Genomic DNA, 115343 nt, shown 5'->3' with positions numbered 1-115343 from the left:
ATTTACCAAAAGATGATGGGGCAGGAAATGACTACACTTATACAGTGAAAGAAATCAGTGTACCAAATGGTTATGATTCTGAGGCTAATGGTATGGATATTACCAACACTTACACACCACCTAAAGAAGAGGTTGTAAACCATAAAGTAGTGAAACATTGGGTGGGTGATAAAGAAATTAATCGTCCAACTGAAATAGAAGTTCAACTTTATCGTTATATAGGTGCTGAAGATGAAGAAGCGTATCTAGATACAGTGAAACTTAACAAAGAAAACGACTGGTCATATACTTATAAAAATTTACCTAAAAATAAAAAAGGAACATCAGATGAATATCGTTATTTTGCTAATGAAGTAAAGGTTCCAATAGATTATGTAGGTAAGAACGAAGAATCTAGAGGTACGTCAACCATTACCAATACATATAAAGGACCGGAATTAATTTCAAAATCAGGTAAAAAAACTTGGAGAGGGGACAAAGAAAGTAACCGTCCAAGTTCAATTGATATCCAGTTATTGCAAGATGGCAAACTGTTTAAAACAACGACAGCAAAAGCGGATGATTGGGAATATCGTTTTGATAACTTACCAAAAAATGATGGTGAAGGCCATACTTATGAGTACACAGTAAAAGAAAAAAATATACCAGAAGGCTATACATCTGAAATTAATGGAATGAATATTATTAATACTTATAGTAAAGTCACTGTTTCAGGTGAAAAGAGATGGGTGGGTGATGAAGATGATAAAGAGTATCGTCCTTCATCTATTACAGTTAACTTATTAGCGAATGGAAAAGAGATTAAATCAACGACAACTAATGCTTCCAAAAATTGGAAATATGAGTTTGCCGATTTAGATGCTAAAGACTCTGATGGTAATGATATTATTTATACAGTAAAAGAAGTTAAAGTTCCTGGTTATGAGACAATGATTAGTGGTTATGATATTGTGAACACTTTTGATTCATCTGACAAAGTAACGATTGTTGTCAAAAAAGAATGGGCGAATGATGAAGCAATCAAAGGGTCCGATAGATATCGTCCAAGCGTATCTGTCGATCTTTATAGAAACGGAGGGTATATAGATGTAGCCAATTTAAATGAGTATAATCAGTGGCAACATGTTTTTACTGATTTAGATAAGTATGATGAGAATGGTGAAGAGTATGAATATAGTGTTAATGAATTTTATAAACCTACTGGTTACACACCGTCCTATTCAATAGATGGAAAAACATTAACTGTAACAAATACTTATAAAGATATACCAAAAACAAAGATTAATATTGCAGGAGAAAAACATTGGGAAGATAACGATGATAGTAAACGACCAAGAGAAGTAACAATTGACTTGTACTGTAATGGTTATGAAATTGATTCAACAAAGGCAAGAGCACCCTATTGGGAATATGAGTTTAAAGATTTACCAGAGTATGATGAGATGGGTGATAAAAATACTTATAGTGTAAAAGAAGTTAATGTACCAACAGGGTATGAGCAAAGCGGAGGACCTGGGAAGTATGATATTACTAATAAGTTAAAAGGGCCAGAATTAATCTCTAAGTCGGGTGAAAAAACTTGGTCAGGAGACATAGCAGCTAATCGTCCTGGTTCAATTGAAGTTAAGTTATTACAAGATAACACTGAAATAAAAAAAACAACGACTAATGCTAACAAGAATTGGGAGTATACCTTTAATGATTTACCAAAAGATGATGGCAAAGGTCACACATATAATTACACAGTAATAGAGGGAAGTGTTCCTCCTGGCTATACATCAGAAGTAAATGGTATGGATATTAAAAACACATATGACCCTAAAATTAATATTTCAGGTGAAAAAGAGTGGATAGATAATAATAACTCCTTTAAGAAACGTCCATCATCAGTCAAAATTTATTTGCTACGTGATGGTCAAAGAGTAAACGACGCTAATAATGAAGCTATTTATACAGTAGTAGATGAGTCTACTGATTGGAAGTACAGTTTTACGGATCTATCCAAAATTAATAAAGAGACAAAAGAAGACTACGTTTATACAGTGGAAGAAGAACTACCAAAAGACTTGGTTGGCTCAGATAGTCAACCTGGCTATGTCCCTGAGTACAGTGGTTATGATATTAGAAATGTCTTCCAAAATACTGCTAAAGTCGATGTGTCAGGAACTAAAACATGGGATCATGGTACTAATGAGGCAAGTAAGCGTCCGGATGCAGTGACAGTCCAGTTATTACAAGACGGATCACCAATGACTGGTAAGACACAAACAGTAACAGCAAAAGAAAATTGGACTTACGAGTTTAAAGATTTACCCCAATTTGATGATTTTTCTCATGAGTATCAGTATACAGTCAAAGAGATTGGCATAACTGTTAATGGCAAAGACGTCTCTGGAGATTACAAAACAGTGGTTACAGGAACAGATATACATAATACCTTTAATAAACCAGTTAAAACGGCTATCTCAGGTGAGAAGATTTGGGATGACTATGACAACAAGTTTAAAACACGTCCGTCAAGCATTAAAGTCGAACTAATGAAGAAAGACAATAAAACAAATCAAGTTGTTTCTACTGGTCAAACACAAAAAGTAACTAAAGATCTTAGAGGTCATTGGAAGTATTCATTTACTAGTTTAGATAAATTCGATACTGATGGAAAAGTAATAGAGTATTCTGTTAAAGAGGTAGAATCAACTGCTCTCAACCAATATGAAACAACCATCAATGGTAACAATATCTATAATACATACGTCAATACAGATAAAGTGAAAGTTGATGTGATGAAGAAGTGGTTTGATTACAAACACAATGAATTATCAGAAGCACCAGTGGGTAAAATCAAAGTCACTTTATTGCAAAATGGTAAAACTGATTTTGAATATTCAGGGAAAAAAGTAGTGGAGCTAAATCAAAAAAATAACTGGCAACATACATTTACTGACTTACCAAGATATGACAACAATGGTGATAAGTATGAGTACACAGTTATTGAAGAAGGTATAACTGATTATGAAACGGACTATGAGTTAGCTATTGATAAGACAACAGGAGACACAACAGTTGTGATTAGTAATACAGAGCCTAAACCAGATATGACTATTATTAGTGGTATCAAAATTTGGGATGACCATAATGACGTGGCTAAACTTCGTCCAGAAACAGTGGAGATTGAAGCCTTACGAAATGGTCAATCATTCTCAGAAGAAGCTGGTAAAACTAAAACAACCACAACGACTAGTGCTAAAGATAATTGGGAATATTCTTTCCAAGACTTACTCTTAAATGACGAAAAGGGTGAGAAATATACATACACTGTTGTTGAACATTTACCAAAGGATTCTGTTTATGAGTCAAAAGTAGAAGGAACCAACATTACTAATAAATACCATCGTTCAGCTCAAGCTAATGTGACGGTGAAAAAAGAGTGGAATCACGATCATAATGATGCAACTAAACGTCCAAAAAACATTGTGGTTCAATTACTAAGAGATGAGACAGTCTTAGAAGAAGCTATCTTGAATGAAGCTAACGACTACCAACATACTTTTGAAAAATTAGAAGTCTATGACGGTGTTGGTGTTGAATATCGTTATGATGTGATCGAAAAAGTACCTGAAGGGTATGACAACGAGCGTAAGCTTGAATCAGATGGTAAAAACAACTACACAGTGACATTAACTAACACCTTTGTGGAAAAAGAATTAACCTCAATTAACGGGGAAAAAATTTGGGATGACTATGACAATGATCATAATACTCGACCAAGTGCTGTGACGATTCAATTATTCGCTAATGAAAAATTCTTAAAACAAGAAAACATTCATGGAGATGTATTGAATCCTGATGCTCCTTGGACATATAACTTTGATAACTTAGATAAGTTTGATAAAGACGGTAAAGAAATTGAGTATACCGTTAAAGAAGTAATTTTTGTTGATCCTAAAGAAGTATTACCAGGTCAACAAGTAGAGTATACGGCAGAAATCATTGGAAATGAATCCATTGTAAACACGTATCGTAATAACAAAACAGTTAACTTCTCAGGTAAGAAAACATGGAAGTATGACCAAAATGTATTAGACAAACGCCCAGAAGCTCTGAACATGATGTTAGTCAGAGATGGTCGCTATGTCGTTGATATGACAACGACTAACAAAGAGAGTAAATGGGAGTATGAGTTTACTAATAAGGGGGCAGGATATTCTGTTTACCGACCAGATGGTAGCTTGTTTGTTTATACGTTGAGAGAAGAAGCTATTGATCAAGAAGGCAATGTTATTTTAGGAATTGAAAACTACCGACCAAGTATGGAAGTAATTGGCGATATATCTAAAGATAATAACGTTGAAATCAATGTGACAAATACGTATGAACACACGGAAAAAACACAGTTCTCTGGAAGTAAGACATGGGAAGATGCAGATGACAAATTTGGTCAGCGACCAACAGAATTAAAAGTAACTCTATACGCAAATGAGAAAGTTGTTAAAACAGAAACACTGAATGAAGCTAATGAGTGGAAATATGAGTTTAGCGAATTGCCAGTCTATGACAAAGAAGGCGAAAAAATTACTTATCGCATTGAGGAAGAAACAACTACTGGGTATGAGCAGATTCAAGGAGCACCAAACTTCTTCAATAGATTGAAACAACTGGATGAAAAAACAGCTATTTCAGGTCAGAAAATTTGGAAAGATCAAGATAATAGTCTAAACAAACGACCTGATAGTGTGACGATTGAACTTTATCGTAACGGCATACCAATGATTGATGTGGTGACAGGTGAAGTAGTTAAGCAGGAAATCAAGGGTGATGATTGGACGTACGAATTTAAAGACTTAGCTAAATATGATAGTAAAGGAAATGAGTACATCTATACTGTTGAAGAAGTGCCAGTATCTAATTATGAATCAACAGTAGATGGAACAACTATTATAAACACATATATCAACAATGATAAGACGTCTGTTTCAGGTCAGAAAATCTGGAAAGGTGATCAATCAAATAAAGTTAACTCGCGCCCTAAGGCTATTACAGTTGAGTTGTATCAATTGAATCCAGGTCAAAAAGAAATTGAGAAGGATCAACAACCTTTCAAGACCCAATCAGTGACACCTGGTAAAGATCAAAATTGGGTTTATACATTTGAGAATTTACCAAAATATAATGAGGAATTAAAAGAATATACTTATGTGATTAAAGAAGAAGATGTGCCTCATTATGATTCATCTGTTGAGAATGCGCCTGATTATACGATCACAAATACGTATAAGAATGATGAAGTAACAGATTTTAGAGGTAAAAAGATTTGGGTCGATAAGGGCAATAAATTAGAGACTCGTCCTGAAAGCATTACGATTAATCTCTACCAACTAGTCAAAGGTCAAACTGACATAACAGAAGGTCAAGAAGTCTTTGCCAGTCAAGAAGTTAAACCAGATAAAGATGGTAATTGGACCTATGAATTTGATAACTTACCAAAATACGATGAGAAGCTAGATGCTTATTCTTATATTGCTAAAGAAAAAGCAGTCCCTAACTATGAAACAACATCATCTGATGGTGGTCATAGAATTACTAATACGTACCAAAATATAGACAAGACAACTGTAACCGGTGAGAAGACATGGAAAGGTGATTTTGATAATAAAATCAAAACACGTCCAACGAGCATTGAAGTCAATCTATATCAAAATGGTGGAAAAGAACCTTATCAAACTCAAACAGTCAAACCAGATAAAAAAGGTAACTGGACCTATGAATTTAAAGATTTACCAAAATACGATGAGAAACTAGATGCTTATACGTATACGGTAACAGAGACAAAAGTCCCTGGATATACCACAGAGTATGATGAGAAAGAATCTGTGGTGAACCTAACGAATACCTATATTAATGACCAAAAAGTAGAGGTATCCGTGGTTAAAAATTGGCATGGTGATTTAAATAATCATTTAAACACGCGTCCAGAGTCGATCATCATTGAGTTGTATCAAAATGATTCCTTAATGTCAGAGGGAACAAAAGAAATTAAGCCAGACAAAGAGGGGAATTGGTCATACACATATAAAGAGTTACCAAAATACGACCAAGAACTAAATGAGTACATCTATACGGTGAAAGAAAAAGAAGTCGATGATTACACAACAACGATTGAGCAACCAACTAAAAATGAATTTGTGATTCACAATAGCTTTGACGGAGCAACAACAATGGATATCACTGGTAGAAAATCATGGGTAGATGTTGATGAAGCCAATCGTCCAGAGTCAATCAAGATCCAACTTCAACGAACAACTGATAAAGAACTAACGACAAGTACGAAGTGGCAAAATGTTGATAAAGTGACTGAAGTAACACCTGATAAAGATGGCAATTGGGAGTATAACTTTGTTGGTCAGGACATTGTTGATGATGCGGGGAATTATTACCAATACCGTGTTGTTGAGATAGGAGATGACGGTCAGGTCAATACACAAATCACTGGTAAAAACGAAACAGTTTACCAACCAACTACAACGGATAGGGATATTGTTAATACCCAGCAACAACGTAAAATCTCTATTCCTGTCATTAAGAAGTGGGATGAGCCAAATAATAACTTAAGACCAGAATCGATTACATTGACTCTCTTTAGAGATGGCGTTGCATTCAAAGAAGAAGTTCTTACAGGAGATAAGGCAAGTGCTAATTGGAACTATACTTTTACAGAATTAGATGAATTCAATCCTGAAACAATGGTGAAATATATCTATACTGTGAAAGAAGATGCAGTCCTTTATTACGACACAACGATTACAGAAGATGGGTCAAATGGCTTTACTATTACCAATAAGGCAAATCCAAGGACAGAAGTAGAAGTTGACGGAGAAAAAACATGGGCTGATAGTGACAACGGTTTTAACAAACGACCAGAATCAATTAAGGTGCACTTGTTACAAGATGGTAATGAGTTCAAGCAAGAACTAGTCACTGCACCAGATTGGACATATGCGTTTACTGGTTTACCAGAGTATAATCCAAAGACATTAACGAAATATGTCTATACGGTTAAAGAGGAATTGAGCGAAGATATCATTGCTACTGATGAGCAGTCCGGTTATAAACCAACTTACTCAGGACATGATATTAATAATGAATTCCAAAATACAGATACAATTAGTGTTGCTGGAGAAAAAACATGGCATCACGGTACGAATGCTTTAGAAGAACGTCCAACATCTGTGACGATTCAGTTATTACAAAATGGTAACCCAATGTCAATTGATGGTAAGTTAGTTCAAGCAGTTGCAACTGAAGACACTGATTGGCGCTATGAATTCAAAGAATTACCGAAATTTGATGAAACAGGTAAGGAATATCTTTATACAGCAGAAGAGATTGGTGTACCAAATGGTTATGAATCAGTAACAGATGGGATGAATGTGACAAATACTTTTACTAAACCAGTTAAAATTTCTGTTTCAGGTGAGAAGACATGGGTTGATTACAACGATAAATTTAAACTACGTCCTGAAAGTATTACTGTGAACTTAATGAAAGAGGTTAAAGACGCAGAAGGTAAGGTAGTGAAAGAACAAGTTGCTAGTCAAGAAGTAACAGGTGATGAATGGAAATATGAGTTCAATGACTTATTCAAATACGATGAAGCAGGTCTTGAAATCAAGTATTCCATTGAAGAAGATAAAGTACCTGAATATGAGACAACTATTGAGGGCAACAATATTACCAATACATACACCAACAAAGAAACAACGAAAATCTCTGTTCTTAAAGTCTGGGATGATACAGACAATAAAGATAAAGAACGTCCAAAAGAGATTCAAGTGCAATTGTTGATGAATGGTGATTATGATCTAGATGATGATGGTGTCGTTGATCAATCAAAAATGTTAAATGACAAGAATAAGTGGTCACATACTTTTGATGAGTTACCAAAATACGATAACAATGGTGAAGAAATCGACTATATGGTTGTGGAAGAAGGAATCAGTGGTTATCTCACAACGTATCAGGTAAATCCTGAAACAGGAACAATTGAGAAACAGATTGTGATTACCAATAAAAAAGCTAAGTACCAAGAGACAGCTATTAGTGGTTTGAAGATTTGGGATGACTATGGTAACGCTCATAGTTCACGTCCAGAAGACATCACCATTAAGTTACTACAAGATGGCAAACCAATGCTTGATGAGAATGGTAAAGAAGTCACTACAACTATTAATGAGAGCAATGGTGTTGACGGTAACACATGGAGTTATGCCTTTGATGGCTTACCAAAAAATCGTGATGATGGGACTCAATATGTTTACACAGTAGAAGAAGTTCATGTGGATCACTACAAGACAACGCAAAAGAAAAATAGTACCAATATCACAAACACTTATCGCAATGAGGAAAAACTACAAGTGAAAGTGAAGAAAACATGGGATCATAGTAAAAATCAATTAGACGCTCGTCCAGAAAACATCACTGTTTATCTAAAACAAGATGGCAGAAGCATTGATACAAAAGTGTTAAATAGCTCAAATGAGTGGCAACATGCTTTTGAGAACTTACCAAAATACGATGAATCAGGTGTTCTGTATCAATACGATGTTGTGGAAGACGTGCCTAATGGTTATGAAAATAAACGTGAATTGATCCAAGCTAGTAATAATTACACCGTTCAAATGACCAATACCTTCACAGAAGATGAGACGACGGAAATTGAAGGGACAAAAGTCTGGGATGATTATGAAAATAAATTCAACACACGCCCTAGCTCAGTCACTATTCAGTTATTTGCCGATGGTGTTTACCAAGAATCACAAGTGATTTCAGTGGACCCACTTAAACCAGATGAGGATTGGGCGTATCATTTTACGAACTTAGATAAGTACACGACAGAAGGAACTTTAATTGAGTACACCGTTCAAGAAGTGATGATGACTAATTTGATTAAGCCATTAGGTGTTATAAACGCAGAGTATACTCCTGAAATTGTGGATAATGATTACATTATTAACCACTATACGAATCATCAAAAAGTGATGTTCTCGGGAACTAAGACATGGAAATTTGACCAAAATGTTTTAGAAAATCGTCCAACAGCACTGAAAATTAGTTTAGTTAGAGATGGTCGTTTAGTTGTTGATACAGCTATCACAAGCGAGGCAGATGCTTGGCAATATGCCTTTACAAATAAAGGTGAAGGTTATCCAGTGTATCGTCCAGATGGCAATCCTTATCACTACACAGTAAGAGAAGAGGCCCTAGATGAGAACGGAGAAGCCACATTAGCGATTGAAAATTATCATACTAAAGTAGAGGTTGTTGGAGATACGAAAGAAGATGAGGAAGTTAAGCTTAACTTAACTAACTTCTACAACCATACAGAAACGACTGAATTAACAGGAAGCAAGGAATGGCAAGATGTTAATAACAAGTTAGGTGATCGTCCTGATGCGTTAGTTGTGACATTATTGGCCAATGACGAAGTAGCTAAGACAGCGACAATGACTGAAGCAACTGGTTGGACTTACGAATTTACGAGCTTACCCGTTTATGACGCTAAAGGTGATAAGATAACATATCGTGTTGAGGAAGAGAAAGTAGACGGATACGAAGAAATTCAAGGCGCGCCATACTTTGTTAACTACTTGACTAAATTAGATGATAAAACATCGATTAAAGGAACCAAGACATGGGATGACCAAAACGATAAGTTAGGTGGTCGTCCAAATGAGGTAACTGTTGTCTTACTACGTGATGGCGTACCAGTGATTGAAGACAATCAAGTAGTCACAACTAAAGTTAGTGCTAAAACAGATTGGACTTACGAATTCAAAGACTTACCAAAATATGATGGTCAAGCCAATGAATATGTCTACAGTGTGAAAGAAATCAATGTGCCAAATTACATCACCTCAGTAGATGGTACTAATCTTGTGAACACGTACCACAGTAGTGAAGTCGTGGCTGTTAAAGGAACGAAAAGCTGGGTGGATCAAGATGATAAGTTAGGTGATCGACCAAAAGAAATTTTTGTTGAGTTGTATCAAACAACTAAAGATCACCCAGAAGTAGCAGAAGACCAAGCACCGTACCGAATGAGTAAAGTTACAGCAGACACTAATTGGACCTATGAATTTAAAGACTTACCAAAATATGATAAGCAGTTAGATGAATATCTCTATACAGTGAAAGAGCATCAAGTAGCAAATTACACTTCAAAAGTGGAGGGCTATGATATTACTAATACCTACGACAATTCAACTACAACTGAAGTTAAAGGTCGAAAAATCTGGAAGGATAAAGACAATTTAGCTAGTCTTAGACCAAAATCAATTCACGTTGACTTGTATCAAAATGGTGGTAACTCACCAATTGATAGCGTAGAGGTTATGGCTGATGAGACAGGTGATTGGCATTATAGCTTTAAAGATTTACCAAAATACGATGATCAGTTAAATGAATACACGTATTCGGTAAAAGAAAAACAAATACCAATGTATTATGAGAGTAGTGTAGCTGGTTATGATATTACGAATACTTATATTGACCGTGAAGTAGTTAAACGTCATGTCAGAAAAGTCTGGGATGATGGGGATAATAAACATAGCACACGTCCTGAGTCAATAAAAGTGAAAGTCTATCAAGAAAGTCCATCAAAAGCTATTCAAAGTAAAGAGCCATTTATTGAACGTGATATTGTACCAGACGCAAAAGGTAATTGGGAAACGCGTTTTGATTACTTACCAAAATTTGACGAAAACAATCAGGAATATGTGTACACAATTGTGGAAGACATTGTTGATAAGTATGATCCAAATGTTGTTGCAGCAGGAAATAATGTGGTGATTACTAATCATACGAAAGATGCTGAGTTGACTGAGATTTCTGGTAAGAAGATTTGGCAAGATAAAGAGGATAAACTTGGCTTACGTCCAGTAAAAATTACTGTTGATCTATACCAAACTTTAGAATATCTGCCAACACCATTTGCTAAGAAGGAGCAAGTTCCTTTTGATACAATAGAAATCACTGCAGAGGATAGTTGGGAATACTTCTTTACGGAGTTACCAAAACACGATGACTATGGCAATATGTATCATTACGAAATCGTGGAACGCGATGTGGCTAAATATGATAGTAAAGTAGAAGGTTACGATATTATTAATACAGTCAATCCGGATAAACCAATTGATCCGAAAGAACCGAAAGAACCGAAAGAACCGAAAGAACCGAAAGAACCGAAAGAACCAAGTAAACCAACTGTTCCATCTAATAACAAATCAGGTTCTTATTTACCAAAAACAGGTGAGGTAGAAGATGCTCAGTGGCTAGCGACGCTAACAGGGTTATCACTGATGTCACTTCTAGGTATGATTGGTTACCATAGAAGAAAAAACGAAATAGATTAACGTGATAAGAATAAAAAGAAACAGCAGACTAACAATAAGTCTGCTGTTTTTTTGTCAAAAAACGACTAGCTAAGTAGTCGTTTTAGGTAAACTTTTTTTATATTTACGAATGAGTTTAAGTGCCCAATCATAATGTGAAGAAGTGGCAGAAACAGCGTAGCTTCCTAAGCTAGTTGAGCCAGTCCAATTGTAGTATTTTTTAGTGAAGAGCTCTTCATCTGAAAAATCTCTGATGATAGCTAATGTTTCCTCGTGACTTTTTTGAAGTAAGTCTTTTGCTGAGGCTAAATCTGTTGTTTGATGAGCATTGAAAAAACCGATATTCATGTTTGGATAGGTTTTCCAATTGTAAGGTTCAGGTAAGAAAGGAGTTGCTTCACCAGAAGTGTTAGCCTTCACCCACTTAATAAAAAGTTGATGCCATTCATAGAGATGACAAAGAGAATCTCTAATTTGTCGATCACGTGAGTCAAAGGGGAAGGTACCTACTTGTTCTTCAGGGGATAAACTATCGATTAGTGTTAGTAACTTTTCATAATTAAGTTGTCCTTGAGTGAGTAATTCCTCTTTTGTTGTGGGACGTACCATGTGTCTTCCTCCTCTTAATTGTTTAAAAAACCTCTTTTTCTTATTATACAGGAAGATAAGCTTGGGCGTAAAAAATCAACACAAACGAGAGGAGTTGTCTGTGTTGACCATCTTTCTTCAGCCGTGTAGTTACTACATGGAAGAAATATCGATGTTTCCTAAAATGATTAATACCACTGCAGCTAAAGCAGAGACAGTTAATAAAATGGCGAATACTTTTTCTACTTTAGTAAAGAGTAACTTATCTCCTTCTTTTCTAGCTTTGATAAATAATAGGAGACCAGGTGCAAATAGTAGACTTGTGACAAAGAGGTACTCAAATCCAGAAGCATACAGGCAATACCCCATATAAATCGAACTGATGGCTCCTAAAATTACATTTCGAGTTATTTTCTTATTTTCCCATTTCCAGGAAAGCCGTAGTTGACTTAAGGAAACGAAAAAGTAAGGGATCAGCATGGTACTAGAGGCTAGCAAAGCCATAAAATTGTAAGCACTGCTATTAATCAGTAATGACAGGAAGAAAAATTGAACTAAGATATTACTAATAAGCAGACCTGACACAGGTGCTCCATTTTTGTTTTCTTTGCTTAAAAACTTAGGGAAGATATGGTCTTTAGCACCCTGGAAGAGAATTTCTCCAGCAAACATGGTACAAGCAAACCAAGCACCCGTGGCAGAAATAACCACACCTCCGTTGATTAAAATAGCCCCCCATCTACCAACGACACTTTCAAGGACTTGAGCCATAGCTGGCTTAGATAAAACAGCTAATTCAGATTGAGAAAGTACGGCAAATGACAACACTGTTGATAGTAGATAAATCGAAGTGATAATGGTGAAACTAAGAATTGTCGCTTTACCAACTATTTTTTTATTTTTAGCCCTAGCAGAATAAACAATGGCTCCTTCAACCCCAACGAAAACCCAAACGGCATAAGTCATGGATTTCTTAACTTGAATCATGACTTCACTCCAATTGAAATTACCTGTGATGGTACCCCAAACGTCTTGAGTAAAAAGATCATATTTGAAGCCAACCATTAAACAAATAATAAAAATACCAAGAGGAATGAGCTTCGCAATCGTAATGAAGCCATTAATTTTAGAAGCAAAATTAGACCCTCTTAGAATTAAAAAGTGCATGGCCCAAAGTAAGACAGAAGCGCCGATAACAGAGTAGATGTTTTGACCATTCTCAAAAACCGGGAAGAAATAACTAAGTGCACTAAATGCTAGAGAGCCAAGGGCAACATTTCCTAAGAAGATAGATAACCAATAACCAAGGGCACATAAAAAGCCAACAAAACTACCAAATCCTTCTTCTGCATAACTGTAAATCCCTGCATCTAAGTGAGGCAGTTTTTCGTTTAAGTTTTGCAGACACATCACAAAAATTCCCATACCAATCCCTGAAATAATTAAGGCAATTGTTACGGGACCGACAGAGGCAACTTTTGCCATGTCAGACATGAGGTTAAATATACCGCCACCAACAACAGAACTAACAGTGAGGGCGATCAACCCCGTTAAGCCAACAGAATTATCTTTTTTCATGGTTAACTCAACTCGCTTTTAATAAATTTTTTACCAACATACTGGGAATTTGTTGCATAGAGTAACAGTTCGTACTCAATATTAAAGGATAAAATATCCCCCACTTGATACGTCTTGTCGCTATCAGTGACGTCAACTATGGTGTGATCGCTACTGCCGCCGATTGCTTGAATTTTTTTATCATAGGGAATTAGTTTAGTCATATCACCTAAATCTTGGCGACCAATTCCGATTAAGGCTCGCATTCGGTTTCCAATATTGGTGTATTCAGCAGCATTTCCAAAGGCATCAACTGAAATGTGGCCAATTGGATAACTTGGTTTTTCTTTGATTTCGAGAATTTCGGCTTCAATGGTAAAAGCATCTCCATACATTTCAGGGAAAGTGTAGTCAAAGAAAGCTTCCATGTCACGTAAGAAAATATTATCTCCTACGCGTAAATGATTAATTCGTTCAGGCAAGGTATCGTTTAAAATCAGTGGCACAGTAGTCGAAGCACCACCAGAGATGATTTCTAAAGTTCTGCCAATATCATGTTCGATATGCTCAGCTAATTGAACTAATCTACCTAGGTTGACTTCATCAGGTTGAATCGAGCCGTAGCAACCAAGGTTTGTACCAATACCTTTTAGATGCAAATGAGCTAATTCTTTTTCAACTAAATGTGCGGCACTAAATAGTTCTTCCTCATCGAAGAACCCTTCTCTTAAATCGCCAAGGTCCATCATTAAAATGACACTATGAGTGATGCCTTGTTTTTGACAGACATGGTTGAGCTCATTAAGTGTGACCCACTCAGAGTTTAAACTAATATCAGAGCACTTCACCATACGGTCTAATTCAGATAACATAGGGATTCGAAGCATCATGGTTTGGCTTTCAGGATGCAGTTGTTTAGTCAATTCAAGTTGCTCTAATCGAGAAGAGCCAATGGTTTTGATACCACCTTCAATAAAGGTGTCAATAATTTCAGGCAAGCCATTTGCGCCTTTGATGACACCAGTTATATCGACTTGCTTTTCACTTGCTTTATGGATTAATGTTTCAACGTTATGTTTGATTTTACTTAAGTCAACGACAATACGTGGGTATGTACTACTCATGGTATTCTCCTTTCTAAAAAACGTCATTTATTTCCTAATTAAAAATAAATGACGTCTTTTTTATCAGTAAAGTCTTTAGAAACGTAGGGACAAGCAGCTTAAACCACCATCAATTTTACGATACTCAGAAGTATCAACAACGAGTACTTTATAACCGAGTGCTTCAATTTTTTGTTGCACATTAGGATAGCCTTCAGGAACGATTACATATCCATTCATCCAGATACAGTTAGCACCATAAGCTTCTGATATTTCCACTTCAATCTTGTTAAAGTCTTTGAATTCAGGAGCTGTTTTGAATTCACCAGCAACTAATAAATTGTTGTTTTCTAAATAAGCCAACCCTGTTTTTAAGTGAAGCATTTCTTTCATTTCAACCATTTGACCGGATAAGCCATGTTTTTCTAAGATGGCAATCATTTGTTTGGCGCCTTCTTCATTCGTACGAGCAGAAAGACCAATATAGAAGTGATCGCCAACCATCATAATGTCACCAGCTTCGATTGTTCCAGGATCTTCAATGTATTCAATAGTGTCATAGAATTTCTGTAAAGCCTCTAGCATATCAGGTAAAGCAGCTTCTTTACGTCGACTAAGAGCTCCTGGTCGTGTAATAATGGCACACTTACTAGTACATAAGGCAACGTCTTCAACAAAGCAAGAATCTGGGAAATCATCTTCAGGCCCAAGAACAGTAACATTTACACCTGTTTTAGTTAAAGCGCTTACATAATTTTCGTGTTGAACTAATGCTTTTTCGTAGATTGGTTTTCCTTCATCTGCACTGGTTAAGCCTTCTGAGATAGTTTTTGATGGGACACGAACAATGACATTTTTAAACATTTGAATCATCCTTTCTTATTAATTGTATACAGTATACAATGTTAAAAATGTTATGTCAAACTTCTTTGTGTTTTTTTTGAAAAAGATTTATAATGATAAATAAGCGATAGTGATAATAAACGAAAGGTAAGATTTTATATGATAAATAGTTCTAGTCAAAAAGAAAAAGTCTATCTTTTTTTAACTGAGCAGTTACGTAATGGCGAGTTACAGAAAAAAGATAAACTATCAGAACAATACTTCGCGGAAAAGCTAAACATTAGCAGAACTCCCGTAAGAGAAGCCTTATTCCAGCTGGCAGCAGATGGCATTCTTGAACATACTCCTAGAAAAGGTTTTAAAATAAAAGAGATAACTGAAAAAAATAGAGAAGATATATACGAATTGATTGGAACCTTAGATGGTAAATCCGCCTTTCTTGCAGGTCCTCACCTAACTGAAAGTGATTTCAAGCATATGCAATTTCTTATAGAAACGATGAACTCTGCCATAAAAAACGAATTGTATACAAAATACAATGAACTGCAACGTGAATTTCACAATGTATATCAATCTAAGTGTCAAAATGATCTTATTTTTGAAAACTTAGAAAAGTATAATCGATTTTTTATTGATGAAAATTACAATATCAATTCTAGTCAAATACAGGAAATTTTATACAAAACAAATTCTGAACATCAAAAAATTCTTGATTATTTCATAGCAGGTGATTTTATTACATTGAGAGAATTTATTGAAAAAATACATTGGAGAATCGAGGGAGCCAAGTACGATACATGGTAGTTTTCAAATAAGTTCTATTTGAAACTCCTAAAGGGAGCTAAGCAGTACATACTCTATATAAAGTTAGCCAGAGAGACAGAAATCTCTTTGGTTTTTTCAGTATGTGATGAACTCAAGGGGTTGATGGGAAGACCTATTTAAAAAGAGGACAGCAGAAAAAACACTTTTACTTTTAAACTTTGCAACAAAACTAGATTTTTAAACAAACTAGTTCTGATTCCACCGAGCCAGAAGAGTTTGCTCATTAATGAGCTTGTTGCTGTAAACTGATTGCTACGTGCTATTTACGTGCAACGACTAAACACGATTCTGTAATCCAGTTATCAGGATGTGGTTCTTGTGCTTTTGAGAGGTGATAGATATTAATCATTGGCCCAATCATTCTTAATTGATTGACTTCCACCCAAATGCCTAAAGCTTCTAAGACTAGAGGCATTTGCTCGTAGTCACCTTGGAATGTAGTTGAGGCCACAAGGGTTTCAGGTACTGTTTTAAAGATAATATTGTCAGTATCTTGGTAAGTTCCAGTGACTTGGCACTGAAGTTCTATGTCAATTTGTTGTTCTTTAAAAGCATCGTCATGATAGATTACTTGTTTTAATGGAGGAGAAGTCAAAATGACTTGTTGTTTAGAGCGCTCTTTATAGAAGTCACTCCAAAGAAGACTTTCTTGTTGATAGTCGGAAATGACACGACGCAAACTCATGACGTGCCTTTTAGGTAGTGTTTTTAATACGACGTGGTAGTTTAAAAAGCGATTATCTTCAACAAAAACATCTGACACAGTGGTGAGAAGTTCGTATTGATAATCTAATTGTTTAATCTGTTCTTCTAACGTTGCTTTTTGTAATTTAAAGTAACACTCTAATTCTTTAGGATTTTCTTTAGACAAAATATCTTTAATCGCACTAAGAGAAAAACCAAGTTCTTGTAGTGTTCTGATTTGAGCAACTTTTTTTAATTCCTTCGCAGAATAATTGCGGTAGTTGTTATTTTGGCTAGAACGCTCAACGTCTAAAAGGCCAATTTGCTCATAATAACGGAGCATCCTAACACTTGTGTTAGCCAATTTAGAGAAGTGGCTGATTTTCATAGAACCCCTCCTTTTTCCTATTATAAAGGTTGACACAGTGTGAAGGTAAAGAAAAATCAACACAAAAAATAACGAATTTGTGTTGATTCACTGATTTTTCTATAAGTATTTCATAATAAATAAGGCGATTAGAATACCTAATCCTAAGGAAACAGTTCGATAGATAGCCTCTTTTTTAGGATCACGGTTGTTGTTATCATTTAGCTGGTTCATCAGATATCCTCCTTAAAAATAGTAAATGAATAAACTAACGAGTGCAAATAAGTTGAGAACCACTTCTTTTGTTCGTGGACTTTTTGATTTCACGAAGGAATAAATAGCACCTAGATTACAAAGCACAAAGATGAGTAACTTCCATAGAGCAGTTTCATGGGCTAAAAATTGTGAAATTAATAAGTAATACAGAAAGACTAGGCAACTAGCTGCTAGAAATAAGAACCAACCATGTCTTTTTAAAAAGGAGTACATACCTTGTGTCAAAATAGTGATAAATAAAATCAAGACAAAAGAAAAGATGAAAGGCTTGATTAAACTAAATTGATAATCAAAAGGATAGTTGATTGTCAGCAATTGATTAAAAACAATGCCTTTAAAGAATGCATTTAGTAAGGAATACAAAATCGAATCAATATAGAAAAATTGTTTTGAGAAAATCAATAGTTGGAATAACTCGTAAGCTACTAAGATAACAGCAAATTGATAAGCTGTTTGCTGAGCAATTAGAAAAATTAAAATGGTTGAGATAATTAATTTGACCCCGTACACAGGTAAAGAAATGAAGGAGCCTTTTTTGTAAGTGGATTTTCCAATAAGATGGAAGAAATCACTAATGAGTAGATACAATACCATGTAAGTTAAAATGGCTGGTCCACGACTGCTATTTCTTAAAAATAGCATACCAGGTAACAAGGAAATCAGTGTCTGAGTCAAAGTAGTAAAAATTAAAAAGGGTAGGATGGATAAACTATTTTTATTCGTGTTCAATGTGTTAACCTCTTTTGTTAGTCTTATTAGTTTACTTTAGGATAAGAAGGAAAAAAGGTCAACATATTTAGTAGGTAAAACATTTTTTATCTGTTATACTGTCAATGTTGCAAGATTCCCGATAGGATTTACGTCTATGTGTAAAGATTCCTTGTAACCGAGAAAAATTAGGGGGAATACCGAAATGTTAGAAAGAAAATTATTTACATCAGAATCAGTCTCAGAAGGACATCCAGATAAGGTAGCAGACCAAATCAGTGATGCGATTTTAGACGCGATTCTAGCAAAAGATCCAGAAGCCAGAGTGGCCTGTGAGACGTCTGTTACAACAGGACTTGTCCTTGTATTTGGAGAAATCACCACAACAGCTTATGTGGATATTCAAAAAGTAGTACGTGAGACGATTAAAGGTATTGGTTATACACGTGCTAAATATGGTTTTGATGGGGATACCTGTGCTGTTATGGTAGCCATCGATGAGCAATCACCAGATATTGCTCAAGGGGTTGATGCTTCTTTAGAAAAAAGAGAAAGCCAAGAGGAAAAAGAAGATCTAGGTGCGGGGGACCAAGGGTTAATGTTTGGTTTTGCGATTAATGAAACACCTGAGTTGATGCCTTTACCTGTTGCTTTAAGTCACCGCATTACCCACAAATTAGCAGAGCTTAGAAAAAATGACACGCTAACGTATTTACGTCCAGACGCGAAATCTCAAGTTACCGTTGAGTATGACGAAGCCGGTCAACCACTAAGAGTGGATACGATTGTTGTTAGTACTCAGCATGATGAAGAAGTGACTTTAGAACAAATCGTTCAAGATGTGAAAACATTAGTAATTAATGAAGTTATTCCAAATAACTTATTAGATGGTGAGACGAAGTACTTTATTAACCCGACTGGCCGTTTTGTGATCGGTGGACCTCAAGGAGACTCAGGTCTAACAGGACGCAAAATCATTGTTGACACTTACGGTGGTTACGCAAGACACGGTGGTGGAGCATTCTCAGGAAAAGACGCAACAAAAGTTGACCGTTCAGCTAGTTATGCTGCTAGATACATTGCTAAAAACATTGTAGCTGCAGGATTAGCTAGTAAATGTGAAGTGCAATTAGCTTATGCCATTGGTGTGGCTCAACCAGTTTCTATTTCTGTTGAAACGTTTGGAACAGGAACAGTTGCTGAATCAGCTTTAATTGAAGCGATTAGAGATAATTTTAATTTATCACCTGTGGGCATTATTGAAATGCTTGATTTGAAACGACCTATTTATCAAAAAACGGCAGCTTATGGTCATTTTGGCCGTGAAGAAGAAACGTTTACTTGGGAAAAATTAGATAAAGTGGAAGATTTAAGAGCAAGTTTAAGTAAGTAAACAAACGAGGGCTCTTTGTTAGAGATAATTCTTTAACAGAGGGTTCCTTTTTATTTAGGAGGTAGAAGAGGAGAATGAAGAAGAAAGAAACTAATGTTAGGATTATTACCATATGTGTGTTCATTGCCACGTTTATGACAGCTGTGGAAGGGACCATTGTTTCAACGGCCATGCCAACTATTGTGGGTTCTTTAGAAGGCATTGCCATTATGAACTGGGTTTTCTCGATTTATTTATTAACGAATGCCATGATGACCCCAATCTATGGGAAACTGGCAGATAAAGTGGGACGAAAGCCCATTTTTATGATTGGAATCATTATATTTATTATTGGATCAGCTTTGTCGGGTATGAGTCAAAACATGATTCAGCTGATATTGTTTAGAGCCATTCAAGGGATTGGAGCAGGTTCTATTGTGCCGGTGTCTCTAATCATTATTGCGGATTTATATCCTGTTGAAAAAAGGGCAAGTATTTTAGGTTTAAATAGTGCCGCGTGGGGAATTGCGAGTATTATTGGACCGTTAGCCGGTGGATTTATTGTAGATGCTTTGAGTTGGCATTGGATCTTTTTAATCAATGTGCCAATCGGGTTAGTTTTAATGTTATTGATTTGGTTGTACTTAAACGAAGAAAAACGAGAAGTGGATAAAGCACCAATTGATTACTTAGGAAGTGTGAGTTTAGTAGTGGTTCTGTTGTCTTTACTATACGGCTTCCAAACACTAAGCGAAGGCTTTACACCTGTTACGATTATTTCCTTTGTGGTCTTTCTAGTATCCTTTGTAGTCTTTATTCAAATTGAAAAGCGCGCCAAAGACCCGATTATTACGTTAGAATTATTTAGTAATCGAACTTATGTGTTAGTTAATTTAATTGCAGCGCTAGTCAGTGGCTTTTTAATGGGAGTCGAAGTGTATATTCCCATGTGGATGCAAGGCATATTAGGTAAACCAGCAGCTTTAGGTGGCATTGTTTTAGCACCAATGTCAGTGATTTGGATGTTTGGTTCTTTTGCAGGTGGAAAAGCCATGCAAAAATGGTCAGCCCAAAAAGCTATTTTTATTAGTATGTTCCCAATACTGATTGGTTCCTTATTCTTAGCATTAGCCAAAATAGACACAGCTTATGGTCTGTTCTTTATCTGCTCAGCTGTTTTGGGAATTGGTTTTGGTATGACCATGACTATGCTAACTGTTTTAGCACAAACATCAGTTGATGAACATCATATGGGAGTCGCAACGTCATTTTTCACCTTATCACGAACCATTGGTCAAACGGTGATGATTTCTGTCTTTGGTTTAGTTTTAAATGCATCGATGAATCAAGGTATAGAAGCTAAAAAAGAATTAGGTGTGACAAAAGACATGATGAATAAGCTAATCAACCCTCATACAGTAGACTCTCTACCAACTAACTTAATTGGTGAGCTACGTGATATTTTGTATAACAACTTACATCAAGTCTACTTAGTAGGGATTGTCTTACTAGTGATTGCTTTTATTCTTAATTACTTACAAAAAGAAGAAACACCTTTAGCTTAAAAAATAAGACGACCAAAAGAGGTCGTCTTATTTTTTTGCTTTAAAGTTACTTTTCAATAGAGAGTAACGATTCATATCTCTAAATGCTCCGTGGATAAACACATCTTCTTTTTCAGTCGAGACTAAAGTAAAACCTGATTTGATAGCGACTTTATTACTAGGTTGGTTTTCTGTATCCGCCACAATCGTTAGTTTGTTTAAATCAAGATGATTAAAACCAAACTCACATACCTTATGAACTGCTAAGGTGGTGATACCTAGGTTAGTAAAACTAGAATGAATCCAGTAACCAATCTCAGCTTTTTGGTTTTTCGTATCAATGAAATGAAGGTCAATAGTACCTGCTAACTGTCCTTTGTAGTGGATCAAAAAGAGGTAGTCAGTCCCATTGGCCACGCCTGTTAATTTCATTTTTAAATAGGCTGTCTCGTCTTCAACTTTATTGGTTAGGTCAACAAAATCTAAGAAAGTTCCTAGATGTTGACGATCACTGTCAAGTAAGGAAAAAATGGCCTCTGACATGTTGAGAGTTGGTTGAACAAGTGCAATGTCATCTGTAACAGGTAATGATAAATAGTAGCTCATGGTAGTACCCTCCTTTTAAGTATTGTTATTGATTATATCGGAGTTGCCACCTAAAGGAAAGTCATTTATCAACATACAAGGAGTGTCTTCTGATAGTTGAACAGTAGAAATGACCATATCGCCTTTTTTATACACATAGGTATCAAAAAACTCAAATGTGACTAAGGTAATATTAGTTAAAGCCAGGTTGAACTTAGTGACTAATGCTTGAGCTAAAAAGTTTCCATGTCGTTTTCCCAAATCACTATAGAGATAGATATTGCGTTGATTTGCTTTAGGTTGTGTTAAAGGAAATGTAATCAAGATCAAGTAACACAAATAGTCAAAGGAATAATCAGAACTCATCTGAAGTTCTTTCATAGCAGTCATAAGTTCTGTTTTTAATTGTTTGAATAAAAAAGGGCGTTGTTCAGCAAGCTCACTGACAAAGGTCTCATGACGATTAAAAAAGATTGATTCGTGATTTGAAAATAGAATTTCTCTTTTTTTTACAAAAATAAAAAGACGTTCAATGTCGTCTAATTGATTGAAATCAATATCAAGAAACATTTGTGTTTGTTGGATAAAGCGTGTCATCACAGTGATTAGATTATTAGGCATTGGTATTTCTTTGTAAATATGAAAAAAATCATCAAATAGATTAGCTTTTCGATTGGCCGGATGAAAACTCATCATTTCTTTTAATAGAAACAGAAAATGTTGCTCTTCTTCTAAGTGAAATGGATAGAGTTGATAAAAGGCTTCATAGTCTTTTGCTGAAGTGAACTCGGGAAGTGATAAGGCATAGAGTTCTTCCAATCCTTTAGTTAAAAAGATATACAGCTCAATATCTGAATCACTAATCAATCGGTATTTCTTTTGTTTGTTTTGAATCACTAAGCCAGCCTCTTTTAAAATGGGGGTAAATTTCTTAATGGTTCGATACAAAGTTGCAGGACTTGTAAATAGTTTTTGAGCATAAAAAAAGATGCTTTGATTAGGGTAAGCAAACAATATTTTCACTAATTGAACCCCAGGACTACTGAGGCTGATTTCTCGAATGACTTGGTTGATATTACCACTTGTTCCACAATTCAGGATAACATGTTGTTTTTTGTTCACGGATAAGGTGATTGATTTTGAAAAATGATTATTGAAATAATCAATATCGTTTAGAATAGTTGATTTAGAGCAGTTTAGATAAGTCATCAAGTCGGTAATAGGCATAGTGTTCTGTTTGTTTAGTTGGACTAGGAATTGGACAAGGCGATGTTCTCTGTTATTTATTAAGCGTGTTTGATTACTTGTTATAGCCATATGTTTGTTATTTATACCTTTCTGTATTCTAATGAGAATCTGCACTGTCTTATTATATATGAAAATCTAATAAGAGGGAAATAAAATAAATTAATAGCGCTTTATAATTCGGAAACATTTGTTTTTTTAATTTATAGCTCTATTTATCATTTTTTGTAAATTTTTTAAATAGTGATAAAATACCGTTTTATAAACATTGGCAGCGTTTTATTCGAGACGTTTGCGCATCGATGAGTAACAAATGAAGGTTAAATAAAAACACTGGGTTTTATAATCGATTTTGTGCACATCGAGAAGAATCGTCGTGAGGACGAAATAGAAAGGGAAATTTGTTTATGAAACGTGTATTTAATTTAGTTGCAGTATTTATTATTGCTTGTTCACAGTTAATTATGCCAGGATCAGTGTTAGTTAACGCTGAGGGAAGCAATGATGTTTCCTCGTTATTATGGCAGAATATTTCTGTGGACCATCAAGACACAAGTGATGGAAGTAGATTGAGTGTTACAGCAACTTTTGATGATAGTCAGAAAAAAATTACTGCCGGAGATGAGATTTATTTGTCATGGCCTCAAATAGGTAATGCCACAATGCAAGCTTATGCTTCGACTAAAGATATTATCTATAATGGAGTTAATATCGGACAAGCTGTTATTACCAGCTCTGGAGTTCGATTAGTTTTTAACGAAGGAGTTAATCAATTTGACCAAGGGACAGTCCATGGAGGAATTGAGTTTAAAGTTCAAGTAAATAACACAAACAGTGTTACATCTACAGAAAATATTAATATTAATGGAGGAAACATCTCCGTTCCAATTTCTGTCTCAAAAGAAGTTTCTGACGGGGGAACAGGCACTGGAACACGAAATTTTAGCGATAAAAACGGAGTTATATATGTTAGTGATCCAACACGAGTGATGTGGGATATCTCTTTAAATAGTAACAAAGAGCCTATGGTGTCAAATATTGTGATGGCAGATACAATCAAAGACAGTCCAGGAAGTCATACGTTGTTACCAGAAACATTTTATATTGAAGTTGCTAGTGCAAATGGTTCTAGTAAAACATTTCGTGGAGTAGAGGGTGTAGAAGAAGTAAAAAATCAGTACGGAGCAACTTTTGATTATTCAGTCGAACAAGGAACTATCAATGTGGTAATTCCTCAAAGTGCAGCTACTTATAATTCATTTCGTATAGTGTATTACACACAAATCACTGATACAGATGTAGCTTCATTTACGAATAACTTAGAAGTAGATTACCAAGTACATGGTCAAGCGCCACAACATGATAGTAGAGACAAAGAAATTGAGAATATTAATAGTAACGCTTGGGGTGAAGGTAGTAAAACAAGCCGTTTAACAATTCTTAAACAAGATACAGAAGGAAAACCTTTAGCTGATGCTAAATTTGTATTAAAAGATAAAAAAGGAAAAATTGTGAAAGCAGATTTAGTTTCTGATGCAGAAGGTAAAATTGAAGTCACTCAATTAACTCCTGGTGAATACTATTTAGAAGAAACAGATGCACCAAAAGGATATAAAATATTAACAGAAGATGTGTATATCAATGTTAACAAACCAACAATTGAAGAAAAAGTGACTAACGAACGCGAAGTTGTTTTAGGTCGTTTAGAAATTAATAAAGTAGAAACAAATAAAGAAGATACTCATTTAGCTAATGCTAAATTTGTCTTAACATCAAATGAAACGGGCACAACTTATGAAGTAACAACAAATGAAGCAGGACAAGGGATTATTGAAGGCTTACCTTTAGGCGCTTACACATTAAAAGAAATTGAAGCACCAGCAGGATATGTCTTAAATAACACAGAATACCCTATTGAGATTAAAGAAGATGAAATAACAAAAAATACAACACAAATAACTGTTGCAAATGACCCAATTATTCCAGTAGGTCAATTAACTATTGTAAAGGTGGATGCTAAAGATAAAGAGGTAAAATTATCTGGAGCAGAATTTACTTTAACATCAGCAACTGATGGACAAACGTATCATTTAGTAACAAATGACCAAGGTGAAGTAACAACAGGAGAAATTCCAGCAGGTGATTACACATTAGTTGAAACAAAAGCACCAGCAGGTTACTTATTAAATACAGAATCAAAAGATGTGAAAATTGAAAAAGACCAAACAATTAAGCTTGCAGTAGAAAACACAAAAGTGTTACCTTGGACACCACTAGAGCCAAGTAAGCCAATTTTAGGAAGTGTGGAAGTAACAAAAGTGGATGCTGAAGATAATACAAAAGTGTTATCAGGAGCAGAATTTAAATTAACATCAGTAAAAGATGGTAAAGAGTACACATTGGTAACAGATGCAGATGGAAAAGCGAAAGTATCAGATTTACCAGTAGGAACGTATACATTAGTAGAAACAAAAGCGCCAAAAGGCTACGTATTAGATGAAACACCACAAACGGTAGAAGTTAAATACGATGAAACAACAAGCAACGTTACGGCACTTACAGTAAGTAACGAAAAAGAAACACCATGGACGCCACTAGAGCCAAGTAAACCAATCTTGGGAAGTGTAGAAGTAACAAAAGTGGACGCTGAAGATAATACGAAAGTATTGTCAGGAGCAGAATTTAAATTAACATCAGTAAAAGATGCTAAAGAATACACACTAGTAACTGATGTAGACGGAAAAGCGAAAGCATCGGATTTACCAGTAGGAACGTACACATTAGTAGAAACAAAAGCGCCAAAAGGCTACGTATTAGATGAAACACCACAAACGGTAGAAGTTAAATACGATGAAACAACAAGCAACGTTACAACACTTACAGTAAGCAATGAAAAAGAAACACCATGGACGCCACTAGAGCCAAGTACTCCTTTAGGTAGTGTCCGAGTAATGAAAGTGGACGCTAACAATCAATCAAAAGTATTGCCAGGAACTAAATTTAACTTAACATCAAAAACAACTGGTAAAATCTATAGCTTGATTACTAATGATAAAGGGATAGCAGAAGTAACTAACCTACCATTAGGTAAATATGATTTACAAGAAATTCAGTCAGCAGCAGGTTATTTATTAGATAGTAAAATTAAAGAGCTTACTATTAAAGAAAACAAAGATACAAACAATGAAGTGAATTTAACTGTTACAAATACAGCCGTTTTACCATGGACACCATTAGAGCCAAGTACTCCTCTAGGAAGTGTAGAAGTAACAAAAGTGGACGCTGAAGATAACACGAAAGTATTATCAGGAGCCGAATTCAAATTAACATCGAAAGCAGATGGCAAAGAATACACATTAGTAACTGATGCAGAAGGTAAGGCAAAAGTATCTCAACTAGCATTAGGAGAGTACACATTAGTAGAAACGAAAGCACCAGAAGGTTATGTGTTAGATGAAACACCACAAACCATTGAAGTTAAAAAAGATGAAGCGACTAAAAACGTGTCATCAATCACAGTAAGTAATGAAAAAGAAACACCATGGACACCATTAGAGCCAAGTACTCCTCTAGGAAGTGTAGAAGTAACAAAAGTGGACGTTGAAGATAATACGAAAGTATTATCAGGAGCCGAATTCAAATTAACATCAGAAGCAGATGGCAAAGAATACACATTAGTAACTGATGCAGAAGGTAAAGCAAAAGTGTCTCAACTAGCATTAGGAGAGTACACATTAGTAGAAACGAAAGCACCAGAAGGCTATGTGCTAGACGAAACACCAAAAACGATCGAAGTAAAAAAAGATGAAGCGACTAAAAATACGGTTCAAGTTATGGTCGAAAACAAATTGAAACCTGGTGAGGTAACGCCAGAGCCAAAACCTTCAGTTGATAAGAAACAACCTGGAAAAAAAGAACCAAGTAAAAAAGGTTCTAGTAACCAAAACAACCAAGGTTTACCAAAAACGGGAGAAATGACATCGTCAACAGGTATAGTTATGTTAGGAAGCCTATTATTAATTGGTTTCACGATGATGTTTGCTTCAAAAACAAGAAGAAAAGATTAAGAGAGAAGCGACTATTCTAAAGAGTAGTCGCTTTTTTGTTCGACAAGAATTAAGAAAAAGACAAGAATTAATTTACTTATTTCATGACTTTTAATTGATATGCTAATTGTGAGGTGAGGGAGATGAAAAAATTAATCAGTGTAATTCTTTTGTTAGTATTAGTTAGTTTTGGCGGCTACTATGTTTGGGCGAAACAGAAGCCATTTAATATCAGTCTGCCTACTAAAACGACAGATACATTAGGTGTTCTGGATAAAGTACATAGCCAAGGTGTGTATTTGAAAAACTTAAGCAGAGGTGAGATATTGATTCAAAAAAATACCCAAAAACCAGTTAGTATTGCGTCACTAACTAAATTAGTTACAGCTTATTTACTATTAGAAAATGAACCTGATTTAACTAAAACTATTCAACTAGATCAACGAATTGTGGATGAGTTGATAGGAGAAGGAGCTTCTCTATCTGGATTTAAAGGTGTAGATGTGATAAGTATCAAAGATTTAGCTTACGGGATTGTTTTACCATCTGGAGGAGATGCAGCTATTGCAGCGGCAAATGATGTTTCTGGTAGTGAAGAAACTTTTGTTTCAGAGATGAATGCTTTCGCTAAGCAAACAGGCATGAAACAAACGACTTTTAAAAATGCGACAGGTTTAGATGAGAGTGGTCACGTGTCAACGCTTAAAGATTTGGGGTTATTTATGGAAGTAGCTCTAAAAAATCAAGAATTTAGAGGACTAGTGACAACGACAACTTATCAAACAGAAGGGACTCCTTTTACACCAGAAGGTTACTACTTAGAAAGTACGCTACTGAAAGAATCTTCTGATTTAAGTCTAGCTAATGGGCAGCTATTAGGAGGTAAAACAGGCTATACGAAAAAAGCTGGCCAATGTCTGATTAGTCTAGCTGATATTAAAGGTGAGATTTTTCTATTAATCACTACAGGAGCAAAAGGATCTCCCTCGACAGAACAGTTTAATATGACTGATGCGAAAATGATTTATAATCATCTGTAGAGATGAAAAAAAACACTGCCAGAAATCTTATGATTTCTTTGACAGTGGTTTTTTCTCGATGCAAATTAATGAAGGTGGATTATTACGTTGATTGATAAATTGATAGTTCATGACACTAAATTGCTCTTGAGGCAAGTTCTCAACAAAAGAAAGAACTTCTCTTTTTTCTTGTTTGCCTTCTTCATGACCATCATAAATCACCAAAATAATACGCCCAGTTTCTTTTAAACGAAGCAATAAGGCTTCAATAGCTTGAATAGTGGTGTCTTCATGAGTCACAATCGTTTTGTCACTTTTAGGTAAATAGCCTAAGTTAAAGACAGCTCCACTGATTAAGGTAGTCTCAGGAATCACCTCTTTGATGGTTTCGTGACCTTGTAAAAGCAACACAACTTGCTCTGTGCAGTGGTGTTCTGTCAAACGATTGGTGGTAGATACTAAAGCTTGCTCTTGAACATCAAACCCGTATACTTTACCCGATTTCCCCACTAGTTGAGCAAGAAACAAGGTGTCGTTTCCGTTACCCATAGTAGCATCAACAACAGTATCGCCTTCTTGAATGACTTCTTTAAGTAAGTCATGGCTATAGCGTAAAGAAGTTTTAAGCATTAAGAGTCACTCCTTTTTTGTCATGAGCATAAATGCCTTGATAGGTGCCACGGCGAGCTAATTCTGTATCAAAGCCATTAAGCACTTCCCATTTTTTTAGACTCCACATAGGTCCAATAATGGTGTCTCGTGGAGCGTCACCAGTCAATCGGTGGATAATAATATTAGCAGGAATAATTTCCAATTGATCGCAAATAATCTTCGTATAATCTTCTTGGGTTAATAACTCTAAGCGACCAGCTAAGTAATCTTTTTCCATACGCGTATTCGTCATCAAGTGAAGCAAATGAAGTTTAATACCTTGTATGTCCGAATCTGTGACCGTGCGTCTAACATTTTCCATCATCATTTCGTAAGTCTCACCAGGTAGCCCATTAATAAGATGGGTACACACATTAATATTGTGTTTTCTTAATTTAGCAACACCATCAAGGTAGGTTTGGTAATCATGAGCGCGATTAATTAAAGCACTTGTTGATTCATAAGTGGTTTGAAGACCAAGTTCCACCCACAGATAGAGGCGTTCATTCAACTCAGCTAAATACTCAACTACTTCATCTGGCAAACAATCAGGTCTAGTACCAATGGATAAACCAACCACACCTTTTTCATTAATCACTTGCTCAAAGCGGTGTTTAATAACATCAATTGGTGCATGGGTATTAGTAAAGTTTTGGAAATAGACGATGTATTGATTTGTAGAAGGCCATTTTTGATGCATTTGATCCACTTCTTTGCGAAATTGAATCGGTAGAGGATCACTAGGGGCAACAATCATGTCACCAGATCCTGATACACTACAAAACGTACAACCGCCATGGGCGACTGTTCCGTCACGGTTTGGACAATCAAAGCCACCATCAATGGGCACTTTAAAAATCTTTTCATCAAATTGTTCTCTTAAAGCGTCATTCCAAGTATAGTAACGCTTATTATCTCCTTTGTTGAATGTAAACATAGCAACGATCCCCTTTTAATGTGCTAATTCATCGTATTTTTTAAAATGAGGAAATGAGAAACTTAGCCAAGCAATCCCCATTAAGAAACCACCAATCACGTCAGTTGGGTAGTGTACCCCTAAATAAATTCGACTAGTGCCAACAGATAAAATCAGAAGGCCAAGTAAAATTTGAAGACTTAAGCAAAGTGGTTTATTTTTAATAAATTTTGGTAACAGTATAATCAAAGTACCATATAATAACATACTTCCCATAGAATGCCCACTTGGAAAACTAGTGCCACCAGCACTTACTAAATGCTCACCAGCAGGTCTTGGACGGTTGAAAATAAATTTTAGAGCTGTGTTACCAGCTCCTTGAATAATAGCTGAGTTGATAACTAGCCAGATAGCACTGACTTTTTGTTTAGCAAAGTAAAGCACAGCTGCTAGACCAACAGTTAATAGAACCACTGTTGAAGTGTCTCCAAATTTAGTCATTGTTTTAAAGAAAATAGTTTTTCCATCAGTTAAAGTCCCGCGAACAAGTTGAATAATGGGTTGATCAATACTTTTTAATAAGTTCTCATCAATAACCACACATGTTGCGATAATTGAAAATAGAAGTAAGCTGATACCTGCTATTAAATAGCAAGAAAATTTGTTTTTAGTCATAAAAAACCTCCGTATTTGAAAAATAAATAGGCCCTGATAAAGGGCCTATTGTATTATAACATGATTTTAATGCGCACCGTACTCAGTGTCGTCTTTATCTAGCTTATTCACAACAATATCACCGTTTTTAGAGACGGCTTTGATGCTATTTTTTCCTTTATCTCTAGAGAAAGTTGATTCAGATGATAAATTTTCATTAAATATTGAAATAGCGCCGTAACCTGTTTGGAAATCGACTTTATTTCGCTCATAAGAAGTGTCATCAATCTCAATCAGGATATTTCCGTGAGTCGTTGCTAGATCCACGTCGTAGTTCACTTGATTGGAGTGAAAAACAATATCGCTGCTTTTATTATCGACTGTGACTTTTCCTTTTGTGTGGTTGATATCAGTATTACCAGAGTTGTTTGTAATACTCATATTTCCTTTAGTATTTGCAGTTAAAATATCACCATTCTTCAGATTAGCTGATAAATCAGAGAAGGAAGTGTCTTCTAAAGTAACATCTCCACTATTGGCGTTAATGTTTAATCCTTTTTCAACCTTACCACCGTTAAAGTAAACATCTCCGTGAGTAGTATCAACGTTGAGTTCTTCAGTTGTTAAATTATCGGCACTAATATTACCGTGTTTTGTTGTAATATCAAGTTTTGAAAGAGATAAATCGTAAGAATTAATATCTAGACTATTTCCTTTAATCGTGATTTTTTTATAGTTTTCAGGCAAGCTTAAAGAAATACTATCATCATAGATATCGCCAAAACTAAAGACAGTTGGCTGCAAGCGTTGTTGCATGTTTTTGTTATCAATGGTCACCACTGTTTGGTTACCTGATTTTTGAATATCCCAAGTTGTCTCGTCATTTTTAGTACTGCCATAACTTAGTCCTTGTTTTTTCATGTGAACATAATCGTCCTCAGAAGTACTTAAGTAAAGAGTTGCTCGGTTTTTAACATTTAAAACAAGTTCTTCTGAATTATCGTATTTAAATTTCTTGTTAATATCGCTTTTTGCTCGTTCAGCTTCTAGACGTTGAAAGTAAAAAATACTACCCGTTGCCCCTGTGACAATTAAAGCAATCGCAAGGATTAAAATGAACCAAGTTCGTTTTTTCATAGGGCACGTTCTCCTCTCAAGACTTGAATGTTCCATTTAGTGTAAACTCCTAAAAGTTTTAGAGATACCTTAGAAAATGGTGTCATGATGAGTAAGCCGATTAAACCAATCCCGCAAAGAAGTAAGGAAATAAACAATTGGAAGAACCCGTAAGAAGTTGTTAAGCTCATTAAACTAAATGCGCCTAGAATAGGACTGAAGATAAAGGATAAGCTAACAACCCATCCAACGAATAAACCAATTGCCCAGCTAAAAATTAGCCAAAACATGAAGAAGAGGTTGAGGCAAATAATGCCAGCGACTTGAAAGAAACGAATAAAGCCTGAGCTTGGTTCTTGATAGCTCTTTTTTTCCTCAAAATAGGGATGAGGATTGCCTTTTTCAGTCATTTCTACCCAGTCATTATTTTCTTTAGGGGCATCTACTAATTCTAAGTTGAACTCATTTAAAATAGCCACGGCAATTTCTTTTGGTGAGTCTAGTTCTTTAGTGATTTGATATTCAGTTAAGCCTTGTGCCATTTTTTCAGTGAATAGATCATCGTATTTTGTCAAAATAGCTTGTTGATCTACTAGGGAAAGTTGACGCAAGTGCAGTTTTAATTCAATTAAAAAATGCTCTTTATTCATGATAGAATCCCTTCTTATTTCCGTATTATTAATGTTAATATACCGTCTATAATGCTTGATAACAAGAGGTTTAGACCAAAATCGGGCTAAAGTATGAGCAGATAAAATAATAAAAGAACTGACGTATTTTAATTTAATGTGTCGTAGAGATTACAAATTATTAATAGTAGCCTATCTCCCTTGAATTCTGTATCTTAAGATGATTTAATAAAAGTAGACTATACGAAAAATTAACATAAATAAGTGAGTTATCAGTTAAAACTGAACAAAGGGTGGAAGTATAAATGAAAAAGAAGGAAACAAGCAATTTATTAACGAAACAACCAGTTCTTAAAAATGTTTCTCTGATAGGAACAACGATGATGATTTCATCTTCTATACTGGTTCCAGGAATTACTGTGAAAGCTTATGCAGAAAGCGCTAATGAAGCCGCAGAAGACAAAACAATCTCTACAGATAAACAACAAACACCAGGCATGACACTAAAACAATTTGACCTAAATTCAAATCACATTAAAGAAGAAGCTAATCAATTTGAGATGGCTCTTATTTTAAATGCCCAAAGAATGGAAGATCTGGACACAGTGATTCAAGTATCACCTAATGTGACGCTACATTGGGATGAGACAAAAAAAGATATCAAAGATGAATTAGGCAATGTAGTCGGACACTACACGATTGATACAACCCTTAACCAAGTTAAATTAAGTTTTACAGGACAAGGGTTTACTCAAGCTAAATTACAATTACCAGCCTCATTAAAAAAATTCGATTTAACAGAACAAATTATGACCGTTTCTATTGGAGAAAGTATGTTGTCTCAAACAGTGACAGCAGAACGCCAAGTAGAGACAGAAGAGACCGTTGTTGAAGAAGAGCAAGCAACTTCAGAAGAAACAGTCACTGAAACAGAAGAAACAACTTCAAGTGATAAAGAGTTAGAGTCAACAGAAAGTTCAGAAACAAAACCTTCTGAAACAGAAGAGACTATTCAAGATTCATCTTCTGATACGTCAAAAGAATCAGAAACAACAACTAACAGTGAAGAAAGCTCAGAAACAAGTACAACAAATGACTCAAGTACAGAAGAGACAACTGAAAGTACATCAAGTTCAGATTCAACTAAGGAAGAATCAAAAGAAAGTTCTACTGAAACAACAGAGTCTACGACTAAAGAAAAAACAGAATCAACTAGTACATCAGAGTCTAAAGAAGTAACAAAAGAAAGCTCAACACCTAAAAAAGAAGTCGTTAAAGAGCTTGTTAAACAAGTAGCAGCACCTAAAAAAGTGATGGCTAGTCCAAGAAGTCTAAGTGCCCCTGCGCCTATGATGGGTCCTCGTACTTTGAGAGCAGCAACACCACAAGCTCAGTTTATTGAAGACACAGCTTATCACGCACAACAAGTAGCAGGAAAAAATGACTTATACGCATCAGTTATGATTGCTCAAGCTATTTTAGAAAGTGGCTATGGTTCAAGTACATTGTCATCACCACCAAACCATAATTTATTTGGGATTAAGGGAGCTTACAATGGTCAATCTGTGACGATGCAAACATGGGAGCATTTTAACGGACAAAACGTTATTATCAATGCGCAATTTAGAAAATACCCATCTTATCGTGAGTCTTTTGAAGACAACGCACGTGTGTTAAAAACAACTTCTTTTTCACCAGGAAATTACTTTTATGCTGGTTCTTGGAAGTCAAATACAAACAGTTACCAAGATGCGACACGTTGGTTAACAGGCCGTTATGCAACAGATCCAAACTACAATAATAAGTTGAATAACTTAATTGTGGCACACAACCTGACTCAATACGACACACCAGGTAGTGGTGGTTCAAACAATAACAACTCAAATAACAATAATAGTAACAACAATAATAATTCAAACAACAACCAAAATGTAGGGAATGCTAAAACACATCAGGTTGTTAGTGGGGACACACTTTCAGGTATTTCAAGAAAATATGGTGTTACTGTTAGTCAGTTGAAACAATGGAACAACTTGAAGAGTGATATGATTTACGTGGGACAAACGCTTAAAGTATCAGGTAACGCAGTTAAGCCACCTGTTACAACAGATAAAGAACCAAGTAAACCAAATACAGACAAGCCTGCAACTAATACAAGTAAGCACACAGTAAAAAGTGGCGATACTTTATATGGTATTGCAACTAAATACGGTGTAAGTGTGGCACAAATTAAACAATGGAATAACTTGAAGAGTGACATGATTTATGTGGGTCAAACGTTAGTGGTTAAAGGAGGCTCATCTAATAATACAAGTAAGCCTAAACCGCAACCAAAACCACCAGTCACAACAAGTCAAACCCATACAGTAAAAAGTGGTGATACTTTATACGGTATTGCAACTAAATATGGTGTAAGTGTGGCACAAATTAAACAATGGAATAACTTGAAGAGCGATACGATTTATGTGGGTCAAAAGTTATCTGTTAAGGGAGGCACATCGACTCCTCAAACACCAAAACCACAGCAACCAAAACCACCAGTTAGTACAAATACAAGTAAACACACCGTAAAAAGTGGAGATACATTATCAGGTATTGGTTCTAAATATGGTGTAAGTGTGGCTCAATTGAAACAATGGAATAACTTGAAGAGTGATGTGATTTACGTAGGACAACAGCTGAAAGTTGGTGGTTCTCAAAGTAACACGACTCAAACTCAAAACAAACCTAATACTTCAACATCAAGTAAAACTCATACAGTGAGAAGTGGCGACACGCTTTATGGTATTAGTCTGCGTTATGGTGTGAGTGTGACTGATATCAAGAAAAAAAATAACTTGAAGAGTGACATGATTTACATTGGTCAGCAATTAGTTATATCAGGTGGATCAAGTGCATCAACAAACCAACCTGTTACCCAACAAACAGTGAATAAAACAGCTAGCACTTATACGGTAAAATCAGGGGATTCTCTTTACAAAGTATCCTTGATGCATAACGTGTCTGTAACTGATTTAAAACGAGCTAACGGGTTATCAGGAGATATGATTTATGTGGGTCAAACCCTTAAAATTCCTGGTTCAAGTACAAGTAAGACACAAGCAAAACCACAAACAGCAAGTAACAAACGCCATAAAGTCGCTTCAGGGGATTCATTATGGGGCTTGTCGACTAAATATGGTGTGAGTGTGAAACAAATTAAACAATGGAATCGACTAGCAGGAGACATCATTTACACAGGACAGACATTAAGAGTAGGTTAACAAACACTGAGTAAGTGCTGTAGTTGAAAAGTCAATTTGATTCTGTTATTATGAGCTTAATATAAAGGACGATGACGAGAAGTAGTAAGATAGAAACTTTTTTAGAGAGTGTATGGTTGGTGAAAATACATAAAGAAAGACGTCTGAACTTAGCTCCGAGTTTTGCTAATATAGCCGGGATCAGCCCGTTATCATGAGGTAGAGATGCTAGGATTTCTAGCATAAAAATAGGTGGTACCACGTTAAAATCAACGTCCTATAAAAGCTTTATTTGAGCTTTTATAGGGCTTTTTTTATTATTTTTTAGGAGGAAAAAGAATGGCATACAATTATATTGATATTGAAAAAAAATGGCAAGATTATTGGAGAAATAACGAGACATTTAAAACAGAAGAGACATCTGACAAGGAAAAATTCTACGCATTAGACATGTTCCCATATCCATCAGGACAAGGGTTACACGTAGGACATCCAAAGGGCTATACATCAACAGATGTGTTATCTCGTTACAAACGAGCAAAAGGTTATAACGTTCTTCATCCAATGGGATGGGATGCTTTTGGTTTACCTGCTGAACAATATGCATTAGACACAGGAAATGACCCAGCTGAATTTACAGCAAAAAACATTCAAACATTTAAACGCCAATTAAACTCTTTAGGATTTAGTTATGATTGGAACCGTGAAATCAATACAACAGATCCAGGTTATTATAAATGGACACAATGGATTTTTACTAAGCTATTTGAAAAAGGGTTAGCTTATGAAGCAGAAGTAGCTGTTAACTGGTGTCCTGCTTTAGGAACTGTATTAGCCAATGAAGAAGTTATCGATGGTAAATCAGAGCGTGGGGGTCACCCTGTGTACCGAGTACCAATGAAACAATGGATGTTAAAAATCACTGCTTATGCAGACCGTTTAATCGATGATTTAGATGACATTAACTGGCCAAGTAGTGTGAAAGACATGCAAAGAAACTGGATTGGTCGTTCTGAAGGAGCTAACGTTACTTTTAAAATCAAAGATACAGATAAAGAGTTTACTGTTTTTACAACTCGTCCAGATACGTTATTTGGTTCAACTTATGCTGTTTTAGCTCCAGAGTTAAAACTAGTTCAAGAGATTACTACACCAGAACAAAAAGAAGCTATTGATGCTTATATCAAAGAAGCTGAAAAGAAAACAGATTTAGACCGTACTGAATTATCAAAAGAAAAAACAGGTGTCTTTACAGGTGCTTACGCGATTAACCCAGTTAATGGTAAAGAAATGCCAATCTGGATTGCAGATTATGTGTTATCAACTTATGGAACTGGAGCAATTATGGCTGTTCCTGCTCATGATGAGCGTGATTACGAGTTTGCTAAAGCCTTTAACTTAGAAATTGTCCCTGTTTTAGAAGGTGGCAATATTGAGGAAGAAGCTTTTACAGAAGACGGTCCACATATTAATTCTGACTTTTTAGATGGCCTGAACAAAGAAGACGCAATGGTTAAAATGATTGCTTGGTTAGAAGAGCATGAAGTGGGTAAAAAAGAAACAAGTTATCGTTTACGTGACTGGTTATTCTCTCGTCAACGTTATTGGGGTGAGCCAATTCCAATTATTCATTGGGAAGATGGAACGATGACAGCTGTTCCTGAGGAAGAATTACCATTAGTTTTACCAAAAGCTACAGATATTAAACCAAGTGGAACAGGTGAATCACCATTAGCTAATATGGAAGAATGGATTAATGTCGTTGATGAAAAAACAGGTATGAAAGGTCGTCGTGAAACAAATACAATGCCACAATGGGCAGGTAGTTCATGGTATTACCTACGTTTTATCGACCCACATAACACAGAGATGTTAGCGGATCCTGAAAAATTAAAAGAATGGTTACCAGTAGATGTGTACTTAGGTGGAGCAGAGCATGCGGTTCTTCATTTACTATACGCTCGTTTTTGGCATAAATTCTTATACGATATTGGTGTGGTATCAACTAAAGAGCCATTCCAAACGCTTTATAATCAAGGTATGATTTTAGGTGAAGGTAATGAGAAAATGTCTAAATCTAAAGGGAATGTTGTCAATCCAGATGACGTGGTTAACGAGTTTGGTGCCGATACATTAAGACTTTATGAAATGTTTATGGGACCACTTGATGCATCTGTTGCATGGAGTGAAAAAGGTCTTGAAGGAAGTCGTAAATTCTTAGACCGCGTTTGGCGTCTATACATTGATGAAAATGCTGTATTACGTGATCGCATCACGACTCACAATGATGGTAAATTAACAAAAGTTTACCACCAAACAGTGAAAAAAGTAGGAGAAGATATTGAACAACTTCACTTTAATACGGCGATTTCTCAATTAATGATTTTTGTGAATGAAGCTTATAAAGCAGATGCTTTACCAGTTGAATACATGAAAGGCTTCTTACAAATGCTTGCACCAATCGCACCATTTATTGCAGAAGAACTATGGGAGCGTATGGGCAACAAAGAAAGCATCAGTCTAGCAGCATGGCCAGTCTATGATGAAACAGAACTTGTTGAAGACGAAATTGAAGTGATTTTCCAAGTAAATGGTAAATTAAAAGCTCGTGTTAACGTACCTAATAACGCAACGAAGGAAGAACTAGAAGCGTTAGCTTACGAAAATGAGCAAGTAAAATCAGCAATTGAAGGAAAAACTGTCCGTAAAGTGATTGCCGTTCCTAATAAATTGGTTAATATTGTAGCTAACTAAACTGCCTCATCAAAAAGTGTTTAAAAATTGTTAAAATGGTTTGCATAACGCGGGTTAAATCGCTACAATTATAAGCAGTATGATGAAGAAAGTTGGATAGAAACATGCCGAATCAAGAGGCCTCTTTTGAGGGAAACTCTAAAGAGTTAAACGCTAAAGAAAAAATGGTTCGTGGTTCCTTATGGATGACTATTGGTAATGTGTTATCCCGTTTGTTAGGAGCTATCTACATTGTTCCCTGGTATTTATGGATGGGGGAAAATGCTAAATTAGCGAACAGTTTATTTAATAAAGGTTACAACATTTATGCCTTGTTTTTAATGATTGCTACAGCGGGAATTCCTGGAGCAATTGCTAAACAAATATCCTATTACAATTCCCAAAATGAATACCGAACAAGTCAGAGATTGTTTAAACGAACTCTTATGATTATGGCTGGTTTTGGTGTCTTGTGTGCAGGTATCATGTACGTCTTATCTCCTGTCTTAGCAGCAGGGGATAAGAACTTGATTCCAGTGATGCGAGCTTTAAGTGTAGCTGTTCTTGTGTTTCCTAGTATGAGTGTTATCAGAGGATACTTCCAAGGAAATCAAGACATGATGCCAGCAGCAGTGTCACAAATTATTGAACAAGTTGCTCGTGTGTTTTACATGTTACTGACAGCCTTTATGATTATGAAGATGGGCTCAGGAGATTATGTAGCTGCCGTTGTTCAATCAACCTTTGCTGCTTTTATCGGTATGCTTGGAGCGTACGGGGCACTTATCTGGTTTTACATGAAACAAAAACCAGAAATGGATCGCTTGATTGCGGGTAGTAGTAATCAAATAGAAGTATCTGAAAATCGTTTAGTCAAAGAGATGATTAAAGAAGCGATTCCTTTTATTATTGTAGGATCAGCGATTACGATTTTTAAATTAGTGGATCAATATACCTTTGAGCCAATCATGGCAAGCTTTACTAATTTTTCAAAAGATCAGTTATCGGCTTTGTTTAGTATTTTTAGTGCCAATCCAGATAAGCTAGTAATGATTATTATCTCTCTAGCAACAGGAATGGCTATGACCAGTCTACCTTTAGTCACAGAAGCTTTTACTAAAAAAGACGAAGCCGGCTTAGCTAAACTGATTAGTGATAACATTCAGTTGTTATTCCTGATTATGATGCCAGCTACTTTTGGTATGGTGACTCTAGCACAGCCTATGTACGTTTTCTTCTATCAACCAGATGTCTTAGGGATTAACGTGTTGATTGAAGCTAGTTATGTGGGACTGATTATGGGATACTTCATTTTAGTGTCAACGACTCTACAAGGCCTATATAAAAATGGCGATGCTATTTTTTATCTAGGTGTAGGACTTTTAATCAAGATTGTCTTACAATACCCAATGATTAAAAGTTTTGAAGTTTATGGACCTTTACTTGCTTCAGCTATTGGATTTACTGTCTCAGCGTACTTGATGACCAAGAAAATTCATCACATAACGAAGTTTAACTATTCATTAACGATTAGACGAATTTTATTGATTTTTATTCTTAGTTTATTAATGTCTGTTACAGTCTTCCTTGTTCGTTCGTTCTTGTATCTATTCTTAGATCCAGAGCGTAAGTTCCAATCTATGTTGATTATCCTCTTCTCTGTCTCAGCAGGAGTCGGTGTCTACGGTTGGTTAACGTTAAAAACACGATTAGCTGACAAGTTATTAGGTGCTAAAGTAGGCAAATTAAGAACAAAATTTAATATTAAATAAAAAAGAAAGTGTGACAAGAGTTGGTAAAACTTGCGTGGCACTTTTTTTTGATAGATGGAGGTACATTTATGCGGTTAGATAAATTATTGAGTCATACAGGCTTTGGCTCACGAAAAGAAGTCAAAGAGCTCCTTAAGAAAAAGCGGGTCAGTGTGAATGATGTGATACAAAAAGACGGTAAGCTGAGTGTGAATGAATACGAGGATAGCATCTGTGTAGATGGTGAGCAGCTAATCTATCAAGAATTTGTTTATTACATGTTAAATAAGCCAAAAGGGGTTATTTCAGCGACAGAAGACCCAAGCCACCGAACAGTGGTGGATTTAATTGGAGAAGGAGATCGAAAAAAGGGTTTGTTTCCTGTGGGACGCTTAGATAAAGACACAACAGGCTTTCTTTTGATGACTACAGACGGTGAACTAGCCCATCAATTATTATCGCCAAAGAAAAAAGTACCTAAGCTATATGAAGCTAAAGTGAAAGGGATTATGACTGAAGCAGACGTTAAGACGTTTGCTAGTGGTATGACTATTAGTGGGGCCGAAGTCTGTCTACCTGCTAAATTAAAGATAACAAGCGTCACATTAGAAGAGGATTATTCGGAAATTTCTTTAGAAATCATGGAAGGTAAATTCCATCAAGTCAAACGGATGGTTGAGGCTGTAGGTAAGAAAGTAGTTGAATTGCACCGAGTGAGCATGGGTGGATTGACTCTTGATGAGACATTAAAACCGGGTCAATATAGAGCCTTAAATGAGAATGAAATTAAAAAATTAAGGGTTGATTATTAGAAAAAATCGCCAAATCATTATCAAATTTAATAAAAAAATGATATGATGTCTTCATATAAAGGAAACGATGGAGGGATTACCAGGATGACAATTGATTGGAGAAAAGAAGTCGAAGCACGTCGCGACGACTTAATGAATGACTTATTTGATTTATTACGCGTACCAAGTGTGAGAGAAGACGATAAAGCAACAGAGGATGCTCCTGTAGGACCAGGACCCAAAGCAGCTCTTCTTAAATTTTTAGAGATTGGTGAAAGAGACGGTTTCTTAACTAAAAACGTTGATAACTACGCAGGACATATCGAATATGGTGCAGGAGACGAGACTTTAGGTATTTTTGGTCACGTTGATGTGGTACCAGTAGGTTCAGGATGGGATTCAGAACCATTCTCACCAGAAATTCGTGACAACCGTATTTATGCGCGTGGTGCAAGTGATGACAAAGGGCCTACAATGGCAGCTTACTATGCCTTAAAAATTATTAAAGAATTAGAGTTACCTGTTTCAAAACGTACACGCGTCATCATCGGGACAGATGAAGAGAGCGAATGGAAATGTATGGATCACTACTTAAAAGTAGAAGAAACACCTGATTTTGGTTTTTCACCAGATGCAGAGTTTCCTATTATTAATGGTGAAAAAGGAAACACAACAATTTTACTAGAAGTTGCTGGTAAAAACGAAGGGACACTACGTTTAGTGTCATTTAACTCTGGACAACGTGCTAACATGGTGCCAGATTTAGCTGAAACAGTTGTTGAAGTTTCTGGAGACATTGAAGCATTTGCGAAAGAATATGACGCTTATTTAGCAGAATTACCTGTTACAGGTGAGTTATCAATCGAAGGTAACGTGGCAACAATTAAATTAATCGGAACAGCCGCTCATGGGGCAATGCCTGAAAAAGGAATCAATGCTGGAACATATCTAGCTAACTTCTTAAGTTACTATGATTTCTCAGGACCAGCGAAAGATTTCGTGACAATGGTTGCTGATTACATTCATTTAGATACAGAAGGAAACCGTTTTGGTGTGAACTTTGTTGATGATATCATGGGAGCTTTATCAATGAACGCTGGTGTGTTTGTGTTTGATGAGAAAAAAGATAATAACACAATTACACTGAACTTCCGTTTCCCTAAAGGTATCACAGCAGATGAGATTGCAGCTGCGATTGAAGAAAAAGTAGCTAATACAAGTGCGAAAGTTATTTTAACAAGTAGCAAAGAACCTCATTATGTATCACCTGAAGATCCATTGGTTAAAACACTTTTAGCTGTGTATGAAGAACATACAGGTCTAAAAGGTCATGAACAATCAATCGGTGGTGGAACATTTGGACGTTTACTAGAACGTGGTGTGGCTTATGGAGCTATGTTCCCAGATAGTATCGATACAATGCATCAAAAAAATGAGTTCATTTCAGTGGACGATTTAATCAACGCGACAGTGATTTATGCTGATGCGATTTACCGTTTAATTAAATAAGTAAAACCCACAAAGGGACGTTTATTAGAACGTCTCTTTTTTTGCGCTTATTTTTAAGAAGGAACCTTGATTTAATCATATTGTAAGGGCTGTTTTTTGTGAAAATTGAACAAAACAATATTGTGCTTGTTTTTAAGGTGATATTAATGAAAAACGGTCTAGATAAGTTATTTAATATTGAGAAAAAGATATTTTATACACAGAAAAAATATGTTTAACAGAAAAATAAAATAAATAAAAATTGGCAAAAAATGTAAAAAAGTGATGTTATTTAATTTGAAATATTCTTGTTTTTTTAAAAAATAACAAAAGAAATTTAATTCACAATGGGGATTGAAGTACAAAAAATGAACAAAGTTTGCATACGGAAAAGGATAATGATGTCTTTAAAAATCAATAAGACAACGAAATAGAACACCCTTCCCTTTTTAATACATACTATTCGTTATAATTACATATTATTTAATTCACAAACGCCAAAAGGTACATATTAATATGCAAAAGTTAGGGGATTTATTTAATTATTTTTCACTATAATTGTAATCGTTGTGTAAAAAATAGGTAAATAATTGTAAGAAAGGGAAAATGAATAAAAATAAAAAATGGTATTCACTATTTTTAGTGTTACTGATTTCAATGACATCTGTTATTCAACCGATTCAAGCAGTAGCGGCTGTGGCGAATTTGGAAACAGCATCAAGTGAAACAGTACAATCTGAAACAGTGAATGCTGATCATTCAAATACATCGGAAACAGCGTCAAGTGAGGCTGTTCAAGAAGAACCAAAACAAACGGAGGAATCAACAGCACCTTCAAGTGAGGAAGTTGTTGCTGAAACAACTCCTTCAGAAGAAGTTTTGAAAGAAGAAGCGTCAACTTCTTCAACTTCTGAAAAAACAGTTGATAGCTCAACTGAAGAGAAAAAAGAAACAAAACGTACGAAACGTTCTGTTGATAGAGAGCCGATTGATATTAAGAGAGAGTTAAAACCAGGTGAAAGTTTTCTATCTAACGTAACGTTTAAAGCAATAAAAGATGGTCAACCAATTGACTACACGAAAGAATCTATTCCTAATGATACGTTAATTCAATTAATTTATGACTATAGTATTCCTCAGAGAATGCTTGATGAAAAGTTACTTAAATCAGGAGATTACTATGATATTAAAATTCCTGAACAAATTCGATTAAAGAATTTTAGTGGCGAGTTAAAAGGAGCTCAAGGTGTTTTTGGACGTTATGAGTTAGTAAACGGATCTATTCGTTTAACGTTCAATGAGAAAGTGGAAGAACTGAATGAGATTAGTGGTTCTGTCAATTATGCTGAGAACTTTAAAGACACTGTTCAAGCTGGAGAAAATGTTATCAAAATACCTTTAGATGGCAAAGAGGAGACAGTTAACGTCAATATTAAACCTAATGGTGGTAAATCTATTAGTAAACTTGGAGACGCTAATCCACAAGAACAAACAGTGAGATGGGACGTATCAATCAATACTGAATTGAATACATTAACTAATGCTGTAGTAACTGATGCAATGCCTGAAGGATTGTTATTTAAGAATGTTAAGGTCTATCCACAAACAATTAACCTAAATGGAGAAGTTGTTGGGGTAGGCGAAGCACTAAGACCAGGTGTGGATTATGTTGCTTCAGAATCAGGAGATAAAGTTCAATTTATCGGAGATTACGCTAAAACAAGTAAATCATTTAAATTAGTTTATGAAACAGATGTAGATAAAACAAAAATCCCAGAGCAAGGTGGAGACGTTAGATATGATAATACAGCCACTTTAAGTAGCGAGGGTAAAGATGATGTTTCGGCTAGTAATAACGCGAGTCTAACTTATGGCAAGTTAATTGAAAAGCTACCGCCAAGTTTTGTTAATGATGAAAATGTCAAAGGTCATGTCTATGACTGGACAGTTAAATACAACTATGGTTATAAAAAGTTACCAGCTAATAGTTCAATCACTGATACAGTTTCTAAAAACTTAGCTTATATTGATGATTCAGTGAAAGTAACAACAAAAGATGGTAAAGTATTGAGCCGTGGGACAGATTACGCGGTTACTATTAAAGATAACCAAATGAAGATTGAATTTCTTAAAGAGTTAGATACTGCAGTTGATGTTACTTACCGAACAAAAGTTGTTGGTGATGTGGCAGGAGATACAGAGGATGTTAATTTTACAAATAACGTAAAAACAGATGGTGGATTTGAATCTAATAATGGTGGTCAAATTGCCACTGATGGTCTTGTTAAATGGGGAGACGTTGATTATGAAAATAGAAAAATCAATTGGTCTATTCAGGTTAATAAATATCAGTATCATATGACCAATTGGAAACTATCAGATACCATGTCACCAGGATTAACCTTTAATGCAGATACATTTAGAATCTACAATGAACAAAGTAGAGAAGATTTAGTCAAAGATACACATTATACACTAAAAGAAACGACTAATGGTTTTGATGTAGCCTTCATTGGTGATTTAGCTACTAAGGGAACTGACTCAACGTATCGTATTATGTATACAACTGATTTTGAGCCCTTGAAAGATAATTTTTCAAATACAGCAACGGCTGATTGGAAAGACAGTACAGGGAAAGATCGCCATGAATCAGTAACTAGAGATGAACCAATTAAGCTACCTTTTGTTAAAGATGTTATTAAGAGTGGCTCATATAACGCTCAGACTAAGAAAATTAGTTGGGATGTAACAGTTAACCATAATCAAGAAACATTAGTTGATGCGTCAATTGTCGATCCTATTATGGATGATCAAGATTACGTTCCAAAATCAGCTCGTTTATTTGAAATGAAAGTAAATAGAGATGGTTCATTAACTTATGGTAAAGAAGTTTCAGAATTAATCAAAGTGTCTGAAGATGGTAAAACAATATCAGCTAAATTACCGGATAATTCAAAAAGCCCATACAAATTAGTCTTTGAAACTAGTTTGGAAGGTAAATTAATTGATCAAAAAAAATATCATAATGTCGCCTCTTATACAAATAAGGGGGATGAAACAAAAGCAGAAGCTGATGCTGAAGTAACTAAAGGTAATGTTTACGGTGAAAAAAATGGAGAAGTTGATAAATCAAATGAAAACTTCGTTAAATGGTCAGTAAACGTGAATCCATCACAATCAACAGTTAAAGATATGACTGTAGTAGATAAACCTTCTAGTAATCAAGTATTAGAAGAAAGTTCAGTTATCGTTTATGGAGCTAACGTTGGTTCTGATGGTAGTATTTCTGCAAACAGAGATGTTGTTTTAGAAAAAGGTAAAGACTACACAGTTAATATTGAGACCAACAATGAAACAGGTCAACAAGTATTAACGGTTAAATTTGTTAATGAAATTAGTAAAGCGTACGTATTAGAATACCGCTCAATGGCAAATACAAGTTTATTGGAAGATTATTTAACTAATAACATATCAGTAACAGGTAATAATGAAAAAACAGTTAAGACTGAAACAAGTTCATCTGTAAAAGTTGTGAACTCAAGTGGGACAGCAACAGGAACAACAGCATCAGTAAAAATTGTAAAAATCGATAAAAATTCAAAAGAAAAAACACCACTACCAGGTGCTAAGTTTGAATTATGGACTATCAAAGGAAATGGTCAAAAAGATCAATTAGTTCGTTCAGGTGAAACTGATGTAAAAGGCGAACTTAAATTTGGTAACTTACGTCCTAACACAGACTATCTCTTATTTGAAACAAAAGCACCAACAGGATTTACAGTAAGTGAGGAAATGAGATACGGTCAAAAAGTTAAATTCTCATCAGATGGGGAAACAAACTTATTCAAATCACATACTGTAGAAAATGACATGCCTCGTATTCATTTTAATAAAATCGATGGTAAAGATGGTCATGCGTTAGCTGGTGCCCAGTTTATGGTGAAAAATGCGCAAGGTGAATTCTACAACGGTATCGATAGTAAATACCGTGCCATTTGGGTAGACTCTCAAGACAAAGTATCAGATGACGTGAAAAAATCACTTGTTTCTGATGCAACTGGTCAAGTAGAAGTAGCAGGCTTAAGTGTTGGTACTTACAGTATTCAAGAAATTGTTGCACCAGAAGGCTATGATAAAGCAACTAAAGATATTCCTTTTGAAGTAATTGATGACGAAGGTCTAATTCGTTTGAAAGACGATGTAACTATTTCAAACATGCCTTACGAGAAAACAGCAATTACTATTAACAAAACATGGAACGATGCTAACAATCAAGATGGGCAACGTCCTAAGACTATTTTATTTGATTTATTCGCAAATGGTACAAAAGTAGATACATTAGAAATGACTGATGACAAACAAGCTCCTGGTAATGTTTGGGAAGCCACTTTCTCAGGTTTACGTAAATACGATGACAACATGAAAGAAATTATTTACTCAATTAAAGAAAATAAAGTAGATGACTACTCTGTTTCTGATGAAGAAGTTTTTGTAAAAGATGGAAAAGCACAAGTAACTAATTCATACAAACCAAAAGAAGTATCTGTTCTAGCTAAGAAACATTGGGACGATAAAGATAACCAAGATGGTAAACGCCCAGGCTACATTGTGGTTCATGTTATGGCAAAAGTAGAAGGTGAAGAAAAATCGACTTCTGTTAACCATACTCGTGTAGACCACGGATCGAACTGGCAATATGAATTTAATCATTTACCAAAATACAGAGATGGTAAAGAAATTATTTACACTGTAGAAGAAGAAAAAGTAGATGGCTATGATGTTTCTATTACTGAAATGGATTCAAAAGATAAGCCAAAAGATGTTGATTTTGCTTTTGATATTACAAACAAACATGAAGTAGCAAAACGTGATATCTCAGTGAAAAAAGTCTGGAACGATGAAAACAATCAAGATGGTAAACGTCTAGATAGCATCGATGTTCAACTTTACGCTGATGACAAAGAAGTTGGCAAGCCAGTACCACTTAATAGTGAAAACAACTGGTCAACTACTTGGAAAGAATTAGATACAAATAAAGCGATTGGTGAAGAAGGTCGCGATGGAAGTAAAGAGATTGTTTACACCGTTAAAGAAGTTACAGAAGTTCCAGGTTATGACAAACCAGAAGTAACAGGAGACATGACTAAAGGCTTTATCGTAACAAATAACCACACACCATCAACAATTGGTGTAAAAGGAACAAAAGTTTGGGAAGATGCGAATAATCAAGATGGCAAACGTCCAGAATCAATTACAGTTAATTTATTAGCAGATGGTATAAAAATAGATTCTAAAGAAGTAACTGGTTCAAAAGAAAGTACAGAAGAGGCAGCGACTTGGAGTTATGAATTTAAAGATCTACCTGAATTTAAAGAAGATGCAGTTGGTCAAAAGATTAACTACACGGTTCAAGAAGTTGTAATTCCTGATTACTCAAGTAAAGTAAAAGATTTTACAATAACGAACTCATACACACCTAAGAAAACATCAGTGAATGTGGTGAAAGTTTGGGAAGACAACAATAACCAAGATAAATCACGTCCAGAAAGTATTAAAGTGAAGTTATTAGCTGAAGAAAAAGAAACTGGTGACGAATTAACCTTAACAGCTAAAAATAACTGGCAAGGTGCCTTTACTAACTTAGATGTTTACGAAAAAGGCAGCGTTAAGAAAGAAATTAAGTACACAGTAAAAGAAGTATCAGTTGATAATGACTACACATCAAAAGTAACAGGATCAGCTAAAGAAGGATTTGTCGTTACTAACACACGTCCATTGGAAACAGTTGATATTAGCGGTAAAAAAATCTGGGAAGATGACAACAACCAAGACGGTAAACGTCCAGAAACAATCACTGTTAACTTATTAGCAGATGGTGAACAAGTCGCTTCTAAAGATGTTAAAGGTTCAAGAGGTTTTGAAGATGCTAATGCAGCGTGGTCATATGAATTTAAGGATTTACCAAAACACGTAAAAGGTGAAGAAGGTAAAGAAATTAAGTACACAGTGACGGAAGAAAAAGTAAAAGATTACACAACAAGTATTGATGGTTTTAACATTACCAATACGTACGAACCACAAGAAACACGTTTATTCGTTGAAAAAGTTTGGAATGATAGCAACGACCAAGATGGTAAACGTCCAAAAGACATTGCCGTACAACTTTACGCTAATGGTAAAGAAGTTGTTGGTCAAAAAATCAAGTTATCAGAAAAAACAAATTGGAAAGCATCATTTGATAAATTAGATGCCTATGTTAAAGGTAAAGAAATTAAGTACACGGTTAAAGAAATCAGTGAAGCAGCTAAAAAATATGGCTACACTGCTGTTCTTGATTACCAAGATAACAAAGAAAACAAAAACAATACTGATGTAAAAGTAACAAATAGTCGTCCAGTTGAAACAACTGATATTTCAGGAACAAAAGTCTGGAAAGACTCAAATAACCAAGACAGTAAACGTCCAGAAACAATCGTTGTTAACTTATTAGCAGATGGTGAAAAAGTTGATTCACAAGTAGTTAAAGGAGATAAACAAGCTGAGACTTGGTCATATACCTTTACAGGATTAGACAAAAACAGAACGATTAAAGAAGGGGAAGACAGTGAAGCTATTGTCTATACTGTTGAAGAAGAAGCTGTCGGTAATGGTTATACTTCTAAAGTAGAGGGAACAACTATTACAAACACACGCGAAATTGAAACAGTTAACCTTTCAGGAATCAAAACATGGGATGATGCTAATAACCAAGATGGTATCCGTCCAGAAACAATCACAGTGAACCTATTATCAGATGAAAAAGAAAAAGGTAAGCTAGAAGTAATTGATAGTGAGGAAGTATCGGCAACAAAAGATTGGAAATACGACTTTAAAGGATTACCTAAATATTTAGCTGACGAAGTCGGTCGTGAGATTACTTATGATGTAGAAGAAGTCGCTGTTAAAGGTTATACTTCTAAAAAAGAGGGCACTAACTTTACGAATACTCATGCGCCTGAATTAATTAATATTCCAGTTAAGAAAGTTTGGGAAGATACAGACAACCAAGATGGTAAACGTCCAGAGTCAATTGAAATTAGTTTGTTTGGAACTGATAAAGAAAAAGCAATTGAGACAAAACCAATTTCAGGCGACATGACATTAAATGAATGGACAACAGTTTTTGAGAACTTACCTAAGTTTGAAGCAGGACAAGAGATTGATTACACTATTAAAGAAAAAGCTATTGGTGATAGTTATGAATCAGCTATCACAGGTGACAAAAAAACAGGTTTTGTGGTGACTAATACACATGAACTTGAAAAAGTCGCTATCTCAGGAACTAAAACATGGGATGATACTAATAACCAAGATGGTATCCGTCCAGAAAAAATCACAGTGAACCTATTATCAGATGAAAAAGAAAAAGGTAAGTTGGAAGTAATTGATAGTAAAGAAGTATCCGCAACAAAAGATTGGAAATACGACTTTAAAGAATTACCTAAATACTTAGCTGGTGAAGTCGGTCGTGAGATTACTTATGACGTAGAAGAAGTCGCTGTTGAAGGGTATGAATCAACAAAAGATGGTACGAACTTTACTAATAAACATACTCTATCAAAAGTTGATGTAAAAGGAACAAAAGTCTGGGATGATGCGAATAATCAAGATGGTATTCGTCCAGATGAAATTAAGGTTCAATTGTTATCAGATGAAAAAGAAAAAGGTAAATTAGAAGAAGTGGAAGGAAAAGTGACTGCTGCTAAAAGAGAAGCGGACTGGACTTATGAATTCAAAGATTTACCTGAGTTTAAAGCCAACGAAGAAGGCCGTAAGATTACTTATGGTGTGAAAGAATTACCAGTAGATGGCTATACTTCTAAAGTAGAAGGGACAACCATTACAAATACTCATAAACCAGAGGAAGTAACTATCTCAGGAACTAAAACATGGGATGATGCTGATAACCAAGACGGTAAACGTCCAGGTGAAATTGAAGTTCAATTATTATCAGATGCAAAAGAAGCAGGTAAATTTGAAGCAGTTGAAGGTCAAATTGCCAAAGCCTCAAAAGAAACAGGTTGGGTGTATGAATTTAAAGACCTACCTAAGTTTAAAGCTAATGAAGAAGGCCGTAAGATTACTTATGATGTAGAGGAAGTGGCTGTTGAAGGTTACACATCAACAAAAGATGGTACAAACTTTACAAATATTCACGCACCTGAATTAATCGATATTCCAGTGAGAAAAATCTGGAAAGATAACAACAACAAAGCAACAAAACGTCCAGAGTCAATTACAGTGAAGTTATTAGCTAATAACAAACCTGCAAAAGATAACGACGGCAAAGAAATCACTGGTGAAGTGAAAGGCTCAATGACAGCAGATAAATGGGAATATACATTTAAAGAGCTACCTAACTATGCTGCTGGTAAAGAAATTAAGTATTCTGTAGAAGAAGTCACTGTTGATCAGTATGAAACAGCTATCGATAAATTTACAATTACCAATACATTCGTGCCAGAACCAGTTAAAGACACACCGAAAAAATCTTCAAACGAAAATGGACCAACTAATTCATCTAAAAATACATCAAGTCATTTACCTAAAACAGGTGAAAAAGAGACAGCTATGTTGATGAACCTAGGTGTGATGATGTTAATCACTCTAGTGATGACAAACGTTTGGACAGTTCAAAGAAGAAAATCTAAAGAAGATTAAGACTAATCGACCTTAAGGAGACGGATTCCTTAAGGTCGATTTTTTTGTTATAGTAAAGGAAGATTAAGAGGGAGCTGATGAGATGACGATACTGAAACAACTGGCAAATTTAAAGGATGTTACACCGAGTGAAGAGGTACTGATAGCCTACATTAACCAACACCGTAAAGAGGTTTTAATGATGACACCTCAAAGTTTATCGGAAGCATCATTTGTTTCTGTGGCTACTGTTTATCGTTTACTCGGCAAGTTAGGTATTTCTAGTTTTAGTGATTTAAAAGTAGCTTTAGCTTATACTATAACGAATCAGCATACTTCTGTGGATCCAAATTACCCAGTTGATTTAGAGGATAACTTACAGACCAGTGTGGCCAAAATGACCTCTCTTTATCAGCAAACTCTTGAAGAGACTATAAGCTTACTGAGTGAAGAAGCCCTTAAAAGCAGTGTAGAGTTATTACTCCAAGCAGAGACAATTGATATCTACGCCGCCTCAGCTAATCTGCATTTTGCAAGAAATTTTAAGTTTCAACTACAAGAAATTGGCACACTTGTTAATGTACCTGATGAAGACTATGTTCAACGTTTATCGGCAGCTAATAGCACTAAGGACCATGTGGCGATTGTGGTGTCTTATGGTGGCAGAGGTCAAACCACTCAAGAAGTAGTTAAACTGCTGACTAAAAATCAGACGCCGATTATTTTAGTGACATCAACTCAAAATAATCCCTTAGTATCAGAGGCTAGAGAAGTCCTATTTTTAGCATCAGATGAAAATCACTATAATAAAATCTCCTCTTTTTCAACTCGTTTTTCTTTATTGATGCTATTTGATTTACTTTATACAGGTTACTTCAACCATAACGGCGAAGAAAATCGTAGGTTCAAGCTAACAAATTATCAAAAGATGAATCAACAATTGAAATAAATATCTCAAGATGTTTAGAGATAAAGACACGATTTGAAAACATTTTATCAAAAGCTCCTCTCAAGCCTTTTTATGGAAATAAATATGTTAGTCTTACTTATAGGAAGAGGTGATAGAGGTTGAAAGCAATTGTTTTAGATATTGATGGCACTCTACTGACAAGTGACAAAGTTATGTCAGAAAGAACCAAAGAAGCCTTAATGACAGCCCAAAAAAAAGGCGTGAAAGTCATTTTAGCATCAGGGCGTCCGACAACAGGAATGCTTGATTTGGCTGAAGAATTAGAGTTAGGCACATATGGTGGGTTAGTTGTTTCGTATAATGGCTCTAAAGTTATTGACTGTCAAAGTGGTCAAGAAATATATAATCAAGCTTTATCCATTGAAGAAGGAAAAGCTGTGTTAGAGCATATGAAACAATTTGATGTGACAGTCATGATTGATAAAGACGACTATATGTATGTTAATGACGTGTTTAGTTGTACCTTGGAATTTAGAGGACAGCCTTTAAATGTGGTGGAATACGAAGCTCGTGGTGGGAAGTACAAACTGTGCGAGAAAGACGACTTAGCCGCCTTTTTAGACTACCCGATTAATAAAATTTTAACAGCAGGCAAGCCTAACTATTTAAAAACAGCTCATCACGATATGATGGCACCTTTTAAAGACAAACTAAATTGTGTGTTTACTGCTGATTTTTATTTTGAGTTTACTGCTAAAGGAATTGATAAAGCTAAAGCTCTCGATACAGTGTTAACACCTATGGGGATTGCAGCTAAAGACGTGATTGCTTTTGGCGATGGTCATAACGATGCGACGATGCTTGCTTATGCAGGTTTAGGCGTAGCCATGGGGAATGCCGTTCCGGAATTAAAGGAACTAGCAGATACTGTCACAAAGTCAAATGATGAAGATGGAATCGTAACAATCTTGACGAAATATTTATAATAAGTTAACAAAAAGCAAATCTTTTTCTTTTAAACTAAGAAAGGGTTTGCTTTTTTTGTGAAGAAAGGCAAACGTTAACTAAGTGGAGTCGAAAAACAAGAAAAGTCTATATAAGTAATACTTATATGCAAATAGCTTTTTTGTATTTCTAAAACACAAGTTATTTTGTTATATTTTATCTGTAAGCGAATTCAAATTGGAGGGAACAAAATCATGAAAAGATTTGAAGACAAAATTATTGTTATTACTGGAGCAGCAAGAGGTATTGGACGCACAGTTGCTGATTTAATGTTAGAACAAGGTGCTAAACATGTTTACTCATTAGATGTAGCAACTGGTGAAGAAATGGCTAATTTCACTCAAAAACAAGTGGACATTTCAAACACAGATGATGTTAAAAAAGTCATCAACGAGATTATTATTGAAGGTAAACAAATTGATGTATTAGTGAATAACGCTGGTGTTACAAGAGATGGTTTAATCGAAAAAACAACAGAAGCTAACTGGGATTTTGTTGTAGATATTAACTTAAAAGGAACATTCAATGTGACTCAAGCAGTGGTACCTTTTATGAAAGAAGTTGGAAAAGGATCAATCGTTAACTTATCATCAGTGGTTGGTGAGTATGGTAACATTGGTCAAACAAACTATGCAGCAACAAAAGCAGGTGTGATAGGTATGACTTATACATGGGCGAAAGAATTCACTCGAAAAGGTGAAAATATTCGTACCAATGTTGTAGCACCTGGTTATGTGAATACAGAGATGGTTCAATCAGTGCCGGAAAAAATCATTGAGCGCTTGAAAGAGAAAAACCCAATGAAACGTTTAGCAGAGCCAATCGAAATTGCTAATGCCGTTGCCTTCTTAGCAAGTGATGAAGCATCATTTGTTAATGGTCACGTCTTATCAGTTAATGGTGGAATGAGAATTTAAGGAGCTAGTTAAAAATGAAAGTTTATATTATTGATGCCAAAAGAACAGCTATTGGAAAATTCATGGGAGGCTTAGCCAGTGTTAATCCTGTAGATTTAACAACGACAGTGGTCAAACAACTATTAGCAGATAACCAAGTTGATCCTGAATTGATTGATGAATTGATCTTAGGAAATGTATTATCAGCTGGTCATGGTCAAAATATCGCTAGACAAGTTCTCTTAAATGCAGGTCTTCCTGAAGAACGTGTGGCATATACCCTAAACATTTTGTGTGGTAGTGGCTTAATGACTGTTCAAGAAGCTTATAAAGATATCTTATTAGGAGAAGCAGATATGGTCTTAGCAGGTGGCGTTGAATCTATGAGTCAGTCTGCACAGATTTTACCTAATTACCAAAGTCGTAGTGGCTTACCATTAGGCGGTGCTTCAATTCAAGATACGCTATTAAGAGATGGTTTAACAGATGGCGTTCATGGGTATCACATGGGAATCACTGCAGAAAATATTGCCGATAAATTTAATATTTCAAGACAAGAACAAGATGCGTTTGCTTTTAACTCACAACAAAAAGCACTTAAAGCCATTGAAGCAGGGAAGTTCAAAGATGAAATTGTTCCTGTAACTGTTAAAACAAGAAAACAAGAGATTATCATTGATACAGATGAGCATCCTAATCCAAAATCAAGTGTGGAGAAATTAGGAACATTAAGACCAGCCTTCAAAAAAGAAGGAACTGTCACAGCAGGGAATGCATCAGGGATTAATGACGGTGCAAGTGTGTTATTGATTGCTTCAGAAAAAGCAGTCGAAACATATGGATTAGAACCAATGGCTGAAATTGTTTCTTTTGGAACAGCAGGTTTAGATCCATCAATTATGGGACTTGGTCCAGTTTATGCGATTGAAAAAGCACTAAACAAAACAGACTTAACCTTAAAAGACATTGATATATTTGAGTTAAATGAAGCTTTTGCCTCACAATCATTAGGTGTGGTAAAAGAATTAAGCAAACAACACGGTTTATCAGAAGAAGAGTTAATGAGTCGAGTGAACTTACAAGGTGGAGCAATTGCCTTAGGTCATCCACTAGGTGCTTCTGGTGCTCGTGTCGCAACGACTTTACTTCACCAAATGAAAGCTAACAAAGAGTTAACTTACGGTGTGGCTTCTCTATGTATCGGTGGCGGTATGGGTGTAGCGATGATTATTAAACAGGTGGTGAAATAAACATGTCTGAGAAACAAGTAACTTTTCTAACAGCAGATGAAGCAGCTCTTCTTATCGAAGATGGTTCAATGCTTGCAGTGGGTGGCTTTATCGGGACAGGAGTGGCTGAGGAAATTCATCAAGCAGTGGAAAAACGCTTTTTAGAAACAAGTCATCCTGAAAACTTAGGTTTGGTTTATGCAGCAGGGATCGGAGATAGAGGTGCTAGAGGTTTAAATCATTACGGACATGAAGGTTTAGTTAAACGGATTATTGGTGGGCATTGGGGACTTGTTCCCTCTTTCCAACCATTAGTTGAGAATAACCTGGTAGAAGGGTATAACTTCCCTCAAGGAGTCATGTCACAGATGTTTAGAGACGCAGCAGCTAAACGTAATTGGCATCTGTCAAAAATTGGTTTAGACACTTTTGTCGACCCTGATGTTGACGGTGGTAAGCTGAATGACGCAACAACAGAAGAATTAGTTAAAAAGATGACGATTGAAGATGAAACCTTCTTAGCTTATAAAACAATTTATCCAGATGTAGCTATTCTTAAAGGAACTTATGCCGATGAAAAGGGTAATATCTCATTTGGTGATGAGCCTTTAGTATTAGAAGCTATTTCAATGGCTATGGCAACGAGTAACAATGGAGGAAAAGTCATTGTTCAGGTGAAAGAAAAATGCCCAGCAGGTACTCTTGATCCTAAATCAATCGTGATTCCAGGGGTTTGCGTGGATTATGTAGTGGTTGCAACAGATATGACAAATCACCAACAAACCTTTGATACTATGTACAATGAACAGTTTGTATCAGCAGGTATTATGGAGCAAACAGAAACGACAATTTCACCCTTAACGGCTAAAAAAATTATCGCTAGACGAGCAGCAATGTTCTTAAATCCTGAGACAGATCACGTGGTTAATTACGGGATTGGTGTGCCAGAAGTAGTGGCTCAAGTCTTAAGTGAAGAAGGACAAGAAGCTTACTTTACACCAACAGTTGAACCAGGTATTTTTGGTGGAACGCCACAAGGAGGGCTTGATTTTGGTTGTTGTGTTTACCCAGAAGCCATTATCCAACAAGGAGATATGTTCCAATTTTACAATGGTGGTGGGATTGATGCAGCCTTCTTAGGTATGGCAGAAACGGACCAGTTTGGAAATGTAAACGTATCAAAATTTGGACCTAAGATTGCTGGAGCCGGTGGATTTATCGATATTACGCAAACAGCTAAAAAAGTGATTTTTACAGGAACTTTTACGGCTAAAGGCGTGACGTACGGGATTGATTCAACAGGTATTACCATTGAAACAGAAGGTAGTAAACAAAAACTAGTGGATAAAGTCGAGCATATTACCTTTAGTGGAGCATTTGCTACAAGACATCAACAAGAGATTTATTATGTGACTGAAAGAGCTGTCTTTAAATTAGAAGAGGCAGGTTTAACACTAATTGAAATCGCTCCAGGTATTGATTTAGCAACAGACATCTTAGCTAACATGGCCTTCAAGCCACTGATATCTGAGCATCTAAAATTAATGGATTCATCTATTTTTAGTGAAAATAAAATGAATTTAAACTTTAATTAAAAGGAGAATTTTACATGGAAAATGCAACAAAGCAAAATTCATCAAGAGCACACATTATTGAAATTATTATGTTTTTTAGTTATGCCTTCTTTGCTGTTAACTGGATTGCGGGGACAACATTAACTCCCCAAATCATGGAACACTTTGATTTGAAATCATTCTCATCAGCGACTTTCATCTCAAATGCCATTACAGTGGCTAAAATTATTGGTAACTTATTAGCAGCTAAGGTGTTAATCAAGCTTTACCCTAAAAAAGCAATCACTCTAGCAGGGTTGTTAATTGTTGGTGGTAGTTTATTAGGTGTCTTTGCACCAACTTACTTAATCTTTGTTATTGGTCGTTTTATTATGGGATTTGGTGGCGCGTTATTCGTTGTTTACTTTGGCCCAATCGTTATGAACTATTACTCAGCTGACAAACGTGCTATGGTCAACGGTATCAATGCGGCAGCTTATAACGTTGGTAGTATTATTGCTATGGTTATTGTTGCTCCAGTTATTAATTGGTTAGTGACTTGGCAAAAGAGTATGATGTTCTTTGCTATCTGTAGTTTAGTATTATTAGTCGCTTGGTTAATTTTTGGTGAAGACTTTGAAATCAACAAACCAGCAGCTAACGCTAAAGCAGAAGATGAGTACACGTTATCTCAAGCTTTAAAAGAAAAATTTACTTATATTTTCCCATTCACTTATGCAGGTCTTTTAACTTTATATATTGTTGTATTAACTATTTTCCCAATTTCAGATGGGGCTCCTGTTAATCCAAAAATCTTAAGCTCAACAGTTGCGATTGCTGGTGTTATTGGAGCAGCTGTAGGGATTGGCGTTTCTAAAAAATACGTGAAACGTTTACCAGTTCTTAGAATTTCAGGTCTTTTAATGAGTTTATCTGGCTTAGCTATGGTGTTAACTAGCTCAACAACAGTGGCATTAGTTGCCGCAGCATCATTAGGGTTCTTCATGTTTGTTCCAATGACAGCTCTTGTAACGATTCCACAAGAAATGCCTGGTATGACACCATCTAAATTAACTTTAATCATGGGTATTTTCTGGTCATTCTCATATATTTTTGAAACATTCTTCTACTTTGTTATTGGTATGATTATTGATAACTCAGGCTTTAAAGCAGGTCTATTATTAGCTGTTGGTTTAAGCTTCTCATTCTTTATTGGTTCATTCTTATTACCAGAAACAGGAAAAAATAAAAAATAAAACGTATGATCTTTAGGAGGATTTAATCATGGAATTAATGAATATCGAAAAAAAATCATTTAGTTTAGATTCTTATACATTAGAAAACGGCAAAAGCATTCCCGTCACATTAGGTTATGAAACATATGGAACTTTAAATGAAGATAAATCAAATGCGATTTTAGTTGCTCATTATTTTAGTGCTTCAAGTCATGCTGCAGGTAAGTACTCAGAAGATGATGCAGCACCTGGCTATTGGGACGGGTTAATTGGTCCTGGAAAAGCAGTGGATACTAACAAATATTTTGTTATTAGTACAGACAATTTAGCGAATGTTCAATTTAACAATCCTAAAGTCATTACAACAGGTCCAAGAAGTATTAATCCCGAAACAGGAAAACGTTGGGGAATGGATTTTCCGGCTTATACTTTTAGAGATATGGCTGGTATTCAAAAAGAATTCATCACGAAACAATTAGGTATTAATAAGTTACATGCGATTATGGGAGCTTCAGCTGGTGGTTTTATTTCACTATCATGGGCTGTTGAGTACCCAGAGATGCTTGATAATGTGATTGGTGTGATTACTAATCCACAAAATCCTGTCTTAACATCATTTACAGTGTTACAACACGCAATGCGTGCGATTGCTATGGATCCAAAATGGCAAGAGGGTAACTACGAAGAAGGAGACGGTCCAACAGAAGGGTTAGAATTAGCGATTCAAATGATGAACGCTGGTGCCTTTACAGAAGAATTCTACGAAGCAACGTACAAACGCGATAGTAGTGAAGTAGATACTTATTTGGACATTTATGTGCCAACTGCTTATGAAAAACAATTAGGTGATGGGATTAAAGCGGGAGCTTCTGCTATTGATGCTAGTCACTGGTATTACACAAGTCGTGCGACAATGATGCATGATTTAGCTCATAACCATGACTCATTGGAAGACGCTTTAAGTAAAATTTCAGCTAATGTGTTGATGGTATCTTGTACACGAGATTACTTACAACCAACTGTTTTTAATGAAAAAATGGTAGAGACATTGACTAAATTAGGTAAAAACGCTGAGTTATTTGCCTTTGAAAGTGAAAAAGGTCATATGGGTGGCGTGATTGATACCCATTTATTTGATCACAAAATCAAAGAATTCATAGAAAAATAATTAGCCATTTAAGTAGCCTTCCATGTTGATTATTGGAGGTTACTTTTTTTGACTAACGCTTTTTTGTTAGATAAGATACACTTAGAATAAGAAAAAGTCTAGGGAGGTTACTCCATGAAATCAACGTTAAAACAACTAAAATATATTTATACTGTCCTTGTCACTGAAAATATTAGTCGAGCCGCTGAAAAATGTTTTGTCTCTCAACCTGCTATGAGTCAAGCTGTTCAAGAGTTTGAGGCAGAGCATGAGTTGCTTTTATTTGAACGAGTGGGGAAAAAACTTAAAATCACTCCTCAAGGTATGGAGTTAAAAAAAGAGTTGGCGGTCTTTTTATTAGCTGCTCAAGATTTTCAAGATAAATTAAATGAATTAAAAGATGACAACCGAGGAAAAGTTCGTGTAGGGATTCCCCCAGTTACCTTATCTGTTTATTTCTATGATATTCTATCTAACTTTATGCTAATGAATCCTGATATTGAGTTAGATATTGTAGAAGTTGGAGCCAATCGTCTCATTAACGATTTGTTACACGGAGAAATAGAATTAGCTGTGTTAATTGAGCCATTTGATAACGACTTATGTAAAAAAATAAGTCTGATTGAAAGCACATTTTCACTGGTTATTAATAAGGATAATCCCTTGAGTCATAAAAAAGTAGAAGACATTACAGAACTCGCCAATCACCCATTAGTGACTTTAAACAAAGATTTTCAGTTGTATGACGTAATTACAACAGCCTTTAAAAAAAGAGGAGCCGAGCCTAATATTGTGTTTACGAGTAAGCAGTGGGATTTATTAATCAACATGGTTCGTCATAATGTGGATACTATTAGTATTTTACCAACTCCCATTGTCGAGCAATATTCCCATCCCCAACTGATTAGCTATCCCATTAGTTTAGACCGTAATTGGGAGATTTTATTAGTTGAACGAAAGTCATTAAATAAAACTATTTCCAATAAAAAGTTTATTGATTTTGTCACGAAATGGTTTGACAAAAAATTAGATTAGCTATCAAGTAAGAAAAATAGTCCTTGCTTGATAGTTTTTTATTTTCCAATAAATAGAATGAGAGAAAGAAAATACGTTTGTCCACAGTTAGATTTTATTAGTTGAATAAATGAATGGGGTTACAGTTTCGATGATAAAATCAAGAATATAAGAGGTTATATTCACTTATCCACAAAAACTGTGGACAAGTGTGGATAACTTTTAAAAGAGGAAGCTTTTTTCAGCTAATAAGTCAATAGGAACGAGCGTTTGTTTTGAATAAAAAGTCGCTATTATCCTTGATATATAAGCATTTATAGAGGTATAAGATAAAAAAATAAAGAGTAAATTATTTTTATTAGTAGGAATAATAAAAGAAGAATCTAAAAAAACGATGTCAACAACTTTTTTTAGAAAAATGGTAAATGTGGGTAAAAATACCAAAAAATGTGGATAACTCTGTGGACAATGTGTATAACCTTTGAAAAAGGCATTAAATCAAGGTTGAAATTGTGTAGAACTTTTTGTGGATAATTGGAAGTTGTCCACATGAGTATAAGGTATAAAAAGAGGTAATCTAAGGACAAAAAACAAAAAGATGTTGAGAGGCTAAAAAAGCATGTGCATTTTTTAACATTTAATATTGACGTGGTTTAGCCTCGGGGCTATACTTATAATTGATAATGATTATCAGTCGCAAAAACGACTGATTAATTTAGGAGGAGTGTCAGATATGGCAGTTTTAGTTGATGGAGAGATGAACCATGAGTATTTGTTTATGGGTTTTTCTGGAAATAGCTCTTATGAAAAAGAATTAACCCAACTTGGCCTAGTATCTGGCACGACTATTGAGATTCTTTCAAGAAAGGATCAGTCACAATTAGTGATTCATTTTTCAGGTACGACATTGGGAATTGATGAAGCAGTGGCTAAACATATCTTGATTGAACACAAAGACAGTGGGGAAAAAAGGTCACAGACAGTTTCCTTAAATACTTTAAAACCTGGTGAGGTTGGTACAATTAGTCATATCACAGGTCAAAATATCTTAAAAAGACGACTAATGGATATGGGAATGACACAAGGGACACCTATCAAGTTGGTTAAAGTGGCTCCTTTAGGTGATCCTATGGAATTGAAAATTCGTGGGTATCAATTATCTATCCGAAAATCCGATGCTGAATTAATTTTTATTGAAAGAGGTTAGCTATTATGACAAGAAGGACTCAAATTGCTCTAGCGGGAAATCCCAATTGTGGAAAAACCAGTCTATTCAATGAATTAACAGGTACGAATCAACGAGTAGGTAATTGGCCTGGTGTAACGATTGAAAAAAAATCAGGTAAATTACTTAAATACCCAGAAGTCGATATGCAAGATTTACCGGGTATCTATTCTTTATCGCCTTATTCACCAGAAGAGTTAATCGCTAGAGACTATTTAATAGAAGACTTACCTGACTTGATTCTCAATCTAATCGATGGCACTAATATGGAAAGAAACTTGTATCTAACGACTCAGCTATTAGAATTAGGTGTTCCTGTAGTGATAGGGATTAATATGATGGATGTAGTGGAGAAGAATCATCAAACGATTAACTTAAAGCTATTGGGAGAAACACTTTTTACACCTGTTGTAGGTGTTAGTGTCACGAAAAAGAAACACTTAGATGAGTTAGTCAAAAAAAGCTTGCACCGAAAGGAATCTAGGGAAGAGCAACGTTATGTTCTCTATGACAAACGATTAGAAGTAGCCTTATCAGAAATTGTAAAGGTGATTGCTCCTTATGTACCAAGAAGCAAGCAGCGCTGGGTAAGTTTGAAGTTGTTTGAAAGAGATGAGCAAATAGAAAAAAGCTTAGGCTTATCCCTTTCTGAACAACAAGATATTAAAGAGGTTATTGAGATTACAGAAAAAATATTCAAAACCGATAGTATCTCGATCATTATTAATGAACGCTATAACTTTATTACAAAACTCGTGGAACAAACAGTGAGTCAGAAATCTTTGTTTGAATGGTCTGCCAGTGAAAAAATTGATAGAATTGTCACGCATCGTGTGTTGGCTTTACCCATCTTTGCCTTTATCATGTGGGCGGTTTATTATGTCTCGATTCAAACAGTGGGAACTATGGCAACTGATTGGGTCAATGATTTTCTTTTTGGAGAAGTGATACCAAACACAGTGGGGGAATGGTTAGCTAATGCTAATGTAGCTCCTTGGCTAGATGGCTTGATTCAAAATGGAATTATTGCAGGAGTTGGCTCTGTGTTAGGCTTCTTGCCTCAAATGATTGTGTTATTTCTATGTTTAGCCATCTTGGAAGATTGCGGTTATATGTCGCGCATTGCCTTTGTTATGGACAGGTTATTCCGTAGATTTGGCTTGTCAGGAAAATCCTTTATTCCTATGCTTGTTTCAACAGGGTGTGGGGTACCTGGTGTTATGTCTTGTCGGACCATTGAAAATGAAAAAGAACGTCGTATGACGATTATGACCACAACGTTTATGCCTTGCTCGGCTAAAATGCCAATTATTGGTTTAGTTGCAGGAGCTTTTTTCCCTCAATCAAGTTGGGTAGCACCATCGGCTTATTTTGTAGGAATTGCATCAATTATTTTATCGGGAATCGCTTTGAAAAAAACACGACGCTTTGCTGGGGAGCCTTCTCCTTTTATCATGGAGTTACCGGCTTATCATTTTCCACATGTAAAAAATGTCTTACTACAAACTTATGAACGAGGTAAATCTTTTGTAATTGGTGCGGGTACCTTGATTTTTATGTCATGTGTGTTTGTGTGGTTCTTGTCTTCCTTTAACTTTAGAGGACAAATGGTAGAAACAGATCAAAGTATTTTAGCTGCTTTAGGTAACAGTATAGCCTTTTTATTTGCTCCATTAGGCTTTGGGAATTGGCGTTCTGTTGTGGCAACAGCTATGGGTCTTGTGGCAAAAGAAAATGTCGTCGGAACTTTTGGTGTGTTGTTTGCTCATTCTGATGTATCAGAAGTAGGTAATGAGATTTGGGGAAATTTAAGTGCTTCAATGACGCCTATTGCTGGTTACTCATTTTTATTATTTAACCTATTGTGTGCACCTTGTTTTGCAGCCATTGGAGCGATTAAACGAGAGATGGCAGACTTAAGATGGACTATTTTTGCCATTGGTTATCAGTGTGGTTTGGCTTATATAGTTAGTTTTGTGGTGTATCAATTAGGTAGTGTTTTGTTTGGTTATATGGCCTTTAATGTGGGAACAGCTTTAGCTATTCTGATGATTTTAAGTCTGATTGGTTTCTTTTTATACAAACCAAAACCAAGTAAAGCACCAGCTATTCAAATTCTCTAAAATAGAAAGGAGTCATTTAAATGGCGACACTATTGATTTCTTTAGTTATTTTTTCTTATATTGGTTTTTTGATTTACCGAAGAGTGACTCACAAAAGTAGTAGTTGTAGTTGCAGTACCGTAGACTGTCCGATTAAAAATCAAGGACATGAAGAGAAATAAAAAAAGCTCCTGACTGATTAATCAGTCAGGAGCTTTTGTCTATGAAGAAAGGGTGTAACATTATCCTTCAATAATGCGTTGTAAGAATTCTTTCGTTCTTGCTTTTGTTGGATGGTTGAAGATAGCGTCAGGTGAACCTTCCTCTGCGACAACACCTTGATCCATGAAAATTACTCGATCCGATACTTCTTCGGCAAATTTCATTTCATGGGTCACGATAACCATCGTCAGTCCTGTTTCAGTTAGTTCACGCATGATTTTTAAGACTTCTCCTACCATCTCAGGGTCAAGAGCAGAAGTTGGTTCATCAAACAACATCACTTCTGGGTTCATAGAAACGGCTCTAGCAATAGCAACACGTTGCTTTTGACCACCAGAAAGTTGCGAAGGTTTCGCATGAGCAAATTGCTTCATACCAACCTTATCCAAGTTATCAATAGCAATTTGTTCAGCTTCCTCTTTTGAGCGTCCCAAGACTTTCATTTGACCTACCATACAGTTACTTAAAATGTCATGGTTATCAAAGAGATTAAATTGTTGGAACACCATCCCTACATGGGTTCTAAATTGAGGGAGGTTATAACCAGGAGCTAAAATATTTTCTTCTTTAAAGAGGATTTCGCCTCCTGTTGGTTTTTCTAGTAAGTTAATGCAACGTAAGAGAGTTGATTTACCAGAACCAGAAGGCCCGATAATTGTGACAATTTCACCTTTATCGATGGACACATTAACATCTTTTAAGACATGATTATCTCCAAAGCTTTTTTGTAAGTGGTTAATATTAATAAAAGACATTAACGTTCATCCTTTCTTTCAAGTTTTGAGGTTTGCATTTGGTTAGCGTAAGGTGCGTAAGAACCGTCACCATCTAAACGTTTTTCTAATCGGCGCAAGATACGAGTGACAGTGAATGTCATAACAAAGTAAATCACACAAGTAATCGTAAAGGTTTCGAAGAATCTGAAGTTAGCTCCTGCCACTGTTTTAGTTGCAAAGAACAACTCAGATACGGCAATAACGTTTAACACAGATGTATCTTTGATATTAATAACGAACTCGTTTCCGATGGCTGGTAACGTATTTCTAAAGACTTGTGGAATAACCACGTTTTTCATGGTTTGCCAATGGGTCATCCCAATAGCAGAAGCGGCTTCAAACTGTCCTTTATCAACAGCGAAGATTCCTCCACGAACAATCTCAGTCATATAAGCCCCAGTATTAATCGATACAATGAATAGGGCGGCCGTTATCGGATTCATATCAATACCATAAAGTTGTTTTGATCCGTAGAAGATAACCATAGATTGAACGATCATAGGTGTTCCACGGAAGATTTCAATGTAGATAGAGAATATCGCATTGATTAATTTGTATAAAAAGCGTAATCCTTTTTTTTCAGGTGTTGGAATCGTACGATATACGCCAATTCCTAAACCGATTGTTGTACCAACAACTGTCCCGATAAGAGCGATGAAGAGTGTTGTTCCTGCCCCACGTAAGAACATTTGCCAGTTATCTTTAGCAATGTCAATTACCCACATGTACCAAGGTTTGTTATTAACAACTTCTGGTTGTTGGCTAATAGCTTCGTCCATGATTTTGTTACGCTCATCTTGAGAAATGCCAGCTAATATTTCGTTTACTTTAGCCACGTCAGGTGAGCCTTTTTTCATCCCAATGGCAATGGCATTGTCTGCAGCCGTGGTTTGGAATCCTTGCCCTTTATCAAATTGAATCATTTTAAAATTAGGGTTTAGCTTTTCAGCTGTTAATCCTTCAGGAACTTCAGTTACATAACCATCAATTTTACCTGAATCAAGAGAAACTCTCATGGCAGAGAAGTCTGTCATGGCAGTTTGCTTATTAACACCAGGAATCTGATCAATAACACCGTAGTGTAGAGTGTTTAATTGTCCTGTGATTTTAGCGTTTTTAAAGTCTTTTAAAGAAGTTGCATTAGCGTAAGGACCATCTTTTTTAACTAAAATAGTTAATTGAGAACTATAGTAAAAATCAGAAAAATCAAGTGTTTGTTTACGTTCTTCAGTGGGAGACATCCCAGCAATAATAGCATCAGCTTTTCCAGATGTGACAGCAGGAGGTAGCCCGTCCCATTCTGTTTTAAAGATAACTAATTCTTTACCCAGTCCATCAGCAATTCGTTTAGCGATTTCTACATCATAACCACCAGCGAATTCTTTAGAACCTTTAATAGGAACAGCTCCATTGCTGTCATCTTTTTGAGTCCAGTTAAAAGGTGGATAACCTGCCTCCATTCCGACGGTAAATGTGTCTTTTTCAGCGAAACTCGTCAGGTTCCCAACAAACATGAATAAAAGAGCTAGTGTAAGGGAATATAAAATGCGTGTTTTGTTTTTCAAACTTCTTCCTTCCTTTCTAATAAAAAAAGAAGCAACCTTAATCTAAAGGCTGCTTCTACATGATTAAATACTTAATAAGTTAGTCGTAACTTATTAAAATCATAGCTCACCTCAGACGTAACTGAGACAGTGCCATAGTTATTCACCATAGCCCCAACACCAATAATAAAAAAGGATTATTAGTATTTCGGCGAAACCCCCTCGGCTTAGTGTCATAGCATCCTTATCTGCTCAACTAAACCTATTGATATTTCGCAACCTCTAGATTTTTAATTGTTCTTTTTGTTATTCTTCTCACTAACTATAGCACAATATTTTTTGAAAGTCATGAAAAATAAAAATATTATTGACGTTCTTTTATTTTTGAGCTATTTTTGAATCGTATCTAATTTAAAGAATAAGGGAGTTTTTTGTGTTATGTGGTTTATACCAGCTTTAATCACGGTGTTTGCGTGGGGAACCGCCGATCTATTTTATAAGATGGGTAACAATGAAAGAGACCAATACAGTGCTATCAAAACAACGATTATGGTAGGACTTGTGATGGGTCTGCACGCTATTTTTTATTATGGAATGTATGAAGGAGTAGCCTTTCATCCGAGTTATTTAATTACTTATTTACCAGTGTCTTCTATGTATATTTTATCGATGGCTATTGGGTATGTGGGATTGAGATATATTGAGCTGTCTATCTCATCTCCAATCAGCAATTCATCAGGAGCTGTGTCAGCATTACTGACTTTTTTGATTTTAGGAACGAAGATGGTTTGGATTCAATTTGTGGCTATTGCTGTTATTTCTGTGGCCATTTTTATGCTATCTGTTTTTGAAAAAAAAGAGGCTGATAAAGAGTTAGCCATGTCAGGAGAAGTAGTAGAGAAGAAATACCGAGTAGGTGCAGTAGCAATTGTCTTTCCTATTTTGTACTGTATTATTGATGGATTAGGAACTTTTTTAGATGGGTATTATTTAGATTACGCTAAAATTTTACCTGAATCAGAAGCTAATATGGCTTATGAAATTACCTTTTTAATTGTAGCGATTGTATTATGGGCCTATCTACGTTTTGTTAAAAAAGAAAAGATGTCGATTTTTAAAGAGAAAACAAAAGGTCTTGCAGCTATTTTTGAAACCACTGGACAATTTTTCTATGTGGGTGCCATTGCTAGTAACGCCATTGTCGTCGCTCCGATGATTGCTTCATTTAGTATCGTGTCTGTTATTTTATCTCGTATCTTCTTAAAAGAAAAATTGAGTGGTAAGCAGTATTTGATGATTGTAGCGATTATTGTGTCAATTGCGATTTTAGGATTTTATGACGGCTAGTGCTACAATAGAAGAAAAGTCATAAGGAGAGAGTCGCATGAATAAAGGGTTAGAGCTAATCAAGAATAGTAAGAACATTGTTTTTATGACAGGAGCAGGGGTATCAACAGCTTCAGGCATACCTGATTATCGCTCGATGACAGGTGTCTATCAAGGTCACGAGAACCCAGAATATTTACTTAGTCATACGTGCTTAATGCGTGAACCAGATAAGTTTTATGACTTTGTAAAGGGCTTATATCACCCAGAGGCTAAGCCAAATGTGATTCATCATAAGATAAAAGAATTAGAAAAGAATCATCAAGTAAGTGTCATTTCTCAAAATATTGATGGGCTCCATGACTTAGCAGGTAGTTCTCAAGTTGTTAACTTCCACGGGAATTTAAACGATCTATATTGTTTATCCTGTGGTCAAAATGTGGATACTAAAGCATATTTAGTCAGTGATCGACATGAGTCATGTGGTGGACAGATTAGACCAGAAGTCGTTCTTTATGAAGAAGGTTTGTCAGAAGAAGCGATTCAACGGTCTATTCATTACTTGAGTCAGGCGGATTTAGTTGTTATTGTGGGAACAACTTTTAAAGTTTATCCCTTTAGTGGTTTAATTGATTACCGCCATCTGGATAGTAAGATTTTAGTTGTGAACAATGAACCAATTAGTTTGTTTGACGAATATACATTTGTTCAAACAGCAGCAGAACGCTTTTTTGAAGTTATTGATAGTTAGGAGAGATGACCATGTTAGAAAAACCAAGAGCAGAGATTAATCAAATCGATGCTGAGATTCTTAAGTTGTTGGAACGCCGCTACGCATGTGTTGATGAAGTGGTTCGCATTAAGCAAGAAAATGACTTGCCGACACTTGATGTGTCACGTGAAGTAGAAGTCATTGCTCGATTAGGAGAGTTGGCTGAGCAAGAGGCGTATAAAGAAGCTATTTTAGAAACGTTCCAAAGTATGATGGATATTTCGAGAGCTTATCAAGAGAAGAAAAAAACGACAACCTTGTCATAAGGCTGTCGTTTTTCTTTTATTTTTTAAACCAACGCTTTCTTGCGCTAGATTCGGCTTCTTCTTGTGTGCGTTGTGCTTCACGTAATTCTTCTTCCACAACATCGCGGTTTAGACGCTCGATAGTTCCGTTTAGTTGTTCGACAACGATATCATCAATGTGTCCAGTGTTAGCTTCATTACAAATTAAGATTAAACCAGTTTCCCCTTCTGGAATAATAGCGAGAGCTTTTTCAAATATAGACATGGCATTTTTAACTTCTTTCACGTCTTTTGATGAGCCAATTAAACTACCAGTAAACCATCCAAGTAAAACACCTAAAGGTCCTCCGAGTATCCCTACTAGCATACCGATCATACTACCTTTGAAGTTTTTATCGGCACCAGTGAAGTCAACAAAGTCTTTTGGTTCTAAATTGTGGTTAGCACGATGTTCTAAAATCGCCATTTGCTCACCTTTAATGCGACCTTGTTGATGAAGTCCTTTTAATTCAGAAAAGGCTTGGTAAGATTTACTTTCTGTGTCAAAGCTCATGATAATTACTTTTTCGTTATTCATTGTCAAAAACCTCCTAAGTAATAGTAACAAGATAATCATAATCAAACTTTATGAATTATTAGCGAACGAATAGTGAATATTAACAAAATTCTGATAGGGAAAGAATTTTTTAGTTTTATTGGATTGAACTAGAAAGATATCTATCTAAAGTCTGAAAAAAAATACCTGCCACAGCCGTTTTATTGTGTATGAATCTTTTTTTATACTAGAGGTATCAAAGATTAAAGGAATGGTATGAATGAAAAGAGTCATCATAGGAATCATCGCAGTAGGGTTGATAGGAGTCGGGACACCTATTATTGGGTCAATCCTTACAAAAGATATGAAACAAACGAGCAATAATGATTTAGTTCAATTATTTGATCGTTTTAATATATTGATTAAAGAAGAACCAAGCTACGTTATAACAGATAGTTCTAAAGCAGAAAAACAAAGCCCAGGAGGCTATATGTATTATCAAGAAGTAGTTAGTCAAAGCGGAAAAAAATATGATTTGTCTTATTATGCGGGGCATGAACTTAAAGAAGGAGCTATTTTGAAACTAGCAACTAAAGGCCATTATGTAGAGACTTGGTCAGAGGTACAAAAAGAAGAGGTTCCTAAGAAAGTGTTAGCAGAATTAGGCATATAAAAAAGAGGTTAGTCGAAATACTCGATTAACCTCTTTTGTTTGTTAGGGTGTTAATTAAAAGACAACAACAGGAACGCCGACTTCAATCATGTTAAACAATTTAGCCATAACAGAAGGTGGTGTGTTGATACAACCATGAGATCCTACTGTTAAATGAGAGTCGCCACCATAAGCTCCTTCAGCTTGCCAAGGAGAATCATGAATACCAACGCCAGTCCAATCAATTGGCATCCAGAAATCAACAGGACTTGCATAATCTTCGCCTTTAAGAATCGCATTTTTCTCTTTGTTCCAAACGTAGAACACGCCAGGCGGTGTTGGTGTTTTAGGTTTTCCAGTAATAACTGGTGTATCTAATTGTTTCACACCGTCTTTGTAATACCACATGTGTTGAGCTTGAAGATCAACTTCAATATACGTGTTACCAATTAAAGGTGAAGCAGGTGAGCCGCTTCCTTGGAAGGCAGGGACACGACCTTGGAAATCTTCTCCTTTAAGGATTGCTTCAGTCAATTGCTCTGTTTCAGTATCCGTTGCAATCGTCCAACTTAAAGAACCTGCTGGAACAGATACTTCTCCGCGGTTAGTACTCTTGAACTTAGATGGGTTAGTACTTGTGTTATAAGTCGTACCAAGTTCAGCTACATATTCTCTAACTAAATCTTGTTTCAAGCCTAACTTACCGTCTTCAAAAGTCACCCAAGTAGCAATTTTTTCTTTTGGAATTACCACGTCTTGTCCATTAATACTATAAGAAGCGTTGATTGTTGCGATTTTGTTGATGTGCTCCATTTCTTTTTGAATGGTACCATCTGTAGATAAAATAGTAGGTTTAGCTACATACTTGTTTAATTCAATGTTACTTTCCCCTTTTTTAATGCTTTCTTTTGTAGAAGCCATAAAAGCTTTCGTATCAATTGCATCCCCTTGTACTTCAGGTACAATCTCAAATTTGTCCCCTTTTAAAGCAACAGACGCATTTTGAGAAGGTTTGCGACTTTTATTTAGCTCGTCCACATCTTTTTTGAGGGCGGCTAATTGTTTATCGACAGCTTTTTCATCAATTCCTTTGGTCTCGATGTCGATGTTTTCAGGTGCTTTGAAATAAGGCATAAACCATAACCAACCGTTGTGATCAGCCATGACCTTATTAACAGTTTCTTCTACTTTATAGACAACCCCAAAATCTGTTTTGGGGATACTTTTCCAATCTTTGCCGTCCAGTTGCACATGATACACATCGTCATTAGATAATTTCTCAAGTTTTGCTGTTGCTTCACTAGTAGTCAAACCACTGACGTCAGTCTTACCAATCATAGTTTTAGCGAGAAATTTATTTTGAAATTGAATGGCTTGGTAGCAATAAACAATCATCACGATTAATAAAAGTACCAGAGGAATCAATAGCCATTGTTTCTTACTCATAAAAGAACCCCTTTTTCATTGTTTTTTGTAACAATATTGTAACATAAAAGACAATAAATACAAGAACAAGCGTCTATACGTACGTTAAAAGGAAAAAATAATGAGATGTAGAGGAGAAAATAAACAGAAAAAGAGCTTCATCTACTGACAAAGCTCTTTTTATACGTCTCTCATTAATCAAGTGTTTGAAATCTTTGAACACGCATTTTTAGTTTGTATTTTTTTCGTAAAGCAGCAATTTCTTCCATCATAGGTGTTTTATGATGAATGTCTAATGCTTCTTGATTTTTCCATGTATCAATTAGTAATAGAGACTCAGGGTCTTCTAAAGGAAAATAATACTCGTAACGCTCATTGCCTTCTTCTTTGCGAATCCTGTCTACAATACCAGTTGTCATCATTTCCTCAGCAAATTTTTTGGCAGAGCCATCACTACCTGTGTAAAGAATGTTAATCGTCAAACTCACAAAAATCATCTCCTTATGATAGAACTTGTTTTCTAAGATTATATCAAATAATCTAGAAAGAGCCAAAGTAACTAGAGAAATGAATGATAAAAAAGACTCTCAGGTTGTCTTCCTGAAAATCTTTAAGTAACGTGAGATTAGCCTCTATTGTAGCGTGTTTTTATGGAATAGGTCTGATCGTCAACAGACAAGCCATCCTCTTTTAGAATGCTTTTGAGAACGAGGTGAGTATCGTCATCTGTATCGCGAATGATGACCGTATTCTTGAGAATTAACTCTACCTGACCAGTAACGTGTTCGTCGTGAACTGTGGGATAATCAATAACTGAACCTATGGTAATCATTGTTTTAGACACATTAAATCCATCCCTTCTCTATTAAGTATATCATATTTTGGTCATTTTGTTTTTTAATGGTATGGTTAACTGGTTAAATAGGACGAAAATATGCTAAAATAACTCATTAGTTACGTTATATAAACCAAGAAAGAGGAAAATATCATGATTGTATTAATTGCAGGGGCATCGCATACAGGAAAAACCAATCTAGCCCAAAAATTGCTTGAGACTTATCATTATCCCTATCTGTCAATGGATCATTTAAAAATGGGGCTGATTAGAAGTCATGAGACGAACTTAACCGTAGAGAATGATGAGTTACTAACTCCTTATCTATGGAATATTACCAAAGAAATCATTAAAACTGCGATTGAAAATGACCAGCATTTAATTGTAGAAGGTTGTTACATTCCTTTTGATTGGAAGAAGAGCTTCAGTAGTGAGTATTTGGATAAGATTCACTATTATTGCCTCATTATGACTGAAGATTACATTAATACTCATTTTTCAATTATCAAAGAAACAGCTAATATCATTGAAGATCGATTAGATGATTCATACTTTACTCGTGAAGTGGCGATTAAAGAAAATCAGAACAATCTGGAGCAGTGTCAAAAGGAGAACTTACCTTATCTCTTAATTGATGAGAGGTATGAGATTGAGATTGAATTACCACAAGAGTAATCTGATGTTGTCTCAACTATTTTGTTATTTTGGAAAAAAGAAAGATAAATGAGTGGTTTAAATCTGTGTTATTATTTATCTGATTAAAAAGGAGTGTTTGTTAATGACAAAGAACAGATTAGAGGCGTTTTCTGATGGGGTTATGGCAATTGTTATCACAGTCTTAGTATTAAACTTGACCATACCTCAGGGAGATTCGTTTCAAGATTTAGTGAGTATTAGTCAAAAGGTTGTTGTGTATATTTTTAGTTTTGCCCTTGTTGCTGTGTATTGGAATAACCATCATCATTTATTTCATATCATTCCAAAAATTGATGCTAAAGTGATATGGACTAATCATTTCTTTTTATTAGTCCTGACGCTACTGCCCTTTACTACTGCTTGGATTAGTGAGCATTTATTTAGTTTATTGCCACAATTTTTGTATGGATTGGTTATTTTACTGGCGGACTTTGTGTTTTTAATGCTGTTAAAAATATCAGAGCGATACAGTGAAGCTAATACAAAAGATATTTTTAAGTCACTGATGAAGAAAACAATTTTTAGTGTAGCTCTTAATTTAGTAGCAATTATATTAGGAATTTTTGTTGCGCCAATCTTAGTTAGTGTGGTTAATTTATTGATGATTACCTTGTGGGTGGTTCCTGATAAGAGAATTGAAGATCGTCTCAATAGTAAAGATTAGAGGTGTTGTTCAGTAGGAAATATGTTGGCAAAAAAAATAGTGACAGTGTCCGGTTGTGAGTTAGATTCAAATAATGTTAAAGGTCTATTTAGAGTGGTAAACTAGTGTATAGTGAGTTGTTACGACATATAAATGGAGGTAGTTATGAAACGATTATTATCTACTAGCCACCAACGTAAATTAGCATTGATTGAGCACTTATTTCTTAACCCTCATCAAAAGACGAAAGACATTACACAAGTATTGGGCTACAACACAGTTACTTTAACCAAAGATATTACAGAAATAAATATGATGCTAGATGATTGTGGCATTGTACAAGCAGCTGATTTTAGTTACTCTATTAAGTTCTTTCATACGAGAAATATTGAATACATCTATCGACGATTTTTACAAGAAAGTTTTGAATTTAATATCTTGAGAGAGCTTATTTTTCAATCTTATGACACAATTGATGATTTAGCTGAAATACTCTACACAAGTCCATCAAATTTAAGACGTAGTATTCATAAAATAAACGACGTTTTGGAATTAGAACATGGCTTTAAAATAGGGACTCTGCCAGTAAGGTTTGAAGGTCCTGATGATAATATAATCAATTTCAATATCTATTTTTTAAGAGAATACTACACAGTACCTGAAAAATTTTTAACTGAGAGCCAAAGAAAGTTTTATTGGAGGTTGTATAGAAGTTCTAAAATAACAACAATAAATCTCGATGCTGTTACATTTCAAGAGTTTTGTTTTTATTTGTATGGTATTACTATGAGAGCCAAGCAAATTGATTTATTTAATCAGACAAAAAAGAAACCTATTTTTAATGCTATGTTAAATTATTTGGTACCATATAAACGCTTATTTGGTGTCGAGTTAAATCAAAATTTTCTCCTTCAAATAGAAAGTATTTTTGAAAACACACATTACAAATTTTCTTTTGATGAGTTAATGGAAGACGTGACGAATGACTTTGAGACACGCGATCTATATAACAAAATTAATAAAGTCATTACGCTTATTAGCCAAAAAATTGATATTGAATGTATAGACAGAGAAGAGTTAGTTCTTTACTTGTATAACATAACTCAATTAAATTATGGAAATAATACGATAATTTTTCCTAAATATGACTTTTTTATCAGTAAAATAGCTATACGGTATCCAGGATTTAAGGAATTTATTTACGGGTATGTTGAAGCGATAGTAGGGCCAAACAAAGTAGCTGAATTTTTATATCATTTGTTGATTCGTTGGCCAGAACTTCAAAAATACATGAGACATTTTCCACCTAAAATGTCTGTTGGATTGTTAATTAATGAATCAAAAAAACACGTAATCTACATAAAAGAGTACATAGAAGAAACATTTCCGAAGATGTTTGATATAAGAATTATCAATGAGAAACAATTAAAAAAAGGGTTGTCCCTGAGTTTGATTATTACAGACCACCGACCACAAGCAGAAACGACTATCCCGTTAACAAGTTGCTCATTTATTCCAACGGATAATCAGTTAGATATGATTCATTCTTATTATCGTAAGTGGTTGAAAGGCTAATATTAGATACTAAATAAGAGCAGATAATGATATATTAGATGACAGAAATAAAACTATTTATCAGATAGATCTATTAGAAAATGGAGAGATTAGAAATGAAAGAAAAAATTATTTATTGTGGTTCATGCGGTAAACCAATGAAATTAAAGGAAGATTTTGGGAGTGAGTTAGACGGCTCTGCTTCTAATGAATATTGTAATTTATGTTATCAAGATGGTGCTTGGACTGAACCAGATATTAGTTTTGAGGATTTTTATGACAAGTCATATGAAGGTTTTTTAGCTTCAGATATGAATAAAGTGCAAAAATTCTTTTTAAAGAAAATGTATACAAAGAAATTTGTTTCAAATTTGAAGAGATGGAAAACTAATTAGAAATGAAAAAAGCGATCTATTATATGGTTAGAACTTTAAATTAGATGGATAGTCTAATTTAAAAGAGTCGTAAACCTATTAATGGATCGCTTTTAAATTATGTAAATATATACTACTGTTTATAGAGAAACATGCTATTAGAAAAGGTGTTACTTATAGTTTTTTACGTTGATAAAGATCACAAGCCGTTTGATAGATGATGTCTAAAATATAAGGTAAATCTTCAACATTAATGCGAGCAACGCTAATACGGATTGAATTAATATAAGGATGATTTTTATCAAAAAAAGCTTGCTTAGTTGACGTAACTAGAATATTCTTCTTAGCTAATTCAGTTTTTAAGGTATCAATAGTAATGGAAGTATCCAAAATCATTATGCTATAAAAACCTTCGTTACTTGGAATATGTTGTATGACATTAGGATTCCAGTTACTAGTTAGCTTATTTAAAACCATCTTTTTTTCAACAAGGTTTCGATGAAAAAAAGGGGTGAATTGATGTAACAAGTTGCTTTTCAGAACAATTTCAAGAGTAGCTTGTGAAATCATAGCTGGAGCAAAATAAGCATCAACATAATAATTTTGAATCATATCTCGAATATCTTTTGTTAATAAGGTTGGCGTGATCATATAACCAATCCGCAAATAAGGAATGAATTTTGTGAAACTTGATAAATAAATACAATTATCTCGAGCGTTTTCAAAAATAGTTTGATAATCAGAATTGAACCCACCTTCTGAAAAATAATCATCTTCTATGATAATAACGTTATATTTTTTGGCAAGAGCAGCTATTGCTTGAATTTGTTTTTTGTTTAAATGAGTCCCTAAAGGATTATGATTTCTAGGGATTGTATAGAAAAATTTAATATGGTTACTTTTGAATAACACTTCTAGTTGAGTCAGTGATAGCCCGTCTTGAGTGCGTTCAATTAGTTTAACAGGTATGTGGTGTTTTTGTAAAAATTGAACAGTATAGGAGTAACTAGGGTTTTCAACTAAGACAAAATCACCTTCATTTAGATACAAATTACATAAAGAGGTAAATGTTTGATGGATACCTTGTGTTACAAAAATAGCATCTGTAGAGGTGAAAATATTTCTATTGTACAGATGTTTTTCTATAGCTTGGAGTAATGAAGGGACACCTTGGAGTTCATAATTTAAACTTTGGTATTGGTAATTTTCCAAGGCTTGGACTAAACTAGTTTGAGCCTTATCAAGAGGAAAGTAATTAACAAAGGTATTGCCAGTTGTTAGATTATAAGTATCTTCAGGAATAGCAGATAAATCAATAGCTTTGGCAACGTAAAAGCCACTGTGTTTTTTGACGTATATGATATGTTCATCTAGTAGTTGATTGTAGGCTCTTTGAACAGTTCCTTTTGAACAGTGAAATAATCTAGCACCGTTTTCTATTGAAGGAAGTTTACTTCCTTCTCGTAAATCCCCTGAAGCAATCTGTTTTTTGATAGATATAACAATCATTTCATACTTTTTCATTATGTCCTCCTATAGAACTCTGTTGCTTATTAATATAGCATTTAAAAGTATACTAGTATACTTTTAAATAAATGGAATTGTTTACCAAAATAATTCGAACTAGAATAGTGTTATAAATAAAAAGGAGAGATTTACATGCAAAATTTTACTAGTTGGTTAGAGAAAAGAATTGTTCCAATAGCTGTTGTCTTAAATGGTAACCGCTTTCTAGCAGCGATTAGAGATGGGTTTATCTTAACATTTCCATTAACAATGGCAACTTCGATAGTGGCATTAATTAACTCACTTATTCTTGATCCTACAAGTTTTCTAGCAAAACTATTATTTTTACCTAAACTATTTCCAAACTTAGCCGATGCTCAAAGTGTATTATCAACGGTGATGTATGGAACAATTAATATCATGTCATTATTTATTGTGTTTTTAGTTGCTGAACATTTAGCTAAATTTCATGAAGCTGATTCTACTACTGTTGGTATTACAGCTTTAGCAAGCTTTATGATTATTTATCCCAAACCACAAGCGTTCGATGAACGTTGGTTTTTAACAACAGATTATTTAGGGGCAAAAGGGTTATTTTTAGCCATGATTGTTGGTTGTCTAATTGGAGAATTTTTACCTAAGTTGACAAATAATAAAAAATTACAAATTAAAATGCCAGAAATGGTTCCACCAGCTGTAAGTCGCTCTTTTTCAGCTCTTATTCCCGTTTTAATTATTGTATTAGTATCAACCATAGTTGCTTTCATCGGAACTAAATTTGCAGATGATGGGATGAATCAAATTATTTATATGTGGATTCAAACACCGCTTAGAAAGTTAGGGGCTAATATTTTTGGTGTCTACTTAATCACTTTTATGCTAGGACTATTATGGTTTTTTGGTATTCATGGTCCAGCAACATTAAACCCGATTATCAGTGCGATTTTCTCAGAATCAGACTTAATGAATAGTCAACACATTTTATCAGGTCAACCTCTATCAGAAGTTCCTTATCCAACGACATACGGTATGTTATCAGGTATCTATAGTTATATGGGTGGTGCTGGTATGACTCTTGGTTTGTTGATTGCTATTTTATGGGTATCTAAAAGAAAAGATTATCGTGAGGTTGCTAAATTAGGTTTAATACCAGCGATTTTTAATATCAATGAACCTATTATTTTTGGCTTACCACTTGTGTTAAATCCAATTTTAGCAGTTCCCTTTATTCTAACACCTATTGTTAGTTTGACATTTGCTTATATTGCAACAGTAGTTTTAAAAGTTGTAGCTCCAGCAGGAATTGCTGTTCCGTGGACAATTCCTGGACCGATTCAATCGTTTCTAGCAACAGGAGGAACATGGCAAGGTCTAATTCTCGGACTAGTCTGTTTAGTTAGTTCAGTACTTATCTATGTACCATTCTTAAGAGCGGCAGATATGTATGCCCTTAAAAATGTTGATAAATAAATTATAAGGAGATTATTAATCATGGTTAAACGTTTTTTAAGCGCTAATGCTAGCGATATTTTGTCAATGAATGCACAAGAATTAAAACAGTCAATTAAAGCTTCAGAGGGAAGAATTATTTGTAGTGAAGTAATAGGTAACATGCAGCCGATTATTGGAGACATCACTAATGCTGAAGTTGCGGTTTCATATGGAGCTGACTTAATTTTGATGAATGGATTTGATTGTTACCATCCACACATCAACGGTTTGACAGATGTGCCTGCAGAAGAATTAGTTACTACAGTAAGAGATTATACAGGACGCCCAATCGGTATTAATTTAGAGCCGGTTGATAATACAGCAGACTTGTTGGAACAGCGTATTGAGATACCAAAAGGCCGAGCTTGTTCAGCAGAAACACTGTCATTAGCAGAAAACTTAGGGTTAGATTTTATTTGCTTAACAGGAAATCCTGGAACAGGAGTTACGAATAAAAGTATCGTAGAAGCGATTAAATTAGCTAAAATACATTTTTCTGGTTTGGTTATTGCTGGGAAAATGCATGGAGCGGGGGTTAGTGAACCTGTTGTTTCTCTTGAAGTGATAAAACAATTTGTAGAAGCTGGTGCAGATGTTATTTTGATGCCAGCTGTGGGGTCGATTCCTGGATTTACAGATGAAGAATTAATCTCAGGTGTCCGATACGCTAAGGAACATGGTGCTTTAACAATGTCAGCTATTGGAACGAGTCAAGAGAGCGCTGATCAAGAAACAGTTAAGCAGATTGCTTTACGGAATAAGATTGCAGGAGTAGATATCCAACACATTGGAGACGGAGGTTATGCTGCAGGAGTAGCTACTTTAGAAAATATTTATGCCATGTCTGTGGCTATTAGAGGCCTCCGACACACAATGAGTCGTGTATCACGCTCTGCTAAGAGATAACTCTAGAGTAATAAGAACTCTTTAGATATAAATGATGGTATAATAAAGGTAACTAATAGAGAGCAGAGGTGATTTGATGTCTAGTGATAATCCGTATATCCCTAATCCACCTGTCCCTGTAGATAACCCTCATCAAGAAACTGATCGTGAACTAGTCCTAAAAGAAAATTTTAGTAAAGAGCTGTTAAAAGAATTGAATTCAGGCAACACGACATTCATCTTGCCAGACGAAGTGACAGTCAAAGAAAAGAAGAAAAAAGAATAAAGTTAAAAATCCCTAAGCCTTTATGGTTTAGGGATTTTTAGATACAATATTATGTTAAAATAACTAGCAACTAGTGTTTCAAGAAGGAGTTCTTAGTTATGGGGATAAAACATGTCTATCTTTTAGAAAATAGTTTGAAAAATCTAATGAGAACAAAAGGAATAGTTGGGACATTTGTTTTATCTATTCTGTTAGCTATTATCTCTTTTTTTAGTTTTAACGGCTATTTGTTTTTTAGTCATATTCAGAAACAAATGCTTGAGTCTCTTGAAGAGGAAACTGACTTGATTGAAATTCAAATGAGTGGTGCGCCTATTATGGCAATGACAATCTTTAAAATAGCAGCTTTTCTTATTTTCGTTGCTTTAATACTACTTACAATTGGTAATATGAAAAAGAGTTTTAAACAGTTTTTACTAACGCAGCAAAAAGATTACCAAAGCATGGCATTAATGGGAGAAACACTCTCCTTTTTAACACTCTTTTATGCCTGTCAAGTTACGTTATTTGCGGTTACGTCTATGGTAATTGGCAGTGTACTTGGAAAAATAATATTTTATGAAGCAGTTATTAAGACCATACAGATAGGCCTGTTTTCTGACAATGTTAATAGTTTTAAAGGTAATTATGGTCTTTCTGTGATAGCTATTGCCTTATCCTTAATCTATATTTTTGTGACAACCTTTGTTGGTGGAAAAAAACAGATTCAAGCATATGAGTCATAAAAGTCGCTTTTCCTTATAAGGCATTAGCGACTTTTTGTTTATAATCTTTACCCAAGTTGTCCATTCATTTTTGCTTTGAGAACAATAATGAAGATCCCGATAATAATTAACAGCCAACCAAAAAGAGAGAGTGGTTTATTATTAGATGTGTAGTAGCCGCCTAATCGCCAACTCCATTTAGCTGTTATTAGTTGGATTAACAAGCCGATACCAACTATTAAAGCACCTACTAAAATAAGTGTATCCATTACCTGTCACCTCATTTTTATCTAGTTATGTATAGGTGTAGTCTACATGAATTAGTATTTTTTGTCATTGTTCCTCAATTTGTTTATTTATCCGTCATTTAGATGAAAATAATGACTCATTATGAATGATATAGAATAACTATCGTAGTGAAGGGGTTACTTTAGTTTGATACAATTAAATGACATATTGTAGGAGTTGAGAATGGAGCAGTCATAAAAAGGAGGAAGTTAGATGAAAGTAGAAAATCAAGCTAATAGCATAATCATTTTGGAAGAAGAGACAGTGGTAGGCGAAATTAGTTTCCAAACAGGTGTCAACAACGCTCTAATGATTATCCATACACAAATTAATGAGGGATTTGAAGGAAAAGGGTATGGCAAGAAGTTAATTGATCTGGCAGTGAAGAAAGCAAAAGAAGAGAATAGAAAAATTGTTCCTATCTGTCCGTATGCTAAAAAGATCATGTTAACTAACGACACCTATCAATATATATTAATGAGTGAGGAAGAACAAAAAGGAAAACAGCCAAATAGACTGTTAGTAATCCCGTTGATTGCTATTTTAATTGTATTAATCGTTATTTTTACCTTACTCTAAGCTCTCTTTGGAAGTTAAGCACCTTACAATATTGTTCGTATAATTAAACGAGCTATCAGGGTATGATGCTAGTTAATCAGATTGAAATGAACAAAGGGGGACTTATGATGGGTGATGTAAGGAAAAAGGGAGTAACAACATTTGATTTAAAGATGATGGGTATTGTTTTAATGTTTATTGACCATGTTCACCAGATGTTTGCAAATATGGGAGCGCCAATGTGGTTGGATTGGTTTGGTCGACCTGTGGCAACTTTGTTTTTCTTTGTCAGTGTGGAAGGATTTAGTCACACAAGAAACAAATCGAAGTACTTATTTAGATTATTAATTGGCTTTTGGGGAATGAACGTTGGATCTTCTATTGTGCAGAAATTCTTTTCTTTAGGAGATATGGCTCTAATGAATAATATATTTGCTGATCTCTTTATTGGGGCACTGGCAATGTATGGTATTGATTGGTTAGTTAGGTTTAAGAATGAGAAAAAAATCAGTTACTTATTCATTGGTTTACTTTGTTTAGTAGCGCCACTTGGTTTATCAGCTGTAGCTTTTGCAGGCGTATCCAGTGGAAACTTAGTATTAATCAATTTAGCTGGAGTAATCCCGATGACTTTCTTTTCAGAGAATACTCTCATGGTATATCTTATCCCTATTATGTACCTGCTTAGAAAAAATAAAAATTGGCAGTGTGTTGCCATTGCGGTTGTAGCAGTCCTATATTTCATGAGAGCACCTGGGCTAGCTTTTAGTATGAATACCCAATGGATGATGATATTCTCCATTATTCCGATTCTTTTATACAATGGAGAAAAAGGTAAGAGTATGAAGTCGTTCTTTTATATTTTTTACCCAGCACACATTTGGATACTCTATATAATAGCGTCTTTGATTTATAATAGATAGAAAATTAGTATCAAGTCATGAGAAAGAAGATGGACAGAGATGACACAAATAGATCCTGTAAAAGAAACAATCCATTATTTGTATAACAGTTTGAAAAAAAGAGAGAATCAATCGGTGGAACTATTAGATATAACTGATGTCTTACTTCAAGTATACAAAAATCTGGAAACGGCTAAAAACCCTGAAGCATTAATCATTCGATTAGTGAATTACATTAGGCTAACCTCTCTAAAGGGGAAGGTAACTTACGGGCCACTTGAAGAAAAAGCGATGATGGATCTAGCAGAATTTAGTAAACGAGTCGGATTAAATGGGTCTTACCGAGCAGATTTTACTGATAAATCACAATTTTATAGTTATAAAGAACAAGTTATTTATAGACATTAGAAATGATAGTAATAGACTGTGGTATAAGTTTTTTCACTTATATCACAGTCTATTTTTGTCCCTCGATGCAGAGGATTAATAAACTAAAACATCTTTATTTGTGTTATATTATAAAAAATAGCGTTTGTTAGGAGTTTGTTGATGAATTTCACGAGAAAGTTTTTTCAAGCTATTGCAGATACAGTTGCGATACTTTCAAGTTTGTGGTTATTTATTATTTTGATGTTTGTAGGAATCTTTTTTCTTTATGTATTTACAGGTTATTTAATGAATCCATTTTTACCATTTGGGCTTTTTTTTATTTATGTTCTTTTTTGTCGTTCGGAGAATTATCAGGGTGTTGGTTGGATAATAGCCATTATCTTTACGATTATTATGTTAACAGTGGGTAAGTTGCCAATACCTGAAGAACAGGCTGAAATAGAAAAAAGTAAGGCCAATGAAGAATATGCTAAGGAACAAGCTAAAATCATTCACACAGCTAAGTTAGTTTCTTTTGAAGACAGTGAAGGAAATGAGTTTATTCGTGAAGCGGAAGAACTTGAAAAAGATCAGGAGCCACAAAAAAGATATAAAATTAAAGAAGGCGATAAAGTGTCACTAACTTTTATTTTACATGTAAAAGATTCTGAAGAAACAGAGTATCCGAAAGCGTCAGAGGTGGAATTGGATAGTTATTATGTCGACACAGATTCTGTCTATCTTTCATTGTATTCTTTAAGTGAGATTTCTTATAATGAAAACACTGGTGAGTTGACTGCTAATTCAGCAATTAACTTTACCGACTATGTTAGCTCTGGAGATGGTAGTTTTCGCCTTCAATTAGTGTCTAATGCTGACAATTTAGTAGGGTATAAGTCTAATTTGACGTATTTTAATATCGCTTATGAGGATGCCTATCCAGAAGAGGAAGAAATCATTGAGAGCAGTGAAAGTTCTGAAAAAGTGACTGTACCATCAGAAGTTCCTAAAGCGCCTGCTGAGGACGTTGTTATTACAGAAGGTAACGTTGAAGACTGGGAGCATATTCTAGATGATTGGGAAATAGAGGAAGCCAGAGAACAAGCTGTTTTTTATGAATAACTACAAAAAAGATGATGGATGTGAGAAAATCTCACGTTCATCGTCTTTTTTTAGGTGTTAAAGGAGTCGAATATTGTTGTTTAGGTGGTTTATTTTTGTTTGATTAAAGGTGGTATAACAGAATATTTTATCATAATGTTTATTCTACGTAAAATAAACATGGAAATAAGACCGGATTATGTTGTGTAAACTAGACTTATATAAGGGATAGTCTCAATCAATCTTTATTTGTTACTTTTTTCACTATAAATGGGTTAATAAAAATGACATATGAAAAGAGGAGATACGACATGAAAAAAAGAATATTAGTATTGTTAGGTCTATTGGTTACAATTTTGATGTGTTCTTTTTCAACAACGGTAAATGCTAGTGAGGAACTATTGAATTACGAAAATGAGTTCACTGGATTTCAAGGAGCATACTTTGGTAATAAGAGAGAGATGAAGATTACTAAGGAACCAGATGGAACAAATTATGTTTTTCAATATGAAACCACAGTCGAAATTACAGGGAAATCCTATGCTAAGCAGTATGGTTATGAGCTAGAAGAAGGTTATTTAATATATCCTTACATTAATTTAGGGTTAAATGATCGAGATGAAGTCGTAACAGATACCTCTCCTGGAAATTTTGGTGAGTTGGTTAAATTTAATAGCGATGAAAAGAAGTTTACTATATCTGAAGATTTAACTTCTACACTAGGAAAAATGTATCAGACAAAAGGTAAAACAATTGATATGGAAGTTGTGGGAGACGCGGAGATACAGTATGTTCCGATTGAAACAGTGACAAAACAGCGCGTCTTTCAATTTAAACCAGAGTATGGTTCGGGATTAACGAGTTACGAGGTGAGTTATCAAGATGGGGACTTGATTCCTGTAATCAAGTTTGATTTCACTCAAAAAATGAACTACAACTTTAAACTAATCATGACGTTTGATTTAGATTTTTATCGCGGTGTGACTGAAAGACACGGTATCCGTACAGGGTATTATTTCCATTCAGTCAATCTATTTCGTGGGGTGATCAATGCAGATCTAACAGACCCAGTAGATGTGAAGGATCGAATAGGTGAACAGGCTACATTTAAGTCGGAGGTGGCACAATCTGAATGGGTAAATAATTATAAAACACCAATGAAGGAGTATACAACTCAGTTTTCTATTAGCTATGACGATGGAGCAACGTGGGAAAAAATAGGTGAGGCAAATGCTACAGAGGTTTCTGTTCCCATAACACCTGAAACAATTGGGGCAAAAATAAAAAATACCTATCAAGTAAAAGAAGGGTTTCCTGTTGATTTAACACAATTTGATAGCCAAGTAGCGACTATTTTAGCACCTAAATATGAGATTCAGTTTTTGGAAAACTTAGAAAATGAAGTTGTTGAGAATTTTCCTGATGATAAGGAACTATTCTTAGGTCAATACCTTGAAGAAGTGTCAGAACCAACTAATGAATATTACACGTTTGTTGGTTGGAACACAGAAAAAGATGGTTCAGGACATACCTATGCTGATTATCTAAATGGTGAGATTGAGGTTAATGAGGACGATGTGGTCCAATTTTATGCGCAGTGGCAAGCGACATATGGAAAACTTCAAATTAATTTTGAAGATGAATCAGGTAAGCCGTTATTAGCTCCTATTAATATTAAGGGAAAGATTGGGGATAGCTATTTAGCGAAGGCTGAGAGCATTAAAGGATTTGTCTTGAGCCAAGTCATTGGTCTAGAGTCGGGAGTCTTTAAAGAAGGTCTTACCGTAGTAACGTTTGTCTATAAACAAGAGCCAGAAATCATTTTAGAAGGGGAAGTCATCACAAAATATGTAGATGAATCAGGGAAAGAAATAGCCACGCGTAATGTGACAAGTGGCAAAGTAGGAGAAAGCTATACAACAGAACAAAAGGTAATTCCAGGCTATGATTTTAAAGAAGTCACAGGTAATCCAACAGGTGAATACACTGAGGGAAGTCAGACAGTTACCTATGTATATAGTAAAACAAACGAACCTGAGCCAATCTTAGAGGGCGAAGTCATCACGAAGTATGTAGATGAATCAGGAGAAGAAATAGCGTCACGTAATGTAACAAGTGGCAAAGTAGGAGAAAGCTATACAACAGAACAAAAAATTATCCCAGGTTATGACTTTAAAGAAGTAACAGGCAATCCAGTAGGTGAATATACAGAAGGAAGTCAAATGGTTATCTATGTCTATAGCAAAACAAACGAGCCTGAGCCAATCTTAGAAGGCGAAGTAGTTACGAAGTACGTAGATGAGTCAGGAGTAGAAATAGCGTCACGTAATGTAACAAGTGGCAAAGTAGGGGAAAGCTATACAACAGAACAAAAAATCATCCCAGGTTATGACTTTAAAGAAGTAATAGGAAGCCAATCAGGCGTGTATGTTGAAGGAAGCCAAACAATTATTTATGTATACACTAAAGTTGATGAACCAGAACCAATCCTGGAAGGCGAAGTAGTTACGAAGTACGTAGATGAGTCAGGAGTAGAGATAGCGTCACGTAATGTAACAAGTGGTAAAGTAGGGGAAAGCTATACAACAGAACAAAAGGCAATTCCAGGCTATGAATTTAAAGAAGTGACAGGCAATCCGACAGGTGTGTATGCTGAAGGAAGTCAGACAGTTGTTTATGTGTATAGCATATCGAATGAACCAGAACCAATCCTAGAAGGTGAAGTTATCACGAAGTATGTCGATGAATCAGGAGAAGAAATAGCGTCACGCAATGTGACGAGTGGTAAGGTAGGGGAAAGCTATACAACAGAACAAAAGGCAATTCCAGGCTATGACTTCAAAGAAGTGACAGGCAATCCGACAGGTGTGTACGTCGAAGGAAGCCAAACAATTGTTTATGTTTACAGCAAAGTCAATGAACCAGAACCGATTCTAACGGGCGAGGTTATCACAAAATATGTAGACGAATCAGGCAAAGAAATAGCGTCACGCAATGTGACGAGTGGTAAAGTAGGGGAAGGCTATACAACAGAACAAAAGATCATTTCAGGTTATGACTTTAAAGAAGTGACAGGCAATCCGACAGGTGCGTATGTTGAGGGGAGTCAGACAGTCGTATATGTGTACAGTCAAAAGAGTCAGCCAGTTCCTGAGATAGGAACCGAGATTCCTAAGAAACCTGAAGAAAAACCATTAGTTAGTTTAACGAATAAGCAGGTAACTCCTTCTAAAAATAAAGTATCATCAAGTAAGACGTTACCTCAGACAGACGAAGTATCTACCAATTTACTAAGTTATATTGGGATTATCTTACTAGCTTTTGTCTTAGTGAAGTATCTGAAACGTTACAAGAATGAGTAGTGTTTCCTAATAAATAAAAAAAACAAACACATTCTTTAAATAGAATGTGCTTGTTTTTTATAAACTAAATCCAAATAGTCCCATAATAAAAATAGGAACAAAAATGACGTAATCATATAAAATATGAACGTAAATACCGCCTCTAAGGCTATTTGTATCAAGCCATGAAAGGGTGAAAGGAAACCGAGCAAGCCCGATAACAACGAGGCATTGAAACCAATTCCACTGATAAGTTGGTAAGTGTAGAGCACCGAAAAAGAGAGAACTGATAATAATAGCTAGCCAGAGGGCTGATTTTTGGGACATTTTTTTAGCTAAAAAATATAAAACTGGAAAGAATACAGCCGCTGTAAATAGCTCCTCGCCGATTAAGGAAATCCATGTTGTCGCTAGAATTTTAAGTCCTCCTAAGGTGTCTTTAGTTAGTAGAGCACCAATCGGATTAGCATTAGCTTCTTCAACACCGATTAATTTACCTAATTGCAAACTAGCCGCTGCTAAAGCAAATGAAATCACAACCCATTTCACTATTTTTTTAATGCGTGGTTTACTAGTTGGCTGTAATAGCTCTTTAACGGTGTCTAAACCAAACATCGCTACCAAACTAAGTAGACCAGTTAGAGGTAGCCAAATCCAACCAACGCCCCATTCTTTAGATAATCCAATAAAACCGATAGCTAGTAAAAAGGGTGTTAAGATAAGTCCAGTCAAATTAATAGTTGCCTGTTTAATAAACTGATTAACCATGTGTACAAACTCCTTTCTATGTAACGTCTCCTTACTATTCAATTTAACATAAAAAGTGTTATTTTAAAGTTTTTAAAAGAAAAATAACTACCTATGTTTTGACAATCAACAGAAACTTTCTGATAAAAAAATAACTAAAACTACCATTAACTGAACAGAGTGGAGTGAATTCTGTTCAGTTTGTCATTAGAGAGTAGTCATTGAAGAAAAGAGAAAAATAAGAGACGACTGTTTTTAGTTATAAAGTAATAGGAGTTAAAGGAGTTCGTTTTTCGTTAGCAAAACAAAAAATTGAGTCTAAGACGAATCCGTGAAAAAAAAGCCTAAAAAGGTTCATTCTTAAGAGTGTGATATATTGATTTTATTATAAGTGGGAAGGGAAGGACAAACATGACCAAAGAATCAAAGCACTTTGTAAAGATGCCGCTGATGGACTTAGAAGCAAAAATCAATCAAGTTGAGTTACTAAATGAATTATCTGAAACAGTTTATAATCGTTTTTTTAATTATTTGCTAGAACGTGAAATTGATGTGAAAGATAGTGATCATTTTTTGGTTTCCCTTTTTCGTCAATTAGAAGAAAATTTATCTATTAAGTTGTTTAGTAAAGAATTAACAGAACTAGCTGATATGGAGCTTTATTGGAAACATATGGATGCTTACGTAGAAGAGTTAATGGCTCTGGAATAAGATGGACTAATTCAGTGTTTTCTTAATGTTAATTTCAGCTTATTTGAAGATGGGGGAAAGTAAATTCTTCAAATAGGAATGAGATAAAAACCAAAAAAGAAGAACCTTATCAAGGTACTTCTTTTTTTATGTCCTAATAACAACTAAATAGTTTCTATAAGCTTACTTCTGATTTTTTACCAATTTTGAATAACAATAATCCTACAGCAACATAAGATAAGAGCACTATCACAGGTTGCATGATAGCATTACCGTCAAAGAAGGCAATGTTTCTAAGGAGTGTTCCTGTAGCTCCTGGAGGTAATAATTGTCCAAGACTTCCCCAACCAGCTGGTAACATTTCTGGTGCAGATGATAGACCAGATAGAGGGTTACCTAGCAAGATTATTATAACCGCTGCGATCCCGAGACCTGGTGTTCCTAGTATTTCTATGATACCTAAGACAAAAAATCCTGTTGCAGCAATACCTAGCATGGCACCTAATGAGGTTAAGAAATAGCTACCATCAAAAGTTCCGATACTATATTGAATGACACCAACTAGTCCTAAACCACCAATAATAGCAAAGCTAATAACTGCCCAGAATTTTTCTTTTTTACCTTTCACGACATTGGCGATGGCAACTGCACCAATCCAACCACCAAGAGCGATAGGTAAAGCACCAGCTGTTAAGCCTCTGCTTTAGGAAAAGATTTAACTTCGACAACGCTAGCTTTTTTAGAGCTTAATTGAGCTGACTTTTGGTATATCCTTTTTATCATATAGGAAAAAACAGTTTTGATGAGCAATTAAAAGAACAAGCATTAACAATATATGCTCCTTACTTAAGAGCAAGTAATAAAGAATTTGAAAAAATTATCTTATCTTATCTTATCTTATCTAATATTTTATTAGGCAACATAGATTACGTTCTGAAAACACAACGTATTCCAACCTTTACTGAGTTTAAAAGTGTTTGGGCGGATATTTTCAATCTAATGAAATAATAGTTGTTGTGTGTAGAATGAAGAATTTTGAATGAAAAAAGGGCCTCAGAAATATTCTGAAACCCTTTTTTTCTTTAATTTTGTTTCGGGATACGTAGGCGTATGTGTTAGGAGCAGTCATAATCATCTCATACTGTGTAATTGTATATTTAAGAAAGAGCATGAAAAAATAATGGATTAGTTTCTTATTAGACTATGAGGGAACTGCTCAGTATCAGAGCAACAACTTATGTGGTCTCCCTCTAAATAGATAGGTGTAAGTATTTTACTCTTATTTTAAGTTAATGCATGATTTAGGAGATATTTAGAAATATTTGACTATATTGATTATGTGGTTTATTATATTTATAAATATTAATTATGGATTGTTACTCTTTGAGGCATAACCATTTCTTTTTATTAACATAAAGAGAGGGGGAGTTATGCACTTGAAGAGTATTTTTTTATTGTTTTGGAGGTAATTAGAATGAGAATTATTAAAAAAATTAATAACAATGTTGCTGAATGTGTAGATGCTAAGGGAAATCATCTTATTGCATTTGGCAATGGAATAGGTTTTCCTAAAACACCTTATGAGTTAGAAGATTTAAGTAAAATTAATATGACGTTTTATAAGCTAGATAAGTATTTTGAATTATTATTAACAGAAGTACCAGAAGATATTTTTAATATTAGTATGGAAATTGTAAGGGAAGCGAATAAAGAATTAAAAGGAACTTTAAACACTACATTGGTGTTTAATTTAGCAGATCATATTAATTTTTCAATTCAAAGATTACAGAAAAATAAAAAAACGCCATTAAACTATTCTTACGAGATAGCTAAAATGCATCCTGAAGAAACTGAGCTGGCAAAAAAGTCGATAAAATTAATTGAAGAAAAAAAGAATATATCTTTACCTGAAGGAGAGATTACTAGTCTAACAATGCATTTTGTAAACAGTAGACTTGAATATAAGGAAACACAGGAAGAGATACTTATTAAAGAATTAATAAATAAAATAACAGAGCTTATAGAACTGGAATTTGGAATAATTATTGATAAAACGGAGTTTCATTACAATCGTTTTTGTAATCATCTAGTTTATTTTTTAAAGCGATTACAAAATGAAAAATCTATTACTAGTAAGAATGGTAGCTTGCTAGATCATTTAAAAAAGCAACATAGTGAAGTTTTTTTAGTTACAAATCAAGTAAAAGAATTAGTTTATCAATATTTCAATAAATATGTGGAAGATGATGAACTAGTCTATTTAATAATTCATATAAATAGATTGTATGAAAATAATGTGTAGGAGAAAATCTAATGAAGAAATATGAAAAATTAGTAAATGAAATTTTGTTGAATATAGGTGGAGCTGAAAATATTAGTAGTGTTACTCATTGTATGACAAGATTACGTTTTAATTTAAAAGATTTAAGTAAGACTAATAATGACGCACTTTCTAATGTGAAAGGTGTTCTTGGAATAACTCAATCTGGAGGGCAGTATCAAGTTATTATAGGCCAATCTGTAGGGGAAGTATATAATCAATTACTAGAAACAGCTCAAATTGATGGAGATAAAACAGATGATAAGTTAACAGTTACTCAAGATAAAAACTTAAAATATTATGGAAATAAAATTTTGGATACATTAGCTGGTAGTTTGACACCTTTAATTCCAGTTTTAATTGCAGCATCAATGTTTAAAATGTTAGTAGTTATACTTGGTCCAACAATGTTGAAAGTTATTTCTGAAGGTAGTTCAATTTACACCTTATTAACATTTGTTGGTGATGCAGGATTTTATTTTTTTCCTGTATTTATAGGGTACACAGCAAGTAAGAAAATGGGAGTTACTCCTGTGTTAGGTTTGTTTTTAGGAGCAATTCTAATACATCCAACTTTTATAGGTTTGATTGATTCTGGAACTAAGCTATCATTATTTGGGTTATCAATTACACCGCAAAATTATACTAGTACTGTAATACCTATGATTTTATCAATTTGGGTAATGTCTTATGTAGAACAATTTTTTAAAAAAGTAATCCCGTCTATGCTAGGAACTATTTTAGTACCTACACTGACAATGGTAGTGATGATTCCTCTTAGTTTAGGAATTTTTGGACCACTAGGATTTGTATTAGGAGAATATATAAGTAAGGGACTATTATCATTAGATTCAATAGGTGGATTTTTAGCAGTACCAATTATTGCTGCATTGTGGCAATTTGTAGTTATGACAGGTATGCATTTACTAATGATAACAACAATGATTACAGTTTTTGCTCAAAATGGTCAAGAGGCAATGGTAGCTCCTGCAGGTATTGCTTCGAGTATGGCTGTTGTTGGAATGTGTTTGGGAGCTTTTTTATACATGAAGAATAAAGAAAATAAAGCAACTGCGTTCAGTTTTGTTGTGGCGTGTTTTATAGGTGGTGTTACGGAACCAGGCGTATATGGCATTGGGGTTCGTTATAGAAAACCGTTTATTGGAATGATGATAGGAGCTTTTGCAGGAGGTCTATATGCAGGAATTACAAATGTCACAGCGTATGCATTAATTCCTGTAGCAAATTTTACAGCTTTGGCAAGTTTTGTAGGTGGTAGTACAAAAAATTTGGTTAATGGTGTGATAACTTGTGTCATCAGTATTATTGTAGCTGCAATAGCAACATACATGCTAGGACTTGAAGAAAAAGGAGCGGATTCAATTGGATAATTTAAAAAAGACAATATTATTTAGAGCTGATGATCTAGGATACTCAGAAGCGGTCAATTATGGTATAGAAAAATCAGTGAAAGAGGGAATGATTCAGAGTGTAGGTGTAATGGTGAATATGCCAGCTACTGAACATGGCGTTAGATTATTAAAAGAAGAGCCGATTGCATTTAGTTTGCATACTAATATTTGTGTTGGGAAACCTATTTCTCCTATTGAGAAGATTCCAACACTTGTGGATGACAAAGGGAATTTTAGAAAATCAAGTGATTATAGAAATTCAGAAATTGATTCTCTATCAAAAGATGAAGTACTAATTGAGATTGAAGCGCAATTCAAGAAATTTATAGAATTATTTGGTAGAGTTCCAGATTATTTTGAAGGACACGCCATTTCTAATAAAATATTCTTTGAAGCACTAGAACAATTTTCTAAAGAACATAATTTGAAATACTCAGGAGTACCAATGGATGCAGATCCTAATAGTTTACCAACAGATAGTTCAATTAATATTAATGATAATAAAGTATATATGTGGATGGGTGCAATGGAAAAGGATTATGATCCATATAAATTTGTTGAATCAGTATTGAACAATCTACATGATGATGGAGTAGACATGATTGTATTTCATCCAGGTTATCTAGATCATTTTATTTTGAATAATTCATCATTACTTGTACCTAGAGTTGAAGAAGTTGAATATTTAACAGACAAAGATGTTCAAGATGAAATGGATAGATTAGGAATAGTTCAAATAAATTATAATGATTTATAGAATTAGAGATAGGAGTGAGAACTATTAATTTATTTAAAAAATTACAGAAGAAATCTAAAATATTAGAATTATATAGTGTTTCTGAAGGGAATTTGATACCAATTACAGAGGTTAATGACGATGTGTTCTCTCAAAAAATGTTAGGTGATGGTTTTGCAGTTCAACCTAAAAATTCCAACGTTTATTCACCTATTGAAGGAGAAGTGACATCTATATTTCCAACGAAACATGCAATAGGATTAAAAAGTAGCACAGGCGTGGAAATTTTAGTTCATATTGGAATTGATACCGTTGAATTAAGTGGAGAACCTTTTGAAGTTTTTGTAAGAGAAGGAGATAAGGTAGATAATAAAACCCTTTTAGCTACTGTTAATTTGAAAATGCTAGAAGAAAAAAATAAACAAAGTGATATATTAGTGATTATAACAAATGACAGTTATGAAAAATTAAACATTAATGATTACGGACAAATGAAAGAAAATATTTTTATTGGAAATTTAATACTAAAATAGTAAAATGTTTTTTTAAGAATAAGTGCTCACAACTGCATCGTTGTGGGCATTTTTTGTATGTTTTAAAAATCACCAGTTATGTGGGTGGTTCTAAAGAATTTTCAACTTGGTATAAAAAAGACCTCCTAAAATAATAAGATATATTTGTTTTTTCGACCACAAAATATCAATTATACAGGAGGTTCCTTATGAAAATGGACAATTAAAGTTTATCATAGAACAAATACTATGAAATCGAAAAATCTGTTATATAAACCAGTATGCTGTACTGAGGAAAAAGGGGTGGCTTACTAATGAAAGGTAATCAAAAGCAGTTAATTATTGTCATTAAAATGATTCTACTTGTTAACTTTTTTGAAAAAGGACCTAATCGTTATTTTCATTCTTAGAATTAGGGTTTGCCATATAATTGGCGTTATCTTTGTCTTTAATCCCAATATTAGCTTTATTAATTCCAACCATACCTGTATTAATCATTGGATTAGAACCTTTCAAAGGGTCTTTACCTTTTGCACGCAACTTATCATTCTTGATACGGATTTTTTCTGACTTTAATAACTCTTTTTCTGACATGAAAATCCCTCCATTGTTTTTTCTTTATCATATCATGGATCAATTAATATCTTTAAAGTGCCTAACTATTTTTAAGCTAGGTACTTTTTTATTGCCTAGTCACATCAGTTGTCATCTTCAACTTTAAGTTTAATCACTCGGTCCATATGAAACAGGTCACTTTGTTTACGGTATTTATGGGAAGCTGACTCGAACAATAAATAAGCATGGTCATCTTGTCCAATCACTTGTTCCAAATAGGGTGGTAAAGAGATGCTTTTAATGCTATCTCCTTTATCTAAATCAAATCCAGGTTCATCCAAGTTATTATCAAAAACATATAAACGAGAGTTTTCTTTACCATAAGATTGAGAAAGCAATATTTTATTTTTATAAAAGCTAATACCTTGAATCTCATCATATGTTTTCCAAGTTTGTGCGGGTTCTACACCTGCTTTTGTTTCATCTGTTTTATTCAAATTTCCTTTAGTGTCTAAAGGAAATGAGGCCAAGAGACCACTTTGTTGTTTATCAAAATACCCAACATACAACACATTGTCATGATAACTTAGATAAGAGGTTAGTTTCACATCGTTTAAATCTACACGATAATCAAAAACAATCGGACTCTTAGTTTTATTCACATCATAGTCTTCTAAAGTAGATAGTTTAATGGATTCTACTTGAGCATCTTTTTCAGCATCAATGGTAGCAACCCAAAGTTGATCATGTTCTTTATCATAAGTAATCCCACCAACGTGATCAATGTCATCTAAGCAAATTGTTTTAATGTACTGACCGGTTTTCTTATCTAACATCCAAAGTACGGAATTGTATTGTTTACTTTTACTGTAGGCAGAGATAATAATGTATTTGTCTTCAACAATAGCAATGCCTTGAGGATCCATATCCTTTGAAATTCCTAGTTGACCTTTGTCTTTTCCTGAATGCACAATGGCCTGAGTTTGCTCTAGTCCAGGAATAACGTAATGACTTTGCTCACCACCGTCATATAGATGAGAGTAAGTTTTGGGAAATTTATGTTTCAGTTGATAAAAGAAATAGTGTTCTTTATAACTAACTGGATTGGTATTCGTATCATTAACAAGAACTGTTTTGGGAGGTTGTGTGGCGATATGAATGGTTAAGTATATCCCTCCAATTAATAAGGCAAGGATAAAAAAGATGATAAAAATTATTTTGTTCTTTTTCAATAATGTCTCCTCCTAATAAATAAGTCTCTTTTATTATATCAGGTTTAGTTTCATCGTTGTCTAGGATGAGAAGACAGAATGGAATAAAAAAGAAGAAGAACCTTTTTTAATAAGGCTCTTCTTCTAGAATTTAGGTATATCAATAGGGGCTCACAAAGTCGGTAATTTGAGCCTGCTGATATCGGCAACTTGGTTTAACGTTTAATTGATGTAAATCAATCTGTTAAATAACTACTTTGTAGCTTTTTTTCTTTTTAAATTTTGGAAAAATATCCGAAAAATCTTTTGAGGATTATTTTTATCGTGATAGATTTTAATAGGATCACCAATCTGACTATTCATCGGGACAAATATTCTGTTTTCAGAATAAATAGTTTTACCATCTGATTCAAATTTTATTATTGCTACTTTTCCATTAACAAATCGTTGTTCTAGAGGAGCATTACTGTAGCTATATAATTCGGAAATAGTGCCCACAGTAAATTGCTTTGCTTTACTTTACTCATGTTTATCACTACCTTTGATTTTATAGTACTTCAAGCTAATTATATCATTTTAAAATTAACTTGGTATAGTCACTCATATGTAAACTACAGACAAAAAAATAAAATTAGGTTATACTTATTAAAAAGTTGAAAGGGTGTTTAAGTTATGAACTGGAAACTTGGTCTTATAGGTTCTGCTTTATTAGAAACCTTTGGAAACAGTAAGCTTTGGCGTACTAAATGGTTTATATTTATTTCACATACATTGTCTTTCTTGTTATCCTTCTTTTTAATATTTCTGGTATTAGGTTTATTAGTAGATTCAAAACCTATTCTACCACCTATACTTTTAATTCTTTTAGCTCTGTTAAGTATTTTTTATGGGAGTTGGGCACATTATATTTATAAAAAAATAGATTGAACTTGGTTTAACTGCTCTTATGTTAACAGGTTCACATAAGAGTGATTATACCAAGTTAATTACATGATATAATCAATAAAAAAACTTTATAAAGGGTGATTGAAATGTCCATAAAACAAGTGAAAACAATAAAGATAGTTAGAATATTACTTGGTTCTTTTTTTCTCTATTTAACATTTAATCGAAAATTAATGAGTAGTAATCACGAACTAAGTTTTTTTTTAGTTAGTTATTCGCTTGTAATCTGTGCTGCTCTATTATCTAATGTAATACCAAAGAAATATCAATCTGGCAACACTTTTTTAAAATCTGAATTGAAGTGGATAGAAGTCATATTTGAGACAATAATAATGATTGTCTTAGCTCTTCTTTTAAATTTATTTTAGTAAAACCAGTTATTTAACTCCTTGTTTTACATAGTTAGATATTATACCAAGTGCCAGTATTAACAATGAATAGTAACGTTAAAATATATCTATTAAACAAAAAAGTAAAACCTCAAACAAACGGGGTTTTACTTTTTTGATTGAATAGATCGATATAGACTCTAAGATATTACTTATATCAATTTTTTCAAAATATAATTAACTAGATTAGGTATGATACGTGATAAAATTAAGATTAAAACAAAAACTAATGACCATGTCTTAAGCCAGATAAACCAATCAATTTTTCTGTTTGAAAGAAAATTTAGAAATAAAGTCATAATACCAGTAGTTATGAGGCTTGTTAAAACAAAATGAACAGTCTGATATTTTCTTTCTACTAATTTCATTTTACAGAGATACCTCTTTCGAACTTTCAAATAATTCAATTGTATCTAGTTGTTCTGCAAAAAACTCTTTAGTATATTCTTTTTCATGATGCTTATAAAATGATTCTGTATCCTTCCAAATTTCCCAAAGTCCAAATCTCTCGAGTTCTCTATTTAATGGAACTACTTCAAAAAGAATACACCCTTTCTCAGTAGTTGTCTTCTCTTGTAATTTTTCTAATTTTTTGATTAATTGTTCATACGGTACTTTCTTTGTAGATTGAAGAATCGCGGTACAATATAAATAATCCTCTTTTAAATAAGTCATAAAATTTCCCCTTTCGATATAAAAATAGTAAACTATGGAGTACACTCTATAGCAAGGAGAGATTTAATGTTTATTAAAGAATTTTCTCAAAAAACTGGTTTAACAATTGATACACTGAGATATTATGAAAAAGAACAATTATTAATCCCGAAAAGAACTGATAAAAATTACCGTTATTACACGGAAAAAGATTTATGTTGGGTAGAGCTACTCTTAAAACTAAAAGAAACAGGTATGACAATTAATGAGATAAAACAGTTTTCAGCATTACAAGAAGAAGGAGATAGTAGCTTACTTGACCGAACGATTTTACTACAGGCTCACATTAAAAATCTGAACGAGCAACGTTCTAATTTAGATAACACTATCGCTTTTGTAGAAAAAAAAATAGAAGGTTATCAGGAGAGATTCATGAAGTTTTCCGATTTTAAATAGATTAGATACGTTTACATCATCTATTGGCTTTTATGCTAACCTATCAATTCCACTTTACTCTCCCGAAGTAAATAAACCAACTCCTTTTTAGTACCTAGCTATTTTTAGTTAGGTACTTTTTTGTCGTGTTCGCTTTACAAAGCAAACGTAGGTTCGTATAATTGTGATGTGGCAAGGTGAGAAAACAGGATAAACCTTGCTATATAGGGATTTGGAAATAAGAGAGAAGGAATAGATATGCCACTAAATAGAGAACAATATTTCAATTACGAAAAAGAAAAACGTGACGATATGTTGTGTATCGACATGAAATCTTTTTATGCCAGTGTTGAATGTGTTGAGCGTGATTTAGATCCGTTAAAAACTCTTTTAGTGGTAATGAGTGGCGAACAGTCCTCTGGCGGTTTGGTTCTATCTTCCTCTCCAATGGCTAAAACAGAGCTAGGAATTACGAATGTGACAAGAAATTATGATGTTCCAAAGGACTCAAGACTTTTAGTAGTTCCTCCTCGTATGAATTTGTACATTGAAAAAAATTTACTAATTAATGCTATTTTTAGGCGTTACGTGGGAGATGAAGACATTTTAGTTTATTCCATTGATGAGACTTTTGTCAGATTAAACGCATCTAAGCGCTTATTTGGTCTCTCTACATATGAATTTGCGAGAAGGTTTCAACAAGATATTTTTAGAGAAACAGGTCTCTATTGTACGATTGGTATTGGAGATAACATGTTGTTAAGTAAGTTAGCTTTGGATAATGAGGCTAAGAGGAATTTGGATATGATAGCGACTTGGCATTATGAAGATGTACCGCAAACTGTGTGGAAAATTAAGAAGATGACAGACTTTTGGGGTATTAATAAACGAACAGAGAAGCGATTAAACAATAAAGGAATTTATTCCATAGAAGAGTTAGCATATTCAGATTTTTTTTCGATGAAAGCGTCTATGGGGTTGATTGGAGCTCAATTAGTGGCTCATGCTTGGGGCATTGATCGAGCGGATATATCAGAAACTTATGTGCCAAAGTCTAAAAGCATTGGCAATAGTCAAGTGTTGATGCGAGATTATACAAATGTATCAGAAATTAAAATAGTCATTCGGGAAATGGCTGATCAGGTTGCAACAAGGCTCAGGCATCGAGGGAAATTAGCTGGTTGTGTGCAACTTAGTGTTGGTTATTCGAGAAACGAGATAGAAGCAGGGTTTAGCCGGCAAATGAGTATTCCAGCTACTAATGATTCTGACTTACTAAGTGGTTATTGCTTACAGTTGTTTGACACTTTTTACACGCAAAAAACCGTGAGAAATCTGTCCGTTAGTTATTCCAAGTTAACAGATAGTCAGCACTTACAACTGAATTTATTTGATGAACCTGAGGAGATGATAGCGAGAGTCACTCTGAATGCCACTGTAGATAAAATCAGAAGACGGTACGGTTTTGAGGCCATTGTTCATGGCAGTAGTCACTTAGAAGGAGCTACCGCTATTAAGCGAGCTTCTTTAGTAGGAGGGCACGCTGGAGGGAATGATGGATTAATCTATGATTAGATGTCAGAGATAGTCATGAAAAAAACTCAATGTATGACATCAAATGCGTCATACATTGAGCGTCTATTTATTTAGTAGGTATTTAATGAGTTTCCAAATGACAAAAATAGTGAGAATAAAAGTAGCAATAAATAAGATGGTTGATAAAAAAGCATGCATATAAATCCCTCCTATCAATTTTATTATACCACGTTTAAAGAACAGAACGAGTGATTGAGGGATATCGTTTAATGATGAAAGAGAATGGGGAGGGATTTTCATGGAGTTAAATGCTTATTACAATGATCGTGGCGTGAAGAAGTATAATGGGTTTTATTTATCTGAACACACAGCAACTTTAGATAAGGAGCGAAACAATCGTTATGCAACTATTGCAGGAAAAGATGAGATGAGCCCAGAACAATTATATGAAGTGATTGACTACGCGTTATTTAAGTCAAAAGAGGTCAGTATTCAGCTGAATATGAAAGATATTGAAGGTGATTTTTTACCTGATGTGTGTGGTGTGATTGATGGATATGATGAAGTCAATTTGTATGTTAATCAAGTAGCAGTCCCTTTTAATAAAATTCGCCATGCGATGTTATTAGAAACAAAAACCTGGTATTAGCTGTTTTAGCTAATACCAGGTTGTGATTAATTTTCTTGTTCTAGTTGTTCAAAAGCAGTATCCATAACTTCTTTTAATTTTTCAGCAGAGTAATGGTATTTTTCTTTTTCGGCATCTGTTAAAGGAATTTCGATGACGTTTTGGATACCACGGCGATTGACGATAGCTGGTGCTCCGATGAAAATATCTTCTAAGCCGTAGTGGCCATTCAGATAAACAGATAAAGGAAGTACTGCATTTTCATCGTTTAAAATAGCTTTAGTAATTCGTGCTAAAGCAACAGCGATACCGTAGAAAGTAGCTCCTTTTTTCTCAATAATAGTATAAGCAGCATCTCTTACTTGGAAGAACAAGTTAACTAATTCTTCTTCGTCGATTTCTGGGTGATCTTTAACCCATTCATAGATTTGTAAACCAGCTACGTTAGCATGTGACCAAACAGGGAATTCTGTGTCACCGTGTTCACCTAAGATATAACCATGGACGTTACGAGCATCTACGCCAACTAATTCAGCAATACTTTGGCGGAAACGAGCAGAGTCAAGAGAAGTTCCGCTACCAATAACTCTGTGTTTTGGAAAACCAGAGAACTTCCAAGTCGCATAGGTTAAAATATCGACAGGGTTAGAAGCTACCAAGAAGATACCGCTAAATCCAGAAGCAACCACGTCATCGACAATTTTTTTAAATATTTTAAGGTTTTTATTTACTAAATCAAGGCGTGTTTCACCAGGTTTTTGTGCGGCACCTGCTGTAATAACAACTAAGTCAGCATCGTGACAATCAGCGTAAGTCGCTGCATATATTTTTTTAGGAGAAGTAAAAGCTAATGCGTGTGATAAATCAATCGCATCTCCAATCGCTTTATCTGTATCAATATCAATAATCCCGATTTCTTGGGCAATGTTTTGAGTAACTAAAGCAAAGGTATAGCTAGATCCTACTGCCCCATTACCAACAACCATAATCTTTTGATGATTTGTATTTGTTTCAACCATAATGGAAAATCTCTCCTTTAATCTTATATTTTTTTGTTATTATAACACTCAAAAAAAGCAAAGTCATTTAGAAAGGATTAGGGTATTAGAGATTCTAATAGTAGGAAGTTAAGGGAATCTTTAGTCTTTAATGGAAAGAAAACACATAAACTATGATATAATTATTTAAAATCTGGGCACCATCAGTGTGCGCGGGTATTTTCTGCGTCACTAAGAAGACGCCTGTAAAAGGAGATAGCTCATGAAATTAATCGTTGGACTTGGCAATCCAGGAAGTAAATACCGAGGAACAAAACACAATATTGGTTTTATCGCTTTAGATGAGATTGCCTTTCAAGAAAAAATAGAATTCAATAAAACACAATTTGAAGCAGATACAGCAGAATTTTTCTTAAATGGAGAAAAAATCCTGTTAGTGAAGCCTCAAACCTTTATGAATGAATCAGGTCGTTCTGTAGGTCCTTTGATGGATTATTACAATGTTTCTGATGAAGATGTTTTAGTTATTTACGATGATTTGGATTTACCGATTGGTCGTATTCGTCTAAGACAAAAGGGGAGTGCGGGTGGTCATAACGGGATTAAGAGTTTGATTGCTCATTTAGGGACCAATGAATTTAACCGAATCAAAGTGGGGATTGATCGCCCTCAAAATGGTAAGGAAGTAGTGTCTTATGTGTTAAGCACTTTTCCAAAAAATACCCATGAAGACATGTTAGCTTCAGTGAGACAAGCAGCAGAAGCTTCTCTTTACTGGGCAAGTGGTCACGATTTTGTGAATACCATGAATCAATTTAACACAAAAAAATAAGATAGGAGAGACATCATGTATTTAAACAAAGCACTTGTCAGTCGTTTTGGCCAAAGTGTCAAAGTAAAAGAATGGCAAAAAGAGTTAACAACAGACTCTTCTCATTTGATTACTGGACTGTCTGGTTCAGCTAAGACGCTAGCTATTGCTAGTTTACTGGAAAAACAAAAGAAAATTCTGATTGTCACTCCTAATTTGTACTACGCTAGTAAGTTAATGGATGACTTACAACATATAATAGAAGAAAAGTATTTGTTTTATTTTCCAGTAGATGAAGTGACGGCCGTTGAAATGTCCTTTTCTTCCCCTGAAGCTTTAGCAGACAGAATTAATGCTTTAAGCTTTTTAGCCAGTGATGACACAGGGATTTTAGTGACTTCTTTAGCAGGTCTCCGTCGCTTTTTACCAAGTCCAAGTGTCTGGAAAGAGCAGAGTTTGATCTTTGAAAAAGATGGGACTCTTGATTTAGGAACGTTAGCTGAAAGGCTAGTTCTATTAGGCTACGAGAAAGAACAAATGATTGGGAAACCTGGTGAGTTTAGTATTCGGGGAAGTATTGTGGATATTTATCCATTAACAAGTGACTACCCAGTGCGACTAGATTTATTTGATGATGAAATCGAATCTCTGCGTTTGTTTGATGCAGACACGCAACGCTCTATTGGTGAAATCGATCATATTGTTATTCCACCAGCGATGGACACACCTGTAACGAAAGAAGCTCTCCATCAAGCTAGTGAAGTCTTAAAAGAATTAGTAGCAGATAAAGTGTCAGAGATGGCTCCTAGTGAAGAGCGTGGCCGTATAGAGGCTTACTTTGAGCAAATCATCAGTGAGTGGTCTGAAGGACACCCGACTGAGGAAGTCAAACTATATGGGGATTTATTGTACCCTGAAAAGACCTATTTAACAGATTACTTGTCAGAGACAGATGTGATTGTTGTTGATGATTACAGTCGCCAACTTGAAAGTGAGCGTGAGTTGTTACGCGAAGAAGGAGAATGGATTACCCTTAAATTAGAAGAGGGCGTCTTTTTCGAGGATCACACATTAGGTGGCGATTTTAGAAGCATCTTAAAACAAGCTAAACAGAGTAAAACCTATTTTTCTCTTTTCCAAAAAGGAATGGGGAATTTAAGGTTCAAGAGTATTCACCCCTTTGAGTACCGTCCAATGCAACAATTCTTCGGGCAAATGCCATTACTTAAAACAGAGATGGATCGTTGGCACAAGCAAAAACAAACTGTTGTGGTTTTAGCAGAAAATGAAGAGCGAACTGAAAAAGTGGAAGCTTTGTTACTTGATTTTGAAATCAATTCAGTCATTAACAACAGCTCCAAGCTACTAGCAAAAACCATTCAAATTCAGACAGGTAGTTTAGCTTCAGGATTTGAGTTGCCTGATGAAAAGTTAGTAGTTCTTGTTGAAAAAGAGATTCTACATACCCAAGGGAAAAAGAGAGCGCGTAAGCAAACTATTTCAAATGCGGAGCGTTTAAAAAGTTATAATGAGCTAAAACCAGGGGATTACGTGGTTCATGCTAATCACGGTATTGGTAAATACATCGGCATGGAAACCTTACTTAGTGGAGGGGTCCATCAAGATTACATGACCATTCTGTATAAGAATAACGACAAACTCTTTATTCCAGTAACTCAGCTTGATATGATTCAAAAATACGTTGCCTCAGAATCCAAAACCCCACGTGTGAATAAGTTGGGTGGCTCTGAGTGGGTCAAAACGAAAAATAAAGTGTCAGCTAAAGTAGAAGACATTGCAGATGACTTGATTAAGCTATATGCAGAACGTGAAGCCGAAAAAGGCTATGCCTTTGGGCCAGATGATGAGTATCAAATGGAATTTGAAGGAAACTTCCCTTATTCAGAGACGGAAGATCAGTTGCGTAGTATTCAAGAAATCAAGCAAGACATGGAAAAAGAACGTCCAATGGACCGCTTGTTAGTTGGAGACGTTGGTTATGGTAAGACAGAAGTAGCTATTAGAGCAGCCTTTAAAGCTGTACGAGATGGTAAGCAAGTAGCCTTTTTAGTACCGACAACAATTTTGGCGCAACAGCATTATGAAACTATGCGTGATAGATTTGCTAATTTCCCAGTAAATGTTGGGTTGTTAAGTCGTTTTAGAACAAAAAAACAACAAACAGAAACAACAGAAAAAATTAAAAAAGGGCAAATTGATATTGTTGTGGGAACTCACCGTATTTTATCAAAAGACATTGAATTTATTGATTTAGGTCTGTTGATTGTCGATGAGGAACAACGGTTTGGTGTGAAGCATAAAGAACGCTTGAAACAATTAAAATCTCAAGTAGATGTCTTAACTTTAACAGCGACACCGATTCCAAGAACACTACATATGTCTATGCTAGGCGTGCGTGATTTATCCGTTATCGAAACACCACCAGCCAACCGCTACCCTGTGCAAACTTATGTGATGGAAAAAAATCCAGGAGCTATTCGTGAGGCATGTGAAAGAGAAATTGCCCGTGGTGGTCAGATTTTTTATCTATATAACCGAGTAGATACGATTGAGCAAAAGGTGGAAGAGTTAAGAGCTTTAGTTCCTGATGCGAGAATCAGTTATGCTCATGGTCAGCTAACAGAAGTTCAATTGGAAAATAGGCTAATGGAATTTATTAATGGAGATTACGATATCTTAGTGACCACAACAATCATTGAAACAGGTGTGGATATTCCTAATGTGAATACTTTATTTGTTGAAAATGCTGATTACATGGGCTTGTCTCAGTTGTATCAGTTACGTGGTCGAGTGGGTCGAAGTAACCGAGTGGCTTATGCTTATTTCATGTATGAACCACAAAAAGTGTTAAATGAAGTGAGTGAGAAGCGCCTGCAGGCTATTAAAGATTTTACTGAACTTGGCTCAGGATTTAAGATTGCTATGCGCGATTTGTCGATTCGTGGAGCAGGAAATCTGTTAGGAGCGCAACAACACGGCTTTATTGATTCTGTTGGTTTTGATATGTACACACAAATGCTGACAGAGGCTGTCAACCGTAAGCAAGGAAAAGACAATCAAGATACCAAAACCATTACTGAAATTGATTTGGGAATTGATGCTTATATTCCAACAACTTATATTGAAGACGAACGTCAAAAAATCGAGATCTACAAGCGTATTCGTCAATTGGAAAGCCAAGAGATGTTTGATGAGCTAGAAGCAGACTTGTTAGACCGTTTTGGTGAGTATCCTGATGAAGTGGCTAATTTACTAACAGTGGGTCTGATTAAAATGAATAGTGATTTTGCTTTAGTCGAAAAAATTCAAAAACGCCAGTTAGTCATTGATGTTGTATTGTCAAAAGCAGGTACTAATGCGTATACGATTGAGCAAATTTTCAAAGCCTTGTCTAAGACAACCCTGAAAGCGGAGCTTAGTTCAGAGGATACCTTAACCGTTCAACTGAAATTGACAAAACAAATGTCAGAGGTCGTTTGGTTACAAGAAGTTGCACAATTTATTGAAGCGTTACGTGAGCAAAAATACGTAAAGGTAGCTAAAAAATAGGCTTAGATGAGGTGAGAGTGTGTCAGATAAAACCTTAGAAAAAAACATGCTACAAGGAACAGTGATTTTAACTCTGACCTCCTTTGTGGTGAAAGTGCTAAGTGCTGTTTACCGTGTGCCTTATCAGAATTTAGTTGGAGACGAGGGTTTTTATGTGTACCAACAAATTTATCCGATATACGGGATTGGTATGACCTTAGCTCTAACAGGATTACCCGTATATCTATCTAAGCTATTAGCTGCATGCTCTAGTCAAAAAGAACAAGAAAAGACGTTAAATGCCTTTTTCACCGTTGTCAGTGGTTTGTCTCTTCTGTTGTTTGGTAGTTTGTATGCTCTAGCCACACCAATCGCTAGACTAATGGGGGATGTGAGTTTGTCGCCTCTGATACAGGTGGTGTCGTTTGTCTTTTTACTAGTGCCGTTTCTATCGACTTATCGTGGTTTTTTTCAAGGTCAGTTGGAGATGAAACCCACAGCTATCTCTCAATTAGTTGAGCAAGGTAGTCGTGTACTGGTGATTTTAGGGGCAGGGTACTTGTTTACAATTCTTGATTGGACTGTTTATGATGTGGGGAATGTCGCCATGTCAGGAGCTATTGTGGGTGGTTTATTCGCTTTAGTCATTCTATGGTATTACGGTAGAAGGCGTTCTTTTTCAGTCCGTCTAAGGAAGCAAGATTCAAAAGAGTTAAGACAGTTCACGAAAAAGTTATTAAAAGAAGGTGGCACGCTTTGTTTTTTTAGTGCCTACTTGATTGTTTTTCAATTAGTAGATGCTTTTTCAGTAAAACAATTTTTGGTTTATGGTGGCATGGATGACTTGTCTGCTAAAATAGCCAAAGGTGTATTTGATAGAGGACAACCTCTTGTACAGCTGGGCTTAGTTGTGGCTGTCAGTATGACGGCGGCCTTTTTACCACCATTAACGAAGCACTTTATGAATAAAGACAAACGAGCTTATGAGGATATGGTATTTTCTTATATAAAAGTAGCTCGAGTGATTGCCTTAGCTGCTTCAGTTGGTTTAGCTCTAGTCTTGCCTTATATCAATGTGACTCTTTTTAGTGATAATCAAGCAGAGTTGACCTTAAGTTTGTTTGTTTTATCGATTTACTTTGTATCCATGATCCAAACCTATCAAACTATTTATCAAAGTCAAAATATTGTCAGGTATCAAGTGTTAGGAGCAATAGCAGGTTTGTTTACTAAAATTGTGTGGACGCCTTTACTAACTTTTTATTACGGAACAGTGGGAGCTAGTCTCAGTACCTTATTCGGTTTGTTTGTCTGTCTAGCTGTGTTAAAGTGGTATCTTGTTAAGGCAATACCAGGGCATAAAAGTAGTCATGAATATCGAATCAAGCTAAGTCTTAACTTAGCTGGCATGATTGCGGTCTTACTTGTTTATCGCGGGATATTAGAGATAGTGCAGTGGCAAACATTTGAAAGAGGAGCGGACTTACTGCTAAGTTTACTAGGCGTTTGTTTAGGTGGTAGTGTTTATATTATCGGTTTAATTAAGAGTCAGTTATTTACAGAAGCAGAGTGGTACATGCTACCATTTGGTAAAAAAGTTGTTAAAAAAATGAAGAAAATCTCGAGGTGATTGTATGCGATTAGATAAATTTTTAAAAGTATCACGAATTATTAAACGAAGAACTGTGGCAAAAGAGATTGCTGATAAAGGCCGAATTCAAGTAAACGGTCAATTGGCAAAATCTTCTACTAATGTAAAAATCGGAGATACGCTAAAAATATTATTTGGAAATAAAACATTAGAAGTTCGTGTTTTGGACTTAAAAGACACAACTAAAAAAGATGAAGCAAAAGATTTGTATGAAGTAATCAGTGAAACAAGAGAAACAAGCTATGAAAGTTTGGATTAGTATTAGACATTGCGTTAATGACTTGGTATAATGAACATATCTGTAATTGGAGAGAATGGAGATTCTAAAGAGAATGAAAAAAGACCGTAAATTGTTGACATATGATAAAGAACAACAAGCAAGTCTAACCATGAAATCGATGCAAAAAGATCAGAAAAAGATCATTTTTAGAAGACGTCGACTAGGGATTATGTTTGCTGCAGCACTTGTGGTGTTTTCATTAATAGGTATTAACCTTTTTAGAAATAGCCAACGTTTAGTTGCATTACAAGAAAGTCGAAAAGAAGCAGAAACAGAGCAAAAACAAGTCGCTAAAAATGAAAAAGATTTAAAGCGTGAAGTAGATCTGTTAAATGACACAGAATATGTGGAAAAAATTGCTCGTGCTAAATATTTTTATTCAAAAGAGGGAGAACAAGTTTATAGTATCCCGGATTTAAATAATAGCTCGACTCAAATCAGTGGTAACAAATAACAATAAATACTTTGGAAGGTTCAAGGAGGAAATAATTTTTTATGTCAATTGAAGTAGGGGTAAAACTACCTGGTAAAGTTTCAGGAATTACCAATTTTGGTGCGTTCGTTGATTTAGGAGCAGGTAAAACAGGGTTGGTCCATATTAGTGAAGTATCAAATAGTTTTGTGAAAGACATTAACGATGTATTAAAAGTCGGCGATGAAGTAGAAGTGAAAGTCATGAGTATTGGTGATGACGGTAAGATTGGTTTATCAATCAAACGTGCCAATGAGGAAGAACGTCCAGTAAGAGAACGTGCACCTAAGAAAGACTTTAGCAAACGACCAAATAATAATTACAATCGTTCAGATCGTCCAGAGAGATCTGGTGGCGGAAACTACAACCGTAAGCCTGCTGCACCTGCACCTAAAAAAGAAGGATTTGATAACTTAATGAGCTCATTCCTAAAAGATAGTGATGAAAGATTAAGTTCAATCAAACGAAATACTGAAGGTAAACGTGGAGGCCGTGGAGGTCGTCGTAGTTAATAAATCAAAAGAGTATGTGCTCTTTTCAAAAAGGCTGACCAATTTGTGTCAGCCTTTTTCTTTCTTAAAAAAAGAGGTGATAAGAAGTGTTAGAAACAAGATTTCAACAAAGTGTGGCTATCAATAAGTGGTGGCAACCAGGGGAAAAGGTATTAGTAGCCGTATCTGCAGGTGTGGATTCTACTGTGTTGTTTCATCTGTTGCACCACCTACCTATAAGTCTGAAACCTCAGATAATTGTAGCCCACGTTGATCACCAATTACGAGAGTCGTCAACAGAAGAAAGTCAGTTTGTTGCTTCGGTTTGTCAAAAAAGGCAAGTACCTTTCTTTAATAAAGTGTGGAAAGACGGAGCGATGGTGACAACCAATATGGAACAAGCAGCAAGAGATGTTCGGTATGGATTCTTTTCAGAGGTGATGGAGCAAGAAGGGATTCGTTGTTTGCTGACAGCTCATCACGAAGACGATCAAATTGAAACTATGATGATGCGCCTAGTGGGAGGGAGTCGTCTAAAAGGTTTAATCGGCATGTCAGAAACTCGTGACTTTTCTTTGGGTCAGTTGATTCGTCCTCTACTTCCTTATAAAAAGTCAGACTTGTATGAATACGCTAAACGTCATGAGCTTCTTTTTTTTGAAGATGAGAGCAATCAAGAGACATCTTATGCTCGTAATAGAATGCGTCATGTCTACTTACCGCAACTTAGACAAGAAAACCCTCAGTTAAATGAGCAGCTTCTTTCATTAAGAGAAGAACTTCAAGCAGCTCAAAAGATTGTAGTTGCTAGAGTGACTCCTTTATATGAAGAAAGTATCCATCTTTCATCGCGTGGAGTGATTATTCGGCAAAGTTTATTTGAAACGTACTCAGAGGCAGAACAACATTTTATCTTAACTCATTTAGTTGAAGAGCTTCATGAGGTATATGGTTTAGTTATTGGTAAAAAACAACAAGAATTGATTCAAAAAGCTTTAGTTAGTGAGCAACCGAATGTGAGCTTTCCGTTAAAAGGAGATTGGTTCTTTACAAGAAGTTACCATGAGGCAAGTTTGAGACAAGAAAAATCACAGACTGTTAAAAACTCTAGTCATGTGTTAAAGGCCAATGAAGGTGTGAGAGTTTCTTCTAGTGAATGGTTTGGCTTGTTTGAAGCAGATCAAGTGGTGTTGCCTGAAGAATTATCTCAATTTAAGCGATTAGATTATGACTTTGTGGTAGGACAAAAAGAGCAACTTCTTATTAGAAGGCCTCAACCAGGTGATCGAATCGTTCTAAATGACAAAGGGCAGCACAAAAAGATTTCTCGTTATTTTATTGACGAGAAAATTCCACGTGAAAAAAGACAAATGAGCTGGGTTATTGAAGATAGTTTAGGGACAGTAAAATGGTTAGTCCCTTTTAGAGAAAGTTATTTGAGTATTCGAGATGAAACTGATAAAATACATTATAAGCTTGTCTATCTTTACCTAAAAGACGAGTAGCTTGGAAGGAGAACCAGATGTTAGAAAGAGATATTGAAAAAACATTTTATTCAGAAGAACAAATTCAAGAGCGCGTACAAGCGTTAGGTGCAGTGATTAGCAAAGACTATGAGGATAAAAACCCATTAGTTGTCGGAATCTTAAAAGGTGCTGTACCATTTTTAGCGGATTTAGTTCGTTCAATGAACATTCACATGGAAATGGACTTCATGGATGTATCTAGTTATGGTAATGCCACTGTGTCTTCAGGAGAAGTTCGTATCTTAAAAGATTTAAGTACAGTAGTTGAAGGCCGTCATATTTTACTTGTTGAAGATATTATTGATAGTGGTCGTACATTAAAATATTTAGTGGATTTATTGAAACATAGAAAAGCAGCTTCAGTAAAAATCGTTACAATGTTAGATAAACCAGAAGGCCGTGTGGTTGAAATGGACGCAGATTATATTGGATTTGAAGTACCAAATGAGTTTGTTGTTGGTTATGGTTTAGATTATGCTGAAGACTATCGTAACATGCCATACATTGGTGTCTTAAAACCTGAGATTTATGAAAATAATTAAGGGTGTTACGCTTTCTTTGTGATATAATAAAGACTTACTAATAACTACTACTAACTAAATATATAAGGAGGCCATGTATGAATAATAAGAAGAATTCAGGGATGAAAAATTCACTTTATTATATTATTGTTTTCTTATCAATGATTATGATTGTGTATTTCTTCTTTGGTCAAGGTGGAGATCAGTCACCTAATATTAATTATTCGACGTTTTACAAGCAATTAACAGAAAAACAAGTCAAAGAATTCTCTGTTCAACCATCTAATGGAGTTTATAAAATAACTGGAGAATATGCAGAAGAACAAAAAGTAACTGATTCAGGTGGCTTACCTGTTTTTGGTCAAACAAAAGTGAAGTCAAAACGCTTCTCAACAACTGTGTTACCAAATGACTCAACGATGGGTGATATTAGTAAAGCAGCAAGAGAAGCCGATGCCAAAATGGTTGTTAAAGAGCAATCAAGTAGTGGTATTTGGGTTCAATTACTCTTTAGTTTCTTACCGCTAATCTTTATGGTGTTCTTGTTCTACATGATTATGGGACAAGGTAGCCAAGGCGGTGGCGGTGGCGGCCGTGGCGTTATGAATTTTGGTAAAACCAAAACAAAAGAAGCTGATAAAAAAGCCATTACAGTTCGTTTCTCTGACGTAGCAGGTGCTGAAGAAGAAAAACAAGAACTAGTAGAAGTTGTGGAGTTCTTAAAAGACCCACGACGATTTGCAGAGTTAGGTGCCAGAATTCCTGCTGGTGTTCTTTTAGAGGGACCTCCAGGAACAGGTAAAACATTATTAGCAAAAGCTGTAGCCGGAGAAGCAGGCGTACCATTCTTCTCAATCTCGGGTTCTGACTTTGTTGAAATGTTTGTCGGTGTTGGTGCTAGTCGTGTTCGTGATTTATTTGAAAATGCGAAAAAAGCTGCTCCTGCTATTATCTTTATTGATGAGATTGATGCAGTTGGTCGTCAACGTGGTGCTGGTATGGGTGGAGGACACGATGAGCGTGAACAAACACTTAACCAATTACTAGTTGAGATGGACGGATTTGGTGGTAATGAAGGTGTTATCGTTATTGCTGCAACTAACCGTTCAGATGTACTTGACCCTGCTTTACTTCGTCCAGGACGTTTTGACCGTCAAATCTTAGTAGGAACACCTGACGTTAAGGGTCGTGAGCAAATCTTAAAAGTTCACTCACGTAACAAACCTTTAGCGGAAGATGTGGATTTAAAAGTAGTCGCACAACAAACACCAGGATTTGCTGGTGCTGATTTAGAAAACGTGTTAAACGAAGCTGCTTTAGTAGCTGCTCGTCGTAACAAGAAAAAAATCGATGCAAGTGATATTGACGAAGCACAAGACCGTGTAATCGCAGGTCCAGCTAAGAAGGATCGCGTGATTAGTAAACGTCAACGTGAGTTAGTTGCTTATCATGAAGCGGGACATACTATCTGTGGTTTAGTATTAGATGATGCAAACATCGTTCATAAAGTAACCATCGTTCCTCGTGGACGCGCTGGTGGTTACATGATTTCTCTACCAAAAGAAGACCAATTCTTAATTACTAAAAACGAAATGTTTGAACGTATTGTAGGTCTTTTAGGTGGACGTGTTGCAGAAGAAATCGTCTTTGATGTTCAATCAACTGGAGCAAGTAATGACTTTGAACAAGCGACAAGCTTAGCTCGTTCAATGGTAACTGAATACGGAATGAGTGACGCTTTAGGTCCTGTTCAATATGAAGGAAACCACCAAGTCTTTGTTGGTCGTGATTACGGTCAAACAAAAGCTTACTCAGAACAAGTGGCTTACCAAATTGACGAAGAAGTTCGCAATATCTTGAAGAGTGCTCATGATAAAGCAGTTGAGATTATTGAATCACATCGTGACCAACATAAATTAATTGCTGAATCATTATTAGAGCATGAAACATTGAATGCTAAAGAAATCACTTCTTTATTCGAAGATGGTGTCATGCCATCTAAAGATGAAAAAGATGAGTTCCCAAGTGAAAAAGAAGGTTCTTTTGAAGAAGCTAAAGAAGCGCTAGAAAGAAAAGACGCTGAAAAGCAACAAGAAGAGAAATCTGCTAATCACGAAGGTCTTGCAGACGGGGAAGTTATGGTGCCAGAAGACGAGTAAAATCGTTTTGAGGTTTTAACTAAATAAGTTATGATAAGTGGGATATACGAAAGTGTACCCCACTTTTCTATTGTAAAAATGAAGAAGATAAAGGATGGGACAACATGAAAGATTACTTAGTAAAAGCATTAGCCTTTAATGGAGAAATTCGTGGAATGGCTGTTAGAACAACTGAAACAGTTAAAGTAGCCCAAGAAAGACACGACACATGGCGTGCCGCAACGGCTGCTTTAGGGAGAACGTTAACAGGTTCATTACTACTAGGCGCTATGCATAAAAACGAAGAAAAATTAACCGTAAAAATTCAAGCCGATGGACCAATTGGTGCGATTATTGTAGATGCCGATAGTAAAGGAAATGTAAAAGGTTACGTGCAAAATCCAGAAGTTAATCTAGCGCCTAACGCTCTAGGGAAGATTGATGTTCGTGGTGCTGTGGGAACGAATGGAACGTTTAGCGTTGTGAAGGACTTAGGATTGAAAGAAGCTGTAACAGGTCAAGTACCGATTGTATCAGGTGAAATTGCAGAAGACTTTACTTACTATTTAGCAACTTCAGAGCAAGTACCTTCTGCAGTAGGGTTAAGTGTGTTAGTAGATAACCAAGCAGATGATTGTGTCAAAGCTGCTGGTGGATTTATGATTCAAGTGATGCCAGGAGCTAGTGAAGACACATTAGCTGAAATTGAAAAACGACTAGCAGATATTCCTCAAGTATCTAATCTATTAGATGCAGGAGAAACACCTGAGAAAATATTACAACGTTTATTAGGTGAAGAAAATGTAGAAATTCTTGAGACAATGCCAGTTCAATTTGCTTGTGATTGCTCTAAAGAACGATTTGCAGCAGCAATTGTGACGTTAGGTGAAGCAGAATTAAGTCAAATGATTGAAGAAGACGAAGGTGCAGAGGCTGTTTGTCATTTCTGTGGTGAAAAGTATCAATATAATGCAGATGAGTTAAGAGAATTAAGAGATGAAGCCGTTAAGTAAGGAGGATTTCCCCTGTGTGGAAAATAGGTAATGTAGAAATAGATAATCGAGTGGTTGTAGCTCCTATGGCGGGTATTAGCAACTCTGCGTTTAGACTAACAGTCAAAGAATTTGGTGCAGGACTAGTTGTCTGTGAGATGATTAGTGATAAAGGCATTCAACAACGTAACAAAAAAACGCTAGACATGCTACATATAGAAGAAGCAGAACACCCACTAAGTTTACAGATATTTGGTGGGAACAAAGAAACCTTAGTTGAGGCGGCTAAATTTGTTGAAGAAAACACAACAGCCGACATTATTGATATCAATATGGGGTGTCCCGTTAGTAAAATCATTAAAGCTGAAGCAGGAGCTAGATGGTTACTTGATCCAAATAAGGTTTATGAAATGGTTGATGCCGTATCAAGTGCCGTTAAGATTCCGGTAACAGTTAAAATGCGTATTGGTTGGGATGAAGAGCATGTGTATGCTGTGGAAAATGCCAAAGCAGCAGAAAGTGCCGGGGCAGGAGCCGTTGCCATGCACGGTAGAACCCGTGTCCAAATGTATGAAGGAAAAGCCAATTGGGACGTCTTAAAAGAAGTTAAAAAACACTTGAGTATTCCTTTTATGGGGAATGGAGACGTGCGAACACCAGAAGATGCTAAACGCATGCTTGATTACGTAGGGTGTGATGGCGTGATGATTGGTCGTGCCGCTTTAGGAAATCCGTGGATGATTTATCGCACTAAGCACTACCTAGAAACAGGCGAATTATTAGAAGAGCCGCAACCTACAGCGAAAATTCAAACAGCTAAGCTTCATTTATCTCGATTAGTTAAACTAAAAGGAGAAAAAATTGCTTGTTTAGAGTTTCGTCAACATGCAGCTTATTACCTAAAAGGAGCACCTCGAGCAACAAAGGCGCGTCTGGCAATTAATAAAGCTCAAACAGAAAGCGAAATTATCGCTATTTTTGATGAGTATCTAGCCAATTTAGAGGCAAAAGGAATAGCAAGTTAATAAATGTAAGAGAAAAGGCAAATTGACTTGCCTTTTTTTGTTTTAGTATGGCATTATAGTAGGGAACAGATTGTCAAAAAAGTATAGGAGGAAGTAACGTGACAAAAGAAATTCAAGGTCATGAAGAGATGAATGACCAATTAATCGTACGTAGAGAAAAAATGGCGGAATTGCGTGAAAAGGGGCTTGATCCTTTTGGTTCACGTTTTGAACGTACCACTAACTCTAAAGAACTACATGAGACATATGACAAACATACAAAAGAAGAGTTATCAGAATTAGGAGCAGTAGCAACTGTTGCTGGTCGTATGATGACTAAACGTGGAAAAGGTAAAGTAGGCTTTGCTCATTTACAAGACCGCGAAGGACAAATCCAAATTTACGTAAGAAAAGATGCTGTAGGAGAAGAAGAATACGACTTATTCAAACAAGCAGACTTAGGTGACTTTATTGGGGTAACAGGTGAAGTCATGAAAACAGATATGGGTGAAGTAACGATTAAGCCAACTAGCTTAACTTTCTTAACAAAAGCCCTACGTCCGTTACCAGACAAATACCATGGTTTAACTAATGTTGAGCAAAAATACCGTCAACGTTATTTAGACTTAGTAAGTAACAGAGACAGTTTTGACACATTTGTTAAACGAAGTGAAATCATTCGTGAAGTTCGTAATTACTTAAATACACATGGTTACTTAGAAGTAGAAACACCAACTCTACATAATATTGCTGGTGGAGCAGCAGCTCGTCCGTTTATTACGCATCACAATGCTTTAGACATGGAGTTATACTTACGTATTGCTTTAGAGTTACACTTAAAACGATTAATCGTTGGTGGAATGGAAAAAGTTTACGAAATTGGTCGTGTTTTCCGTAACGAAGGTATCGATACAACACATAACCCAGAATTTACTATGTTAGAAGTTTATACAGCTTATACAGATTACAAAGATATCATGGACTTAACAGAAGGTATTATCACTCATACAGCTCAAACTGTATTAGGTAAATTACAAATTGAGTATGGTGAATACCAAGTGAATCTAGAAGGACCATGGAAGAGAATTCATATGGTTGATGCGATTAAAGAAGAATCGGGTGTTGATTTCTGGCAAGAGATGACAGATGAAGAAGCTCGTGCTATTGCTAAAGAACACGGTATTGAATTAGGTGAACATATGGATTATGGACATGTGGTTAACGAGTTCTTTGAAAAATATGTAGAAGAAACCTTAATTCAACCAACATTCATTTATGGTCATCCAACATCTATTTCGCCATTAGCGAAGAAAAATGCTGAAGATGGAAGATTCACAGATCGATTTGAAGTATTTATAGTAGGGAAAGAATATGGAAATGCGTTTACTGAATTAAATGATCCAATTGATCAACGTGAACGTTTTGAAGCGCAAATGAAAGAAAAAGACTTAGGAAATGACGAAGCACAAGGAATCGATGAAGACTTTATTGAAGCTCTTGAGTACGGAATGCCTCCGACAGGTGGACTAGGTATCGGTATTGATCGTCTGGTTATGCTATTAACTAACTCTCAATCAATCAGAGATATTCTATTATTTCCAACAATGAGATAAAGAAAAGGAGAAATTTTTCTCCTTTTTTTGTTTGTTTTTAGTTATAAAACCAACGTATTATTATTTAATAACAGTTAAATCCAGTTAATGATTAAATAAAACGAATCTAAAAAGCTAAAATAGCTTTTTTACCGAACGAAAATAGATATAATTAAGATAAAGTTGGTGAAAAAAATTTTAAAAGAAAAGCTTGACGAAACATTGGATAATTGATATATTAGTACATGTCGCTACGACATATTAAAAAACACTGAAACACGAAAGAGACATATAACATATCTATGTGTAATAAGGGTTTTGATAAGTTTTAGAGAAAAATAAATAACAAAAACTTTTAAAAAGTTGTTGACAAATGGTTGGCGACTTGGTATGATATAAAAGT

89 protein-coding genes, 2 riboswitches and 1 other annotated feature (1 of these 92 running past the window's edge) are annotated in these 115343 nt (G+C 35.1%); of the genes, 62 read left to right on the top strand and 27 right to left on the bottom strand.

Annotated elements, in window-relative coordinates; genetic code table 11:
* On the top strand, positions 1–11408 hold the 3' portion of the coding sequence (locus DOK76_RS03170; RefSeq protein WP_206964931.1) for a Cna B-type domain-containing protein. It extends 4015 nt beyond the left edge of the window; 11408 of the gene's 15423 nt are visible here — the last part of the coding sequence; its start codon lies off the left edge, out of view; the stop codon is at positions 11406–11408.
* Positions 11409–11477: 69 nt separating this feature from the next.
* On the opposite strand, the gene DOK76_RS03165 is transcribed toward DOK76_RS03170, so the two are convergent.
* The 4 genes from DOK76_RS03165 to DOK76_RS03150 form a co-directional block, all read right to left on the bottom strand.
* Positions 11478–11996, bottom strand: coding sequence for a ClbS/DfsB family four-helix bundle protein (locus tag DOK76_RS03165; RefSeq protein ID WP_206964929.1), 519 nt, complete (start codon positions 11994–11996; stop codon positions 11478–11480).
* A 132-nt stretch (positions 11997–12128) separates the two neighbouring features.
* Positions 12129–13553 carry a basic amino acid/polyamine antiporter gene (locus DOK76_RS03160; RefSeq protein WP_206964927.1) on the bottom strand — a complete coding sequence of 475 codons (1425 nt, stop codon included), beginning with the start codon at positions 13551–13553 and terminating at the stop codon, positions 12129–12131.
* A 2-nt stretch (positions 13554–13555) separates the two neighbouring features.
* On the bottom strand, positions 13556–14656 hold the full coding sequence (locus DOK76_RS03155; RefSeq protein WP_206964925.1) for an alanine/ornithine racemase family PLP-dependent enzyme: 1101 nt from the start codon (positions 14654–14656) through the stop codon (positions 13556–13558).
* Positions 14657–14731: 75 nt separating this feature from the next.
* Complete coding sequence (locus DOK76_RS03150; protein WP_206964922.1) at positions 14732–15499, bottom strand: dimethylarginine dimethylaminohydrolase family protein; 768 nt, start codon at positions 15497–15499, stop codon at positions 14732–14734.
* 138 nt (positions 15500–15637) lie between these two features.
* Between DOK76_RS03150 and DOK76_RS03145 the strand changes: the two genes are divergently transcribed.
* Positions 15638–16282: a GntR family transcriptional regulator gene (locus DOK76_RS03145; protein ID WP_206964920.1), complete on the top strand. Its 645-nt coding sequence runs from the start codon at positions 15638–15640 to the stop codon at positions 16280–16282.
* A gap of 280 nt (positions 16283–16562) precedes the next feature.
* Here the strand turns inward: DOK76_RS03145 and DOK76_RS03140 are convergent, their stop codons facing one another.
* Complete coding sequence (locus tag DOK76_RS03140) at positions 16563–17375, bottom strand: MerR family transcriptional regulator (protein WP_206964918.1); 813 nt, start codon at positions 17373–17375, stop codon at positions 16563–16565.
* 225 nt (positions 17376–17600) lie between these two features.
* Positions 17601–18359, bottom strand: a complete 759-nt coding sequence (locus DOK76_RS03135; RefSeq protein ID WP_206964916.1) for a hypothetical protein — start codon at positions 18357–18359, stop codon at positions 17601–17603.
* Between the two features lie 102 nt (positions 18360–18461).
* A riboswitch (SMK box riboswitch) is annotated at positions 18462–18546 on the top strand.
* Between DOK76_RS03135 and metK the strand changes: the two genes are divergently transcribed.
* Together metK and DOK76_RS03125 are read left to right on the top strand one after the other, a co-directional pair.
* Positions 18544–19731 carry a methionine adenosyltransferase gene (gene metK, locus DOK76_RS03130; RefSeq protein ID WP_206964915.1) on the top strand — a complete coding sequence of 396 codons (1188 nt, stop codon included), beginning with the start codon at positions 18544–18546 and terminating at the stop codon, positions 19729–19731. It overlaps the preceding riboswitch by 3 nt.
* Before the next feature lie 74 nt (positions 19732–19805).
* Entirely contained in the window at positions 19806–21275 is a 1470-nt protein-coding gene (locus DOK76_RS03125; protein WP_206964914.1) for an MDR family MFS transporter, read from the top strand.
* A 27-nt stretch (positions 21276–21302) separates the two neighbouring features.
* Here the strand turns inward: DOK76_RS03125 and DOK76_RS03120 are convergent, their stop codons facing one another.
* Together DOK76_RS03120 and DOK76_RS03115 are read right to left on the bottom strand one after the other, a co-directional pair.
* Entirely contained in the window at positions 21303–21860 is a 558-nt protein-coding gene (locus tag DOK76_RS03120; protein WP_206964913.1) for a GNAT family N-acetyltransferase, read from the bottom strand.
* Between the two features lie 15 nt (positions 21861–21875).
* Entirely contained in the window at positions 21876–23066 is a 1191-nt protein-coding gene (locus DOK76_RS03115) for a helix-turn-helix domain-containing protein (RefSeq protein ID WP_206964912.1), read from the bottom strand.
* 425 nt (positions 23067–23491) lie between these two features.
* On the opposite strand from DOK76_RS03115, the gene DOK76_RS13290 reads away from it, so the two are divergent.
* Both DOK76_RS13290 and DOK76_RS03105 read left to right on the top strand, forming a co-directional pair.
* Complete coding sequence (locus DOK76_RS13290; RefSeq protein WP_206964911.1) at positions 23492–27151, top strand: SpaA isopeptide-forming pilin-related protein; 3660 nt, start codon at positions 23492–23494, stop codon at positions 27149–27151.
* Positions 27152–27273: 122 nt separating this feature from the next.
* Positions 27274–28170, top strand: coding sequence for a D-alanyl-D-alanine carboxypeptidase family protein (locus DOK76_RS03105; protein WP_206964910.1), 897 nt, complete (start codon positions 27274–27276; stop codon positions 28168–28170).
* A 27-nt stretch (positions 28171–28197) separates the two neighbouring features.
* Here the strand turns inward: DOK76_RS03105 and mnmM are convergent, their stop codons facing one another.
* The 5 genes from mnmM to DOK76_RS03080 form a co-directional block, all read right to left on the bottom strand.
* A complete protein-coding gene (gene mnmM, locus DOK76_RS03100; RefSeq protein WP_206964908.1) occupies positions 28198–28779 on the bottom strand; it encodes a tRNA 5-(aminomethyl)-2-thiouridylate-methyltransferase MnmM in 582 nt (193 codons plus the stop codon).
* Positions 28772–29737, bottom strand: coding sequence for a tRNA modification radical SAM protein MnmL/YtqA (mnmL, locus tag DOK76_RS03095; protein WP_206964907.1), 966 nt, complete (start codon positions 29735–29737; stop codon positions 28772–28774). Before mnmL ends, mnmM begins: the two co-directional genes overlap by 8 nt.
* 15 nt (positions 29738–29752) lie before the next feature.
* Positions 29753–30391: a phosphatase PAP2 family protein gene (locus DOK76_RS03090; RefSeq protein WP_206964906.1), complete on the bottom strand. Its 639-nt coding sequence runs from the start codon at positions 30389–30391 to the stop codon at positions 29753–29755.
* A 66-nt stretch (positions 30392–30457) separates the two neighbouring features.
* Entirely contained in the window at positions 30458–31507 is a 1050-nt protein-coding gene (locus DOK76_RS03085; RefSeq protein WP_206964905.1) for a DUF4097 family beta strand repeat-containing protein, read from the bottom strand.
* Positions 31504–32136, bottom strand: coding sequence for a DUF1700 domain-containing protein (locus DOK76_RS03080; RefSeq protein ID WP_206964904.1), 633 nt, complete (start codon positions 32134–32136; stop codon positions 31504–31506). Before DOK76_RS03080 ends, DOK76_RS03085 begins: the two co-directional genes overlap by 4 nt.
* A gap of 284 nt (positions 32137–32420) precedes the next feature.
* Between DOK76_RS03080 and DOK76_RS03075 the strand changes: the two genes are divergently transcribed.
* The 17 genes from DOK76_RS03075 to DOK76_RS02995 all read left to right on the top strand — a co-directional run bounded on the left by DOK76_RS03075 (position 32421) and on the right by DOK76_RS02995 (position 63297).
* The gene (locus DOK76_RS03075) at positions 32421–35378 is read left to right on the top strand and encodes a LysM peptidoglycan-binding domain-containing protein (protein ID WP_206964903.1); all 2958 of its coding nucleotides are present in this window, start codon (positions 32421–32423) and stop codon (positions 35376–35378) included.
* 62 nt (positions 35379–35440) lie between these two features.
* Positions 35441–35640: a binding site (T-box leader), on the top strand.
* 56 nt (positions 35641–35696) lie between these two features.
* A complete protein-coding gene (gene leuS / locus DOK76_RS03070) occupies positions 35697–38111 on the top strand; it encodes a leucine--tRNA ligase (RefSeq protein WP_206964902.1) in 2415 nt (804 codons plus the stop codon).
* 104 nt (positions 38112–38215) lie between these two features.
* Positions 38216–39862, top strand: coding sequence for a putative polysaccharide biosynthesis protein (locus DOK76_RS03065; protein ID WP_206964900.1), 1647 nt, complete (start codon positions 38216–38218; stop codon positions 39860–39862).
* A gap of 68 nt (positions 39863–39930) precedes the next feature.
* A complete protein-coding gene (locus DOK76_RS03060) occupies positions 39931–40653 on the top strand; it encodes a pseudouridine synthase (RefSeq protein WP_206964898.1) in 723 nt (240 codons plus the stop codon).
* Between the two features lie 84 nt (positions 40654–40737).
* Positions 40738–42141: a dipeptidase PepV gene (gene pepV / locus DOK76_RS03055; RefSeq protein ID WP_206964897.1), complete on the top strand. Its 1404-nt coding sequence runs from the start codon at positions 40738–40740 to the stop codon at positions 42139–42141.
* Positions 42142–42726: 585 nt separating this feature from the next.
* Positions 42727–50820: a Cna B-type domain-containing protein gene (locus tag DOK76_RS03050; protein ID WP_206964896.1), complete on the top strand. Its 8094-nt coding sequence runs from the start codon at positions 42727–42729 to the stop codon at positions 50818–50820.
* A gap of 82 nt (positions 50821–50902) precedes the next feature.
* A complete protein-coding gene (locus DOK76_RS03045) occupies positions 50903–51748 on the top strand; it encodes a MurR/RpiR family transcriptional regulator (protein ID WP_206964895.1) in 846 nt (281 codons plus the stop codon).
* Positions 51749–51867: 119 nt separating this feature from the next.
* Positions 51868–52695, top strand: a complete 828-nt coding sequence (locus DOK76_RS03040) for a Cof-type HAD-IIB family hydrolase (RefSeq protein ID WP_255521613.1) — start codon at positions 51868–51870, stop codon at positions 52693–52695.
* A 213-nt stretch (positions 52696–52908) separates the two neighbouring features.
* On the top strand, positions 52909–53631 hold the full coding sequence (gene fabG / locus DOK76_RS03035) for a 3-oxoacyl-ACP reductase FabG (protein WP_206964894.1): 723 nt from the start codon (positions 52909–52911) through the stop codon (positions 53629–53631).
* Between the two features lie 14 nt (positions 53632–53645).
* Positions 53646–54860 carry a thiolase family protein gene (locus DOK76_RS03030; RefSeq protein ID WP_206964893.1) on the top strand — a complete coding sequence of 405 codons (1215 nt, stop codon included), beginning with the start codon at positions 53646–53648 and terminating at the stop codon, positions 54858–54860.
* Positions 54861–54862: 2 nt separating this feature from the next.
* Positions 54863–56434: an acyl CoA:acetate/3-ketoacid CoA transferase gene (locus DOK76_RS03025; protein ID WP_206964892.1), complete on the top strand. Its 1572-nt coding sequence runs from the start codon at positions 54863–54865 to the stop codon at positions 56432–56434.
* 14 nt (positions 56435–56448) lie between these two features.
* The gene (locus DOK76_RS03020; RefSeq protein ID WP_206964891.1) at positions 56449–57648 is read left to right on the top strand and encodes an MFS transporter; all 1200 of its coding nucleotides are present in this window, start codon (positions 56449–56451) and stop codon (positions 57646–57648) included.
* A 28-nt stretch (positions 57649–57676) separates the two neighbouring features.
* On the top strand, positions 57677–58795 hold the full coding sequence (locus DOK76_RS03015) for an alpha/beta fold hydrolase (RefSeq protein ID WP_206964890.1): 1119 nt from the start codon (positions 57677–57679) through the stop codon (positions 58793–58795).
* A gap of 114 nt (positions 58796–58909) precedes the next feature.
* Positions 58910–59809: a LysR family transcriptional regulator gene (locus DOK76_RS03010; protein ID WP_206964888.1), complete on the top strand. Its 900-nt coding sequence runs from the start codon at positions 58910–58912 to the stop codon at positions 59807–59809.
* 712 nt (positions 59810–60521) lie between these two features.
* Complete coding sequence (locus DOK76_RS03005) at positions 60522–60995, top strand: ferrous iron transport protein A (RefSeq protein WP_206964887.1); 474 nt, start codon at positions 60522–60524, stop codon at positions 60993–60995.
* A 5-nt stretch (positions 60996–61000) separates the two neighbouring features.
* Positions 61001–63136 (top strand): ferrous iron transport protein B, encoded by a 2136-nt coding sequence (feoB, locus tag DOK76_RS03000; RefSeq protein WP_206964885.1) that lies wholly within the window; start codon positions 61001–61003, stop codon positions 63134–63136.
* Positions 63137–63156: 20 nt separating this feature from the next.
* A complete protein-coding gene (locus DOK76_RS02995; RefSeq protein ID WP_206964883.1) occupies positions 63157–63297 on the top strand; it encodes a hypothetical protein in 141 nt (46 codons plus the stop codon).
* Between the two features lie 60 nt (positions 63298–63357).
* Here DOK76_RS02995 and DOK76_RS02990 read toward each other — a convergent pair whose 3' ends face one another.
* The gene (locus tag DOK76_RS02990; protein WP_206964881.1) at positions 63358–64092 is read right to left on the bottom strand and encodes an amino acid ABC transporter ATP-binding protein; all 735 of its coding nucleotides are present in this window, start codon (positions 64090–64092) and stop codon (positions 63358–63360) included.
* The gene (locus DOK76_RS02985; protein WP_206964969.1) at positions 64092–65627 is read right to left on the bottom strand and encodes an ABC transporter permease subunit; all 1536 of its coding nucleotides are present in this window, start codon (positions 65625–65627) and stop codon (positions 64092–64094) included. The genes DOK76_RS02990 and DOK76_RS02985 overlap by 1 nt, the downstream gene beginning before the upstream one ends.
* Positions 65628–65772: 145 nt before the next feature.
* Positions 65773–65950, bottom strand: a riboswitch (Lysine riboswitch).
* Between the two features lie 145 nt (positions 65951–66095).
* Here DOK76_RS02985 and DOK76_RS02980 point away from each other — a divergent pair.
* Genes DOK76_RS02980 through DOK76_RS02970 form a run of 3 tightly spaced genes read left to right on the top strand, consistent with a single transcriptional unit; the run spans position 66096 to position 68021 of the window.
* The gene (locus DOK76_RS02980) at positions 66096–67004 is read left to right on the top strand and encodes an EamA family transporter (protein WP_206964880.1); all 909 of its coding nucleotides are present in this window, start codon (positions 66096–66098) and stop codon (positions 67002–67004) included.
* Positions 67005–67041: 37 nt separating this feature from the next.
* Positions 67042–67734, top strand: coding sequence for an NAD-dependent protein deacylase (locus DOK76_RS02975; RefSeq protein ID WP_206964879.1), 693 nt, complete (start codon positions 67042–67044; stop codon positions 67732–67734).
* Positions 67735–67745: 11 nt separating this feature from the next.
* Positions 67746–68021 carry a chorismate mutase gene (locus DOK76_RS02970; protein ID WP_206964878.1) on the top strand — a complete coding sequence of 92 codons (276 nt, stop codon included), beginning with the start codon at positions 67746–67748 and terminating at the stop codon, positions 68019–68021.
* A gap of 16 nt (positions 68022–68037) precedes the next feature.
* Here DOK76_RS02970 and DOK76_RS02965 read toward each other — a convergent pair whose 3' ends face one another.
* Positions 68038–68577: a DUF1269 domain-containing protein gene (locus DOK76_RS02965; RefSeq protein ID WP_206964877.1), complete on the bottom strand. Its 540-nt coding sequence runs from the start codon at positions 68575–68577 to the stop codon at positions 68038–68040.
* Positions 68578–68815: 238 nt separating this feature from the next.
* Between DOK76_RS02965 and DOK76_RS02960 the strand changes: the two genes are divergently transcribed.
* The gene (locus DOK76_RS02960; protein ID WP_206964876.1) at positions 68816–69208 is read left to right on the top strand and encodes a YxeA family protein; all 393 of its coding nucleotides are present in this window, start codon (positions 68816–68818) and stop codon (positions 69206–69208) included.
* A gap of 54 nt (positions 69209–69262) precedes the next feature.
* On the opposite strand, the gene DOK76_RS02955 is transcribed toward DOK76_RS02960, so the two are convergent.
* The 3 genes from DOK76_RS02955 to DOK76_RS02945 all read right to left on the bottom strand — a co-directional run bounded on the left by DOK76_RS02955 (position 69263) and on the right by DOK76_RS02945 (position 71456).
* On the bottom strand, positions 69263–70633 hold the full coding sequence (locus DOK76_RS02955) for a L,D-transpeptidase family protein (protein WP_206964875.1): 1371 nt from the start codon (positions 70631–70633) through the stop codon (positions 69263–69265).
* A gap of 173 nt (positions 70634–70806) precedes the next feature.
* Positions 70807–71100, bottom strand: a complete 294-nt coding sequence (locus DOK76_RS02950; protein WP_206964874.1) for a putative quinol monooxygenase — start codon at positions 71098–71100, stop codon at positions 70807–70809.
* Positions 71101–71237: 137 nt separating this feature from the next.
* Positions 71238–71456 (bottom strand): hypothetical protein, encoded by a 219-nt coding sequence (locus DOK76_RS02945; protein ID WP_206964872.1) that lies wholly within the window; start codon positions 71454–71456, stop codon positions 71238–71240.
* A gap of 144 nt (positions 71457–71600) precedes the next feature.
* Between DOK76_RS02945 and DOK76_RS02940 the strand changes: the two genes are divergently transcribed.
* From DOK76_RS02940 to DOK76_RS02925, 4 genes are all read left to right on the top strand, one after another.
* Complete coding sequence (locus tag DOK76_RS02940) at positions 71601–72122, top strand: nucleoside/nucleotide kinase family protein (RefSeq protein WP_206964870.1); 522 nt, start codon at positions 71601–71603, stop codon at positions 72120–72122.
* Between the two features lie 103 nt (positions 72123–72225).
* Complete coding sequence (locus DOK76_RS02935; protein WP_206964868.1) at positions 72226–72807, top strand: TMEM175 family protein; 582 nt, start codon at positions 72226–72228, stop codon at positions 72805–72807.
* Between the two features lie 144 nt (positions 72808–72951).
* The gene (locus tag DOK76_RS02930) at positions 72952–74361 is read left to right on the top strand and encodes an AcpB/EbpR/MafR family transcriptional regulator (protein ID WP_206964866.1); all 1410 of its coding nucleotides are present in this window, start codon (positions 72952–72954) and stop codon (positions 74359–74361) included.
* 95 nt (positions 74362–74456) lie between these two features.
* On the top strand, positions 74457–74735 hold the full coding sequence (locus DOK76_RS02925; protein ID WP_206964864.1) for a zinc ribbon domain-containing protein: 279 nt from the start codon (positions 74457–74459) through the stop codon (positions 74733–74735).
* A gap of 153 nt (positions 74736–74888) precedes the next feature.
* Here DOK76_RS02925 and DOK76_RS02920 read toward each other — a convergent pair whose 3' ends face one another.
* Positions 74889–76238 (bottom strand): aminotransferase-like domain-containing protein, encoded by a 1350-nt coding sequence (locus tag DOK76_RS02920; RefSeq protein WP_206964862.1) that lies wholly within the window; start codon positions 76236–76238, stop codon positions 74889–74891.
* A 135-nt stretch (positions 76239–76373) separates the two neighbouring features.
* Between DOK76_RS02920 and DOK76_RS02915 the strand changes: the two genes are divergently transcribed.
* From DOK76_RS02915 to DOK76_RS02900, 4 genes are all read left to right on the top strand, one after another.
* Positions 76374–77690: a PTS sugar transporter subunit IIC gene (locus tag DOK76_RS02915; RefSeq protein WP_206964860.1), complete on the top strand. Its 1317-nt coding sequence runs from the start codon at positions 76374–76376 to the stop codon at positions 77688–77690.
* A 21-nt stretch (positions 77691–77711) separates the two neighbouring features.
* Positions 77712–78617, top strand: a complete 906-nt coding sequence (locus DOK76_RS02910; protein ID WP_206964859.1) for a DUF7916 family protein — start codon at positions 77712–77714, stop codon at positions 78615–78617.
* 76 nt (positions 78618–78693) lie between these two features.
* Complete coding sequence (locus DOK76_RS02905; protein WP_206964857.1) at positions 78694–78882, top strand: hypothetical protein; 189 nt, start codon at positions 78694–78696, stop codon at positions 78880–78882.
* Positions 78883–78980: 98 nt separating this feature from the next.
* On the top strand, positions 78981–79607 hold the full coding sequence (locus tag DOK76_RS02900; protein WP_206964856.1) for a hypothetical protein: 627 nt from the start codon (positions 78981–78983) through the stop codon (positions 79605–79607).
* A gap of 47 nt (positions 79608–79654) precedes the next feature.
* Here DOK76_RS02900 and DOK76_RS02895 read toward each other — a convergent pair whose 3' ends face one another.
* The gene (locus DOK76_RS02895; RefSeq protein ID WP_206964855.1) at positions 79655–79855 is read right to left on the bottom strand and encodes a hypothetical protein; all 201 of its coding nucleotides are present in this window, start codon (positions 79853–79855) and stop codon (positions 79655–79657) included.
* A 232-nt stretch (positions 79856–80087) separates the two neighbouring features.
* Here DOK76_RS02895 and DOK76_RS02890 point away from each other — a divergent pair, with 232 nt between their 5' ends.
* From DOK76_RS02890 to DOK76_RS02870, 5 genes are all read left to right on the top strand, one after another.
* Entirely contained in the window at positions 80088–80453 is a 366-nt protein-coding gene (locus DOK76_RS02890; RefSeq protein WP_206964854.1) for a GNAT family N-acetyltransferase, read from the top strand.
* A gap of 107 nt (positions 80454–80560) precedes the next feature.
* Complete coding sequence (locus tag DOK76_RS02885) at positions 80561–81355, top strand: TraX family protein (RefSeq protein ID WP_206964853.1); 795 nt, start codon at positions 80561–80563, stop codon at positions 81353–81355.
* 39 nt (positions 81356–81394) lie between these two features.
* Positions 81395–81742, top strand: coding sequence for a bacteriocin immunity protein (locus DOK76_RS02880; protein ID WP_206964852.1), 348 nt, complete (start codon positions 81395–81397; stop codon positions 81740–81742).
* A 141-nt stretch (positions 81743–81883) separates the two neighbouring features.
* Entirely contained in the window at positions 81884–82825 is a 942-nt protein-coding gene (locus DOK76_RS02875) for a hypothetical protein (protein WP_206964851.1), read from the top strand.
* A gap of 290 nt (positions 82826–83115) precedes the next feature.
* Positions 83116–86166 (top strand): MucBP domain-containing protein, encoded by a 3051-nt coding sequence (locus tag DOK76_RS02870; RefSeq protein ID WP_206964849.1) that lies wholly within the window; start codon positions 83116–83118, stop codon positions 86164–86166.
* A gap of 57 nt (positions 86167–86223) precedes the next feature.
* Here the strand turns inward: DOK76_RS02870 and DOK76_RS02865 are convergent, their stop codons facing one another.
* The gene (locus tag DOK76_RS02865) at positions 86224–86913 is read right to left on the bottom strand and encodes a CPBP family intramembrane glutamic endopeptidase (protein ID WP_206964847.1); all 690 of its coding nucleotides are present in this window, start codon (positions 86911–86913) and stop codon (positions 86224–86226) included.
* A gap of 390 nt (positions 86914–87303) precedes the next feature.
* On the opposite strand from DOK76_RS02865, the gene DOK76_RS02860 reads away from it, so the two are divergent.
* Positions 87304–87603, top strand: a complete 300-nt coding sequence (locus DOK76_RS02860) for a hypothetical protein (protein ID WP_206964846.1) — start codon at positions 87304–87306, stop codon at positions 87601–87603.
* Positions 87604–87757: 154 nt separating this feature from the next.
* Here the strand turns inward: DOK76_RS02860 and DOK76_RS02855 are convergent, their stop codons facing one another.
* Positions 87758–88210 carry a hypothetical protein gene (locus DOK76_RS02855; RefSeq protein WP_242542181.1) on the bottom strand — a complete coding sequence of 151 codons (453 nt, stop codon included), beginning with the start codon at positions 88208–88210 and terminating at the stop codon, positions 87758–87760.
* Between the two features lie 134 nt (positions 88211–88344).
* On the opposite strand from DOK76_RS02855, the gene DOK76_RS02850 reads away from it, so the two are divergent.
* From DOK76_RS02850 to DOK76_RS02830, 5 genes are all read left to right on the top strand, one after another.
* Positions 88345–88590 (top strand): hypothetical protein, encoded by a 246-nt coding sequence (locus tag DOK76_RS02850; RefSeq protein WP_206964844.1) that lies wholly within the window; start codon positions 88345–88347, stop codon positions 88588–88590.
* A 466-nt stretch (positions 88591–89056) separates the two neighbouring features.
* Positions 89057–89884: a PRD domain-containing protein gene (locus DOK76_RS02845; RefSeq protein ID WP_206964843.1), complete on the top strand. Its 828-nt coding sequence runs from the start codon at positions 89057–89059 to the stop codon at positions 89882–89884.
* An 11-nt stretch (positions 89885–89895) separates the two neighbouring features.
* Complete coding sequence (locus tag DOK76_RS02840; protein WP_206964841.1) at positions 89896–91293, top strand: PTS transporter subunit EIIC; 1398 nt, start codon at positions 89896–89898, stop codon at positions 91291–91293.
* Positions 91286–92071 carry a ChbG/HpnK family deacetylase gene (locus DOK76_RS02835; protein WP_206964839.1) on the top strand — a complete coding sequence of 262 codons (786 nt, stop codon included), beginning with the start codon at positions 91286–91288 and terminating at the stop codon, positions 92069–92071. Before DOK76_RS02840 ends, DOK76_RS02835 begins: the two co-directional genes overlap by 8 nt.
* Positions 92072–92085: 14 nt before the next feature.
* Positions 92086–92583 (top strand): PTS sugar transporter subunit IIA, encoded by a 498-nt coding sequence (locus DOK76_RS02830; protein WP_370590083.1) that lies wholly within the window; start codon positions 92086–92088, stop codon positions 92581–92583.
* A 366-nt stretch (positions 92584–92949) separates the two neighbouring features.
* Here the strand turns inward: DOK76_RS02830 and DOK76_RS02825 are convergent, their stop codons facing one another.
* Both DOK76_RS02825 and DOK76_RS02820 read right to left on the bottom strand, forming a co-directional pair.
* Positions 92950–93156 (bottom strand): hypothetical protein, encoded by a 207-nt coding sequence (locus DOK76_RS02825; RefSeq protein ID WP_206964837.1) that lies wholly within the window; start codon positions 93154–93156, stop codon positions 92950–92952.
* Positions 93157–93260: 104 nt separating this feature from the next.
* Positions 93261–94349 carry a hypothetical protein gene (locus DOK76_RS02820; RefSeq protein ID WP_206964836.1) on the bottom strand — a complete coding sequence of 363 codons (1089 nt, stop codon included), beginning with the start codon at positions 94347–94349 and terminating at the stop codon, positions 93261–93263.
* Positions 94350–95000: 651 nt separating this feature from the next.
* Between DOK76_RS02820 and DOK76_RS02815 the strand changes: the two genes are divergently transcribed.
* Complete coding sequence (locus DOK76_RS02815; protein ID WP_206964835.1) at positions 95001–95255, top strand: hypothetical protein; 255 nt, start codon at positions 95001–95003, stop codon at positions 95253–95255.
* A 776-nt stretch (positions 95256–96031) separates the two neighbouring features.
* Here DOK76_RS02815 and DOK76_RS02810 read toward each other — a convergent pair.
* Positions 96032–96337, bottom strand: coding sequence for a putative quinol monooxygenase (locus tag DOK76_RS02810; protein WP_206964834.1), 306 nt, complete (start codon positions 96335–96337; stop codon positions 96032–96034).
* A 66-nt stretch (positions 96338–96403) separates the two neighbouring features.
* On the opposite strand from DOK76_RS02810, the gene DOK76_RS02805 reads away from it, so the two are divergent.
* From DOK76_RS02805 to DOK76_RS02795, 3 genes are all read left to right on the top strand, one after another.
* Complete coding sequence (locus DOK76_RS02805) at positions 96404–96772, top strand: MerR family transcriptional regulator (RefSeq protein WP_206964833.1); 369 nt, start codon at positions 96404–96406, stop codon at positions 96770–96772.
* 237 nt (positions 96773–97009) lie between these two features.
* The gene (locus DOK76_RS02800) at positions 97010–98326 is read left to right on the top strand and encodes a Y-family DNA polymerase (protein WP_206964832.1); all 1317 of its coding nucleotides are present in this window, start codon (positions 97010–97012) and stop codon (positions 98324–98326) included.
* A 259-nt stretch (positions 98327–98585) separates the two neighbouring features.
* On the top strand, positions 98586–98936 hold the full coding sequence (locus tag DOK76_RS02795; protein ID WP_206964831.1) for a hypothetical protein: 351 nt from the start codon (positions 98586–98588) through the stop codon (positions 98934–98936).
* Positions 98937–98962: 26 nt separating this feature from the next.
* Here the strand turns inward: DOK76_RS02795 and DOK76_RS02790 are convergent, their stop codons facing one another.
* Complete coding sequence (locus DOK76_RS02790) at positions 98963–99934, bottom strand: L-lactate dehydrogenase (RefSeq protein WP_206964830.1); 972 nt, start codon at positions 99932–99934, stop codon at positions 98963–98965.
* A 241-nt stretch (positions 99935–100175) separates the two neighbouring features.
* Here DOK76_RS02790 and pth point away from each other — a divergent pair, with 241 nt between their 5' ends.
* The 12 genes from pth to lysS all read left to right on the top strand — a co-directional run bounded on the left by pth (position 100176) and on the right by lysS (position 114961).
* A complete protein-coding gene (gene pth / locus DOK76_RS02785; protein WP_206964829.1) occupies positions 100176–100745 on the top strand; it encodes an aminoacyl-tRNA hydrolase in 570 nt (189 codons plus the stop codon).
* 15 nt (positions 100746–100760) lie between these two features.
* Positions 100761–104294, top strand: coding sequence for a transcription-repair coupling factor (gene mfd, locus DOK76_RS02780; protein WP_206964827.1), 3534 nt, complete (start codon positions 100761–100763; stop codon positions 104292–104294).
* A gap of 19 nt (positions 104295–104313) precedes the next feature.
* Positions 104314–105903: a putative polysaccharide biosynthesis protein gene (locus DOK76_RS02775; protein ID WP_370590082.1), complete on the top strand. Its 1590-nt coding sequence runs from the start codon at positions 104314–104316 to the stop codon at positions 105901–105903.
* Positions 105904–105907: 4 nt separating this feature from the next.
* Positions 105908–106183 carry an RNA-binding S4 domain-containing protein gene (locus DOK76_RS02770; protein ID WP_206964826.1) on the top strand — a complete coding sequence of 92 codons (276 nt, stop codon included), beginning with the start codon at positions 105908–105910 and terminating at the stop codon, positions 106181–106183.
* A gap of 73 nt (positions 106184–106256) precedes the next feature.
* Positions 106257–106658: an FtsB family cell division protein gene (locus DOK76_RS02765; protein WP_206964824.1), complete on the top strand. Its 402-nt coding sequence runs from the start codon at positions 106257–106259 to the stop codon at positions 106656–106658.
* A 41-nt stretch (positions 106659–106699) separates the two neighbouring features.
* Positions 106700–107188: a S1 domain-containing RNA-binding protein gene (locus DOK76_RS02760; RefSeq protein WP_206964822.1), complete on the top strand. Its 489-nt coding sequence runs from the start codon at positions 106700–106702 to the stop codon at positions 107186–107188.
* Between the two features lie 86 nt (positions 107189–107274).
* Positions 107275–108672, top strand: a complete 1398-nt coding sequence (gene tilS, locus DOK76_RS13320) for a tRNA lysidine(34) synthetase TilS (RefSeq protein WP_206964819.1) — start codon at positions 107275–107277, stop codon at positions 108670–108672.
* 17 nt (positions 108673–108689) lie between these two features.
* Positions 108690–109235: a hypoxanthine phosphoribosyltransferase gene (hpt, locus tag DOK76_RS02750; protein ID WP_206964817.1), complete on the top strand. Its 546-nt coding sequence runs from the start codon at positions 108690–108692 to the stop codon at positions 109233–109235.
* A 77-nt stretch (positions 109236–109312) separates the two neighbouring features.
* Positions 109313–111373 (top strand): ATP-dependent zinc metalloprotease FtsH, encoded by a 2061-nt coding sequence (ftsH, locus tag DOK76_RS02745; RefSeq protein WP_206964815.1) that lies wholly within the window; start codon positions 109313–109315, stop codon positions 111371–111373.
* Between the two features lie 104 nt (positions 111374–111477).
* Positions 111478–112365 carry an Hsp33 family molecular chaperone HslO gene (gene hslO / locus DOK76_RS02740; protein WP_206964813.1) on the top strand — a complete coding sequence of 296 codons (888 nt, stop codon included), beginning with the start codon at positions 111478–111480 and terminating at the stop codon, positions 112363–112365.
* Between the two features lie 5 nt (positions 112366–112370).
* Entirely contained in the window at positions 112371–113369 is a 999-nt protein-coding gene (gene dusB / locus DOK76_RS02735) for a tRNA dihydrouridine synthase DusB (protein WP_206964965.1), read from the top strand.
* A gap of 128 nt (positions 113370–113497) precedes the next feature.
* The gene (gene lysS / locus DOK76_RS02730) at positions 113498–114961 is read left to right on the top strand and encodes a lysine--tRNA ligase (RefSeq protein WP_242542182.1); all 1464 of its coding nucleotides are present in this window, start codon (positions 113498–113500) and stop codon (positions 114959–114961) included.
* Positions 114962–115343: the final 382 nt, after the last annotated feature.

This window comes from Candidatus Vagococcus giribetii, assembly GCF_017316185.1.
In the GTDB taxonomy this organism is placed as follows: domain Bacteria; phylum Bacillota; class Bacilli; order Lactobacillales; family Vagococcaceae; genus Vagococcus; species Vagococcus giribetii.
The sequence above is the reverse complement of the archived record's forward strand: the minus strand, read 5'-3'. Positions and strand labels throughout refer to the sequence as shown.

Excerpts from the sequence above, each read along its gene's own strand:
- mfd (WP_206964827.1), top strand. The coding sequence starts at position 100,761 with ATGTATTTAAACAAAGCACTTGTCAGTCGTTTTGGCCAAAGTGTCAAA.
- fabG (WP_206964894.1), top strand. The coding sequence starts at position 52,909 with ATGAAAAGATTTGAAGACAAAATTATTGTTATTACTGGAGCAGCAAGA.
- DOK76_RS02920 (WP_206964862.1), bottom strand. The coding sequence starts at position 76,238 with ATGAAAAAGTATGAAATGATTGTTATATCTATCAAAAAACAGATTGCT.
- DOK76_RS02925 (WP_206964864.1), top strand. The coding sequence starts at position 74,457 with ATGAAAGAAAAAATTATTTATTGTGGTTCATGCGGTAAACCAATGAAA.
- DOK76_RS03090 (WP_206964906.1), bottom strand. The coding sequence starts at position 30,391 with ATGACTAAAAACAAATTTTCTTGCTATTTAATAGCAGGTATCAGCTTA.
- DOK76_RS02805 (WP_206964833.1), top strand. The coding sequence starts at position 96,404 with ATGTTTATTAAAGAATTTTCTCAAAAAACTGGTTTAACAATTGATACA.
- DOK76_RS02995 (WP_206964883.1), top strand. The coding sequence starts at position 63,157 with ATGGCGACACTATTGATTTCTTTAGTTATTTTTTCTTATATTGGTTTT.
- DOK76_RS02870 (WP_206964849.1), top strand. The coding sequence starts at position 83,116 with ATGAAAAAAAGAATATTAGTATTGTTAGGTCTATTGGTTACAATTTTG.
- DOK76_RS02985 (WP_206964969.1), bottom strand. The coding sequence starts at position 65,627 with ATGTTTGTTGGGAACCTGACGAGTTTCGCTGAAAAAGACACATTTACC.
- DOK76_RS02845 (WP_206964843.1), top strand. The coding sequence starts at position 89,057 with ATGAGAATTATTAAAAAAATTAATAACAATGTTGCTGAATGTGTAGAT.
- DOK76_RS03150 (WP_206964922.1), bottom strand. The coding sequence starts at position 15,499 with ATGTTTAAAAATGTCATTGTTCGTGTCCCATCAAAAACTATCTCAGAA.
- DOK76_RS02930 (WP_206964866.1), top strand. The coding sequence starts at position 72,952 with ATGAAACGATTATTATCTACTAGCCACCAACGTAAATTAGCATTGATT.
- DOK76_RS02880 (WP_206964852.1), top strand. The coding sequence starts at position 81,395 with ATGACACAAATAGATCCTGTAAAAGAAACAATCCATTATTTGTATAAC.
- DOK76_RS03155 (WP_206964925.1), bottom strand. The coding sequence starts at position 14,656 with ATGAGTAGTACATACCCACGTATTGTCGTTGACTTAAGTAAAATCAAA.
- DOK76_RS02795 (WP_206964831.1), top strand. The coding sequence starts at position 98,586 with ATGGAGTTAAATGCTTATTACAATGATCGTGGCGTGAAGAAGTATAAT.
- DOK76_RS02810 (WP_206964834.1), bottom strand. The coding sequence starts at position 96,337 with ATGACTTATTTAAAAGAGGATTATTTATATTGTACCGCGATTCTTCAA.
- DOK76_RS02980 (WP_206964880.1), top strand. The coding sequence starts at position 66,096 with ATGTGGTTTATACCAGCTTTAATCACGGTGTTTGCGTGGGGAACCGCC.
- DOK76_RS03010 (WP_206964888.1), top strand. The coding sequence starts at position 58,910 with ATGAAATCAACGTTAAAACAACTAAAATATATTTATACTGTCCTTGTC.
- DOK76_RS02865 (WP_206964847.1), bottom strand. The coding sequence starts at position 86,913 with ATGGTTAATCAGTTTATTAAACAGGCAACTATTAATTTGACTGGACTT.
- hpt (WP_206964817.1), top strand. The coding sequence starts at position 108,690 with ATGTTAGAAAGAGATATTGAAAAAACATTTTATTCAGAAGAACAAATT.
- DOK76_RS03165 (WP_206964929.1), bottom strand. The coding sequence starts at position 11,996 with ATGGTACGTCCCACAACAAAAGAGGAATTACTCACTCAAGGACAACTT.
- DOK76_RS03030 (WP_206964893.1), top strand. The coding sequence starts at position 53,646 with ATGAAAGTTTATATTATTGATGCCAAAAGAACAGCTATTGGAAAATTC.
- DOK76_RS13290 (WP_206964911.1), top strand. The coding sequence starts at position 23,492 with ATGAAACGTGTATTTAATTTAGTTGCAGTATTTATTATTGCTTGTTCA.
- DOK76_RS02790 (WP_206964830.1), bottom strand. The coding sequence starts at position 99,934 with ATGGTTGAAACAAATACAAATCATCAAAAGATTATGGTTGTTGGTAAT.
- leuS (WP_206964902.1), top strand. The coding sequence starts at position 35,697 with ATGGCATACAATTATATTGATATTGAAAAAAAATGGCAAGATTATTGG.
- DOK76_RS03115 (WP_206964912.1), bottom strand. The coding sequence starts at position 23,066 with ATGCCTATTACCGACTTGATGACTTATCTAAACTGCTCTAAATCAACT.
- lysS (WP_242542182.1), top strand. The coding sequence starts at position 113,498 with ATGAATGACCAATTAATCGTACGTAGAGAAAAAATGGCGGAATTGCGT.
- DOK76_RS03145 (WP_206964920.1), top strand. The coding sequence starts at position 15,638 with ATGATAAATAGTTCTAGTCAAAAAGAAAAAGTCTATCTTTTTTTAACT.
- DOK76_RS02815 (WP_206964835.1), top strand. The coding sequence starts at position 95,001 with ATGAACTGGAAACTTGGTCTTATAGGTTCTGCTTTATTAGAAACCTTT.
- DOK76_RS02965 (WP_206964877.1), bottom strand. The coding sequence starts at position 68,577 with ATGAATAACGAAAAAGTAATTATCATGAGCTTTGACACAGAAAGTAAA.
- DOK76_RS02960 (WP_206964876.1), top strand. The coding sequence starts at position 68,816 with ATGAAAAGAGTCATCATAGGAATCATCGCAGTAGGGTTGATAGGAGTC.
- DOK76_RS02825 (WP_206964837.1), bottom strand. The coding sequence starts at position 93,156 with ATGTCAGAAAAAGAGTTATTAAAGTCAGAAAAAATCCGTATCAAGAAT.
- DOK76_RS02970 (WP_206964878.1), top strand. The coding sequence starts at position 67,746 with ATGTTAGAAAAACCAAGAGCAGAGATTAATCAAATCGATGCTGAGATT.
- mnmM (WP_206964908.1), bottom strand. The coding sequence starts at position 28,779 with ATGCTTAAAACTTCTTTACGCTATAGCCATGACTTACTTAAAGAAGTC.
- DOK76_RS02900 (WP_206964856.1), top strand. The coding sequence starts at position 78,981 with ATGGGGATAAAACATGTCTATCTTTTAGAAAATAGTTTGAAAAATCTA.
- hslO (WP_206964813.1), top strand. The coding sequence starts at position 111,478 with ATGAAAGATTACTTAGTAAAAGCATTAGCCTTTAATGGAGAAATTCGT.
- DOK76_RS03015 (WP_206964890.1), top strand. The coding sequence starts at position 57,677 with ATGGAATTAATGAATATCGAAAAAAAATCATTTAGTTTAGATTCTTAT.
- DOK76_RS02770 (WP_206964826.1), top strand. The coding sequence starts at position 105,908 with ATGCGATTAGATAAATTTTTAAAAGTATCACGAATTATTAAACGAAGA.
- DOK76_RS02885 (WP_206964853.1), top strand. The coding sequence starts at position 80,561 with ATGGGTGATGTAAGGAAAAAGGGAGTAACAACATTTGATTTAAAGATG.
- feoB (WP_206964885.1), top strand. The coding sequence starts at position 61,001 with ATGACAAGAAGGACTCAAATTGCTCTAGCGGGAAATCCCAATTGTGGA.
- DOK76_RS03085 (WP_206964905.1), bottom strand. The coding sequence starts at position 31,507 with ATGAAAAAACGAACTTGGTTCATTTTAATCCTTGCGATTGCTTTAATT.
- DOK76_RS02940 (WP_206964870.1), top strand. The coding sequence starts at position 71,601 with ATGATTGTATTAATTGCAGGGGCATCGCATACAGGAAAAACCAATCTA.
- DOK76_RS03140 (WP_206964918.1), bottom strand. The coding sequence starts at position 17,375 with ATGAAAATCAGCCACTTCTCTAAATTGGCTAACACAAGTGTTAGGATG.
- DOK76_RS02895 (WP_206964855.1), bottom strand. The coding sequence starts at position 79,855 with ATGGATACACTTATTTTAGTAGGTGCTTTAATAGTTGGTATCGGCTTG.
- DOK76_RS03080 (WP_206964904.1), bottom strand. The coding sequence starts at position 32,136 with ATGAATAAAGAGCATTTTTTAATTGAATTAAAACTGCACTTGCGTCAA.
- DOK76_RS02875 (WP_206964851.1), top strand. The coding sequence starts at position 81,884 with ATGAATTTCACGAGAAAGTTTTTTCAAGCTATTGCAGATACAGTTGCG.
- DOK76_RS03005 (WP_206964887.1), top strand. The coding sequence starts at position 60,522 with ATGGCAGTTTTAGTTGATGGAGAGATGAACCATGAGTATTTGTTTATG.
- metK (WP_206964915.1), top strand. The coding sequence starts at position 18,544 with ATGTTAGAAAGAAAATTATTTACATCAGAATCAGTCTCAGAAGGACAT.
- DOK76_RS03060 (WP_206964898.1), top strand. The coding sequence starts at position 39,931 with ATGCGGTTAGATAAATTATTGAGTCATACAGGCTTTGGCTCACGAAAA.
- DOK76_RS03020 (WP_206964891.1), top strand. The coding sequence starts at position 56,449 with ATGGAAAATGCAACAAAGCAAAATTCATCAAGAGCACACATTATTGAA.
- DOK76_RS03120 (WP_206964913.1), bottom strand. The coding sequence starts at position 21,860 with ATGAGCTACTATTTATCATTACCTGTTACAGATGACATTGCACTTGTT.
- pth (WP_206964829.1), top strand. The coding sequence starts at position 100,176 with ATGAAATTAATCGTTGGACTTGGCAATCCAGGAAGTAAATACCGAGGA.
- DOK76_RS03075 (WP_206964903.1), top strand. The coding sequence starts at position 32,421 with ATGAAAAAGAAGGAAACAAGCAATTTATTAACGAAACAACCAGTTCTT.
- DOK76_RS03125 (WP_206964914.1), top strand. The coding sequence starts at position 19,806 with ATGAAGAAGAAAGAAACTAATGTTAGGATTATTACCATATGTGTGTTC.
- DOK76_RS02955 (WP_206964875.1), bottom strand. The coding sequence starts at position 70,633 with ATGAGTAAGAAACAATGGCTATTGATTCCTCTGGTACTTTTATTAATC.
- DOK76_RS02800 (WP_206964832.1), top strand. The coding sequence starts at position 97,010 with ATGCCACTAAATAGAGAACAATATTTCAATTACGAAAAAGAAAAACGT.
- DOK76_RS02840 (WP_206964841.1), top strand. The coding sequence starts at position 89,896 with ATGAAGAAATATGAAAAATTAGTAAATGAAATTTTGTTGAATATAGGT.
- mnmL (WP_206964907.1), bottom strand. The coding sequence starts at position 29,737 with ATGTTTACATTCAACAAAGGAGATAATAAGCGTTACTATACTTGGAAT.
- DOK76_RS02905 (WP_206964857.1), top strand. The coding sequence starts at position 78,694 with ATGTCTAGTGATAATCCGTATATCCCTAATCCACCTGTCCCTGTAGAT.
- ftsH (WP_206964815.1), top strand. The coding sequence starts at position 109,313 with ATGAATAATAAGAAGAATTCAGGGATGAAAAATTCACTTTATTATATT.
- DOK76_RS03045 (WP_206964895.1), top strand. The coding sequence starts at position 50,903 with ATGACGATACTGAAACAACTGGCAAATTTAAAGGATGTTACACCGAGT.
- DOK76_RS02975 (WP_206964879.1), top strand. The coding sequence starts at position 67,042 with ATGAATAAAGGGTTAGAGCTAATCAAGAATAGTAAGAACATTGTTTTT.
- pepV (WP_206964897.1), top strand. The coding sequence starts at position 40,738 with ATGACAATTGATTGGAGAAAAGAAGTCGAAGCACGTCGCGACGACTTA.
- DOK76_RS02890 (WP_206964854.1), top strand. The coding sequence starts at position 80,088 with ATGAAAGTAGAAAATCAAGCTAATAGCATAATCATTTTGGAAGAAGAG.
- DOK76_RS02990 (WP_206964881.1), bottom strand. The coding sequence starts at position 64,092 with ATGTCTTTTATTAATATTAACCACTTACAAAAAAGCTTTGGAGATAAT.
- DOK76_RS02910 (WP_206964859.1), top strand. The coding sequence starts at position 77,712 with ATGGTTAAACGTTTTTTAAGCGCTAATGCTAGCGATATTTTGTCAATG.
- DOK76_RS03050 (WP_206964896.1), top strand. The coding sequence starts at position 42,727 with ATGAATAAAAATAAAAAATGGTATTCACTATTTTTAGTGTTACTGATT.
- DOK76_RS02915 (WP_206964860.1), top strand. The coding sequence starts at position 76,374 with ATGCAAAATTTTACTAGTTGGTTAGAGAAAAGAATTGTTCCAATAGCT.
- DOK76_RS03105 (WP_206964910.1), top strand. The coding sequence starts at position 27,274 with ATGAAAAAATTAATCAGTGTAATTCTTTTGTTAGTATTAGTTAGTTTT.
- DOK76_RS03065 (WP_206964900.1), top strand. The coding sequence starts at position 38,216 with ATGCCGAATCAAGAGGCCTCTTTTGAGGGAAACTCTAAAGAGTTAAAC.
- DOK76_RS02860 (WP_206964846.1), top strand. The coding sequence starts at position 87,304 with ATGACCAAAGAATCAAAGCACTTTGTAAAGATGCCGCTGATGGACTTA.
- DOK76_RS02760 (WP_206964822.1), top strand. The coding sequence starts at position 106,700 with ATGTCAATTGAAGTAGGGGTAAAACTACCTGGTAAAGTTTCAGGAATT.
- DOK76_RS02935 (WP_206964868.1), top strand. The coding sequence starts at position 72,226 with ATGACAAAGAACAGATTAGAGGCGTTTTCTGATGGGGTTATGGCAATT.
- DOK76_RS03160 (WP_206964927.1), bottom strand. The coding sequence starts at position 13,553 with ATGAAAAAAGATAATTCTGTTGGCTTAACGGGGTTGATCGCCCTCACT.
- DOK76_RS03025 (WP_206964892.1), top strand. The coding sequence starts at position 54,863 with ATGTCTGAGAAACAAGTAACTTTTCTAACAGCAGATGAAGCAGCTCTT.
- DOK76_RS02765 (WP_206964824.1), top strand. The coding sequence starts at position 106,257 with ATGAAAAAAGACCGTAAATTGTTGACATATGATAAAGAACAACAAGCA.